Here is a 113337-nt window from a genome sequence, read left to right on the forward strand (position 1 = left end):
AAAGACTTCGAAGGCTCTGCCGCCACCGAGCTCGCCTGGCTGCTCGCCGCCCATCTGAGGCTCTTAACTCGCCGTCTAGCCAGACCTTGAGGGTGTCTACCCTTTTTGAGTCAGGCTCTCAGGATGAGGAATTGACGCCGGCCGGTTGTTGGTCGCCTAGTTCCCCTTCACCAGCGGGCAGCCGCCCTTGTCGAGCGGGCGGAAGGCTTCGTCGCCGGGCACGGTGGCGATCAGCTTGTAGAGGTCCCATTCGCCCTTGGATTCCTCGGGCTTCTTGACCTCGAACAAATACATGTCGTGGACCATGCGGCCGTCGATGCGGATCTTGCCGTTCTTGGCGAAGAAGTCGTTGACCGGCGTGGCGCGCATTTTTTCCATCACCTTCGGCGCCTCGTCGGTCTTGATGGCCTCGATCGCCTTCAGGTAATGCATGGTCGCCGAATAGAGCCCCGCCTGGATCATGGTCGGCATGTGGCCGACCTTCTCGTTGAAGCGGTTGGAGAAGGCGCGCGTCTCTTCGTTCATGTCCCAGTAGAACGCGTCGGTGACGATCAGCCCTTGCGTGGCCTTGATGCCGAGCGAATGCGTGTCGGTGACCTCCTGCAACAGCGCGATCATCTTCTGGCCGCCTTGCACCAGGCCGAACTCGGCGGCCTGCTTCAGCGCGTTGGTGGTGTCGCCGCCGGCGTTCGCCAGCGCGACCACCTTGGCCTTGGAGGCCTGGGCCTGGAGCAGGAAGGACGAGAAGTCCGACGAGTTGAGGGGATGGCGGACCTCGCCGAGCACCTTGCCGCCGCTCTCCTTGACCACGTTGGCGGCGTCGCGCTGCAGCGCCATGCCGAAGGCGTAGTCGGCGGTGACGAAAAACCAGGTGTCCTCGCCGCGCTTCACCATCGCCTTGCCGGCGACGTTCGACAGCGCATATGTGTCGTAGGTCCAGTGCACCGTGTTGGGCGAGCAGGCGACGCCGGTGATGTCGGATGAGCCGCCGCCGGAATTGATGTGGATCTTGTTCTTCTCGCGCGTCAGCGCCGAGATCGGCAGCGCCACCGAGGACGTCGGCACGTCGAAGATCGCGTCGACCTTGTCGTTGTCGTACCAGTTGCGCGCGATGTTGACGCCGACATCCGGCTTGTTCTGGTGGTCGGCGGCGACCACCTGTACCGGCTTGCCCGCGACCTTGGCGCCGTAATCGGCGACCGCCATCTCAACGGCGGCAAGCGAACCCTTGCCGGTCGCATCCGCATAGAGGCTCGACATGTCCGTGAGCACGCCGATCTTGACGACATCGTCGGAAATCTGCGCCTGCGCGGCGCCCGACGTGGCGGCGAGAGCGAGACCGGCCGCAACCGCGGCGATGAGTTTTTGCATGTTGTTTTTCTCCCTTTGCGTTGTTGTTTGGGCTTTGTTGCGGCGACTGTTCTAGCGACAAACGGTCGCGGCAGCTAAGCCAAAGATGCGTGAGGGGGTGGAGAAATAAGCAGGACGCGGCGCGTGTTTTTACCCTCTCCCCCTGTGGGAGAGGGTGGCTCGCCGCGATAGCGGCGAGACGGGTGAGGGGTTCTCTCCGCGCATGCATCTCTTGCATTTGAACTCGCTGAAGCAACCCCTCATCCGGCGCTTCGCGCCACCTTCTCCCACAAGGGGAGAAGGAAGAAGCTCACGCGCTTCCGCCCTTGAGCCGTTCGTTGCGTCGGCGCAGGCCTTCCAGAGTGGCGAGAAGGATGACGGATACGGTCGTCAGAATCACCGCCGCTGCGGTGATGGTCGGGCTGATGTTCTCGCGGATGCCGCTGAACATCTCGCGCGGCAGGGTGCGCTGTTCCGGACCTGCCATGAACAGCACGATCACCACTTCATCGAAGCTGGTCGCGAAGGCGAACAGCGCGCCCGACGCGAGGCCAGGCAGGATCAGCGGCAGGATCACGCGTCGGAACGCATCAACCGGCGAGGCGCCGAGCGAGGCGGCGGCGCGTGCCAAATTGGTGTCGAAGCTCTGCAGCGTCGCGCTGACCGTGATCACCACAAAGGGCGTCGCCAGGGCGGTGTGGGCCAGGATCAGGCCGAGATAACTGCCGGTCAGTCCGATCGGCGCGAAGAAGAAATACAGGCCGACCGCGGTGATGACGCCGGGCACGACGACCGGCGACAGCACGAAGGCCAGCACGAGCGGCTTGAACCGGCTCTTCCACTGCGCCAGCCCCAGCGCGGCCAGCGTGCCAAGCACCATCGACAGCAGGGTCGAGGCGACACCGATGATCATGCTGTTCTTCAGGGAATTCATCCAGCGCGGCGAGTTGATGAAGTCGTCATACCAGCGCAGGGAGAGGCCCGGCAGCGGATAGGTGAGGTACGAGCCCGAGCTGAAGGACAGCGGCACGATCGCAAGGATCGGCGCGATCAGGAAGATGAACACCAGCGTGGAGACAATGATGGTCGCGGTCCACGCGATGCGCTGGCTGGGCGTGCGGAGGGAAGCGTTGTCGCTCAATTCTTCATCCCTCCCGTGACCTGCTGTCCCTGCACCAGCTTTCCGTAGACGAGAGCGAGCAGGATAGTGGCGAGCAGCAGCACCGCACCCAGTGCCGAAGCAAGGCCCCAATTGGCCGTCTCGGTCGTGTAGAGCGCGATGAAGTAGCTGATCATTTGATCGGCGGCGCCGCCGACCAGTGCCGGCGTGATGTAGTAACCGAGCGCCAGGATGAAGACGAGCAGGCTTCCGGCGCCGATGCCGGGCAGGGTTTGAGGCAGGTAGATCCGCAGGAAGGCGGCGACCGGTGGCGCACCGAGCGAGGCGGCGGCTCGCATGTAAGCAGGCGAGATCGCCTTCATGCTGCTGTACAGCGGCAGGATCATGAACGGCAGGAGAACGTGGGTCATGGCCACGCAGACACCGAAGCGGTTGTAGATCAGGCGCAACGGCTCGTCGATGATGCCAAGCCAGAGCAGGCTGTCGTTCACGACGCCTTTGCTCTGCAACAGAACGATCCAGGCGCAGGTGCGGACCAGAAGCGAAGTCCAGAAAGGCAGCAGGACGAAGATCATCAGCAGATTCGACCGGCCCGGCGGCAGCGCTGCGAGCAAGTAAGCGACCGGGAAGCCAAGCATCAGGCAAAGTGCCGTGACACCGAGGCTGATAAGGAAGGTACGGGCGAAAACATCGCGGTAGATCGCCTGATCTGGTGGGGACGCGACAATCGCTCCCTCCACGTTCCGCGTCAGGTCGAGTGCTGCCAGCAGGTAGAAGCCGGTGACCGGGCCGCCGGCGTCCTTGATCGTCGTCCAGGTGGTGCGCTCGCGCCAGGCCGGGTTGATCTTGCCCAGCGTCTCCTTGGCCGCCCCTCGCTCCGGCACCGCCTTCAGATTGCGTGCGGTGCTGGTCAGGATCGTGCGGAAGCCGTTCAGCGCGTAGTTGAGGCGCTTCGCCGCGATGGCGATGGTGCCGGAGGCGCGCGCCGCCAGGATGTCGCTTGCCAGTGCCGCGTAGGCTTTTTCATCCGGCAGGTCCTTGCCGTCCCAGGCGGCGAGAGCAGCCACGGTTTGAGGCAGAACCCGACGCACCTCCCGGTCATCGACCGAGCGCCACAGCATCCCGGCGATCGGGCCTGCGAAGGTGAAGAGCAGAAAGACGAGAAGCGGCACCACCAGCGCCAATGCCTTGATCTGGCGTGTCCGCTCCGCACGCCTCAATCGGCGCTTGAGCGGCACCTCGGTCCGGGCATCGGCGCCGGTTGAGGAGGCTGCCGTCATCGGGAGCCCCATTGTGACCGGACATTTCTCGCCATTTTGGCTGTGGCAATCGCGTGTGGCCTTTTGGAGCGACCTGAGCAAGCGCCTCCTCCATCGAGACGACCGCTTCGCGGTCTCCTCAGGATGAGGCTCTCTGAAGTCGCTGCCGCACGCTCCGTCCTCATCCTGAGGAGCCCGCCTAAGGCGGGCGTCTCGAAGGATGGCCGCGACGAAACTGCTTTCAATGCGCGCCGCATGCCGGTGCTGTCGCGCGCTATTTCGCTGCCCATTTGTTGAAGCGCTCGGTCAGGCGGTCGATGTTCTCGAGCCAGAAGGCAACGTTGATCTCGACCGCGTTCTTGATGTTGTCAGGTGCCGTCGGCAGGTCCTTCAGAACAGCAGGCGCGAGCAGGGCGGCTGCGTCCTTGTTCGAGGTGCCATAGGCAATGTTCTCCGACAGTTTCGACTGGTTCTCCGCTTTGCCGGCGAAGTCCAGGAACTTGTAGGCCGCGTCCTTGTTCGGGCTACCTTTCAGGATGACCCAGGTGTCGAGCGTGAAGAGCGCTCCGTCCCACACCATGCCAAAATTCTTCTTCTCGTTCTTGTTCGCGGTGTCGATGCGGCCATTGTAGACCGAGGTCATCGCCACCTCGCCGGAGGCGAGCAATTGCGGCGGCTGGGCGCCGGCCTTCCACCAGACGATGTCGCCCTTGATGGTGTCCAGCTTCTTGAACGCGCGCTCGACGCCCTCGTCGGTCGCCAGCACCTTGTAGACGTCCTTCGGTGCGACGCCGTCGGCCATGAGGGCGATCTCCAGCGTGGTCTTCGGGCCCTGACGCAAGGCCCGCTTGCCAGGAATCTTCTTGGTGTCGAAGAAGTCGACCCAGCCGTGAGGTGCCTCCTTCAGCTTGTCCTTGTCGTAGCCGAGAACGAAATCGTAGAGGATGGCGCCGACGCCGCAGGGATTGACTGACGGCGGTATATAGGCGGCCTCGCCACCGATCCTGGAATAATCCATCTTCTCGAACAGGCCTTCCTCGCAGCCGACCGCCAGTTCGTCGCTCTCGACCTGCACGACGTCCCAGGTGGCGGCACCACCCTGCACCTTGGCGCGCAACACGCCGACGCCGCCGTCCCAGGACTCGTCGTTCATCGGAACGCCGGCCGCTTTCTTGAACGGCTCGAAATAGACCTTCTTCTGGGCATCCTGATACGCGCCGCCCCACGACACGACGGTGAGGTCACGCGCCTGCGCGACCGTGGCCAGCGCCGCACTGGCGCCCAACGCCGCCGCGAACCCCAGAGCAATCTTGCCAATCTTGCGCTTCAGCATGGTCTTTGTTCCTTCTTCATATGCGTTGACGTTGATCGATGCCGGTCGGCTCAGACGTGATCGAGCGCCAGGCAGTCCTCCGGGCGGAAGGTGACGAATACACTTTCACCATGCTTCAGATTGGCATGCGCCCCCGGCGGAAGCTTGACCATGAACTCGGCATTCCCTGAGACATCGAGCACGGCCAGCGCGTGGTCGCCGAGATAGATGGTGTTCTGCACCCTGGCCGGCAGCCGGTTCGGTCCGTCGCTGGAGGTGCCATCCGGGATGATGGCGATCCGTTCCGGCCGCACCGACAGCGATGTCGATGCGCCCGCGCCTGATACGTTGACCGTCCGTGCGGTCACGGTGCCGCCACCGGCCAGCGCGACGCGGCAATAGTCCTTGTCGATCGTCTCGACGGTGCCGGCCAGCACGTTGTTCTCGCCGATGAAGTGAGCGACGAAGCTGTTGACGGGATGCTCATACAGCGCGTCGGGCCTGTCGATCTGCTGCACGATGCCGTCGTTGAACACGGCGATGCGGTCCGACATCGTGAGCGCTTCGCTCTGATCGTGGGTGACATAGACGATCGTGATGCCCATCGTCTCGTGCAACTGCTTGATCTCCAGCTGCATCTGCTCGCGCAGGCGTTTGTCCAGGGCGCCCAGGGGCTCGTCCATCAGCACGAGTTGCGGATTGAAAACCAGCGCGCGGGCCAGCGCCACGCGCTGCTGCTGACCGCCGGACAGCTGCCCGGGCCGCCGCTGCGCCAGGGTTTCCATCTTGATCATGCGCAACGCCGCTCTGACGCGCTCCTGCGCTTCCGCCTTGTTCGTGTTGCGGACGGATAGCGGGAAGGCGATATTCTCCGCGATCGTCAGGTGCGGAAACAAGGCATAGTTCTGGAACACCATGCCGATGTCGCGCTTGTGCGGCGGCACGTTCTTGATCGGCCGGTCCGCGAGGTAGATCTCGCCCTGGGTCGGAACCTCGAAGCCGGCCAGCATCATCAGCGTGGTCGTCTTGCCCGATCCGGACGGGCCGAGCAGGGTGATGAACTCGCCCTTCCTGATGTCGAGATCGAGGTTCTTCACCACGAGGTGCTCGCCATCATAGGTCTTTTGAATGCCGGAAAAGCGCACCAGTGCCGGCGCAGGAGTGACCGTGCCGGCTTCCATGTTGTCCTCGCGTTATCAGCTACGATGCTGTCAGGACCTCGTCCGAGGTTGTGAAGAGCAGCTTAGCATCCTCCGACCAGAATGCCAGCGGCGCAAGCGACGACGCGAACGGACCCGTTGAGGAAAGGCGCGCGCTACATTCCCGACAGCTTGGTGACATACACATTGAGCGAGCCGCCGGCTTCGGCGACGATGCGCAGCGTCTTGGAATCGAAGGCGATGTCGGCGAGGGTGAGGCTGTCGATCTTGGCATCGACCTTGAGGCCGTCCTCGCTCTTCTGGTAGTCGGCGATCGCGGCCGCGATCTTCTCGCGGGCGTTGGCGGCGATCGGCTTCAGGTCGAGAGACGCCTTCTGCACCAGCGCCTGCTGCATCTGCGGCACGACCGCGCGCGCCGCCGCGCCGAGCAGGCCGAAGGCCGCCTCGGATTCCACCGCGAGCTGGATATCGGCGAGCCGCAGCGTCTGCTGCGCCTGGTCGAGCATCGGCCGGCCCCAGATATGCACGGTCGCCTCCGCGCCGAGACCGAGCCAGCTCTTCTTTTCCTTGGCGCGGACCAGGAGCGAGATCAGCAGCCGCTCGCCCGACGGGACCACGTTGACGCTTTTCACGGTGACATCGACCGGACCGGAGCCGTCCTCGGGATAGGTGTGGCCGACCATCTGCGCCGCGATCAGCTTGTTGATCTCCGTGAAGGGCACGTCGATCGGCACGCCGATGTTCACGCCGGTGCCGGTCGGCGGCACGATCGAGATCTTGTCGGGGAACGGACAGTCCGGCTTGGACGGTGTCGAGATCACGCGCGTCTCGAGCTCGAGGCCAAGCAGCAGCGTCACGTTCTGTGCGTCGACGCGCGGCTGCGCCGCGATGGCGCGGGTCGGCTTCATCTCGAGCCAGAGCGGCGGCAGCGCGGCGGAAGACCCCGAGCCTTGCAGCGGAATCGAGCGGCAGGCCTTGGCCCATTGCAGCTTCGCATTCTCCCGCAGCGACGGATCGTTGCGGATGCGCTCGGAGACGATGTTGATCTGCTCGCCGACGTTCTTGTCGATCAGCGGCTTCACCTGCGCCGGCACGTTGACCTTGGCGCCGGCGACGTTGAGGTTGGTGTCGCCGAGATTGACCTGGGCGCCGAGATTGGGCTCGAGATGCCAGTTCGCGGCGAGCTTCGGGCGCGAGGTGATGACCACATTACCCTTGATCTCGGCGCTGGCATTCAGGTTCTTGATGTTGACCGCGCCGATCCGTTTCGCCGCGTCACCGCCGAGCACGCCGCTGAGCGCGTCGCCGAGCGCGCCGGTGGCCTTCGAGGACAGCGATCCCGTTACGTTCAGCTTGCCGCTGAGTGGCGTCGAGATCGTCAGCACGTCCTTGTCGCCGGCAGCCGCCATCGGCCCGCGCACGGCAGACCAGCCGATGTCGGCGTTCTCCAGGATCTGCGAGATCGGGTTGTCGGCCTTCCCCGCGAAATTACGCGGCGCGGCCTTCTCGGCCTGCTCGCGGATCGCCGACACCGCGATGGCGACCGGCGCGATCACGATCGAGCTCTTCGCGGCCGGCGGCAGCGGTGGCAGTTGCGCGACCGGGGGCGCGGAATTGCTCGCGCGTGGCGACAGCCAGTCCATCGCCTTCAGGCTGATGACGAACGACGCCGCGAGCACCGCGACGGCGATCAGGATAGTCTTCAAGTTCAGCGTTAGTCGCATCAATCCCCCAGACCGCCCGGGAGGGATTTTACAGGGCGGGCGAGAGGGGCGCTAGAGCGTACCGATGGGGTGGAATTGGGGCGAATGGGTTAACGGCCGTGAACGCGCAATTGCCGTGCATTCAGGCAGCAATCACGGGGCAGCGCGTTTGGGGCGGCGCACCGCTCTCACATTGCCGCGATCTCCCCCACCGCAGAAGAAACGGTCGCCGCCATCGGACTCCAACCCTGAAACCATCGTCCCGGCGGGCAGGTCGAGCTGCTCCAGCACCTTGCCCGTATCGGGGTCGATCCGCCTGATGTCGCTATCCTCGCCTTCCCAGGTGCCGTGCCAGAGCTCGCCGTCCACCCAGGTCACCCCGGTGACGAAGCGCTTGCTTTCGATGGTGCGGAGAACTTTTCCGGTCTGGGGATCGACCTGATGGATCTTGCGCTCCCGATACTGCCCGACCCAGAGCGAGCCCTCGGCCCAGGCCAATCCGGAATCGCCACCGCCGCCAGGCGCAGGGATGGTGGCGAGCACCTTGCCGGTCGCCGCGTCAATCTTCTGGATGCGGTCCTCGGCGATCTGGAACAGGTGCCGGCCGTCGAACGCCGTTCCCGCATGCGCGGCGACATCGATGGAGCGGGCAATCTTGCCATCGGCCGGATCGACCGCGTTCAATCTGTCGCCGGACGCGAACCACACATGGGTGCCGTCATAGGTGACGCCGTGCACGGCTTCGACGCCCGCAAAGGGCCCGTATTCCCTGACGATCTCGGCGGCTGAACGTTTCATCTGCTTGATCCCTGTGAGATGACCATCCTACGTCTTCAGAAGCGGTCCGGGGAGTAACAAGCCTGTCGGGAAACCCGGGACGGGAGGAGTCATCCAGCGCCGCGCCCGTCCGTGTCCGAAGGACTGCACCTTGTTCGATCGCGCCAGCTCTTCGAGGGCCCGTTGCACGGTGCGCGCGCTCGTTCCCAGCGCCAGCGCGAGCGCCGAGCTCGACCAGGGCTCGCCGTCGGAGAGGAAGGCGAGCACGGTGGCGTGCTTCTCCTCGACGGGTCTTGCCAGCACGAGAACCTGCCGCGTCTTGCCGGGTGTCTTGCGCGTTGTCTTGCGCGGCGTCAGCGCAAAACCTTGCCGGGTCGCGCTGACATCGGCGAGAGGCTTGAGCTTGGTGCGGAGCCGCCCGATTTCGACGCGCAGCCGGGCGCGATGCGATTCATCGACGTGCCTTGCCTGAAACGCTCCTGTGATCAACGCTTCCCGCGAGACATCCGCGGGCCAGGCCTGCGCCAGGATGCGGGCGAGCGCGAACAGCACCGGCCGCCTTCCGAGCGGCACGAGGATGCCGCGCCTGCGAACCGCGTGATGGAACGTGTCCACGACGAGCGCCTCCGATGTCGCGAGGTCCTCGACCTCCTCGAGCAGCAACGGCCGTTCGTGCCCGCGCGTGATCAGGCGCGCTGCGGGCGTGTCGAGCACGTGGCTCGTGCTTTCGACCTCGGCCGCAAGCGCAGGAATGCCGGCCTGCCGTGCTGCGCGAGCCGCGCGGCCGAGCGCCGCGCGCGCGTCTTTGGTTCTGAGCCGCCTGATGGCGATGCCGGCGAGCACGAGCTCGCGGGCGACCTGCGAAGCCGGGTGCAGCGGCGTGGTCTTGATCTCGGCCAGCGTGCGTTCGGCCTCGTCGAGGCGGCCGACGAGGAGAAGACGGCGCGCCTCGATGTGACCCGCATGGGCGGCGTTGGCGAGGTCACCGTGTCGTTCGAGCGTCGCCCGCGCGGCCGCGAGCGTCTTGGCCGGCCAATTCAGGTCGCGCGAGACGAGCGCGATCTCGGCTTCCGCCACCACGCATCTTGCGCGTGCGATCGCTTCTTTAGGTCCGAAGGCGCGTGCGGCGCTGCGCAGCAATGTCTTCGCCTTCGCGAGATCGCCGAGCTGAGCCATCGCGATGCCGCGCAGCGCCAGCGAAGGTGCATCGTTGCGAAGCGCAACGCGGTTCAGCGCGCCGAGCGGATCGCCGGCTTCGAGCGCGCGGGCCGCGGCCGTGATCAGCGACTCCATTCAAATCCCGCCACACTTGTTACTCCCACCGCGCAACCGCTTGGTGCCAGAAATCGTTGGCAGGACGTCAAGCAAATGCTTTGGAGAGCCATGATGACATCAGCTGAAAACGCAGGAAATAACGGACAGGCCGCCATGCAAACACCGCCGGTGGTGTCGCCGCAGGACTGGGAGGCCGCCCGTCAGCAACTGCTCGTGAAGGAAAAGGCGCATACCCGTGCCCGCGACGCCCTGGCTGCCGAGCGCCGGCGCATGCCGTGGATGGAAGTCGCCAAAACCTATGCGTTCGAGGGGCCCGGCGGCAAGGTCAGTCTGCACGACCTGTTCCAGGGCCGGCGGCAGCTGATCGTCTACCGCGCCTTCTTCGAGCCGGGCGTGTTCGGCTGGCCCGATCATGCCTGCCGCGGCTGCTCCATGGTGGCCGACCAGGTCGCCCATGTCTCGCACCTGAACGCCCGCGATACCACGCTGGTGTTCGCCTCGCGCGCGCCGCAGGCCGATATCATCCGGCTGAAGCAGCGGATGGGCTGGACCATGCCATGGGTCACCGTCACCGACAGTTTCGATGCCGATTTCGGCGTCGACGAATGGCACGGGACCAACGTGTTCTTCCGCGACGGGATGCGCATCTTCCGCACCTACTTCGTCAAGAGCCGCGGCGACGAGCAGATGGGCGGCACCTGGAACTATCTCGACATCACGGCGCTGGGACGGCAGGAGGTCTGGGAGGATTCGCCGAAAGGCTATCCGCAAACGCCGACCTACAAATGGTGGAACTGGCACGACAGCTACACCGAAGGTGCTGCGCCCGACAAGAAATGGGTCGAGATCTCGGCGGCCGGCGAGAAGGCTTTTCGCGAGGAGGCGGCGGAAGGCCGTGACTAGTCCCGTCAGCGCAACTGCTGGCGCGAGCCGTAATGGTGTGGTGGCCGCGCGCCACCTCGCCAGATGGCTGGCCTTAGCGGCGACGCCGACCTTCGCGATCATGGCGGCGTTGACGGCCGTGCTGGATGGCCCGGCGGACATGCTGTGTGGCGCCGGACAGGGGGCGATGCTCGGAGGGATGATGCCGATGTATCTGCTGATGAGCGCGTTTCATTCGGCGGCATGGTTGAGGCTGATCTCGGAGCGGCGGAGCGCGGTCGGCGCGCGGTGAGCATGGATGGCCACGGACGCAGATGAATACGGCTCCGCCTTCAGCGGAGGCGTTACTGCGAGTTCGCCGCCGCCTGCAGATAAGCAACCACCTTCGCCGCTTCCTCCGCCGAGACGCCGCCATAGGGCTGCATCTTGTTGCCGGATACGACCTCGTCCGGCTTGACCATGAAGCGGGTGAGTTTGTCCTGGTCCCAGACGAAGCCGGCTTCTTTCATCGACGAGGAATAGTTGTAGTCCGGCAGCGCGCCGGCCTTGCGTCCGACGATTTTATTGAGGTTAGGACCCAGACGATTATCGCCCTCTTTCACGGAGTGGCAGGTTCGACAGGAATTGTTGAAGGCTTGCTGGCCCGAGTCGTTGCTCGCCGGCTGCTGTGCGAGCGAGGAGGGCGCGGACAGCAGCAGCGTCAGTGCGCCGACGCCAGTGATCGCGCGCAGCCATGTGCCTGGCCGCGTTTGCGGGCGTGATTGCATTTGCGCCTCCATCGGGGATCGCGCCGCAGCACGCGCGCGCATCGGGATGCCGAGGGCAAACGAAAACGGCCCCGGTGGGTTCCGGGGCCGCTTGCGTCACAATGTCCTGCCGCTTACCGCGTCGCGGCTCCGAGGTCCGCGCGGCGTTCGGTCATCGGCAGCACGATCACCTTGGTGCCGACGTTGACGCGGGAGTAGAGGTCGGAGACGTCGTCATTGGTCAGGCGGATGCAGCCGGAGGAGACGTGCTTGCCGATGGTGTCGGGCGCGTTGGTGCCGTGGATGCGGTAGATGGTGCCGCCGAGATACATGGCGCGGGCGCCGAGCGGGTTGCCGGGACCGCCGGCCATGTGGCGCGGCAGATAGGGCTGGCGGGCGATCATCTCCGGCGGCGGGGTCCAATCCGGCCACTCGGCCTTCTTGGTCACCGACTGGGTGCCGGACCAGGTGAAGCCGTCGCGACCGACGCCGATGCCGTAGCGCATCGCCTGGCCGTTGCCGAGCACGAGATAGAGGTACGTGTTGGGTGTATCGATGATGATGGTGCCCGGCGCCTCACGCGTCGCGTAGGAGACCGTCTGGCGGCGGAACCGCGCGGGCGTTTCGACGGCGTCCTGATCTTCGGACGGCGCGGCCTGATAGGGCGTGGCTTGATAAGGCTGGTATGGCTGCGGCGCTGCGATCGGCGGCAGCGGCTGGAAGAACGGGAAGAGCTGCACGGGCGCGGCCTTGGCCGGGCCGGCGAATGCGATCGCGGTCACAGCCACTGCGCCAAACGCAACGGCGCGCGAATAGTTCTTCAACGTGTCCAGATTGATCATTGGTCGCCCCTGTTTGCGCGGTGTTTCTTGGTCACCCCGGCACCGTTGCGGTGCTCTGTTGCCTAAATCACTAACGGCAAGAAGTTTCGGGACGTTTGCGCGGAAAACCGAAAACGGTTTCATGGCGGAAAGGATTGTTTCATGACGGTTTCGTGGCTGAGCGGACCCGTTAACGAACAAAACAGCGGGCCGACACTTCTATGACGTCACACGCCTGAAATATCCGTGGTTGATGGTCCTAAGCCGAGAATCATCAAACTCTCGGGATTTTCCCATGCGGGTATTAATCGCGACTGACGCCTGGCATCCGCAGGTTAACGGTGTGGTCCGGACGCTGACCTCGCTGGCCGGCGCTGCCAAGGCATTGGATGTCGAGATCGACTTCCTCACGCCGGACGGCTTTCGGTCGTGGCCGTTGCCCACCTATCCGGGGCTGCGCATTGCACTGCCGAGCGGCAAGGAGATTGCGCGGCGGATCGAGAGGGCGGCGCCGGAGGCCCTGCACATCGCGACCGAAGGGCCGATCGGCTGGGCGGCGCGGGCCTATTGCCGCCGCAACCGGCTCGCCTTCACCACCTCCTACACCACGCGCTTTCCCGAATACGTCTCGGTGCGGACCGGCATTCCGGCTGCTGTCGGCTACGCCGTGCTGCGCCACTTCCACGATGCCGCCGCGATGACGATGGTGGCGACGCCCTCGCTGCGGCAGGAGCTGTCCGGGCGCGGCTTCAAGCGGCTCGGCTTCTGGACGCGCGGCGTCAACACCGAGCTGTTCCATCCTGACTCTCCGGCCAAGCTCGATCTGCCCGGGCCGATCTTCATGACGATGGGCCGCGTGGCGGTGGAGAAGAATCTCGAGGCATTCCTCTCGCTCGACCTGCCCGGCACCAAGGTCGTCGTCGGTGACGGCCCGCAGAAGGCCGCCCTTGAAAAGAAATATCCCGATGCCGTCTTCCTCGGCGAGAAGAAGGGCGCCGATCTCACCGCGCATCTCGCCGCCGCCGACGTGTTCGTGTTTCCGAGCCTGACCGACACGTTCGGCGTGGTGCAGCTCGAAGCGCTCGCCTGCGGCACGCCGGTTGCGGCGTTTCCGGTGACGGGTCCGAAGGACGTCATCGCCGATCATCCGATCGGCGCGATCGACCACGATTTGCGTGCCGCGTGCCTGCGCGCGCTCACCATGTCGCGCCAGACCTGCCGCAACTTCGCGCTGGAGCGCTCCTGGGAAAACAGCGCGCGCCAGTTCGTCGGCAATCTCACCTCACTTCAGCCCAGCCGTGCCTTGCGCGCCTCGCCGGTCATGGCGCGGCGGCCGGTGCGCGGTTGACCCCAACGTTTTGAACCACAGCGAGAACCTCATCGATGGCTAAGATCATGAACCTTGACGGCACCCAGCAACTCGATCTCACCCGTGGCACGGTCGAGCAGGCGTATGACCGCTGGGCGCCGGTCTACGACCTCGTGTTCGGAGGCGTGTTCGCCAAGGGCCGGCAGGCCGCGATCGCGGCCACCAACAAGATCGGCGGCCGTGTGCTCGAGGTCGGCGTCGGCACCGGCATCTCGCTGCCGCTCTACGCGCCGCATCTGCGCATCTTCGGCACCGACATCTCGGAGGCGATGCTCGACAAGGCGCGCCAGCGCGTCACCGAGGGCAAGCTGAACAACGTCGAAGGCCTCGCGGTGATGGATGCCGAGAAGCTCGAATTCCCCGACAACTCCTTCGACGTCGTGATGGCGCAATACGTCGTCACGGCCGTGCCGAATCCGGAAGTCGCGCTGGACGAATTCGCCCGCGTGCTGCGCCCGGGCGGCGAGCTGATCATCCTCACCCGCGTCAGCGCCGATACCGGCATGCGCCGCTTCATCGAGCAGAAGCTCCAGCCGGTGGTGCGTCCGCTCGGTTTCCGCACCGCCGAGTTCGCCTGGTCGCGTTACGCCAAGTGGCTGGCCGGTGCCAACGGCATCGAGCTCGCCGAGCGCCGCCTGATTCCGCCGCTCGGTCATTTCTCGCTGGTGCGCTTCCGCAAGATCGACGTCGCCAAAGCGGCTTGATCCAAGTCTACGCGTCGCGTGCGTCATCGCGCCGCTGCACGTCGTCACATGACAAAATGATGATGTCACACGGCGTACACCGAATCCCTGTAAATCCTGAACCCGAAAGCATTTTGGGGGAGAGCATGATCAAGAACTATCTCGAACAGCTGCGGATCCAGCGCTGGGACGACCATCGCTACTATCACCACAGCCGCATCAACCAGAGCCTGCACTTCGTCAGCGCGCTGAGCTTTCTCTTCGCCTATGTCTGGCTGTTCGTCGATCCCGTGATCTCCGCGCTGGTGGGCTGGCTGGTCTCGATGACCTCGCGCCAGGCTGGTCACTTCTTCTTCGAGCCGCACGGCTACGACCACGTCAACCAGGCGACGCACGAGCACAAGGAAGAGATCAAGGTCGGCTACAATCTTCAGCGCAAGGTGGTGCTGATGTCGATCTGGGCGCTGTCGCCGGTGGTGCTGTTGGTCGATCCCACGCTGTTCGGACTGTTCACGCCCTGGGCGGGCGCGACCGACTTCATGCGGCAGGTCGCCAAGATCTGGCTCGTGGTCGGCGGCGGCGGTCTCCTGTTCCGCACGGTGCACCTGTTCTTCATCCGCGACGTCGAGACCGGCCTCGTCTGGATGACGAAGATCCTGACCGACCCCTTCCACGACCTGATGCTCTACCGCAATGCGCCGCTGGCGCTGATGCGCGGCGAGCTGATGGACCCCGGCCTGCACCTCAACCCCGAGCACACGCTGGGCCTGATCGGCGAGCCCACGCTCGAAGAGCAGCACGCCTGAGCGCGCCGTTCTCACCAAGGCCTCCGATGTCTGATGGTTGCGTCATGCCCGGGCTCGTCCCGGGCATCCACGTCTTGGGGGCATTTTCGCCTCTCCCCGCGTGCGGGGAAGTGAGATCGCGCGACGCCGCAAACACCGTCATTCCGGGATGGTCCGAAGGACCAGACCCGGAATCTCGAGGTTCCGGGTTCGGCTCTTCGAGCCGCCCCGGAACGACTGTGGTTTGGAGCGGAGAATCGACCTCAGCGCCCGAAGCGCTTGGCGAGCATCTCTTTCAGGATCTGCCGCTTGATGGTCTTGTTGGTGAGGACGCCATCGTGCCACCAGAAGCCGTCGGCCTTCATCTTCTCGGCCGCGCGGACGAAACGCTCGGCGACCTCAGTGAAATCGGCGTCGGTGTAGTTCAGGCTGAAGATCAGCCGGCCGGTCCCGACCCAGCTCAAGGACAGGCCCTCGGCGCGCAGGTAATATTGCAGCATCCAGTTGTAGCGGGACGGGGTGGTGTATTTCACCGTCCAGATCGACGAGAAGTTTGCGAACCGCACCGGCAGGTCGGCTCCCTCCATCATCTGGTTGAGCTTTTGCGCGCGGCCGTTCCAGGTGGCGTCCAGCCCGTCATAGATGGCACGGAAGTTCGGGCTGGCGAGCCGGCTCAGAAACTCGTCCATTGCCGTCATCACGTAGGGATGCGAGTTGAAGGTGCCGCGGGCGAAGCAGATGTCGGCGGGACGGTCGTCGCGGAAGCGGCGCATCAGCTCCTTCTTCCCGCAGACGACGCCCACCGGCAGGCCGCCGGCGAGGCTCTTGCCGTAGGTCACCATGTCGGCCTTGACGCCAAAATATTCCTGGGCGCCGCCGGCGGCGAGGCGAAAGCCGACGAAGACCTCGTCGAAGATCAGCACGATGCCGCGCTCGGTACAGACCTCGCGCAGCTTCTTCAGCCATTCGGTATAGGCCGCGCGGTCGAAATTGCCGCCGCGGGAGCTGTCGACCAGCGAGGAATCGCCGGGCGCGTTGCCGTTCGGATGCAAGCCCTGGAGCGGATTGACCAGCACGCAGGCAATGTCCTTGCGCGTGCGCAGCACATGCAGCGTCTTCTCCGACATCTCGGCGAGGGTGTAGGTCTCGTGCGCGGGAATCGGATTGCCGACGCCGGGCTGCACGTCGCCCCACCAGCCGTGATAGGCCCCCGCAAAGCGGACGAGATGCGTGCACTTGGTGTGGTAGCGCGCCAGCCGCACCGCCTGCATCACGGCCTCGGTGCCGGACATGTGGAACGAGACTTCGTCGAGGCCCGAGATCTGGCAGAGCCGCTGCACGTTCTCGAGGATGACGGGATGGTAGGGGCCGAGCACCGGTCCGAGCGCGTGTGCGCGCTTCTCGGAGCCCTCGATGCACTCCTTGTAGAAGTCGTTGCCGAAGATGTTGACGCCGTAGGACCCGGTGAGGTCGTAGGAGGTGTTGCCGTCGACATCAGTGACGGTGACGCCGCTCGACGAGTCCAAGAAGGTCGAGGTGCCCAGATGCTCGCGGACCAGACGCGAGAACTGGAACGGCACGCGGTAGGTCTCGGTGAAGTGCAGGTCGGAGATCTTTTCCGCCGCTTCCTTCGTCATCGCGCGGCCCTTGGGGTAGCGCTCGGCGTAGAGGCTGGCGAGGCGGAAGAAGGCGTCCTTGCGCTGGGCCGCGATGTCCGCTGGCGCACCGTCGCATGCAAAGTACTGATCACCCTCGAACTCGTAGAACGGGAGCAGCTTTGCTACCCGACGCGACATCTTGGAGTGCCCCGCGAGCGAGCGGTGCTTGGCGCGGGACAATGCGAGCCGCGCCTTGATCTTCGGGAAGGCGGCGGCAGCGGACGCTGCGGCGGCCACGGAAAATGAGAGAATCGGGAGTGTCGTTTCCATGACAACAAGCGCTAATACTGCGAGCTGACAGATTCATGACAGTCAAAGCCCTCATCGCCTCTTTCACCCAGCAGGAAGACCTCAACTTCCTGTTGACCAACCGCATCCCCCGCGCCGCGCTGACCCGCTTCATGGGCTGGTTCTCCAAGATCGAGAACCCGCTCATTCGGGACGGCTCCATCGCGCTGTGGAAGCTGTTCTCCGACCTCGATCTGTCGGAGGCGCGAAAGACCCATTTCAGGAGCCTGCACGACTGCTTCACCCGGGAGCTCAAGCCCGGCTTGCGGCCCTTTGATCCGGATCCTTCAATTGTCGCCAGTCCGTCTGACGGCATCGTCGGCGCCCATGGTCGGATCGCCGACACCGAGCTGTTCCAAGTCAAGGGCGCGCCTTACTCGCTGCTCGATTTGCTCGGCGATTCCGCGCTGGTCGACCAGCACCGCAACGGCTCCTTCGTCACGCTGCGGCTGACCTCGAGCATGTATCACCGCTTCCACGCGCCCTATGATGCGCATATCGAGCGCGTCACGCTGATCAATGGCGACGTCTGGAACGTCAACCCGATCGCGCTGAAGCGGGTCGAGCGTCTCTTTTGCAAGAACGAGCGGGCGGTGATCCGCACGCATCTGTCGACGGGCGAGACCGTGACGCTGGTGCCGGTCGCCGCGATCCTGGTCGCAAGCATCCGCCTGCACTTCCTCGACATGGTGCTGAATGCGCAAACCAGGGGGCCGGTCAATTTTTCCTGCGACGTCAACGTGAGCAAGGGCGAGGAGCTCGGCTGGTTCGAGCATGGCTCGACCATCATCATCCTCGCGCCCGGCGATTTCAGCTTCTGCGACGGCATCGCCGAAGGCACGCGCATTCGCGCTGGTCAAGCGTTGCTGAGAAAAAACTAGCCTTCAATCCGCCGCGTCGGCCGCCTATATCGTCCGTGGGGACGATTTGATCGACACGGATTCGGTGATGGCGCGGGCGCCGGTCATGGCGGCGGGTGGTATTGTGCTGCGGCGAGGGGCGCCGCCGCTGATTGCCGTCGTGCGCCAGCGCAAGCGCAACGAATGGGTCCTGCCCAAGGGCAAGCTCGACGACGGCGAGACGCCGAAACAGGCCGCGCACCGCGAGGTGCTGGAAGAGACCGGCCACGAGGTCGCCATCCACGAATTTTTGGGCACGCTCGTCTATCAGTCCGGTGGCCGCTCCAAGGTCGTGCATTTCTGGCGCATGGAGGCCGGGGATGGTCCCGTCCGCAAGCTGATGAACGACATCAAGGCAGTCGACTGGCTGACGCTGGAAGACGCGCTCGCGCGCCTGTCGCGAGAGTACGAGCGGGCCTTTCTGGTGCAAGTCGGCCCGATCGCGCTGGCGGCCGCCGGCCTCGCGCCTGCTTCCGCTCCAGAGCCGACGCCGCCGCTCGCGAGCGATGACGTCGATGCCGCGATGCAGACGCTGACGCCGGCCGAAGCCGCTTCCGTTGACGAGCTGCGACACGGTCTGTTGCAGAAGGTAAAGGCGTGGCTGCGCGGCGAGGCGTGAGGTCTCTTCACGCCGCTCCGCTTGCGGGTTTGGAAACATCCGCGAGCTAGCGTGGTTTTGGGAGCGTCAGCTCCCTCCAAGTCGTCATTGCGAGCGCAGCGAAGCAATCCAGAATCTTTCCGCGGAGGGAGTCTGGATTGCTTCGCTGCGCTCGCAATGACGGAGGAGAGGGCAGCGCGCTCGACGTCAACCCTCATGGTGAGGAGCGCGCATCGCGCGCGTCTCGAACCATGCGGCCCGACTGTGGCGTCGCCCTTCGAGACGCTTGCTTCGCAAGCTCCTCAGGGTGAGGGGCGGCACTGTCATCGCCGCTCCTTCTTCTCCTTCGGAGCGGGCGCCGGTCTGCGCGGTGCTGCGGGACGTTGCGCACCGGGGAGGCGCTGCTGGAATCCGCCCGGGCGCTGCATGCCTGGCTGTTGAGCGGCGGGCGGCTGGCCCGGCTGCATGCCGGTGCGCGGCAGTTGCGGCTGCAGGCCGGGCTGCTGCTGCGTTCCGCCCGGCTGCGGCGGCACGACTCCGCCGGGTTGCGTCGGAATCTGTCCACCGCGCTGCGGCTGATTTTGCGGCGTGCCGTTAGGCTGCGTGCCTTGCCCGGCACGCGACGTACCTGCCGGTCGCCGTGCGCCCTGCTGCTGGCCTTGCTGTTGCTGACCTTGACCCACGCGCGGCGTGCCCGGCTGCATGGCGCCGCCTTGACCCTGCCGCTGCGGCGGCTGGGCGCCTTGTCGGTTCGGCGCGCCCGGCTGCTGCTGGCCTGGACGGTTGTTCTGACCGGGCTGGCCGTTCGGCTGCTGCGGCTGTTGTCCGGGCGCCATGTTCGGCCGCAATTGCTGCTGCTGCGGCGGCTGGGCCGGCCGCGGAATGCGCGGGCTCGCGGTCGGATTGGTGCGGCGGAAGTCGCGCTGCTCGGTGACGATCTGCCGGCCCGTGGTCTGCGCCAGATGCACCTGGCTGACGAAGCCGCGGTCGCGCGCGATCTGCTGTGCGGGAATCGTGATCGGCACCGCGGCAAAGCGCATGACGCCGGCAGCGGCTGCGCCCGGCCGGATCGCAAAACCGCTCGATCCTTGCGTCAGCGCACCGAGCCGCGTCCCGCTCGAGCGGTCGTCGACGTCAATGTGTCCGACCCGGCCGTCGGCGTCGGGATAGAGCTTGATGTTGACGTTGTTGGCGTTGTTCGCGGCCGCGCCTTCCGGCACGTCGACGACGCCCGTGGTGCCGCGGATGCCGAGCGTCGCCGTCGGCGTCGTGATCTTCATGTCGCCGGTCTTTGCCACCGCCGCCGCAACGAAGGCGACCGTGCCCTTGCCGATGTCGACGATCGCGGAGTTCTGCTTGCCGCCGTCCTCATAGACGTAATTGTCGATGGTGATTTTTGCGCTGGCGGAGAGGTTGAACGTGGTCGCGTCGTTGAAGGTGATGCCGAGCGAGGACTTCGACGAGGTCTGCACGACGTCGTTGAGATAGATGTCGTCGCGCACCCGCAGCGGATAGGAATTCCTGTCGCGGATCACGGTCGCGATGCCCGTCACCGTCGCGACGTTGCCGATCGGCTCGACGGCGGCGGGCTGCGCCTCTGTCGCGGGAGCGGATGAAGCCGATGGCGTCGGAGAGGGGGCGGGCGCCGGCTGCGCTTGTGGCTGTGCCTGCGCAAGCTCGATCGCATCGGATGCGAACGCAACGCCCGCGCCGGCCGGCGGCAACGCCAGCAGCACAAGCGCGAACATGAAGCGGCGCCAGGCCACGATAGAAGTCACGAGGAGGTCCCGGTGAGAAACGCGAGGCGAGATCGACCGATATCAGCCTGATACAGCTGAACGGCGGATGAATGTCTATCGCACGGGGGCGGTGAACGTTCAAATGCCACGTCCCTGCGTGAGGGACGTGGCGCCATCATAAGAACAAGAACGCTCGTCAGGCGCTGCGAATGACGCCTTCGGCGTCAGCTCACGCGTTTCCAGGTCTGGCCGCCGCAGAACATGCCGCCGAAGGCGCAACCCTGCACGCGCATCGCATTCGGGCCCTTCATCGCGATCGTCGAGTCGTAATTGCGGCCGGAGTCGGGATCGTGGATACGGCCGCTCCACTTCGCGCCGTCGGGCTTCATGTTGATCAGGATGCGCTCGTTGGACTTCATGGCATAGCCGCAGAGATTGACGCCGCATTGTTCGACGCGAACATTGCCCTTGTTCTCTTCGGTCGCCCAAACGCCGATCGGCGTGTTGGCAACCGCCACAGGCGCGGCGGCGACGGGAGCCGGAGCGGGGGCCGGAGCAATCGCGACCGGCGCGGGCGCAGCGGCGGGAGCAGGAGCCGCAACGGGCGCCGTCTGCATGGTGTTGTCGTAGCCGGCGGCCGGAGCCGCGGCAACCGTCGTGGCCGGAGCCGCGATAGCGGGCGCTGCCGGCGCGGTCGCCTGCACCGGGGCCTGCTGCACGGGTTGCTGCTGCACCGGAGCCGGCGCGGGCTGCGCGGTCGTGGCCGGAGCCGGCGTGGTGTCGACGTCATCGTCCTTGGAGCCAAGGCCCTTGAGGTTGATGTTGTTCAGCTTGATCGGCTTGTCCGACAGGCCCGGCGCGATGATGGTCACGCAATTGAGCGAGGCGCAGTTGCGCGGCGTCTCGATGCGGATGTGCTGGCCTTCGATCTGGAACGAGAGCGAATTGCCGGCATGCGCGGCGGCGGTGGAAGCGAGGAAGAGCGCTGTGGCGGCGATGGTGAGCTTGTTCATGACAACCTCCGAAAAATGTGTGGTCCCGATAGGACTGAAGTCGCTGGTGGATGAAGCGTGGTTCGACCCTACGCCGGGCCGGTCGGGTGTTCTGTGATAGACGTCACAACGCCCTCGACTGCCTGGGTGAGCCAGCGCACATTCAGTCGCCCCTCATCTGCGTAACATCGACACGACACTGAGGAGGGGTTGATGAACCGGCTTGCGACTTCGCTTGGCACATTGATCGCGCTGATGGCGGTTTCGCCCGCAGCCGAGGCCGGTTCCTACGCGTTCTCGATCGGCGGTCATCGTTTCCGGGTCGAGTCGCCCAGCCATTGCAGATCCACCTCCTGTGTTTCGGTTTCCTCCAATCGCAGCTTTCGGCCGGATACGACACCGGCGCCGGCGCTTGCGCCGCCGCAGCCAGCCTATCCCGTGGCTCCGGTCAGGCCGGCGCAAGCCATTGCGGTCTCGCCTGCATCGGCGCCGACGGCTCCTGTCCTTGCGTCAACGACGTCGCAGCCCGTTATCCTGCCGCAGGCGGCAAGCTCCAATCCGCCACGGGTCGAGCTACCGCGGATGGATCCGCCGAAGACCGTCGCGCTCGATCCGCCGCGCATGGAGGCGTCCGTCGTCGCGCCAAGGCCGGAGATCAAGCAGGCCGTGACGAACCCAGAGCGCGGCGACGACGAGCCGGCCTATTTGCCGCTCGGCGAATGGGAGAGCGCAGGCGCCAAGGGCACGGTCCGCATCGAACGCTGCGGTCCTGCACTGTGCGGTTACGCGCTGACCGAGGCGTCGAGCAGGGGCGAGAGCGTGCTCGTCAACATGAAGCCGAAAACGCACGACGTCTGGACCGGCAATATCTACAGCCGCTCCAGCGGAAGCACCTATTATGCGACGATGACGTTGCAGAACTCCGGCAAGCTTCACGTCGAAGCCTGCGCACTGGGCCACTTCTGGTGTACCGGCAACGACTGGACGCGAGCCGAAGAGCGACCGGAGAAGCTGATCACGACGTCGCGGCAGTGGAGTGCGAGGTCGTGAGGCGATCACATCTTCCCGTCTCTCCAAGGGGAGAAGGGACGAGAGACAGTCTTCGATGCGCTTGATGAGCTGCTAGATCATGCCGAGCACGATGGCGCCGACAAAGGCCATGGCGAGGTACGCAGTGACAACGCTCAGTCTTCCGACGAACGTCATGACGTTGCTCCCTGGGATCTTTCCATTCGCGCCGCTTTGCGCCCAGCGACATGGTTAACAGAAAGTCTCCCGTCAAAAAAGTCAGCCTTGCTGTCTCTCATCCGAAGCAGGGGGCGGCCGGCGCGGGCGGACATGGTTAAAGAAGACTGAAATCAACACGTTGAAGAGTCTTTAAGTAAATTCACCCAACGTGCGTGCATGACGCGCGGAGTTCGTTTGTATCTCGTCGGCTCCATCGTCCTTGTTTCGCTAGCGGGTTGCGGACGCGGCTTCTTCCAGGCCGAACGTGAACCATGGCGGGCCGAGGCCGAAGCCGCGTGCCTGAAATCGGGCGCGGTGAAAGAGGGGCCGGATCTCGTCCGGATCGACCCGATCTCCGGGCCGGGCATGTGCGGCGCCGAGTTTCCGCTCAAGGTCGCCGCCATCGGCGAAGGCTCGAGCAGCTACGGGTTTGCCGACGAGGAACTGCGTCCGCCCGGGAGCGTCGGCAACCAGCCGCGCTGGCCGGTGACGCAGCCGCGATCGAATTACCCGCAGGGCCAGAACACTCCGGCATCCTCCTATCCGCAACGGTCGAACTATCCCGAGAGCGCGGTGCGCCAGCCCTCCGGCTACGGCGCGCCGTCCGGCCCGATGCCATTGAATGCGCCCGGCGTGGCTCAGCAGGAAGACGAGATCGATCTGCCGCCCGAGGGCACCGATGCCGCGGGCGCGTCGCGCTATATGAATGCGCCGAGCTATCCGGCGCGGCCGGCGCCCTACTCACAGGCGCCCGCGCAGCAACCGCTGCCGCGCCTTGGCCCGGCACAGGGCAATCCCGTCACCGCCGTGGGCCCGGTTGCGATCAAGCCGGTTGCGACGCTGGCCTGTCCGATCGTCTCCGAGCTCGACCGCTGGCTCGCCGACACCGTGCAGCCCTCGGCGATGCGCTGGTTCGGCACCCGCGTCGCGGAGATCAAGCAGATCTCCGCCTATTCCTGCCGCGGCATGAACGGCAATTCGCACGCCCATATTTCCGAGCATGCCTTCGGCAATGCGCTCGACATCGCCGCCTTCGTGCTCGCCGATGGCCGCCGCGTCACCGTGAAGGACGGCTGGCGCGGTATGCCGGAAGAGCAGGGATTCCTGCGCGACGTGCAGTCGGGCGCGTGCGCGCATTTCACCACGGTGCTGGCGCCGGGCTCGAACGTCTATCATTACGATCACATCCACGTCGACCTGATGCGCCGCGCCAGCCGCCGCCTGATCTGCCAGCCCGCCGCCGTCTCCGGCGAAGAGGTCGCCGGGCGCGCGCACCAGCGCAATCCCTATGCGAATGCGCGCGATCCCTCCGTGACCGGCTCGCTCGGCCGCAAGAGCACCGCGCACAAGCGCGAAGAAGACGAGTACGCCGACGATTAAGATGACCGACGATGTCGTCCGCTATCTCACCCACCCGCAGGTGCAAATCGACCCGGCGGTGCCCGTGCCGCAGTGGGGCCTCAGTCCGATTGGTCGAACGCGCACCGAGTCGGTGGCCCAGGCGAGCTGGCTTGCCAGCACCACGCAGATCGTCTCCAGCGGCGAGCGCAAGGCGATCGAGACCGCCGAGATCATCGCAAGCCAGCTCGGTCTCATGATCGAGATCCGCGAGGCCATGCATGAGAACGACCGTTCGGCGACCGGCTTTCTGAAGCCGGCCGAGTTCGAGGCGGTCGCCGATCAATTCTTCGCGCAGCCGCATCTCAGCGTCCGCGGCTGGGAGCGCGCGGTGGATGCGCAGGCGCGCATCGTGCGCGAGGCCGAAGAGGTGCTGGCGCGCGATCGTCCCGGCGATGTTCTGTTCGTAGGCCACGGTGCCGTCGGCACGCTGCTGTTCTGCCACCATGCCGGCCATCCGATCGATCGCGTCCACGATCAGCCGGCCGGCGGCGGTCATATGTTCGCATTCGCGCGCCACGGGCGCCGTGTCCTGCACGCGTGGCGCCGCATGGAAGACCTGGACCGGCCGGCCCCGCGCTGAGCCCTGGCTGTTCAGCCGGCGCTGCGTCTTCGGCAGAGCGCATCTCGGGCGCAAAAATTTGCGCACTTGCGATTCTTTCTTAAACTATTGAAATAAAAGCGACAATTGTGTCGCGGCGAGCTTTTTCGACGGTTGGCACAGTCGCTGCAATGAGGAGGCTGCCACGAAGCGGCGCTGCCGGCGCCGTGAGCCAGCGGATCCCGTCATGCAGATGCCTGTCACCCCTCCTTATTCGGATCTCGAACAGCGCGTGCTGTCGCACATCACGGAGGAGCGCTGGCTTGAACTCGCATCCGAACTGATCCGCACCGGCCAGCCCCGTTCCGGCAATCCGCTGGATCCCGATTTGCCGCCTGCCGAGGAAGAGGCGATCTCGATGCTGGTCGCGGGCAAGCTCGAAGCGCTCGGCATGGAGGTCACCAAGCACAGCGCGCAGCCGCACCGGCCGAACGTGCTCGGCGTGCTCAAGGGACGGGACGGCGCGCCCTCGCTCATTCTCAACGATCACCTCGACACCTATCCGGTCGTCGAGCCCGAGAAATGGCACATGACGGATTTCGATCCGTTCAAGGCGACGCGCCACGGCGATTTGCTCTATGCGCGCGGCACTTCCGACACGCGCGGGAACCTCGCTGCATCGTTGCTCGCAGTGCAGGCCCTGATCGCAGCGGGCGTGAAGTTCGATGGCACCTTGATGTGCTGCTACACCGTCGACGAGGAGCGGAACGGCACCGAGGGCTCCATCTACATGCTGAACAAGGTTGGCCTTACCGCCGACTACGAGATCACCGCCGAGCCGACCGCCTGGGGTGACGTCAACAAGGACTGGGGCATGAACCTGTCGGTGGCCAATTCCGGCCACTGCCTGATCGAGCTCACCGTTCACGGCATCAAGTCGCACATCTGGCGGCCGGACATCAGCGTCAACGCCATCATGGAAGCGGCAAAGCTGTTGCCGAAGCTGAAGGACATGGCGTTCACGCACGTGGCCAGCAGGTTCATGGGACATACGCCGCCCTGCTGCGCCGTGGTGCGCATTCGGGCCGGCCTGCCTGGCGAGATGCAGTTCTCGCCGGATGCCTGCACCATCACCCTCGCCGTGGTCGGCATCGTGCCCGGCATGACGCTGTCGAGCGTGATCGCGGACATCGAGCGTCTCGGACGGGACACTTTTGCGGGCGTGAACGACGTCAAGGTGGAGGTGCGCCAGGTGCCTGGCTCGCTGTTCGTCAACGCGACCGAACCGGTGCCGGTCGAGGAGGAGCCCTGCCGCTCCTTGCGCGCGGTTTACCGGCGTCTGATGGGCCGCGAGCCCGGGGTCAACCGCAAGAATGCCTTCAACGACACGATCCGCTTCCGCGAAGCCGGAATCAATGCGGTGACGTTCGGTCCCGGAGAAGACGGCTGGGCCGTCGACAACGAGAACATCTCGATCACCAAGTCGGTGATGGCGACGCGGATCTACGCGCTGACCATCATGCAGATCCTGGGAGTGCGGACATGAGCGTCGAGGCTAGCCCTATGGCCATTCCGATCTCGGCGGATCGCACGCGACGCGGCAGCTTGCGGCTGCGGCTTCCGAGAGTCTCGCGATCGGTGCTGCTCTCGACGCTGACCGTCGCCGTGCTGCTGGCCGGCTGGGCCATCGTCACGGAGAGAGGCTGGGCCAACGAGCTGTTCCTGCCGAAGCCACAGGCGGTTTGGGCCGCGTTCGTCAAGACGACGACGAAGGGATATCAGGGCGCGACCCTGCTTCAGCATCTCGGCGCGAGCCTCTATCGTATCCTCACGGCCTTCACGCTGGCCTGCCTGGTCGGCATCCCGCTCGGAGTCATCATGGGCGTGTCGCGCAACGCACGCGCGCTGCTCAATCCGTTGATCGAGTTCTACCGGCCACTGCCGCCGCTCGGCCTTTATACGCTGCTGGTGATGTGGCTCGGCATCGGTGAGAGCTCGAAGCTGTCGCTGCTGTTTCTGGCCGGTTTGCCGGGCATCGTCATCTCGACGATCCAGGCCGTCACCAGCGTGGACCCGGTCTATGTGCGCGCCGCGCAGTCGCTCGGTGCGACCCGGCGCCACCTGCTGTTTCACGTCTACCTGCCGGCGGCGGGACCGCTGATTCTCGCCGGCATGCGCATCTCGCTCGGATTCACCTACACCGTTCTCGTCGCCGCCGAAATCGTCGCGGCATCCGCCGGCATCGGCTGGATGATCTGGGACGCCGCAAAATTCCTGCTGTCGGACATCGTGATCATGGGGCTGATCGTGCTCGGTCTCACCGGCGTCGTGCTCGACCTCATGATGCGCGGCATCGCGAAACTGTTGATGCCGTGGGCCTGAATCCAATTCTGATCGTAGGGGAGACCTCCATGATGAAGAGACTGATTGCGACGCTCGCTTTTGCCACGTTGGCGCTCACGACCGCAGTACGCGCCGAGGACAAGCCGGCGAAGGTGACCGTCGGCTATCTGAACCTCGTCAACGCGCAGCTAGTCACCAAGCATCTTGGCCTGCTCGCCAAGGAGATGCCGGGCGTCGACATCAAATACGTCAAGATCGGCGGCGGCGGCGACATGCTGCGCGCGATCGCCGGGAACGACGTCGACTTCGGCGGCCTTGGCAACCCGCCGACCGCGATCGGCGCGACGCGCGCCCTGCCGATCAAGGGCATCCTGGTGATCAACATGCTCGACTACGTCGAGTCGCTGGTGGTCCGCACCGACAAGAACATCACCTCGCTCAAGGACCTCAAGGGCAAGACCGTGGCGGCGCCGTTCGGCTCCACGACACACTACCTCCTGCTCCAGGCGCTCAAGGACGAGGGCGTCGATCCCGCCTCGATGAAGATTTTGGACCTCGCGCCGTCGGACATCGCGGCGGCCTGGCTTCGCGGCGACATCGACGCGGCCTGGTTCTGGGAGCCGAATCTCGGCAAGGCCGTGAAGAACGGCGGCAAGATCCTCGTCACCTCGGGCGAGATGGCCAAGCGCGGCTACCCGACCTGGGACATCGGCGTCGTCATGAACGCGTTCGCGGAGAAATACCCGTCCTACGTCGACAAGTTCATCAAGGCCGAATGCGAAGGCATCGATTTCTGGCTGAAGAACCCGGAGAAGACCGCGGAGATCATCGCGGAAGAGCTGTCGCTGCCGATCGAGGACGCGCAGCGAATGATGAAGGGCACCGGAATGGTCCCCTGCAACAAGCAGCTCACGGAGGAGTATCTCGGCACATCCGCGAAAAAGGGCAAGTTCGTCGACACGCTGGTCTCGACCGCCGACTTCCTGGTGAAGCAGGAGCGCCTGCCGAAGCTGCTGCCGCGCGCCGACTTCGAAGCCTTCATCCAGCCCGCATATCTGGAGAAGGTGATCGGCCGCTAGGGTCGGTGCCGGCGGGCTTGTCTCGCCGGCACATTGCCAATTCCTGCAAGCACGTGACCGACATGAATCTCGCACCTCGCCACCTCCGTGCCGCCTATCGCAGCGGTGAGCTCAAGCCGTCCGATGTCGCCGCGCATGTGCTGTCGCGCCTTGACGACGCCGACCAGAGCGGCGTCTGGATCTCGACGGCAGATCCCGAAAGCGTCATGGCAAAGGCACGCGCGCTCGATGCCCGCATCGGCGAGATCGGCGAGCTGCCGCTCTACGGCCTCGTGTTCTCGGTCAAGGATTGCATCGACGTGGCGGGCGAGCAGACCACCTCGGCCTGCCCGGAATTCGCCTACACCGCGAAAGACACGAGCCCGGTTGTCGCCGATGCCATCGCCGCCGGCGCGATCTATCTCGGCAAAACCAACATGGATCAGTTCGCGACCGGCCTCGCCGGCGTGCGCTCGCCCTATGGCATCGCCCGCAACCCGCACAACCCCGACTACATCCCCGGCGGCTCCAGCTCGGGCGCGGCGGTATCGGTCGCGACAGGCACCTCGTCCTTTGCTTTCGGTACCGATACCGGCGGATCGGGCAGGGTGCCGGCATCCTATTGTGGCGTGACCGGCTTCAAGCCGGCGCCCGGCGCCTTCAGTCAGCGCGGCATGGTCTACGCGTGCCGTAGCTTTGATACCATCTCGCTCTATACGCGCGATCCTCGCGATGGCCACGACGTCTATCGCGTGTTGGCGCGGCGCGATGCCGAGGACTGTTTTGCACCGGTCGATTTCGCCGGATGGACGGAGCAAGCATCTCCAGCGCGGCCCCTCAACATCGCAACGCCGCGTCCGGATCAGCTCAGGTTCTTCGGCGATTCGGAGACGGAGGCGCTGTTCGGCGATGGGCTCCGCAAGCTGCGGCAGCTCGATCTGTCGGTCACATCGGTCGATTTCTCGCCATTCATTTCGGTCAACGACCTCATGTTTTTCGGACCGTTCCTCGCCGAGCGGGACGTCTCGGTCGGCGCATTCCTCGACGCCAACCCGGACGCGGGCGTCAAGATCGTGCGCGACCTCGTCATCGGCAGCCGGAAGTTCACGGCGGCCGACGCCTATCGTGCGCTCTACAAGGTCAAGGAGGTCCAGCGATCGCTTCGCGATGTCTGGCAAGCCTACGACGCGCTGGTCGTGCCGACGGTCGGCACCGTGCTGAGCATCGACGACGTCGCGCGCGATCCGCTGACGGCCAACTTCAACAACGGCTATTACACCAATTACGCCAACCCGCTGGGCCTGGCCGGCATCGCCGTTCCGAACGCCGTCACCGCAGCCGGCGTGCCCTATGGCGTCACGTTCCTGGCGCCGGCCGGCCGGGAGCGCCTGCTCACCGATCTGGCGTGCGCCTTCGTGGAGGCGGCAGCCCGGCCCGAACGTCTGCGCCGCGTTGCAATCTGAGCGGAGACCTCCTAGCCTTCGAGCCGTCACTCGAAGGGAGACCGATCGTGGGGCGCAGCGATGCGCATGAGATGGCCGATCCGGGTGAGCCGCGCGCCGAACTGCCACGGCCCGGGACCGGACGTTATGTGCTGAAGGCGTTGGACAAGCCCGATCTGGACCTGGTGATGCGAACCGGCAGGCTCGCGACGTACCAGAACCGAGAATATCTGCTGCGGGAGGGCGAGCCCGCAAACGGCGTCCACATCATCCTGAACGGGATCGTCGAAAGTACCCATGCCGGCACGCAGGGGCGCGAACTGATGCTGTCGACCTGGGAGGCAGGTGATTTCGTCGGCGCGCCCTATATCCTCGGCGATCACCGCCACAGTTGGTCAGCCCGCGCGCTCGGGCGGGTCGAAGCGCTGCATCTCGACCAGGATGCGGTCCGCCGCTTGATCGCGCAGTCGCCGTCGTTCGCAGTCGCGCTGATCGAGTGCCTCGGCTTCAAGGGCGAGACCTATTCGATGCTGGCGCAGACGCTGGCGGGACAGAAGGCGGCGGAACGGTTGGTGCTGCTCCTGGTCAAGCTGTGCGAGAACGCGGCCCAGGATGAGAGCGGCCCGATCTCGCTCGGCCGCATCACGCAGGCCAATCTCGCGCGCATGATCGGCGCGACGCGCCAGTCGATCAGCCTGATCCTCAGCCGCCTCCAGGACGACGGCATCATCTCGACTGGCCCGACCAAGATGGTCGTCAACGATCTCGCTGCGCTCCGGAAGCAGGTGACCGACTAGGGCCCGGCAACTTAGAAGATCATCTTCAGGCCGGCTTCGACGGTGCTGGGACCAGCCCCATGCAGCACTGCACCTCGGCCGGGACATTGTAGGTCCGCATGATGTGGCGGCTGTCGCGCAGACCGGATGCCTCACGCTGCACCACCAACATCCAGAGCGCGTGGCCGGCTTCCAGCACCAGCTTGCGCCTGGCCGGTTGCATCGAGGCCGGCACCTCGGGGAGGGCATGGGCGGCGTCGAATTCGCGCAAGCGCGTCAGCGCCTGTTCGAGCGTGCGGCCCATCCGTCCAAGCGCGGAGGCCTGTTCCTGAACGATCTCGTAATGGAGGATATCGACCGGCGGCCGAAGATCACGGGACATGAGCCCAAATATAATGCTGAGACTTCTACAGGCGCAACTCAGCCGTCATTGCGAGGAGCGAAGCGACGAAGCAATCCAGAGCCTTTCCGCGGAAGGATTCTGGATTGCTTCGCTGCGCTCGCAATGACGGCGAGAGGTTATTCTGCGCCGCTACTTCGCCCGGTACGCCGCCAGAAACATCCGCGTCGCGCTGTCGACGACTTCGCTCATGCGCTCTTCCGACGGCGCAGGCGCGGCCTGGAAGACGAAGGGCAGGAAGAGCGAGGCCTTGCACAGCTCCATGAACTGCGACGCCGCCAGGTCGCAATCGTCGATCTGGAGATCGCCGGAGGCGGCATGGGCTTTGAGATAGTCGGAGAGGCGGTTGATGGTCTTGTCCAGCACCCGCGCATAATAGCGGCGACCGACATCGGGCATGCGCTCGGCGATCGCCATCACGGTGCGGATCGCGGAGCCGCCGCCGGGCCGGCACAGCAGATGGATGTAGGCCTGGCCGAAATCCTTCAGCGTGGTCTCGGCGTCGCGCGCGGGATCGAAATTGAACACGACCTGACCGTGCTGGAGCGCCTCTTGCTCGAGGATGGCTTCGAACAGCGCACATTTGTCGGCGAAGTAGACGTAAAGCGTGCCCTTCGAGACCTGCGCCGCGCGGGCGATCTCACCCATGCTGGAACCGTCAAACCCGAGATCCATGAACACCTTGCGGGCCCCGTCCAGGATCTGGCGGCGTTTGGAGCTGTCCTCCTCTTGGATGACGTGCAGATGTTCGCGGCCGGCTACAACCATTGGTTCAGGGTCTCGGAAGGTTTTTGCATCGGTCCAGGGCCAGGAAACCGAAATAAAGGATTCGGGCCAGTAGGGTCTGTCCGGGAGTATTATCTATATTGACCGAACCGTTCGGTCAATGATATTTGGGATGGGCGAGAGGGACCGGCCGCACTGCGGCCGTCCCTCATCGCGCTTTTTTTGGGGAGGCCTTTATGGCCGTATTGAGAGACCAGGCTGCGCGCGTGCTTCGCGAGGATACTGTGGCGACGCCGGCGTCCGCGGGCGGTGACGCCGCCACCGAGACGTCTGTAGCTCTCGCCGAGCAGTTGCGCTCTCATGTGGCCGAGGAAACCAAGCGCCGCCCCAGCGAGGCGCCGGAGAAGCCCGTGACCGACAAGCCGGCCGCAGCCCCAGACGCGCCCGCCGCCGCCGGCGCGCCGAAGTCCGGCAAGCGCAAATTCGTGATGATGGGAGTAGGTCTCGTGCTGGCGCTCGCGGGCGCGAGCTACGCCGGCTATTACACGCTGGTCGGCCGCTTCTACGTCGCCACCGACGATGCCTATGTCCGTGCCAACAACACCATGCTGGGCGCGCGCGTTGCCGGCCACATCTCCTCGATCCTCGCCGGCGACAACACGACGGTGCGCGCCGGCGACATCGTCTTCCGCATCGACGACGGCGACTACAAGATCGCGGTCGACGCCGCCGCGACCAGGATCGCGACCCAGCAGGCCACCATCGATCGCATCGGTCGCCAGGTCGCGGCGCTCGACAGCCAGGTCGCACAGGCCAAGGCGCAACTCGTCTCCGCCGAAGCCGGCCTCAAGCGCGCCGACCTCGATTATGAGCGCCAGCAGTCGCTGAGCAACAAGGGTTTTGCCTCGCGCGCCACCTTCGAGAGCTCTGAAGCCGGGCGCGACCAGGGCGCCGCCGCGGTCAAGGCTGCGCAGGCCGCCTACGACGTCGCGGTCAGCAATGTCGACGTCGCCAAGGCGCAGCAGGCCGAAGCGCAGGCGCAGCTCGCCGAGCTCAGGACCACGCTCGCCAAGGCCGAGCGCGATCTCGCCTTCACCGCGGTGCGCGCGCCGGTCGACGGCACGTTCTCCAACCGCCTCGTCAGTGCCGGCGACTTCGTCGCGGTTGGCCAGCGGCTCGGCAACGTCGTGCCGCTCGACAACGTCTATATCGACGCCAATTTCAAGGAGACCCAGCTCAAGCGCATCCGCCCCGGCCAGCCGGTGACGATCAAGGTCGATGCCTATGGCATGCGCAAGTTCTCCGGCGTCGTCGACAGCATCGCGGCGGGCGCAGGCTCGGTGTTCACGCTGCTGCCGCCTGACAACGCCACCGGCAACTTCACCAAGATCGTGCAGCGCGTGCCGGTCCGCATCCGCGTGCCGAAGTCGGTCGCGAAGCAAAACCTGCTTCGCGCCGGCATGTCGGTCTATGCGACCGTCGATACCAACAAGGGCGCGGCCGACGCCGACAGCGAGATCGATCTCGACGACGCCACCATGATCCATCCGCAGTAGCGCACCTGCGCCGCGAGGTCAGACCATGGCGAACGCCACGACCGCTTCACCTGCCATGATGGCGGACCCCGCTTCGGAGCGCATCGCGCCGAAGCGGCTGTTTGCTTTCATCATCATGGTCTTCGGGATGTTCATGTCGATCCTGGACATCCAGATCGTCTCGGCGTCCCTGAGTGAAATCCAGGCCGGCCTGTCGGCAAGCTCCAGTGAAGTCTCCTGGGTCCAGACCGCCTATCTGATCGCCGAAGTGATCGCGATCCCGCTGTCGGGATTTCTGTCGCGCGCCTTCGGCACGCGGCTGTTGTTCGCAATCTCGGCGGCCGGCTTTACCGCATCGAGCCTGCTCTGCGGCTTCGCCACCACCATCGAGGAGATGATCCTCTGGCGCGCGCTGCAAGGTTTTCTCGGCGCCGGCATGATCCCGACGGTGTTCGCCTCGGCCTACACCGTCTTCCCACGCTCCAAATTCCACATCGTCGGTCCCATCATCGGGCTCGTCGCGACGCTGGCCCCGACCATCGGGCCGACCGTCGGCGGCTACATCACGGACCTGATGTCCTGGAACTGGCTGTTCTTCATCAACATCGTGCCCGGCATCGGTATCACCGTCGGCGTGCTGGCGCTGGTCGATTTCGACGAGCCGCATTTCGAATTGCTCGATCGCTTCGACTGGTGGGGGCTGCTGTTCATGGCCGGCTTCCTTGGCACGCTGGAATACGTACTGGAGGAAGGCCCGCAATATGAGTGGATGCAGGACCCCTCGGTCGCGATCTGCGCCTGGATCTGCGGCATCTCGGCGATCGCCTTCTTCTGGCGCGTCTTCACCGCGGCCGAGCCGATCGTCAATTTACGCACCTTTTCCAACCGCAATTTCGCGATCGGTTGCGTCCTTCAGTTCTGCATCGGCATCGGCCTCTACGGCCTGACCTACATCTATCCGCGCTATCTCGCCGAAGTGCGCGGCTATAGCGCGCTGATGATCGGCGAGACCATGTTCGTCTCGGGCATCACCATGTTCCTGGTCGCGCCGGTGGTCGGCCGTCTCATGGCGAAGTACGACATGCGCTACATGATCGCATTCGGCCTCGTCGTGTTCGCGCTCGGCTCCTACCAGATGACCTGGATCACGCGCGACTACGATTTCTACGAGCTGTTAATTCCGCAGATCCTGCGCGGCATCGGCATGATGTTCGCGATGGTGCCGACCAACAACATAGCGCTCGGCACGCTCGCGCCCGACCGGGTGAAGAACGCCTCGGGCCTCTTCAACCTGATGCGCAATCTCGGCGGCGCCGTGGGTCTCGCCGTCATCAACACCGTGCTCAACGACCGCACGGACCTGCACATCACGCGCCTGCAGGAGCGTGTGACCTGGGGCAACGCGACCGCGACCGAAACCCTGACCATGTTCATGCAGAAGTTCCAGGGGCTCGGCGACTCCACGCTGATGGCGATGAAGCAGCTCAGCCAGATCGTGCATCGTCAGGCCGTGGTGATGAGCTTCGGCGATGCCTTCTTCATCCTGACGCTGTTCTATCTCGGCCTCACCCTGCTGGTCACGCTGTTGAAAAGGCCGGCCTCGCCGTTCGGCGCCAGCGGCGACGCGCACTAATCCAGCCACTCATTCGGTGTCATCGCCCGGCTTGACCGGGCGATCCAGTATTCCGAGAAGGCGGTGATAGAGTCGAGGCGCCGCGGCGTAATGGATGCCCCGCCTGCCGCCTTCGCTAAAGCTTCGGCGCCGCTGGACCTGAGCCCGGGCGAAGCCTTGGCGTAGCCGGGTCGCGGGGCATGACGGAGGAGTGCGCGGCGACGCGCACTAATTTGCAACACTCGTGCGTGATCGCGCGCGAGCCCCGTTGCAAATCACCAATGACACATCTATAAAGCGCACCTCATTCAATCGAACCGGGAGGATTTGCATGATTTCATCGCATTCGCAGATCGTACGCCCGCGCTCGATGATGTTCTGGCTCGGTATGTGCTCGGCCTCCTAGAGGCCTCTTCCGCCAGTTTCGATTGGGCTTCCAGTCCCGATCGCTCCGCTCCCCAAATCCTGACTTCCAAAGTCAAAGCCAAATTTAAGTGACGCCGTCTCGGCCCTCGCGGCCGGCCTGCGTCCATCAATGGAGCCGGCCCGCGCCATAAGCGGCCGGATGATGCCATGACCGCTCTGTCAAGAAGGCCCGCGGCGATACGCGTGGTGCTGCCCTTCGTGTTCCGGCACTGGCTGAAGCAGCCGGGGCGTACTCTCATCGTGGCCGGCGGCTTGTTGGGTGCGACCATCGCCGACCTGTTCATGCCGGTATTCTCCGGCCATCTGGTCGACGCCCTGACGCGCGGCCCATCCGATCCCGCCGCGCGTCACGCGGCGCTCATGGCATTGGGCGGTATCGTGGCGCTGGGCGCGGCCTCCATGGTGCTGCGGCTGACCGGCCTCCAGGCCATCGTGCCGTTCACGCTGAAGATCATGTCCGAGGTCGCGCAAGAAGCCTTCATGCGCGTGCAACGCTTCTCGACCGACTGGCACGCCAACTCCTTCGCGGGATCCACGGTGCGCAAGGTCACCCGCGGCATGTGGGCGCTCGACCTGTTGAACGACACCATCTTGATGGCGCTGGCGCCGTCGCTGCTGGTGCTGATCGGTTCGATGATCCTGCTCGGCGTGCACTGGGCCTCGCTCGGCGGGGTGATCGCGCTCGGCGCGCTGCTCTATGTCACGATGACGGTGCTGTTCTCGACGCGCTACATCGCGCCGGCCGCGCGCATCTCCAACGCCTGGGACACCAAGGTCGGAGGCACGCTGGCGGATGCGCTGACCTGCAACGCGGTGGTGAAGTCATTCGGCGCGGAAGCGCGCGAGGATGCGCGGCTTGCCCGTGTCATCAACCGCTGGCGCGTGCGCGTGCGCCGGACCTGGCTGCGCTACAACTACACCAGTCTGGCGCAGCTCTCGGTGCTGCTGGCCTTGCGCGCCTCCGTGATCGGCGGCGCCGTGCTGCTGTGGATGTCGGGGCGAGCCTCGCCCGGCGACGTCACCTATGTGCTGACGAGCTATTACGTCATCCATGCCTATTTGCGCGACGTCGGAATGCACATCAACAACCTCCAGCGCTCGGTCAACGACATGGAGGAGCTGGTGGCGATCCATGACGAGTCGATCGGGATTGCGGACGCGTCGGACGCGCGGCCGATCGCGATCGAGGGTGGCGAGCTCGTGTTCGACGACGTCACGTTCCATTATGGCGGCCATCACGCGCCGCTCTATGACGGACTGTCGGTCACGATTGGCGCTGGCGAACGCGTCGGTCTCGTCGGCCGCTCCGGCTCCGGCAAGACCACCTTCGTCAAGCTGGTGCAGCGGCTCTACGACGTCACCGGCGGCCGGATTCTGATCGACGGGCAAGACATCGCCGAGGCCACGCAGCAATCGCTGCGCAGCCAGATCGCGATCGTGCAGCAGGACCCGATCCTGTTCCACCGCTCGCTCGCCGAGAACATTGCCTATGGCCGGCCCGGCGCCAGCCTGGAGGCGATCGAGCAGGCGGCACGGCTGGCCAACGCGCACGACTTCATCCTGCGGCTGCCCAAGGGCTACGGCACGCTGGTCGGCGAGCGCGGCGTCAAGCTCTCCGGCGGCGAGCGGCAGCGCGTGGCTCTGGCGCGCGCCTTCCTGGCCGATGCGCCGGTGCTGATCCTGGACGAAGCGACCTCGAGCCTCGATTCGGAATCCGAGGCGCTGATCCAGCAGGCGATGGAGCGGCTGATGAGGGGCCGCACCTCGATCGTGATCGCGCACCGGCTGTCGACGGTGCGCAGCCTCGATCGCATCCTGGTTTTCGACCGCGGCGAGATCGTCGAGCAAGGCACGCATGCCAAGCTCGCGGCCAGGCCCGGCGGCATCTATCGCGGCCTGTTCGAGCGCCAGGTGGTGGAGCTCGGGCGCATCGCAGCGGCGGAGTGAGGAAGAGGAATGGCGCGTGGTTGGCGGACGAATGTCGGCCACACCGCCAGAGGATGGAATGAGATGAAAGACCTGACAGACGGCTCCATCGTCCGACACATCCTGGTCATGTCGCCACCGATCATGGCCGGCATGATCTCGATCATGATCTGCCAGCTGGTCGATCTGTATTTCGTTTCGGGATTGGGCGATGCCGCCGTTGCGGGTGTCGCCGCGGCCGGCAACGCCGGCTTTCTCGTCAACGCGTTGATGCAGGTGCTCGGTGTCGGCACGGTGGCGCTGATCGCGCATGCCGTGGGACGCAAGGATCGGCCGGACGCCAATCTGATCTTCAACCAGGCGGTCGCGCTGTCAGCGCTGTTCGGCGTGTTGACCCTGGTCGCGGGATCGGCGCTGTCGCGCCTCTATATGCGTTCGATCGCCGCGGATCGGGCCACGATCGAGGCGGGAACCACTTATCTGCTGTGGTTCATGCCGGCGCTCGCCCTGGAATTCGTCATGCAAGTGATTGCGTCCGCGCTGCGCGCGACCGGCATCGTGCGCCCCGCCATGCTGGTGCGCGTCCTCGCGGTCGTCATCAACATCGCGCTGGCGCCGGTGCTGATCTCGGGCTGGGGCACCGGCTACGCGTTCGGCGTCGCCGGTGCGGGGCTGGCGAGCTCGATCGCGGTCGCCATCGGCGCCCTGATGCTGTTTGCGTATTTCCGCAAGGTCGAGCGCTATGTCGCCCTCAATCCGGCGCAGTGGCGCCCGCAGCCGCGCCACCTGAAGCGCATCCTCAATGTCGGTCTGCCTGCCGGCGGCGAGTTTGCGATGATGTTCATCTTCATGGCGGTGGTCTATTTCGTGCTGCGCGATTTCGGCGCGGCGGCGCAGGCGGGGTTCGGGATCGGACAACGAGTCCTGGCCCTTATCCAGATGCCGGCGCTTGCGGTTGCGCTCGCCGCCGGGCCGATCGCCGGCCAGAACATGGGCGCCGGAAAAGGCGAGCGCGTGCGCGAAACCTTCGTCAAGGCAGCGCTGATCACCAGTGTCGTGATGATCGGCTTCATGTGCCTTGCGCAGTTGAAGCCGCAGCTCCTGCTCGCGGGGTTCTCGAACGACCGGGAGACCATGGAGATCGCCTTCCTGTTCCTGCGGATCATCTCGCTCAACATGGTGGCGCAGGGCCTGATCTTCACCTGCTCGAGCATGTTCCAGGGCCTCGGCAATACCAAGCCCGTGCTGTGGAGCTCGGCAACGCGCGTGTTCACCTATTCGCTGCCGGCGATCTGGCTGTCGACGCGGCCGGGCTTCCGGATGGAGTACGTCTGGTACTTGTCGATCGCGGCGACCACGCTGCAGGCGGCGCTGAGCTTGTGGCTGCTACGGCGCGAATTCGGGAAGCACCTGGTGGTGCTCCGGCACGAGGAGGCTCCGGAACAGGCTGCGCCCGAGCCCGCGGCGTCTCCTGCACGCGCGCCCGCGTAGCGATCGCTTGTCCCCGCCCCACGGCTCCGGCTAATTTGCGGCGCCGTGGGGATGGCGGCTGCAAGGGGCCAAATGACCGAGGTGTTGAACGAGCAGCGGCCCAATTCCTGGCTCTCCGCGATCTGGGCGGCACGCTATCGCACGCCAGCCCGCTTCGTCGCGCTGATCGCGCTGCTCCTGCCGTGGACCACGACCGGACTCACCTTTGCGCTCATCCCCTGGCTGATCGCGTTCGTCTTCGTCGACCTCCGCGAATTTCCGCGTTCGCTGCTTCGGCCGATCTGCCTGCTGCCGATTGCGCTGGTCGCACTCGCCGTCATCGGCACGCTCTGGTCCGATGCGCCATGGCCGGACCGAATCCATGCGATCGGCCCGGCGGCGAAGCTGCTGGTGATTCCGCTTCTGATCTACCAGTTCGAGCGCTGGCCCTTTGGCGGCTGGGTGTTTTCCGCGTTCCTGGTGTCCTGCACGGCGCTGATGCTCTATTCCTTCGCCGTCGCCGTCGATCCCGCACTGTCGCTGAAACTCTATCTGTCGCGCGGGCCTTACAAGGTCGAAAGCGGGATCGCGGTGCGCAACTATATCGACCAGAGCCAGGAGTTCGCGCTCTGTGCGATCGCGCTGGCCTACCCGATCGTGTCGCTGCTGCGACAAGGCCGTTACCGCATCGCGGCGCTGTTCGTGGCGCTCGCGATCGGATTCCTCGCCAACATGATGTTCGTCGTGGTCTCGCGCACGGCGCTGGTGACGCTGCCGATCCTGATCGTGGTCTTCGCGCTATTGCATCTGCACCGCCGCACCGCGCTGCTCGCCGCCGGCGCGATGGGACTGTTGGCCGTGCTGCTGTGGACCGTCTCGCCCCATCTTCGCTCGACGCTCGCCAAGTTCATCGGAGACTACGAAGTCAGCATCGTCGGCAACGACGTCAGCGGCATGGGGTCCCGACTGGAGTTCTGGCGCAAATCGCTCGCGTTCACAGCGGACGCGCCGCTGCTCGGTCACGGCACCGGCGCGATCCGTGGCCTGTTCGAGCGCGCGGCTGCCGGCGAGAGCGGGGTTCGGGCGGAAATCGTCGGTGATCCCCACAACCAGACGCTCAATGTCGCCGTGCAGTGGGGGGCGCTGGGCGTCCTGGTCCTCTACGCGCTCTGGTTCGCGCATCTCTCGCTGTTTCGCGGAGAGGGGCTGGCCTGCTGGGTCGGCCTCCTGGTCGTGGCGCAGAACATGCTGTCCTCGCTGCTCAACTCGCATCTGTTCGATTTCGCCGAGGGCTGGATCTACGTGCTTGGCGTCGGCGTTGCCGGCGGCATGGCGCTCGCCGCCAAGAAAATACGGAGTTAGTGCGTGCCAAAACTGTTCCAGACCAGGCCGAGGCCCGACAGGAACAGGAGACCGAGCACGACATCGCCAAAATGCTTGTCGCTCAGCGCGTGATAGACGCGCGCGCCGGCCCATGCGCCGATCAGCGTGCCGGGAAATGCGACCAGCGCGAGCCAGACCACCTTGAACGCGACGAGGCCCGAGGCCGTCTGCAACACCAAAGCGGCGGCGAGCACGGTGAAATTGAAGAGCTGGAAGATGCCGCGCCGCTCGTGCTTGTTCCAGCCGCGGATGTTCGCCCACAGGATCGGCAGCGGCCCCGACAGTCCGGCAAGGCCGCCAAGGATGCCGCCGGCGAAGCCGATCGCGCCGTCGGCAATGCGGCCGCCGAAGCTGATGGCGAGCGGCTTCTTATTGAGATACAGCGCGCTCGAAAAGATCAGCAGAAGCACGCCGACGCTCAGCTTGAACACTTTTGGATCGGCGGAGGCGACCAGCATGGTGCCCAGCGGCACGCCGATCAGTCCCCCAATCAGGAACGGCCAGACCAGCGAGAGATCGAAACTCTTCCACATCGACGGCAGTGTCGAGGTCTGCGCGATCACCGAGCAGATCAGCACCAGGGGCACCGCGAGCGAGGGCGGCAGCACGTAGAGCCAGATGCCGAGCGCCATCAGCGCCGTGCCGAATCCGGCAAGGCCCGAGACGAAGCCCCCGGCCAGTGCGCCGAGCAGCAGCAGCGCGTAGGTGAGCATTTCCAACAGATTATCCCTGTCGCCTGGGCGATCCCGAACCGTTGACCGCCATCGCTCGCATAGCACAGCTGCGGCCGTGCAGGTCAATTTCAAACCTGCACGCAAGCGTGATCCCCAACGGCGGGCGTTCGCGAAAGACACGCCTACATGATGCTCGTACTTCAACTGGGGGCCGCCCGAGACCATCATGCGGTTCGATCGGCCAGTTCCCCGAATGAGACTATGGAGAAGGACGATGACCCGCACGAAGATTGCCGTTGCGGCCGCGCTATTGTCGGCGGCGTTGATGCCCACAATGGCGCAGGCCCAGTTTTCCGAGCCTGCAGCCTATCAGGCCGCCCATCCGGACCGCGACGTTCTGAATGGCGGCCAGCTCACGCCCGCCGCGCGCGGGACTCTCGGCCAGCAGGGAACGCCTGGTGATGCCTACGCATCGCAGGCTTATCCATCGGCTGTTGCGCCAGTCGTGCGCTCGCGGCATCGCCGTCAGCATCAATAGGTAATTGCTAGACGATCTGTCTGGTGTCAGCGGGCCTGTGCAGCGCGCTGACCAGGATGCGCAGCGCTTCCGTCAATTCCGCCCTGTTGCGCGCCGCGCCAAGCGAGACGCGTGCCGCATGTGGCGGCGTCCCGTCGACGGTGAAGGCTTCGCCGGCGACGACTGCGAGTCCATTCCGCAGGAGATGCGCCGCGACGTCGGGGCGGCCCTCCGGCAGCCGCAGCCACAGATGGTGGGCGGCGGACTTGGCCTGGAACTCCAAGCCTTTGAGCGCGCGTTGCGCGAGCTGCTGGCGGCCGATCGCCTCGCTCCTGATGGCGGTGATGATGCGGTCGGCGATGCCGGTCTCGATCCAATGCGTCACCAGCGCGACCATCAGCGGTGCCGGCATCTGCACCGTCGCCTGCAAATAGTTGCGCATCTCCAGCTGCGAACTGCTGTCGGGCGTCACCAGATAGGCAACCCGTAGCGCCGGCGCGATGCACTTTGACAGCGTGGTCGCGAGATATGTCCGTTCCGGAATGAGATTGGCGATCGGCGATGCCGAGCGATCGAGGAGCCCGTAGGCGTCGTCCTCGATCAGAATCGTATCGGCATCGTTGATGATCTTTGCGATGGCGCTGCGGCGCTCGGGGAGAAGCGTCGCGGTGGTCGGATTGTGGAGCGTCGGAATGAGATAGACCGCTTTCGGTCGATGCGTGCGGCAAGCCTTCGCCAGCGCGTCGGGCAGGATGCCGCCGTCATCCATGGCGACGCCGACGAGGTTGACGCCGAGCCGCGCAGCCGCGGCCTTGATGCCGGGGAAGGTGAGGGCTTCCGTCAGCACGACGTCACCTGGACGCGCAAGATGTGCGAGCAGGTTGAACAGGATCGTCTGTGCGCCGGGAAAGATCACGAGCCTGTCGGCATGCGCATGCGGCACGCGTGCGCGCATCCAGCGCGCTGCGACCGCGCGCTCATGCGCGCTGCCGCCGGGCGGCTGGTAGTTGAGATGCGCCGTCAGGCCCGATTGCGCGCGGATGGCTTCCATCCCGGCAATGATGCGCTCGTCGAGCTGCGCTTCGAGTGGTTGCGGCGGCACGTTCATCGAGAGGTCGATCGCGACGGGATGCGGCAGATCGACCGCGCGGCGCGCGCTGGTCTCCGACACGAACGAACCCTGGCCGACGCGGGCTTCCATGATGCCGCGGCGCCGCGCCTCGGTGTAGGCGCGCGTCACCGTGGTGAGGTCGATGCCGAGCGCCTTTGCCAGCGCGCGCTGCGTCGGCAGTTGCTGCCCGCGTACCAGCCGGCCGGCCGCGATATCGGCCTCCATGGCCTCGACGATGCGCTGGTAGCGCGGCCCGCTCAGCTCCGAGATTGTAGGGGTCCAATCCATGCAATTAACGCCCATATCCTTTGAATGTATGGATGCAATATATTATTGTATGGATCGTTGAAAAGGAAGAGGTGTGGTCATGGCGACCGGTTCAGTCTCTCTTGCAAAGGCGATGTGGCGCGGCTTTCGCGGCAAGTGCCCGAACTGCGGCGAAGGGCGTGCGTTCGGCCGTTTCCTGAAGGTGGCGGATACCTGCGACCATTGCGGCGAGGAGCTGTTTCACCAGCGCGCCGACGACTTCCCGGCCTATCTCGTGATGGTCGTCGTCGGCCATCTCGTGGTCCCCGCGATCCTCGCGGTCGAGACCGCCTATGCGCCGGCGGTCTGGCTGCAACTGGCGGTGTGGCTGCCGGTGACGCTGTTCGCTTCGCTCGCGCTGCTGCAGCCGACCAAGGGCGCCATCGTCGGGCTGCAATGGCAGATCGGCATGCACGGTTTTGAGCCGAGCAAGCTCCGGCGCGAGGCCGGTCAGCTTGCGGCGGTCCTCGTGAAGGCGGAAACGCGCGCGGCCTGAAGCGGCCACAGCGTTTACATCGCGCGGCCGGCCGCTACACTCCATCGTACAAACAAGAACGATGGAAACGCCGATGGCCGCACGCGCAAAAACTTTCCTGCTCTGTCATGGCGCGTGGTCCGGCGGATGGGCGTGGAAGAAGATGCATCCGCTGATGGCAAAGGCCGGTCACCGCCTGATCGCGCCGACCTACACCGGGCTCGGCGAGCGCGCACATCTGGCAGGTCCTGCGATCGACATGGAGACGCATATCCAGGACATCCTCAACGTCATCGCCTTCGAGGATCTCAGCGACATCGTGCTGCTCGGTCATAGCTATGGCGGCATGGTCGCCACCGGCGTCGCCGATCGCGCGCGCGAGCGTGTCTCGCAACTGATCTATCTCGACGCCTTCGTGCCGCGTGACGGCCAATCGCTGTTCGATCTCCACGAGGGCGGGCGCGAGCCGATGCGCAAGGCAGCAAGCTCAGGCGACGGTTACCGCATCCCGCCGAACCCGCCGCCGCCGGATACGCCGCAGGCCGATCTGGACTGGCTCAACGCCCGCCGCGTCGCGATGCCGATCAAATGCTTCGAGGCGAGCTTGAGGCTCGAACACGGCGAGCCGGCGATGCCGCGCAGCTACATCTATTGCACCCGCATTCCGCCGGGCGACGTGTTCGGGCAGTTCGCCAAGCGCACCAAGAGCGAGGACGGCTGGCGTTACGTCGCGCTCGACGCCAGTCATGCGCCGAACGTGACGGCGCCGGAGGCTCTGATGGGTGTGTTGGAGGAGATCGTCGGATAGAGAGCCAAAATGGTGAGGGGCCCGATGCGTTAACACCGAGCCCCTCGTTGCAAGATATCAGCCGGCCTGTAAGCCGGGTTCTGTAAGGCACCGTCCGCTTGCGCGCACGATACGTGACGGCCATTCCTCTGGGACCATGTTTGCACATGGCCTCGAGCAACCTACCCGGACGGCGGGCCTGACATCGCCCCGCGGCGTTATCGCTTTCGCGAACAGCCCGCTACGCCGTCCCTATTCGGTTTTGCTCCCGGTGGGGTTTACCATGCCGGCTCCGTTGCCGCAGCCGCGGTGCGCTCTTACCGCACCTTTTCACCCTTACCCTGCGAAGCCCGAAGGCGAAGCAGGGCGGTTCGTTCTCTGTGGCACTTTCCCTGGGGTCGCCCCCGCCGGACGTTATCCGGCACCGTATGTCAAGGGAGCCCGGACTTTCCTCCCCGGCGGCCTTTCGGCACTTGCCGGAGCGGCCGTCCGGCCGACTGACGGCCTACGCATGGAGCATTTGTGTCGGTTCCGCAAGCCGATATCGCCATGCACGGTTCGCCCGAAATAATTTATCCTGAAGATGTCGTTGGGAGCGTGTCCCGTTCGACTGGATGTCGGCGATCCAGCCGTGCAACAGGAGTTAAGCGATGCAGTATTTGCTGATGATCTACCAGAACGAAGCCGAGTACGCGAATATGCGTCCGGCGGCCGGCCAGCAGATGACGGCGGAATATCAGACCTTCACGCAAGGCATCATCCAGAACGGCAATTTCAAGGCCGGCGACCGTTTACAGCCGACCACGACCGCGACGACCGTGCGCGTGCGCGATGGCAAGACGCTGACGACCGACGGCCCGTTTGCCGAAACGCGCGAGCAACTCGGCGGCTATTATCTCGTGGAGGCCAAGGATCTCGATACTGCGATCGAGATCGCGTCGCGGATTCCGTCGGCGCGCATCGGCTCGATCGAGGTGCGGCCGATCTGGGTCTACGACAAGTGATGGCGCAGCCGCGCATCGGCGCATGACACTGTCCGAGATCGACAAGATCTTCCGCGACGAGGCGGGGCGGGCGCTGGCCACGCTGATCCGCCTCGTCGGCGATTTCGATCTCGCCGAGGACGCGCTCCAGGACGCGTTTGCGGTGGCACTCGAGCGCTGGCCGGCGTGCGAGGTCCCCGACAATCCACGCGCCTGGCTGGTCAATGTCGCCAAGCACAAGGCGATCGACCGTATCAGGCGCCAGGCCGCCTTCCGCGGCAAGCAGCAGGCGCTCGTGCACGAGCTCGAGCTGAACGCGCAAGCGCCCAGCGAGCCGCCGGCGATGCTCGACGACGACATGCTGCGGCTGATCTTCACCTGCTGTCATCCCGCGTTCGCGCCCGAGGTCCAGGTCGCGCTGACGCTGCGCACGGTCTGCGGGCTCTCTACGGCGCAGGTCGCGCGCGCCTTCCTCGTCACCGAGGAGGCGATGGGGCAGCGTCTCGTCCGCGCCAAGCAGAAGATAAGGCTCGCCGGCATTCCCTATGAGGTCCCCGAGCGCGACACGCTGGTGCCACGGCTCGACGGTGTGCTTGCCGTGATCTACCTCGTCTTCACCGAAGGCTATGTGGCGACGTCGGGTGCGGATTTGATGCGGCCCGATCTTGCGGCCGAGGCGATCCGGCTTGGCCGTTTGCTCGACCGGCTGCTGCCCGATCGCGCCGGGATCAAGGGCCTGCTGGCGCTGATGTTGCTGCACGATGCGCGCCGCGCCGGGCGCCAGACCGCCGCGGGCGACATCGTGCTGCTGGAAGAGCAAGATCGTTCGCGGTGGGACCGTGCACAGATCGAGGAGGGTCTGCGTCTGGTGGACGACGCACTGCGCGTGCCCGGCCGGCCGCAGCCCTATGGAGTACAAGCCGCGATCGCTGCGCTGCATGCGCGTGCGCCGAGCTATGAGCAGACAGACTGGCCGCAGATTGCCGGGCTCTACGAGGTCCTGCTGCGCATCACCCCCTCGCCGGTGGTTGAGCTCAACCACGCAGCGGCAGTGTCGATGGTCGATGGGCCGGCACGTGCGCTCGATCTCGTGGATGCGACCGCCGCACGCGGCGGGCTTCATGGCTACGAGCTGTTGCCAGCGGTGCGGGCGGATCTATTGCGGCGGCTCGGCCGGAAGGAGGAGGCGCGCGAGGCCTATCGCGCTGCGACGGAGGCGACGCAGTTGGAGCCGTTGCGGAGGCTTTACGCGCGAAGGATGAGCGAGATGGAGTAGCTGCCGCCACGCACTCCGTCATTGCGAGGAGCACTTGCGACGAAGAAATCCAGACTATCTCCACGGTGGCAGTCTGGATTGTTTCGCTGCGCTCGCAATGACGGTGGAGTGCGCGGCTACGCCGTCACTTCGAGGCGACCGCCGTCGCCTCCGCCGGCAAGCTCCCCAGCAGCGCCTGCAAGGTCGACAGCGTCGAGTGATCCGCGACCCCATCCAGTCGCGCCGGGCGGAAATGGCGCTGGAACGCGGTGACGACTTCCATGGTCGCGGCGTCGTATTTGCCGGTCAGGGGAACGCCGTAGCCGTATCTGGCGAGCGCCTGCTGCAGGCTCAAGACCTCGTCGCTGATGGTGCCGAGCATCAGGCTCTCGCCGCGCACGACCGGCGCGGGCGTGACCCAGTGGCCGACACCGGAATTCGCCAGCGAATGCCACGGAAATTTTTCGCCGGGATCTTTCTTGCGCGCGGGCGCCACGTCGGAATGGCCGAGCACCCGGTGCGCGGGTACCTTGCGGCGGAGCATGATGCCGCGGCACAGCGCGATCACGGCGGCGATCTGGCGCAGCGGATACTCCGGATAGCCCCAGTCGTGACCGCGATTGACGATCTCGATCCCGATCGAGCAGGAGTTGACGTCATCCTCGCCGGCCCAGGCGGACACGCCGGCATGCCAGGCGCGCCTGGCCTCCGGCACGCATTGCACGATGCGGCCGTCTTCCAGCACGACATAGTGTGCCGACACCTCGGTGCCCGCGGAACAAAGCCGCGCCAGCGCACCTTCGACGTCGGGCATGCCGGTGTAATGCAGCACGATCATATCGGGCTGCCGGCCCTTGTTGCGGTCGCCATGGTTCGGTGAGGGGATGATGTCGGAGACGATCGAGGAATCCGGCTCGAACGTCCGCATGTTCGCGGCGGCCTTGGGAACCGGGAGAACACGTTGACGTTTCGAATCAGATCCAGACGGCGTGGACGAACCGGACGACATAAACAGCTCGCGACAGACAGAGAGTGGGCGAAGCCCTCCTCTTTACCATTCCTTTACCGTCCACCGTGCGCAATCGGGGGACGGGGTTAACGGACGCATTTTGGCGCATGTGTGTGGATGAAGCATCACCGCCGCGACCGCTTTTCGACTTGTCGCGAGCCGATCAACGCTTTCTTAACGCTAAGGGCCGTTACTGAGAGATGGAGAGCCGACCCGCGTCCGGAGGCGGCCAAAGCGTATTTTGGCTCGAAATCCCATGGCTGCCCGACAAATTCCACTGGGAACACTGGGTTGGCGGCTCAGGGGCACCGGGCTGGGTAACCATGTTGGACGGGGGTTGGGTCGTGGAACCGCCGCGACGCGGAATCATTCGAGGCGTTATGAGCTTGTTCGTCCCCGATCGCACCCGGGAGTCGGGCGGGGCGCTCGGCAGGCTTGGCGCATGAGCTCGGCTCCGCACATCCCCGTTCTTGGCCGTGAGGCCATCGACCACCTCGCCCCGCGCGAAGGCGGCCTCTATATCGACGCGACCTTTGGTGCCGGCGGCTACAGCCGTGCGATTCTGGACGTGCCCGGAACCCGCCTGATCGCGATCGACCGCGACCGCACCGCGATCGCAGGCGGTGCCGAACTGGTCGAACGCTCCGCGGGCCGGCTGACGCTCGTTGAAGATCGCTTCTCCAACCTCGCCGAGGTCTGCGCGGCACAAGGTGTCGATGGCGTCGACGGCGTCGTGATGGACGTCGGGGTGTCCTCGATGCAGCTCGACCAGGCCGCCCGCGGCTTCTCGTTCCGCCTCGACGGTCCGCTCGACATGCGGATGGGGCAGGCAGGCCCGACTGCGGCCGACATCGTCGCGCGCGCGTCGGAAGGCGATCTTGCCGACATCATCTATCTTTTCGGCGAAGAGCGGCATTCGCGCCGCATCGCCCGCGCCGTCGTCGCGGACCGTCAGGAGACACCGTTCACGACCACGCGCGCGCTCGCCGATCTCGTCGGCAGGGTGGTTCGTTCCAAGCCTGGCGATATTCATCCGGCGACGCGGACGTTCCAGGCCCTGCGCATCTTCGTCAACGAAGAGCTCGAGGAACTCCAGAGCGCGCTCATCGCGGCCGAGCGTGTGCTCAAGCCCGGTGGTCGCCTCGTGGTCGTCTCGTTCCATTCGCTGGAAGACCGCATCGTCAAGAATTTCCTCGCCGAGCGCAGCAAGACGGGTGGCGGCTCACGCCATCTGCCGGAAGTGTCGCAGGCGGTGCCGAGCTTCCAGCTGCTGACGCGGCGGCCGGTGATCGCAGGCGAGGACGAAGTCGCGCATAACCCGCGCGCGCGATCTGCAAAACTGCGCGCCGCCGAGCGCACCTCGGCGCCTGCGCATGACGATCGCGAGCAATCGTCCTGGCCAAAACTCTCCGACGTCATGAGAGGTGGCTAGCGCATGCGCTTCATCCACCTCCTCGTCATCGGCGCGCTGATCTTCGCGGCGGCCTATGTCTACCGGATCAAGATGGACTCCACGGCGCGCACCGAAAAGGTGCTGCGGCTGCATGCGGAAATCCGCGAGCAGCGCGATGCGATCGCGGCGCTGCGCTCCGAATGGGCCAAGCTCGATGCGCCCCTGCGCCTGCAAGGCCTGTCCGACCGGCATCTGCAGCTCAAGCCGGTCAACGGCACGCAATATGATTCACTGAAGAATTTGCCCGAGCGTCCGCCGCGGATGTTCAGGCCGGGCGAGCCCGATCCGATCGGGGCCATGCTCAACACCATCGAAGCCGCGAGCGATCCCGACAATGTGACGGGCTCCGTGCCTCACCCCGAGGACAAGCAATGAATGCTGTGACCCCGGCCAAACCTGCAGAAAAGCCGACTGAGCCTTGGCGGCAGCGGCTGATCCGCAGCCTGCTGTACGGGCGCAACGTCGATCGCGCGGCGAAGGCACGGGCGCGGGTCGGCCTGGCGATGCTGGCCTTCGGCGCGGTCTATGCCCTGATCGGTGGACGGCTCGTGATGTTCGCGATCGGCGCCGACGCCCACGGCGCGCGCCGCGCCGCGGCGCAGGAGGTGGTCGCGACCGCGCGGCCCGACATCGTCGATCGCAACGGCGCGATCCTCGCGACCGACGTCAAGGCGTCGAGCCTGTTCGGCGAGCCACGCCGCATCATCGACAAGGACGAGGCGATCGAGCTTCTGACCGCCACCGTGCCTGACCTCGACGAGGCCGAGGTGCGCGAGCGCCTGAAGACGCGCAAGGGCTTCGTCTGGCTCAAGCGCGAAATTACGGCGAAGCAGCAGCAGGATATCCACAAGCTCGGCATTCCCGGCATCGGCTTCCTGCGCGAGAACAAGCGCGTCTATCCGACCGGCAACGAGGTCGCCCACCTCATCGGTCTCGTCAACATCGACAACCAGGGCATCGCCGGCATGGAGAAGTGGCTCGACAATCAAGGGCTCGCCGATCTCCACCGCGCGGGCTTTGCCACCGACCGGCTGCAAAAACCGATCGAGCTCTCGGTCGATCTGCGCGTCGAGCACGCACTGCGTGACGAACTCCTGAAGGCCAAGGAGAAATACCACACCAAGGCCGCCTCCGGCATCGTCTCCAACGTCAAGACTGGCGAGATCGTGGCGATGGTCTCCCTTCCGGACTTCGATCCCAACAGCCCGAAGGAAGCGCACGACCCCGACCGTATCAACCGCCTGACCACCGGCGTCTACGAGATGGGCTCGACCTTCAAGGCGTTCACGCTGGCGATGGCGCTCGATTCCGGCAAGATCAACCTGAACTCGATGTGGGATGCGCGCGGAAACCTGCACTACGGCAAGTTCACCATCCACGACAGTCATTCGCTCGGACGCTTCATCAACACCAAGGAAGTGTTCACGTTCTCGTCCAACATCGGCGCCGCCCGGATCGCGCTCGGACAGGGCGTCGAGGCCCACAAGGCATTCCTCGCCAAGATGGGCCAGCTGACGCGGCTGCGCACCGAGCTGCCGGAAAGCGCGGCTCCGCTGATCCCTCGTCGCTGGGGCGAGCTGAACACGGTGACCATCGCGTTCGGCCAGGGCATGTCGGTGGCGCCGCTGCAGGCGGTGATGGGCATCAACGCGCTGGTGAACGGCGGCTATTTGATTCCGCCGACCTTCATGAAACGCAGCGAGTCCGAAGCGGCGGCGATGGCCAAGCGCGTCGTCAAGACGGAGACCAGCGACAAGATGCGGTTCCTGATGCGGCTCAATGCCGAAATCGGCACTGCCAAGACCGCCGACGTCAAGGGTTACTACGTCGGCGGCAAGACCGGCACGTCCGAGAAGGTCATCAACGGCCGCTACGCCAAGAAGCGGGTGCTCAACTCCTTCACCGCGATCATGCCCTGCGACGATCCGAAATATCAGATCCTGATCATGCTGGACGAGCCCCAGGCGATTCCCGAAACGAAGGGCTTCATCACCTCGGGCTGGAACGCGGTGCCGACCGGCGGCAAGGTGATCGAGCGGATCGCGCCGCTTTTGGGCGTCGAGCCGCGGTTTGACCTGCCGCCGTCCGAGCGCCTTATTCTTGCAGCATCCAGGACAACCCAGTAATCAACCGGGTGGGCCGTTACCGCTGCTGAGTCGGGGCTTTTCCGAAGATTCGGTGTTCCGGCGCGGCATGTCGACTGGAAGACCATGAAGCTGCGCGACCTCCTAAGTCAGGACGTTCAGGGCAATGATGCCGCAATCGAGCCCGCCGTCGCGGCGCTCGACGTGACCGGCGTTGCCCTCGACAGCCGCGCGGTCAAACCGGGCGATCTCTTCTTCGCACTTGCGGGCAGCAAGACCGACGGTGCGCGCTTCATCGATGCCGCGATTGCCACAGGCGCGGTGGCGGTTGTCGGTGACCATGCGCCTGATGGCTGCAAGGTGCCGTTCATCACGGTTGCCAATCCGCGCCGCGCGCTGGCGCTGGCCGCGGCAAGCTTTTTTCCCGCGCAGCCTGCGACCGTGGCGGCGGTGACCGGCACCAGCGGCAAGACCTCGGTCGCCGCATTCACCCGGCAGATCTGGGAGCGGCTCGGGCACGCCTCCGCCAGCATCGGAACCATCGGCCTGGTCTCGCCGAAGCGTACCGTCTACGGCTCGCTGACGACGCCCGACCCGGTCGCGCTGCACCGGCAGCTCGACGAGATCGCGCGCGAGGGCGTCACGCATCTCGCCTTCGAGGCCTCCTCGCACGGGCTAGATCAATATCGCCTCGACGGCGTGCGCATCTCGGCCGGCGGCTTCACCAATCTCTCGCGCGACCACATGGATTACCATCCGACCGTCGCGCATTATCTCGCGGCCAAGCTCAGGCTGTTCCGCGAACTTGTCCCGCCGGGGGGCGCGGCCGTGATCTCCGCCGATCATGATTGCTCGGCGGAGGCGATCAGTGCTGCGACGTCGCGCGGCTTGCGCGTGATGGCGGTCGGTCGCAACGGCGACGGGGCAGGCGAGGGCATTCGTCTCGCCGGTGCGGAGGTCGAAGGGTTTTCGCAACTGCTCGCGCTCGACCATCGCGGCAAGCGGTATGCGATCCGGCTGCCGCTGGTCGGCGAATTCCAGATCGAGAATGCGCTGGTGTCAGCCGGCCTCGCCATCGGCACCGGCAGCGACGCCGCAAATGTGTTCGCGAGCCTCGAACATCTCGAAGGCGCCAAGGGACGGCTCGAGCGCGTCGGCGAGCGCAACGGCGCGCCGATCTTCGTCGACTACGCGCACAAGCCCGATGCGCTGGCGAAGGCGCTGCAGGCGCTGCGTCCCTACGCCAGGCGCAGGCTGGTCGTCGTGTTCGGTGCCGGCGGCGACCGCGATGCCGGCAAGCGTCCGATCATGGGCGAGATCGCGGCTGGCAACGCCGACGGCGTCATCGTCACCGACGACAATCCGCGCAGCGAGAAGCCGGAGGCCATCCGCGCCGAAATCCTCGCCGCCGCCAAGGGCGCCCGCGAAATCGGCGACCGGGCCGCGGCGATCCGCACCGCGATCGAGGAGTTGGAAGATGGCGATGCGCTGCTCATCGCCGGCAAGGGCCACGAGACCGGGCAGATCGTCGGCGGAGAGGTTTTGCCCTTCAGTGATCACGAGGCGGTTGCCGCCGCATTGACGACGAGGGTTGCATGAGCGGTCCATTATGGACGGTTGCCGAAGTGGCGCGCGCGCTGGGCGCTGCCGGATCGTTCCCGGACACGCCGATCGACGTCGTCACCCAGGACAGCCGGCTGGTGAAACCGGGCAGCCTGTTCGTCGCACTGAGCGGCACGCCGAGCGGCGGCTTCATTTCGGCCTTCGCCAGCGCGCGTGACGGCTGGGAGTTCGCGGACAAGGCGGAAGCCTCGGGCGCAGTCGCAATGATCGTGCCGCACGAGATCGCGGGCATCCGTATTCCTCAGATCGTCGTCAAGGACACGCTGATCGACGGTCTCTGGGGCCTTGCGCGCGCGGCTCGTGCGCGCTTCAACGGGCCGGTGATCGGGCTCACCGGCAGCGCGGGCAAAACCAGCACCAAGGAATTCCTCGCGGCCTACCCCAATGCCTATGCCAGCCCGTCGAGCTTCAACAATTTCTGGGGCGTGCCGCTGACGCTGTGCAATGCGCGGCCCGATGCCAGTCTCTGGGTCGTCGAGATGGGCATGAACCAGACCGGCGAGATCGCGCGGCTCAGCGAACTGACGCGGCCGACGGTCGCGCTCGTCGTCAACGTCCAGCCGGTGCATCTGGAGAAACTCGGCTCGCTCGAAGCCATCAGGCGCGAAAAAGTGTCGATCGCGCTCGGGCTGCCCAAGGATGGCGTGCTGGTGCTGCCCGCCGGGCTCAAGGCGTCCGAGTGGAAAGGCAAGGTCATCCGCTTCGGCGAGAAGGCCGAGGTGCACGAGGTCAAACACGCGCCGCATGGCGAGGGCTGGCAGGTCCTGGCGACGATCGGCAAGAAGGAGATCGCCTTCAGCCTGACGCCGGGCGCGCCGCACCGCGTGCAGAATGCGCTCGCCGCGCTCGCGTCGATCCGTGCCGCGAACCTCGATGCGGCGACACTCGCGATCAAGCTCGACCGGGTCGGCATCATGACCGGCCGCGGTGTCGAGCAGGCGATCGGCGGCGTCACCGTGATCGACGACAGTTTTAACGGCAATCCGGCCAGCGTGGCTGCTGCGCTGCAAAGCCTCCAGGCGCGCAGCATGAACGGCGGCCGCCGCATTGCGGTGCTCGGCGACATGCTGGAACTGGGCGATGACGCGCCGAGCTACCACACCGGCCTCGCCAAGCATCTCGACGGCATCGACGGCATCTACTGCGTCGGGCCCCTGATGCGTCATCTCTATGACAAGCTGCCGGCGGGCAAGGGCCTGGGCTGGCACGACGATCCCGCCACGCTGAAGCCGGGCGAGGTGGCAAATCTGCTGAGGTCAGGCGATGTCGTGGTTGTCAAGGGCAGCAAGAAGATGTTCTGGGTCAACAAGTTTGTGCCGGGCCTAGTGGCCGCCTTGCAGGCAAAGGCGTAAACTGCTTGGAAGGCGCTGTTCCCGAATCCCACCCTTATGCGGCGCGAAGCGTTTTCCCAGAGGTCGCCCGACCCCATGATGAAGACCAGCGAATGCGCGTGAGGCACGTTGAGGCCAAGATCAAATCAAGGCCCGTGCAAAGGCGCCATAGGACCGTCTGAATGTTTTACTGGTTGATCGAGCTCTCCAACACATTTCCGGGCTTCGGTGCCGTTCGCACCTTCCTGAACGTCTTCCGCTACATCACCTTCCGTACCGGCGGCGCCGTCGTCACCGGCGCGCTGTTCGTGTTCCTGTTCGGCCCCTGGATCATCGACCATCTGCGCATCCGGCAAGGCAAGGGCCAGCCGATCCGGGCCGATGGTCCGCAATCGCATCTGGCCAAGAAAGGCACGCCCACCATGGGCGGGCTGATGATCCTGTCCGGCCTCACGGTCGGCACGGTGCTGTGGGCCAATCCGCTCAATCCTTACGTCTGGATCGTGCTGGCGGTGACGCTCGGCTTCGGCTTCGTTGGCTTCTATGACGATTATCTCAAGGTGACCAAGCAGACCACGACCGGGTTCGGCAGCAAGCTTCGCCTGCTGATCGAGGCGGCGATCGCGCTGGTTGCCTGCTACGCGCTGGTGCGGCTGAACCGCGATCCCGCGTCGACCGCGCTGACGATTCCCTTCCTGAAGGACACCGTGCTGCATTTCGGCTGGTTCTTCGTCGTGTTCGGCGCCTTCGTCATCGTCGGCGCCGGCAATGCGGTGAACCTCACCGACGGCCTCGACGGCCTTGCCATCGTGCCCGTGATGATCGCGACCGCGAGCTTTGCGATGATCGCCTATCTCGCCGGCAACGCGGTGTTCGCCGACTATCTCCAGATCAAATATGTCGCCGGCACCGGCGAACTCGCCGTGCTCTGCGGCGCTCTGCTGGGCGCCGGCCTCGGCTTCCTCTGGTTCAACGCGCCGCCGGCCTCGATCTTCATGGGCGACACCGGCTCGCTCGCGCTCGGCGGCATGCTGGGTGCGATCGCGGTCGCGGTGAAGCACGAGATCGTGCTCGCGGTGATCGGCGGCCTGTTCGTGCTGGAGGCGGTTTCCGTCATCGTGCAGGTGGTGTCGTTCAAGATGACGGGAAAACGTATCTTCCGGATGGCGCCGATCCATCACCATTTCGAGCAGCTCGGCTGGACCGAGCCGCAGATCGTGATCCGGTTCTGGATCATCTCGGTGATGCTGGCGCTCGCCGGCCTGTCCACGCTGAAGCTGCGGTGACCGGTCGATGATCCCGGTCACGTCCTTTGCCGGCAAGACGGTCGCGGTGTTCGGCCTCGGCGGCTCGGGGCTCGCGTCCTGTCATGCGTTGAAAGCTGGTGGCGCCGAGGTGATCGCCGCCGACGATAGTGCCGAGAACGTCGCCAAGGCCGCGCAAGCGGGCTTCATCACGGCCGATTTGCGCAACGTTTCCTGGGCGAATTTCGCGGCGCTGGTGCTCGCGCCCGGTGTGCCGCTGACCCACCCGGTGCCGCATTGGAGCGTGCTGAAGGCGCGCGAGGTGGGCTGCGAGGTGATCGGCGACATCGAGCTGTTCTGCCGCGAACGGCGGCGCCACGCGCCGGATGCGCCGTTCGTGGCGATCACCGGCACCAACGGCAAATCGACCACGACGGCGCTGATCGCGCACCTGACGAAAGTCGCCGGCTACGACACCCAGATGGGCGGCAATATCGGCACCGCGATCCTGTCGCTGGAGCCGCCGCGCATGGGGCGCGTCCACGTCATCGAGATGTCGTCCTACCAGATCGACCTCACGCCCTCGCTCGATCCCTCCGTCGGCATTCTGCTGAATGTCAGCGAAGACCACATCGATCGTCACGGCACCATCGCGCAGTACGCCGCGGTGAAGGAGCGTCTCGTTGCCGGTGTGCAGGCCGGAGGCACCGCGATCGTCGGCGTCGACGACGGTTTTTGCCGCGATATCGCCGACCGGCTCGATCGCGCCGGCAAGAACGTGGTGCGCATCTCCGTCAAGAATCCGCTGGCCTCCGGCATCCATGTCGAGCACGGCACCATTGTGCGCAATTCGGGCGGCGCCCGCAGCGAAGTCGCGGCGCTCGGCGGCATCGGCTCGCTGCGCGGCCTGCACAATGCGCAGAACGCGGCCTGCGCGGCCGCCGCCGCGCTCGCGATGGGCATCGGCCTCGAAGTGCTTCAGAACGGCCTGCGCAGCTTTCCCGGCCTTGCGCATCGCATGGAGCAGGTCGGCCGCCGCGGCAACGTGCTGTTCGTCAACGACTCCAAGGGCACCAACGCGGACGCCACCGCGCATGCGCTGTCGTCCTTCCGCGATATCTTCTGGATCGCCGGCGGCAAGCCGAAGGCCGGCGGAATCACTGGCCTGACCGGCTACTTCCCGCGCATCCGCAAGGCCTATCTGATCGGTGAGGCCGCGCAGGAGTTTTCGGGGACGCTGGGCACGCAAGTCGCGCACGAGATCAGCCAGACCCTCGACATCGCCGTCGAGCACGCCGCGCGCGATGCGGAGGCGTCAGGTATCACCGACGCGGTCGTGCTGCTGTCGCCCGCCTGCGCCTCCTTCGACCAGTATCGCAACTTCGAAATCCGCGGCACCAAGTTCCGCGACCTGGTGCAGGCGCTGCCGGGCGTGAAGCCGGTGGTGTGAGCCGCGCTGCTGGTTCTTGCTCCGCTGTCGTCGCCCGGCTTGACCGGGCGACCCAGTATTCCAGAGGCGGCGCTTGAGCCGATGGGCTGCGACGTACTGGATGCCCCGGTCAAGCCGGGGCATGACAGGTGTTTTGCGGCGACAGCTGAGATCATCTCCAGTCATCCGCGTTTCTTTAACCACCCGGTAACCAACCTCGGCGACCAATGGACCGACCTCTGTCCGAAAGCGGCCGCCATGCTCTCCCGTGAAGAACGCACCCCCTTTTCCGAGTGGTGGTGGACCGTCGACAAGCCGCTGATGGGAGCCATCCTGGCGCTGATGCTGACCGGTGTGATCCTGTCGCTCGCGGCGAGCCCGCCGGTTGCGACCCGCATCGGGCTCGATCCCTTCCACTTTTTCAGCCGTCACGTGCTGTTCCTGGTGCCGTCCTGCATCGTGCTGCTCGGGGTCTCCTTCCTGTCGCCGCGCGCGATCCGCCGCAGCGCACTGATCATCTTCGCGGTCAGCATCATCCTGATCGTGTTGACGCTGGCGATCGGCCCCGAAGTAAAGGGCTCGCGGCGCTGGATCACGCTGCTCGGCCTCAACATCCAGGCCTCCGAGATCGCAAAACCGTCGTTCGTCGTCATGGCCGCCTGGCTGTTCGCGGAATCCACTAGGCGGCCAGAAATGCCGGCGACATCGATGGCGCTGGTGCTGCTCCTGATGCTGGTCTCGCTTCTCGTCATGGAGCCCGATTTCGGCCAGACCATGCTGATCCTGATGGTGTGGGGCTCGTTGTTCTTCATCGCGGGCATGCGGATGATCTGGGTGTTCGGGCTCGCCGGCCTCGGCGCCGCCGGACTGTTCAGCGCCTATCTGTTCGTCCCGCACGTCGCGGGCCGCATCAAGCGCTTCATGAATCCGGCTTCGGGCGACACCTTCCAGGTCGATACTGCCATGGAGGCCTTCTACAACGGCGGCTGGTTCGGGCTTGGACCGGGCGAGGGTATTGCCAAGCGCAGCCTGCCGGACAGCCACACCGACTTCGTGTTCGCGGTTGCCGCCGAAGAGTTCGGCATCATCCTGTGCCTCGCGATGCTGGCACTGTTTGCTTTCGTCGTCATCCGTACGCTATCGCGCGCCTATGCCAACGAGGACATGTTCTCGCGCTTCGCGGCCTCAGGTCTTGCGATCCTGTTCGGCGTGCAGGCCGCCATCAACATGTCGGTCAATCTCCAGCTCATCCCCGCCAAGGGCATGACGCTGCCCTTCATCTCCTATGGCGGCTCCTCGATCGTGTCGCTGGCCTACGGTGTCGGCATGATGCTGGCGCTGACGCGACTGCGCCCGCGCACCGAGGTCGAGGCGAGCGGCCGCGCCGAGGCGATGCGCAGCTACGCGTAGTTCTTCGTCATTGCGAGCGCAGCGAAGCAATCCAGAATCCCTCCGCGGTGCCAGTCTGGATTGCTTCGCTGCGCTCGCAATGACGGGGGAGACACTGTAAAACTCCCCGACCATGGACACCTCCCCCCTGATTCTTCTCGCCGCGGGCGGCACCGGCGGCCATCTGTTTCCGGCCGAGGCGCTCGGGGTCGAGCTGATCCGCCGCGGATTCCGCGTCCGCCTCGTCACGGACGAGCGCGCGCTGCGCTACAGCGGCCTGTTCACCAAGGACATGATCGACGTCGTCTCGAGCGAGACCGCGCGTGGCCGCAATCCGCTGCAGCTCGCTTATGCCGGCCTGACGCTCGCCGCCGGCACGCTGTCCGCCTACAGCCTGATCAAGCGATTGAAGCCGGTCGCCGTCGTCGGCTTTGGCGGCTATCCGACGTTGCCGCCGCTGGTCGCTGCGAAATTCGCCGGCGTGCCCGGCATCATCCACGATGCCAATGCCGTGCTCGGCCGCGCCAACCGGTTCCTGTCGAGCCGCGTCCGTGCCATTGCGACGTCATTGCCCGGCGTGCTCGACCGCGATCCGGCGCTATCGGGCAAGACCACGATGGTCGGCACGCCGATGCGCCCGGCGATCCTCGCCGCGGCTGGCGTGCCATATGCTGCGCCCGAGGTGAACGGCCCGCTGCGCCTGCTCGTCGTCGGCGGCAGCCAGGGTGCGCGCATCATGGCGGACATCGTGCCGGGCGCGATCGAGCGCCTCGAGCCTGCACTGTGGAGCCGGCTCGTCCTCACCCAGCAGGTGCGCGATGAGGACATGGCGCGCGTGCGTGCGGTCTACGACAGACTGAAGATCAAGGCCGAGCTTGCGCCGTTTTTCACCGATCTGCCGGCACGGCTCGCCTCCAACCATCTGGTGGTGTCGCGCTCAGGCGCCGGCACCGTGGCCGAACTCGCCGCGATCGGGCGGCCCTCGATCCTGGTGCCGCTGCCGGGCGCGATCGACCAGGACCAGTTCGCCAATGCCGGCGTGCTGGCCAAGGTCGACGGTGCGATCCGCATCCCGCAGACCGAGTTTTCCTCCGATCGCCTCGCCGCCGAGATCTCCGCCTTCGCCGCCGAGCCCACGCGTCTTGCCGCCATGGCCGAAGCCGCCCGCAGCGCCGGCCGGCTCGATGCGGCGGAGCGGCTGGCCGATCTGGTGGCCAAAATCGCGGGAATCTGACGCGAAAAAGCCCTTGTCTTCGCCTTCTAAAGCGGGGCATCCAGTAGGAAAGGCGCGCGGCTGATTTGCCGTGACCTTCGCCAGATGCCGCCCTTTCCGGCGGCGAGGTCAGGGAACAGAGCATGAGACTGCCGCGCGAGATCGGACCCATCCACTTCGTCGGGATCGGCGGGATCGGCATGAGCGGCATCGCCGAGGTGCTGCTCAATCTCGGCTATTCCGTGCAGGGCTCGGACGCCTCGGACAATTACAATCTCGACCGTCTGCGCAAGAACGGCGCGAGAGTCTCGGTCGGCCACAAGGCGGAGAACGTCGACGGCGCCGAGGTCGTCGTGGTCTCCACCGCGATCAAGCGCGACAATCCGGAACTGACGGCGGCGCGCGAACGGCGCATTCCGGTGGTGCGCCGCGCCGAGATGCTGGCCGAGCTGATGCGGCTGAAGAGCTGCGTCGCCATCGCCGGCACCCACGGCAAGACCACCACGACCACGATGGTCGCAACGCTGCTCGATGCCGGCGGCCTCGATCCCACCGTGATCAATGGCGGCATCATCAACGCCTATGGCTCGAATGCGCGGCTTGGCGCCGGCGACTGGATGGTGGTCGAAGCCGACGAGAGTGACGGCACGTTCTTGAAGCTGCCGACCGAGGTTGCGATCGTCACCAATGTCGACCCCGAGCATCTCGATCACTTCAAGACCTTCGAAGCGGTGCAGGACGCCTTCCGCCATTTCGTCGAGAACCTGCCGTTCTATGGCTTTGCCGTGATGTGCATCGATCATCCCGTGGTGCAAACCCTCGTCGGCAAGATCGAGGATCGGCGGATCATCACCTATGGCGAGAATCCGCAGGCCGATGTGCGCTTCGTCGATCTGACCCCGATGGGCGGCGGATCGAAGTTCAAGGTTGCGTTCCGTGATCGCAAGACTGGTGCCGTGCATGAGATCTCCGATCTCATGCTGCCGATGCCGGGGCGCCACAATGCCTCCAACGCGACGGCCGCGATTGCGGTGGCGCGCGAGCTCGGCGTGTCGGACGAGGCGATCCGCAAGGCGATCGCCGGCTTCGGTGGCGTCAAACGCCGCTTCACCAAGACCGGCGAATGGAACGGCGTCACCGTCATCGACGATTACGGCCATCATCCGGTCGAGATCGCAGCGGTGCTGAAAGCGGCGCGGGAATCCACCAACGGCAAGATCGTCGCCGTCGTGCAGCCGCATCGCTATACCCGCCTGCAGTCGCTGTTCGAGGAATTCTGCACCTGTTTCAACGATGCGGATGCGGTGATCGTCGCCGAGGTCTATGCCGCAGGCGAGACCCCGATCGAGGGCATCGACCGCGACCATTTCGCCGCGGGCCTGCGCGCCCACGGTCACCGCGAGGTGATCCCGCTGCCGGCGGCGTCCGATCTCGCCGGCATCGTCAAGGGCGTGGCGAAGTCGGGCGATCTCGTCGTGTGCCTTGGCGCCGGCAACATCACGCAATGGGCCTATGCCTTGCCCGGCGAATTGAAGGCGCTGGGGTAGGGCGACGATGCTTCGTTCACTGCCCGCCACATCGTGCACTGCGCTCCCTCCCCCCCTGCGGGGGAGGCATAGGCCGCCTTCGGCGGCCGTCCTCTTAAGAGACGCCGAAGCGAAGCTTCGGCTATGGGAGAGGGGTGGCCACGAGCGCCGGCGCCTGTGGCTACCCCCCTCCCTGACCCTCCCCCGCAAGGGGGGAGGGAACGGAGAGATTGTGCCTTCCTCACTTGAGGATGCAGCATGAGCTTTCCCGACATCACACCCGCTCTCAAAGCTGCGATGCCTGATTTGCGCGGCCGGCTGCTGGCGAACCAGTCGCTCGCCGAGCTCACCTGGTTTCGCGTCGGCGGTCCGGCGCAGGTGCTGTTCACGCCGGCGGACGAGGACGACCTCGCTTATTTCCTCGCGCATCTCGCAAGCGACATTCCCGTCTACGTCGTCGGCGTCGGCTCCAACCTGATCGTGCGCGACGGCGGCATGGCGGGCGTGGTGATCCGGCTGGCGCCGCGCGCATTCGGCGAGGCGAGCGCGAGCGGCGATGTCGTCACCGCGGGCGCGGCCGCGCTCGACAAGCGCGTGGCGGAAGTCGCCGCGTCGGCCAATATCGGCGGTCTCGAATTCTACTTCGGCATTCCCGGCACGATCGGCGGCGCGCTGCGCATGAATGCAGGCGCCAATGGCGGCGAGACTAGGGACGTGTTGATCGAGGCGCGAGGCGTCGGGCGCGACGGCGCGAAGCACGTCTTCTCCAATGCCGACATGAAGTTCATCTACCGCAACAGCGGCGTCGATCCCTCCATCATCTTCACCTCCGCGCGATTCCGCGGCGAGATCAGGGACGCCGAGGCGATCCGTGCGCGCATGGCGGAAGTGCAAACCCATCGCGAGACCGCGCAGCCGATCCGCGAAAAGACCGGCGGCTCGACCTTCAAGAATCCGCCCGGCCATTCCGCCTGGAAGCTGGTCGACGCCGCCGGCTGCCGCGGCCTGCGCGTCGGTGGCGCCGAGGTCTCCGAGATGCACTGCAATTTCCTGATCAACACGGGCAATGCCACCGCGCACGACATCGAGACGCTGGGCGAGACCGTGCGCGATCGGGTGAAGGCAAATTCCGGAATTGAGCTACACTGGGAAATCAAGCGGATCGGAAGGTCCGCGTGAGTGTCATTCCGGGGCTCGCGAAGCGAGAGCCCGGAATCTCGAGATTCCGGGTTCGATGCTTCGCATCGCCCCGGAATGACGAACACAGACAGGTGACGGACCAAAGAACATGCGCATCACCATCCTCTTCGGCGGCTCCAACCGCGAACGTCTGGTTTCGGTCGCGTCAGCCCAGGCACTGCATCTGGCGCTGCCCGAGGCCGATCTCTGGTGGTGGGATGTCGAGGACAAGGTGCATGTCGTGCAGTCCAGACAGCTGCTCGAACATGCCCGTCCGTTCGAGGACGAGTTCAAGCCGGGCACGTCAGGCATCCCGCTGGCGCAGGCGCTCGACCAAGCCAAGGCCGAAGGCCGCGTGCTGGTGCTCGGCCTGCATGGCGGCTGCGCCGAGAACGGCGAATTGCAGGTGATGTGCGAGACGCGGGGTGTGGCCTTTACCGGCTCGGGCTCGGCCTCCTCGCATCTGGCCTTTGACAAGGTCGCGGCCAAGCATTTTGCCGCGCTCGGCGGCGTGACCGCGCCGGCCAACGTCGCGCTGGATAACATCGACGAAGCCTTCGCCGAATATGGAAGGCTGATCGCAAAGCCGGCGCGCGACGGCTCGAGCTACGGCCTGATCTTCGTCAATGCCAGGCAGGATCTCGTCGCCGTCCGCAACGCGGCGAAGCACGAAGAGTATGTAATCGAGCCCTACATCGCCGGTGTCGAGGCGACCTGCGGCGTGCTGGAGCGCACGGACGGGGCGATCATCTCGTTGCCGCCGATCGAGATCATCCCGGGCGAGGGCAATTTCGACTACGCCGCAAAATACCTGCTGTCGACGACCCAGGAGATCTGCCCCGGCCGTTTCGCGCCCGAGATTACCGCCGCGCTCAAGGAGCAGGCGATGCTGGCGCACCGGGCGATGTCCTGCACTGGCTATTCCCGTTCGGACTTCATCGTCTCGGACAAGGGGCTGGTCTATCTCGAAACCAACACGCTGCCCGGCCTGACCAAGTCCTCGCTCTACCCCAAGGCGCTGAAGGCGGAGGGCATCGAGTTCGTCGACTTCCTGCGCGGCCTGGTCGAGCTCGCCGGGCGGGGTGTGCGAAAATAATTAGGACTGGTTAACGGCCGAACTGGCGAAACGGCCGGTTTTGGAACCCAAAACCGGTAAAATGCCGGACATTGCGGCATAAATGCCTCACTGGCCTGGGCAAAACGTTCACGCCGTTAACGAACTTTACCTTTTGTTTACCAGGACGTCCGAAGGTTAACGCTGGCGGCGCATATGACGCTTTGGCTGCCGGCGCGTGGACTGTTGTGGGTGTCGTCACCTGCAGCGAACGCTCTGAAGGGGAGAGGTTTTCTTCTGCTGAAGACCAGCACCCGGCCCGGTAAGTCCGAGACGTCATGTTCGCCAGGACCCGCGCGATGTCGCGGGCAAACTGTTGACGAGCTCGTGCAATGGATGGAGCAGGAAGCCTCACTCGGTCGCTTTTCAGATCGCTGAGGCCCCAAGCTGACCTGAAGGCGGCCGCTATCGGAGCGGTCGTGCTTCTGCGCGAGTGGGTGCAGGACAAGCGCCAGGAAAAGCTTCAAGGGGCGCGTGCTGCCGCCAAGGACAAGGCCAGGGCCAAAGCCGTCGTCGAGCGGGAGCCGCCGCCGCGATTGGTCGCGCTGGTCGAGCGCTATCTGCCGCGCCGGGTCGGGATCAGCATGACGGTGCTGCTCCTGATCGGAAGCTGCGGCTTCGGTATCGTGAAGGGCGGCCATCTCCAGGATTTCATCACGGCGGTCAACGACACCCGCAACGCGCTGGCCAATTCCGCCGGCTTCCGCATCACCTCCGTCGTGATCAACGGCCGCAAGCAGCTCAGCCAGGACGAGATCCTCGCGATCGGCGGCGTCAGCGGCCGATCCTCGCTGCTATTCCTCGACGCCGACGCCGTGCGCGACAAGCTCAAGGCCAATCCCTGGATCGCGGATGCGACCGTGCTGAAGCTGTACCCGGGCCAGCTCATGATCGAGCTCACCGAGCGCAAGGCGTACGCGTTGTGGCAGGAGGCCGGCCGGCTCTCCGTCATCGCCGACGACGGCGCCGTGCTCGAACCCTATGTCTCGCGCCGGTTCCTGTCGCTGCCGCTCGTGGTCGGCAAGGGCGCCGATACGCAGGCCCGCGATTTCCTCGCTTTGCTGGCGCGCTATCCGCAGGTCAATTCGATCACCAAGGCCGCGATCTTCGTCGGGGAGCGGCGCTGGAACCTGAGGCTCAAGGACGGCCTCGACATCCGCCTGCCCGAGCAGGACGTCGGTAACGCGCTTGCGATGCTGTCCAGGCTCGACAAGGAGGACAGGCTGTTCTCCCGCGACATCGTCGCCATCGACCTGCGCCTGCCTGATCGGCTGGTGGTGCAGCTGTCCGAGGACGCCGCCAAGGCGCGCGACGATTTGTTCAAAGACAAGAAGAAGAAAAAGGCCGGGGACGCTGCATGACCGGTCTTGATCGCACCCAGACACCGAAGACGCGCCCGATGCCGCACAAGCGCGGCGGCCTCGTCGCCTGCCTCGACATCGGCACCAGCAAGATCGCCTGCATGATTGCGCGGCTGAAGCCGTCGGCGCCGAGCGAAGCCCTGCGCGACCGGACCCATGCGGTGGAGCTGATCGGTTACAGCCAGATCCAGTCGCGCGGCATGAAGGCCGGCGCCGTGATCGATCTCGGCGAATGCGAGCAGGCGGTGCGACAGGCCGTCGGGCTTGCGGAGAAAATGGCCAAGGTGCGGGTCGACTCCGTGCTGCTGTCGGTCTCCGGCGGCCGGCTCTCGGGTCAGCTGGTCGAAGCTGCGGCCGACATCCGCGGCGGTGCCGTGACGCCGGCCGATGTCAGCCGCGTCACCTCCACCGGCATGCGCCACGCCACCGGCGAAGGCCGCACCGTGCTGCACGCGCTGCCGGTCGGCTACACGCTCGACGGCGTCAAGGGCATCCGCGATCCCCGCGGCATGGTTGCGCATCAGTTCGGCGTCGACATGAACGTCGTCACTTGCGACGCCACCGTGGCACGGAACCTGATGCTGGCGGTGGAACGCTGCCACATCAACGTCGAAGCCATGGCGGCGAGCCCCTATGTGGCAGGCCTGTCGGTGCTGACCGACGACGAGGCCGATCTCGGCGCTGCCGTGGTCGAGATGGGCGCGGGCACCACCACGATCGCGGTCTTTTCCGGCGGGCGCTTCGTGCATGCCGCGGGTTTTGCGGTCGGCGGGCAACACATCACGATGGATCTGGCGCGCGGACTCTCCGCGACCATTGCCGATGCCGAGCGAATCAAGACGTTATACGGGACCGTCATCACCGGCGGATCGGACTCGCGTGAGCTGATGTCTGTACCGACAGCCGGTGACGAGCAGGATCTGCCGCAGATCGTCTCCCGCGCTACCATCGCCAACATCGTCAAGCACCGTGCCGAGGAAGTCTTCGAAATGGTTCGGGACAAGCTGAAGGATTCGCCCTTCGCCTCGGAGCCCAACGGCCGCGTCGTGCTCTCGGGCGGGGCCTCGCAGCTCACTGGTCTCGTCGAGCTCGGAACGCAGATTCTCGGCCGGCCCGTGCGGGTCGGACGTCCGCTCGGTTTCGGCCGGCTGCCCAACGAGGCGAAGAACGCCGCCTTCGCGGTGCCGGCCGGACTGCTCGTCTACCCGCAATATGTTCACCAAGAACATGTCGAACCGCGGCATACGCGGCAGCAGGTCAGGACGGGGACCGGCGGGTATTTCGGAAAGGTCGGACGATGGCTACGCGAGGGCTTCTGATGACTCCTTCCCGCAATATTCGATTTTCACCAACTCCCGCGGCCGCCGGCCGGGGCGAACCCACGCGCGCGTGATCGAGAGGCAAACATGACCATCAGCATCAATGTTCCTGATATTCACGAACTGAAGCCCCGCATCACCGTGTTCGGCGTCGGCGGCGCCGGTGGTAACGCCGTCAACAACATGATCACGGCGGGCCTCCAGGGCGTCGACTTCGTGGTCGCCAACACCGACGCGCAGGCGCTGACGATGTCGAAGGCGCAGCGCATCGTGCAGATGGGCACGGCTGCGACGCAAGGATTGGGCGCAGGCTCGCAGCCGGTCGTCGGCGCGGCCGCGGCCGAAGAGGTGATGGACGAGCTGCGCGACCATCTCTCGGGCGCCAACATGGTGTTCGTCACCGCCGGCATGGGCGGCGGCACCGGCACCGGTGCGGCTCCCGTGATCGCCAAGATCGCGCGCGAGATGGGCATCCTCACCGTCGGCGTCGTGACCAAGCCCTTCCACTTCGAAGGCGGCCGCCGCATGCGCACCGCGGAAGCGGGCATCAACGAGCTCCACAAGGTCGTCGATACGCTGCTCATCATCCCGAATCAGAACCTGTTCCGGGTCGCCAACGAGAAGACCACCTTCGCCGACGCCTTCGCGATGGCCGACCAGGTGCTCTATTCGGGCGTTGCCTGCATCACCGACCTGATGGTCAAAGAAGGCCTGATCAATCTCGACTTCGCCGACGTCCGCGCCGTCATGCGTGAGATGGGCAAGGCGATGATGGGCACGGGCGAGGCCTCCGGCGACAAGCGCGCGCTGACCGCCGCCGAAGCTGCGATCGCCAACCCGCTGATCGACGACTCATCGATGAAGGGCGCCAAGGGCCTCCTGATCTCCATCACCGGCGGCAAGGATCTCACCCTGTTCGAGGTCGACGAAGCTGCGACACGCATCCGCGAGGAAGTCGACCAGGACGCCAACATCATCGTCGGCGCCACCTTCGACGAAGCCCTCGATGGCCTGATCCGCGTCTCGGTCGTCGCCACCGGCATCGAGCAGGCCGCGATCGCCCGCAACAGCCAGGCCACCAGCGCTCCCGTCGCGAACGCGGCACCGCAGGCGCAGCAGGCTCCCGCTGCTCCGGCCGCGGCTGCCGAGAACCGTCTTGCCGATTTGACCGCACGGCTGCGCGCCGACAATCAGCGCATGGCCGAGCGCGCCCAGAAGCTTGAAGGGCAGGTCCCGGCCGCCACACCGGGCCAGTTCGCCGCCGCTCCCATGGCTCCGCGTCCGAACGTCGAGCGCGCTGCGCTCGCCGCCATCGCCGCCGCCGTTGCGGACGTCCCGCAGGCTCCCGCGCCGATGCAGACCTATGGCGATGTCACCGTACGCCCGATCGCGCAGAAGCCCACGCTGTTCCCGGAGCCCGAGCAGGCGCCGATGGCCATGCATGAGCCGATGACGCCGGAAACCTTCATCCCGCCGCAGGCCGAGCGCGCGCCGGTCCGCACACCGCGGATGCCGCGTATCGAGGAGCTGCCGATGCCGGCCCAGGCCGAACTTCGCCAGGCCCGCGGCGAGATGGAAGAAGAGACCCCGCAGAAGACCCGCCTGTCGCTGCTCCAGCGCCTCGCCAATGTCGGCCTCGGCCGTCGCGACGAGGAGAGCGAGGCGCCGATCGCTGCCCGCACCGCCGGTCCCGCGATGCCGCCGCTGCCCGATCGCCGGCCCCAGAAGACCGTGGCGCAGCAAATCGCGTCCACCGAGCCGGTATCCGAGTATGCCCGTCGTCCCGCGCCGCAGGGCCTGGACATGCATGGCCGTCCCGCGCCTGTTGCGCCGGCGCCACAGGGAGACGACCATCTTGATATCCCGGCCTTCCTGCGGCGGCAGGCGACCTGAGGATTGTTACAATAAGGCAGACGAAAAAAGGTCCCGGCGGGAAGCTTGCCGGGACCTTTCCTTTTGTCCCGCGCATATCCGGATTGCGTAGCCAACCAACTGATTTTAAATCATTAATTACGTATTCGATGGTTCAGTAAAACTGCCGAAAACGGTCCCAAACTCCGGTCCAATTTGGTTAAGCCTTGGCGCGAATACGGCGGGTTTGGGGTAACAATCGGTAAAAAAGCGTGAGTTGGCGCTGTTTGAGGCAGTGACTATGGTTTGCCGTGACTTGGGGATACGGATTCGGAACGAGCGGTCTTGGCCGGTCAGTCGGGTTCAGTATAAGTCGCGATGGTCGTAGTGGGGCGGTTCCTGATGAAATTTAGCCGGCAAACAACGCTTCGTGCGCAAGCCACTGTGGCAGGCGTCGGCGTTCATTCCGGTCTTCCCGTCACTCTCACGCTTGGACCTGCGCCTGTCGACGCAGGTTTTGTTTTTGTCCGCACCGGGCTCGAGGGAAGCGACCGCGAAGTCCAGGCGACCGCCGAGCAGGTGGTCGCGACGGATCTGGCGACCGTGCTGGGCGACAGCGAGGGACCGCTTGTCTCCACTGCCGAGCACGTTTTGGCGGCTTTGCGCGGCATGGGCGTGGACAACGCCACGATCGAAGTCGACGGCGCGGAAGTGCCGATCATGGACGGCAGCGCGGCGGCCTTTGTCGCTGCTATTGATCAGGCCGGTATTGTGACCCAGTCGGCGCAGCGCCGCTCCATTCAGGTTCTCAAGCCGATCTCGGTCGCGATTGGCGATTCCTTCGGCGAAATCCGGCCTTATGCCGATGGTTTCCGTGTCCAGGTCGAGATCGACTTCGCCAATCCCGTCATTGGTCGGCAGAATTATGCATTCGAGCTGGCGCCGGAGCGCTTCCGCCGAGAGATCGCTCGTGCCCGCACCTTTGGTCTGATGTGCGATCAGGCGCGGCTCTGGGGCGCCGGCTACGGCCGCGGTGCGTCCTTTGACAACACCGTCGTGTTCGACGACGAGCGCCTTCTCAATCCCGAAGGCCTGCGCTACGCCGACGAATGCGCCCGCCACAAGGTGCTGGACGTGATCGGCGACCTCGCGCTGGCCGGTCTGCCGCTGCTTGGCGCCTACCGCTCGGTACGTGGCGGCCACAAGCTCAACCACGCGGTCCTGACCGCGCTGCTCGCCGACCGCACCGCCTGGCGGGTGGTCGAGGGCGAGGCAGCCCGCCGCACCACGCGTCCGGTGGTCGAAACCGGTCGCAGCATCGTCGGCGGCCGGGTCGCCGCGGCCTACGGGCCGGACGTTTCCTAAACAGAGACGGGTCCTCAAGAGACCCGTTGCCATGGGTATTTGCATGGGTGTTTGGCGGCGGCTTTTCCCGGGAAACTCCTGGTAACGATGATCGGCTAGGATTGCGGCGCGTTCGCCTTAATCCGGGCGGAATGCCTGCCTATCCGGTTGGTTGAAGATCGTTTTTCGGTTACACCGGCGTGGTTGCACGGCAGGCACCACGGCTATATTCGCGCTCATGACGGGGTTCGTGGGCTGGCGGACACCGCATCACAGGGCGTCAGGGCAATACTCATGTCGGCACAGCGTATGACGCGCGGATATCTCCCGGTTTTGTCTCGAGAGGTCTCGTCTCGAGCCCGTGGGCTGCTTCAGGCTGTCGCTCTCTTCGTGCTCGCGCTGCCGCTGGCCGGCTGCGGCACCGGCGCGCTTTGGGACAAGTTCACCGCCAAGGACGACACCTTCGTCGAGGAGCCCGCCGACAAGATCTACAATGAGGGCCTGTACCTCATGAACGAGAAGAAGGACATGAAGGCGGCGAACAAGAAGTTCGAAGAGGTCGATCGCCAACATCCTTATTCCGACTGGGCCCGCAAATCGTTGCTGATGTCGGCCTACGCGTCCTACCAGGGCGGCGATTATGATAGTTGCATCGGCGCGGCCACCCGCTACGTCACGCTGCATCCCGGCAGCCCGGATGCGGCCTACGCGCAATATCTGATCGCTGCCTCGCATTACGACCAGATCCCGGACATCAGCCGCGACCAGACCCGCACCGAGAAGGCGATCGCCTCGCTGGAAGAGGTGGTGCGCAAATATCCGACGTCCGAATATGCGACCTCGGCCAAGGCCAAGATCGAGGGTGCGCGCGACCAGCTCGCCGGCAAGGAAATGAATGTCGGCCGCTACTACGCGCAGAAGCGCGACTACACGGCGGCGATCAACCGCTACAAGGCCGTGGTGACGCAGTACCAGACCACCCGCCATGTCGAGGAGGCGCTGTACCGCCTGACCGAGGCCTATATGGCAATCGGCATCGTCGGCGAGGCTCAGACGGCCGCCGCCGTGCTCGGGCACAATTTTCCTGACAGCCGCTGGTACAAGGACGCCTATAATCTTGTAAAATCAGGCGGTCTCGAACCGAGCGAGAATCAGGGGTCCTGGATTAGCAAGACCTTCAAGAAAATGGGTCTCGGCTAGGAAATAGAGTTCCATGCTGGCGCGTCTGTCGATCCGTGACATCGTCCTGATCGAACGGCTCGATATCGAATTCGCACCGGGCCTCGCGGTTTTGACCGGCGAGACCGGTGCGGGCAAATCCATCCTGCTCGATGCCTTTGCGTTGGCGCTCGGCGGCCGCGGCGACGCCGGCCTCGTGCGCCACGGCGCGGAGCAGGGGCAGGTCACTGCCGTGTTCGATATCCCCAAAAATCATCCCGCGGCGAAGATCCTCGCGGAGAACGGGCTGGAGGATACCGGCGAGATGATTCTCCGCCGGGTCCAGCTTGCCGACGGCCGCACCCGCGCCTTCATCAACGACCAGGCGATCAGCGTGCAGACGCTGAAGGCGGTCGGTGCTGCCCTGGTCGAGATCCACGGCCAGCACGACGAGCGCGCGCTGGTCGATGCCGCCACCCACCGCCGCCTGCTCGACGCCTTCGCCGGTCTCGAAAAGGACGTCTCGGCGGTCGAAGCGCTCTGGGACGCTCGCCGCACCGCCAACACCGCGCTGGACGAGCATCGCGTCGGCATGGAGCGCGCTGCGCGCGAAGCCGATTACCTCCGCCACGCCTCGGACGAATTGAAGCAGCTCGCGCCAAAGGATGGCGAGGAGACCTCGCTGGCATCCCGTCGGACCACTATGATGCAGGGCGAGAAGATCGCCTCCGACCTGCGCGAGGCGCAGGAGGTCGTCGGCGGTCACAATTCGCCGGTTGCGGCACTCGCGGCCGCCGTGCGCCGGCTGGAACGTCGCGGCGTCAACTCGCCGGCACTGGTCGAGCCCGCGGTGAAGGCGATCGACATCGCGATCAACGCGCTGGAGGAAGCCGACCAGCATCTCCAGGCGGCGCTTGCCGCGACCGATTTCGATCCTTTGGAGCTCGAACGCATCGAGGAACGCCTGTTCGCGTTGCGCGCCGCCTCGCGCAAATATTCGACGCCGGTGGACGGGCTCGCTGCGCTCGCCGCCAAATATGCCGCCGATGTCGTTCTGATCGATGCCGGCGCCTCACGGCTGAAGAAGCTGGAGCTGGCCGCGATCGAGGCCGATGCGCGCTATGCGGCGGCCGCCAAGAAGCTGTCGATGGCGCGGCAGAAATCGGCGGAGAAGCTCAACAAGGCCGTCAATGCCGAGCTCGCGCCGCTCAAGCTCGAACGCGCAAAGTTCATGACCCAGGTGGAGACCGACGAGGCCGCGCCGGGCCCGCAAGGTATCGATCGCGTCGAGTTCTGGGTGCAGACCAATCCGGGCACCAAGCCGGGTCCGCTGATGAAGGTCGCCTCCGGCGGCGAGCTGTCGCGCTTTTTGCTCGCGCTGAAGGTCGTGCTGTCCGACCGCGGCTCGGCGCCGACCCTGGTATTCGACGAGATCGACACCGGCGTCGGCGGCGCGGTCGCGGACGCCATCGGCGGGCGGCTGGCGCGGCTCGCCGGCAAGGTCCAGGTGATGGCCGTAACCCACGCCCCGCAGGTCGCCGCCCGTGCCGACCAGCATTTGCTGATCTCCAAGGACGCACTGGACAAGGGCAAGCGCGTCGCCACCCGCGTCAATGCGCTCGCCGCCGACCACCGCCGCGAGGAGATCGCGCGGATGCTCGCCGGCGCCGAGATCACGGCCGAGGCGAGGGCTGCCGCGGACCGGCTGCTCAAGGCGGCGACGGCTTAGGTTTGTCGTTCCGGGGCGATGCGAAGCATCGAACCCGGAACCTCGAGATTTGAGTTCGGCCTTGCGGACCGGCCCCCGGAATGACGGAGTTAATTGCAGATCGACTCGTAACGATCATCCCATTTCGGATTGTCTTTCTCGATCAGTTGAATCTTCCATGCGCGCTTCCACTTCTTCAGCTCTTTTTCGCGCATTATCGCCGAGACTGGGTCATCATAAGCCTTGAACCAAACCAGCCGCGTGATGTTGTATTTCGCCGTGAAGCCCGGAACGGCTTTGATTTGATGCTCATAGACGCGCCGTGTGAGGGCGTTGGTGACGCCCACATAGATTGCTCCGTCGCGCCGGCTTGCTAGGATATAGACGTAATACGCCATGACTCCCGAGCCTTTCTCAACTGTCATTCGGGAGTTCACGAAGAGTGAGCTGGAATCTCGAGGTTCCGGGTCTGGTCCTTCGGACCATCCCGGAACGACGAGACACAACCCTAAGTACAATGACAAGAGCAGTAAAATCCAAAGCAAAACCGCTTCGCGACGTCGCCGACCTCACCAAGGCGCAAGCCAAGGTCGAGCACATGCGGCTCGCGCTCGAGATCGAGGGGCACAACGAACGCTACTATCAGGATGACGCGCCCACCGTCACCGATGCCGAGTATGACGCGCTACGCCAGCGCTTCGACGCGATCGAGAAGCGCTTTCCGGAATTCGTCAGCACGGACTCGCCGTCGCAGAAAGTCGGTGCTGCACCGTCAGGCCGCTTCAAGAAGGTGCGGCATTCCGTTCCCATGCTGTCGCTCGACAACGCCTTTGCGGAAGAGGATCTGCGCGATTTCGTCGGCCGCATCGTGCGCTTCCTGAAGCTCGACGACGACAAGATCGATTTCTCCGCCGAGCCGAAGATCGACGGCCTCTCGATGTCGCTGCGCTATGAGGGCGGCGAACTCGTCACTGCGGCGACTCGCGGCGACGGCGCGGAAGGCGAGGACGTCACCGCCAACATCCGCACGCTCGAAGACGTGCCCGAGAGGCTGAAGGGCCGCAACGTCCCCGAAATCTGCGAGGTCCGCGGCGAGGTCTACATGACCAAGAAGGCCTTCCTTGCGCTCAACGAGCGGCAGAAGGCGGAAGGCAACACCATCTTCGCCAATCCGCGCAACTCGGCCGCGGGCTCGCTCCGGCAGAAGGATCCGACCATCACCGCCTCGCGCCCCCTCGGCTTCTTCGCCTATGCCTGGGGCGAGATGAGCGCGATGCCGGAGAGCACGCAGAGCGGCATGATCGGTTGGTTCGAGCGCTGCGGCTTCAAGACGAACCCGCTGACCAGGCTCTGTCACTCCGTCGAGGAGCTGCTCGCCTTCCATCAATCGATCGAGGAGCAGCGCGCAAGACTCGACTACGACATCGACGGCGTCGTCTACAAGGTCGACCGCATCGACTGGCAGGAACGGCTCGGCTTCGTCTCGCGCACGCCGCGCTGGGGCATCGCGCACAAATTCCCGGCCGAGCGTGCCATGACGGTGTTGCGCGATATCGAGATCCAGGTCGGCCGCACCGGCTCGTTCACGCCGGTCGGCAAGCTCGAACCGGTCAGCGTCGGCGGCGTGATTGTGCAGAACGTCACGCTGCACAACGAGGACTACATCAAGGGCATCGGCAACAAGGGCGAGGTGCTGCGCGAGGGCCGCGACATCAGGATCGGCGACACCGTCGTGATCCAGCGCGCCGGCGACGTCATCCCGCAGGTGGTCGACGTCGTCCTCGACAAGCGGCCGAAGGCTGCCAAGGAATTCGAGTTCCCGAAGAAGTGCCCGTGCCCGCTGCACACCGATGTGGTGCGCGGGGAGACCGCGGCAGGCGAGGAGGCTTCGCGCGCCCGCTGCACCGGCGAGTTCGCGTGTCCCTATCAGAAGATCGAGCATTTGAAACTGTTCGTGTCGCGGCGTGCCTTCGACATCGACGGTCTTGGTGAGAAGCAGCTCCAGTATTTCTTCGACGAGGGTTTTGTGAAGGAGCCAGCTGACATCTTCACGCTGGAAAAGCGCAACGCAAAACTCAAGCTGGAGGACATCGAGGGTTACGGCGAAACCTCGGTGCGCAATCTGTTTAGCGCCATCGAGAGCCGTCGGAAGATTGCACTGGAGCGCTTTATCTACGCGCTCGGCATGCGCCATGTCGGCGAGACCACGGGGCTGGCGCTGGCACGCGGCTACGGTTCATGGGACGCCTTCCACGACGCCAGCCTCAAGGTCGCCAAGGGCGACGAGGAGGCGATGGCCGAGATGGATGCGCTCGACCAGATCGGCGAGACCGTGATCAAGAGCATCGCCGATTATTTCGGCGAGAGCCACAATCGCGGCATCGTCGAGCGGCTGACCAAGGAGGTCGAGATCATCGACGCCGAGAAGCCGAAGAGCAACTCCGCCGTCGCCGGCAAGACCGTGGTGTTCACGGGCTCGCTGGAGAAGATGACGCGCGACGAGGCCAAGGCCACCGCTGAGCGGTTAGGTGCAAAGGTGTCCGGATCGGTATCCAAGAAAACCGATCTCGTCGTCGCCGGCCCCGGCGCGGGTTCGAAGCTCGCGGAAGCCAACAAGCATGGCGTCAAGGTGCTGACCGAGGACGAGTGGCTGCAGCTGATCGGGGAGTGAGGTTCTCTTTCGTCATTGCGAGCGCAGCGAAGCAATCCAGAATCTTTCCGCGGTGACAGTCTGGATTGCTTCGCTACGCTCGCAATGACGGGGAGGGCGCCTACCGCTCCTCACATCATCCCGTTCTCTTCCTCTTCCGCCTGCTCGATCAGCGTCTCGCTCACCATCAATTCGCGGCGGGGCACGACGAAGATCATCGTGCAGGCGCAGAGCAGGGAGATCGCCAGCACCGCGGCGGTAAGCGGCAGCGTGGTCGCGGAATGGCCGCCGAGATAGGCGCCGAATTGCGACATCAGCGCGCCGATGCCCTGCTGGAGGAAGCCCATCGCGCCTGACGCGGTGCCGGCAGCCTCGGGACGGATGCTGATGGCGCCGGCGGCCGAGTTCGCCATCACGAAGGCATTGCCGACCATCACGATCATCTGCGTGCCGAACAGCCAGGCGGGCGCCTCGTTCCAGCCGGTGAAACTCCACAGCAGGTTCAGCAGGCTGCCGCAGAGTTGCAGGCCGAGCCCGAACCAGATCAGTTTCTCCAGCGAGTGCCGCGGCGCAAAGCGCACGCAGAGCAGATTGCCGACGAGATACGCAAAACCCGTCGTCGCGAACCACGCGCCGTACTCGGCGCTGGTCCGGCCCATCTGCGTCACGACGATGTAGGGGCCACCGCCGGCGAAGGTGAAGATGATCTGGGACGCCAGCACCTGGCACATCACATAGCCGATGAAGGCGCGGCTCTTGATCAGGGTGCCGACGTCGCCGCGAAAGCCGCCGCCAGCGGCACGGCTGCGGCGGGTTTCCGGCAACGCGATCGCGATGCCGATTGCGACCGCGATCGCGGCGATGGTGACCGCGTAGAAAATGGCCCGCCAGCCGAACGCGGTCTCGATCAGACCGCCGGTGAGCGGCGAGACCATCTGGCCGATCATCAGGGCCGCGACCACGAGGCTGATCATGGAGGCGACGCGGTCGCGCGCGTAGATGTCACGGATGATGGCGCGGCTCACCACCATGCCTGAGGCGCCGCCGAGCGCCTGGAAGAAGCGCGCTGCGATCAGTTGCGGCAGGGTTTCGGCGAAGATGCAGGCCGCGCTGGCGACCACCATCAGCGCCAGGCCTCCGAGCAGCACCGGGCGGCGGCCGAACTTGTCCGACAGCGGTCCCATGATGAGCTGCGACAGCGCGATGCCGACCATGTAGAGCGACACCGTCATCTGCGCGATCGAGATGTCGCGCCCAAACGTCGTCGCCAGCACGGGCAGCGCCGGAACCAGGATGTAGAGCGAGATCGGCGCGATCCCGGTCATGACGACGAGCAGCAGCAGCACCAAGCGCGAGGTCGCGAGGTTTGTCGTCGCCGTTCCCGGCGGCTTGCTGATCATGCCGTGCATGCGTGTCCGTCTTTCGAATTCGAATCGGACTGTAGCGTGCTCGCGCAAGACGGATATCGGCGTTTCGGAATGCGGCTATACGGATTCCGGGACGGTTATAATGGCGGCGCGATGATGATGAATTGGGCGGGTTGTTCGCACCACAAATTCGGTGTCATTCCCCGCCTTCGCGGGGAATGACAGCAGCGGTGTGGTGGAGAAGAGCAGCCTTGCGCAAACCGCGTAGTGCCATGCGGCTCTGGAACGAGGAGCTTACGCCTTCAGCTCTGCCGTGGCCTGGTCCAGCCAAGCCTTCGTCGTCTCGTCCAGCGCCGGCCGCACCTCGGCCCTGACGCGGGCATGGTAGGCATTGAGCCAGCCGAGCTCGTCCTTGCCCAGCATGCCGACATCGATCAGTCGGCGGTCGATCGGCGCCAGGGTCAGCGTCTCGAACGCGTTCATCGATTTCTCCGCGCCCTTGATATTGGCTTCGACCACCAGTTCGAGGTTCTCGATGCGGATGCCGAAACCGTCGGTCTTGTAGTAGCCGGGCTCGTTGGACAGGATCATGCCGCGCTTCAGCGGCGTGGTGCCGAGCTTCGAGATCCGCGCCGGTCCTTCGTGCACCGAGAGATAGCTGCCGACGCCGTGGCCGGTGCCATGCTCGAAATCGACGCCGGCCGCCCAGAGATATTGCCGTGCGAGCGTGTCGAGCTGCGCGCCGGTGGCGCCGTCGGGAAAGATCGCGCGGGCGATCGCGATGTGGCCGCGCAGCACGCGCGTGAAGCGGTCGCGCATCTCGTCGGTCGGCTCGCCCACGGCCATGGTGCGGGTGACGTCGGTGGTTCCGTCTTCATATTGTGCACCTGAATCGATCAGCAGCAGATCGCCCGGCGCGATCCGCCGGTTGCTCCTGCGGGTGACGCGGTAGTGCACGATGGCGCCATTCGGGCCCGTGCCCGATATGGTCGGGAACGACACGTCCTTCAGCGCGCCGGTGTCGCGGCGGAACGTCTCCAGCGCCTCGACCGCGTCGATCTCGGTGAGCTTGCCGCTTGCCGCCTCGCGGTCGATGAAGGCGAGGAAGCGCGCCAGCGCCACGGCGTCGCGCCGGTGCGCCGTTTGCGTGCCCTTGATCTCGGTCGCGTTCTTGACCGCCTTGAGCAGCGCAATCGGATCGCTGCCACGCACCGGCTTGCCACCGGCGCCCGTGATCAGCCGGCTGAGGGCGTCGGCCGCGGTCGCGTTGTCGAGCGCGATCGATCCACCGCTCTTGGCGAGCGCCATCAGCGTCGGCGCCATCGCATCGGGCTCGCGCACGTCGGCGGACTGCTCGAGATGGTCGCGGGTCAGATTGGAGAGCTTGCGGTGATCGATGAAGATGGTGGGACGGCCGTCCTTCGGCACCAGCGCATAGGACAGCGGCAGCGGCGTATGCGCGACGTCGGCGCCGCGGATGTTGAAGGTCCAGGCCACGGCATGGCTGTCGGACAGCACCAACGCATCGACGCCGAGCTTGCCGATCTCGCTCCTGATCTGCGTCAGCTTCTCGGCTTCAGTAACGCCGGCATGTTGCATCCCGTGCACCGCGACCGGCGCAATCGGCGGCTGTGGCCGGTCCTGCCAGATCGCATCGACCGGATTGCTGTCGACGGCGACCAGCTCGGCACCGGCCTTGGTGCAGGCGGCGGACAAACGATCGGCTGCCGCAAAAGTGTGCAGCCACGGATCAAATCCGAGGCGGTCGCCGGCCTTCAGGTGTGCCGACACCCAGCTTTCCGGCGGCGGATCGATCAGAGACTCCACTGCCCAGGCCTTTGCGTCGACCTGCTTGGCCGCCTGGATCGTGTAGCGGCCATCGACGAACAATGCTGCCTCATGCGTCAGCACCACCGCCAATCCCGCCGAGCCCGTAAAACCGGTCAGCCAGGCCAGACGCTCCTCCGACGGCGGCACATACTCATTCTGCTGCTGATCGGCGCGTGGAATCACGAAGCCGGTCAGCTTGCGGCGGGCGAGTTCTTCACGGAGCGCCGCCAGCCGGGCCGTCAATGCGACGCCGGCCTCGGGCTCCTCGAATGTCTGGAAGTGCGCTTCGAACATGGTGGATCACTTTAGGATCATGCGGATCAGTCCGCAATGTAGACGCATTTGAGGTCTCATCTGGCATGGACTGTGCTTGAACAAGTTCCATTCGAATTGAGTGGAGTACAGGATGCGGCAGTTGCGCTTCGTCCGGATAACAGGAAAATTCGAGCAAGTGGTTCATCTCAACGGCGAGGGGACACACGATGCCAGCGTTCACGTTTGAGAAGATTCCGCCGCCGGTGCGCCGCGCCCCGACTGCGGCGACACCGAAGAAACCGCGCGGCCTCATCAGCCAGATGATCGACCGTTTCGCCGAGCGGCGGGCGAGGCGCGCCTCACGTATCTCGGCGCGCAGTGACGAGAAGCCAGCGAAGTAGCGTCGAACGCTAATCAGCCTACGCAAGCTTCCGCAGCAACAGGCTGCTCCACCCCTCGATCCGCACGTGCTTCAGAGGCACGAGGCCGCGCGCGCGGTAGGCGGCGATCACGGCGGGGGTCTGGTGCGTCAACAGGCCGGAGAGGATGACGCGCCCGCCGGGCGCGAGGTGCCGCGTCATCGGGCCCGCTAATTGCCGTAACGGATTGGCAAGGATGTTGGCCAGCACCAGGTCGAACGGGCCGCGTCTGCCAAAATCAGCCGCAGCGAAGCCGGTGGCGCGGATCACCCGCACATGGTGACCAACCTCGTTCAACAAGGCGTTCTCGGCTGCTACCTTGACCGAGGCCGGGTCGATATCGGAGGCCAGCACCGCGCGATGCAGCGCCTTCACCGCCGCTATCCCCAGCACGCCGGTCCCGGTGCCGAGGTCGAGCACGCGGCCGGGCCGGGTGCGTTTCAGGACATGGTCAAGCAGGAGTAAACAGCCGCGTGTGGTGCCGTGATGGCCGGTGCCGAAGGCGAGAGCCGCCTCGATCTCGATGGCGAGCTTGTTTGGCGCCACGCGGTCGCGGTCATGGCTGCCGTGGACGACGAAGCGCCCTGCTGGCACCGGGACGAGATCTTCCAGGCTCGCCTTGACCCAGTCCCTGGCTTCGACGGTGTCAAAGGCGAGCGTGTCCGCGATCTCATTTCCTGCTGAGGTTGCAACGAGTTCGCGCAGCCACGCCTGGTCCGGCGCGTCCGCGAAATGCAGCGCGACGTCCCATTGTCCGTTGGGCTGCTCGAAGGCGGCAACCGCCGCATCGCCCTCGAAAAACACCTCGGTGAGGACGTCGACGATGCGCTTCGCAGCGATCTCGCTGCCGATCGAAAAACTGGCGCGATGGGTGGGAGAAGGCTGCATCCTCAGGGTTCCGTCCGGTTCAATTTTTGGAACTTTTGTTCCCGATTTTTCCAATAACTTGCATGTACGGAGTTAACCCGACCGCAGGTTGTGTCCCGTAGATTTGCGGGTGTTGGCGCCAACCAACACAGCTTGAAATGGAAAAGGAGGCGAGACTTGAAGCGCATGATTTTGAAGTTCTGGACCGACGATTCAGGTGCAACCGCAATCGAGTACGGCCTGATCGCGGCCGGTATCGCGCTGGCGATCATCACCGTGGTGAACGGCCTGGGCAGCACGATGAACGAAAAGTTCACTTCGATTAGCACCTCCTTGAAGTAATTTCCGCCTCCCATTTCCCGGCGGGGCCATTTTCTCCATACGACTGCTTTCGACCAGCGCCCGTCGGGGAATTGCCCCTGGCGGGCGAAGTCGTTGTTGGGGACTGGTTTTCGGTTTTCACAGGATGCCCACAGGTCATCCGCTCGTTTTCCGGACATTGTCCACGGACTTATCCCTTCGTTCATCCCCAGATTTTCCACCGACTTGTACCCGGCTTGGCCGGGCGGGCCGCGACCGGCAACCAACCGCCCTTCCACAGCTCTGCCAACAGCCTGTCCACAGCCCATCCACAGACCTATCCACGGCTTCCGAACAGGCTGCGGTGATCCCTCAGGATCGCCTGCGCGGCGTTGTGGCCGGGGGCGCCGGTGACGCCGCCGCCCGGGTGGGCGCCGGAGCCGCAGTGATAGAGGCCCTTCAGGGGCCCGCGATAATCTGCGTGGCCCAGCATCGGCCGCGCCGAGAACAGCTGGTTGAGCGTCAGCGCGCCGTGGAAGATGTCACCCCCCAATAGGCCGAACTGCCGTTCAAGGTCGAGCGGTGACAGGATCTGGCGGCCGAGCACGCTTGTCGCAAAACCCGGCGCGTATTTGTCCACCGTCGCGATCATGAGGTCGGCAACCTCTTCGCGATGGTCGTCCCACGACTTTCCATCGGGAAGCTCCGGCGCGACATGCTGGCAGAACAGGCTCGCGACGTGTTGTCCTGCGGGCGCGAGCGTATCGTCGAGCGTCGATGGAATCAGCATTTCCACGACGGGTTCTCGGCTCCAGCCGTGCGCGCGGGCATCGAGGAAGGCGCGGTCCATGTAGCCGAGACTGGGGGCCAGGATGATGCCGGAGGTGAGATGATCGCCGTCGCCAGGCAGCGCCGTGAAGGAGGGCAGGCGGTCCAGCGCCACGTTCATGCGGAAGGTGCCGGAGCCGTTCTTCCAGTGCCGGATGCGGTCGAGGAAGTTTTGGGGAAGGGCATCGGCGGCGACCAGCCGCGTATAGAGCAGTTTTGGATTGACGTTGGCCGCGACATATTTCGCGCGGATCGTCTCGCCGTTCTCCAGCACGACGCCGACGGCGCGATCGCGCTCGACGATGACCTCGCGCACGCCCGCATCGGTGTCGATCACGACGCCGCGGCCCTGTGCGGCGCGCGCCATGGCTTGCGTGATCGCGCCCATGCCGCCGATGGCGTGACCCCAGACGCCTTTCTTGCCGTTCACCTCGCCGAAGGCGTGATGCAGCATCACATAGGCCGAGCCCGCGGCGTAAGGGCTGGCATAATTGCCGACGATGGCATCGAAGCCGAACAGCGCCTTGACCAGATCGTGCTCGAAACGTTCGTCCAGCATCTCGCCGGCCGAGCGGGTGAAGAGATCGAGCAGGCTGCGGCTCTGCTCCAGCGACAGCCCACGCAGGATGTTGGCGCTCTGGAATGCGTTCACGGCCTCGCGGATCGAGGCCGTGCCGAAACCATCGAGCAGGTTCGGCGGCGCGCGCAGCACGAATTGCCTGAGCACGTCGGCGATATCTTCCAGCTCGCGCGAAAACCCGTCGAGCGCGTTTGCGTCATGCGCGCTCAGCCGTGCGACGGACGCCTGCGTCCGCCCCTCACCGGTGAGGAGATAGCTGTCGTCCGCCGCGGGCAGAAAATTCTGCGCGCGCCGTTCGACGATCCGCAGGCCGTGCTCGGCCAGCTTGAGGTCGCGGATCACCTGCGGATTGAGCAGGCTCACGGTGTAGGCCGCGACCGAATTGCGGAAGCCCGGATGAAACTCCTCCGTGACCGCGGCCCCACCGACCACCTTGCGGCGCTCGACCACGTGCACGCGCAAGCCGGCCATCGCGAGATAGGCCGCGCAGGTGAGGCCGTTATGGCCAGCGCCGATGATGATGACGTCGGTTTCGATCATGAAGCGGTCAAGCTGTTCCACAGTCATTCCGGGACGGTCTGAACGACCAGGCTCGGAATGACATCTGTATATCAAGCATTCCCCGCTGCAACATCACGAGACCCTTTATTGCCCGTTCAGGCGCCTTGTGCTCCATTGCGCGCGCCCGGCGCCCGCCGGAGGAGTTATCCGACGCGTTTTCTCGCGCGAACCGGTGCCCATTTCGCTGGAAAACGCTTTTGCTGGAGCTTCCATGGATTCGATCGTGCAACCCGCCGCCACGGAGCAGCCGTCCTCGTCACGCAACCGGCTGCTGCTGACGGTCTACACCGCCGCGATCTTCGTCAGCGCGCTGTTGCTGTTCTCGGTGCAGCCACTGTTCACGAAGATGGTCTTGCCGCGGCTCGGCGGCTCGCCGGCGGTGTGGTCGGTGGCGATGGTGTTCTTCCAGTCGCTGCTGCTGGCGGGCTACGCCTATGCGCATTTGTTGATGCAGGTGAGGAACCGCATCGTTCCGGTGGTGGTGCACCTCCTTCTGCTGATCGCGGCCTTCGCCACGCTGCCGCTCGGCATCGCCTCCGCCTATGGCGATCCGCCCGCCTCGGGCTACGCGATCTGGCTGCTCGGCCTGTTCGTGATCTCGATCGGCCTGCCGTTCTTCGCGCTCGCCGCCAACAATCCGTTGCTGCAGGCCTGGTTCGTCCGCACCGGGCATCCTGCCGGACATGATCCGTATTTCCTCTATGCGTCCTCCAACATCGGCAGCTTCCTCGCCCTGCTGTCCTATCCGTTCCTGCTGGAGCCGATGTTCACGCTGCACACGCAGAACCGGCTCTGGACCGGCGGCTACGGCATTCTGATTCTCCTGATCGCCGCATGCGGCGTGCTGCTGTTGCGCTCGCCGAAGCTGGCGATCGTCGATGCTCGAACCGAGGATATGAATGCGCCGGCGCCCGGTTTCATGATGCGGCTGCGCTGGATCTTCCTCGCCGGAGTGCCGTCCGGCCTGCTCATCGCCGTCACCGCGCACATCTCGACCGACGTTGCGGCGGCGCCGCTGCTGTGGGTGCTGCCGCTGTCGCTGTACCTCTTGACCTGGGTGGTGGTGTTCCAGTCGCGGCCGCTGCTGCCGCACAAATGGATGCTGATGCTCCAGCCGGTCGCGATCGCGGGCGTCGTCTTCCTGCTGGCCTTCGGCGGCGAACAGAACCTGCTGCTGACGCTCGGCGGCCATCAATGGTGCTTCTTCGTCATCGCCATGGCCTGCCACGGCGAACTGGCGCGGACCCGGCCAGCCGCCAAATATCTCACCGGATTCTATGTCGCACTGTCATTCGGCGGCATGGTCGGCGGCCTGTTCGCAGGGCTCGTTGCGCCGTTCACATTCTCCTGGATCGCAGAATATCCGATTCTGGTTGCGCTTGCCGCGCTGTGCCGGCCGCCCGCGAACGAGCGGCTGGCGGGCATCGTCAAATGGTACTGGCTGGCGCTTGCCGCGCTCGCGGTCGTGCTCGTTGCGCCGTCCGTCACGACGGGCGGGCTGTCGACCTGGTTCGAGGATCACCGCGTCTGGGCGGCCGGCGGCGTCGGCGTGCTCGCCGCGCTGCTGGCGCTGGCGGTCAACGCCGGCCGCTGGAAGATCTTCGCCACCGTCGCGCTCGCGCTGGCGTTGATCCGCATTTATCCGGCGGACGAAGGCCGCGTCACGACGGTGCGCAGCTTCTTCGGCGTGCACAAGATCGTGGTGACGCCCGGCGGCTACTTCCATGTGCTGATGCACGGCACCACGATCCACGGCGCCGAGCGCTTCCTCAACAATGACGGCACGCCGGTCACCGGCCGGCCCGAGCCGATCACCTACTATCACAAGGACGGCGGCATCGGTCAGGCGGTCAGCGCGATCCGGGAACGCAATGGCGCGCCGCTGAAGGTCGCGGCTATCGGCGTCGGATCGGGTACGCTCGCCTGCGCCGCCGAGCCCGGCGAGAGCTGGAAATTCTTTGAGATCGACCAGTCCATGGTCGACGCCGCGCGTGATCCGAAGAATTTCCGCTACATCTCGAGCTGCCTGCCGGATTTGAAGCCGGTGATCGGCGATGCCCGTCTCACCTTCGCGAAGGAGCCGGACGGCGCCTATGATCTCATCATCGTCGACGCCTATTCGTCGGATGCGATCCCGATCCATCTTGCGACCGAAGAGGCGATGAAGATCTACAAGGACAAGCTCGCCCCGCACGGCGCCGTGGTGATGCACGTCTCCAACCGCCACCTCGATCTCGAGACCGTCGTGGTCGGCATCGCCGATGCCAACGATCTCAAGAGCTGGGTCTACAACGAGGATTCCGGGCGCGATGGTGACTACATCTTCTCGACCGACGTCGTCATCTCCGCCCGCGAGGATGCCGACGTCGGCAGGCTCGCATCGTCGAAAGCATGGGAGCAGACCGAAGCCGACGACAGGGTGCGGGTCTGGACCGACGATTACTCCAATATTTTGGGCGCGCTGTACCGGCGTTTGAGGGACGGGGAGTAGGGCCGCTTCTACGGCTCTACCGGTGTCCCCGCCGGCAACGCAATTCCCTTCTCGCCGGCAATCTGGCGCAACAGGTCGGGCCTGTCGGAGATGATGCCGTCGACGCCGATCTCGATCATGCGCGCCATGTCTTCGGGCTTGTTGACCGTCCAGACCACGATGCGCAGCCCGAGCGCGTGCGCCTCCGAGACGAGCGCCGCGGTCACATCGCCGAAATAGGGCGACCAGATCGCGCCGCCCGCAGCCTTGATGGTTCGCGGCAGTGAGCCGCCGTGATCGGCCGGGCTGAACCCCGCCGTCCAGTTGGTCGCCTTGTCCAGTGCCACCGTCTGGCCCGAGCCGCGCTGGAGCGTCAGGTACACCGTCGGCATCGTCGGTGACCGTTGCTGGACGAGCAGCAGGGTCCGCCAGTCGAACGATTGGATCATGACGCGGTCGGAGAATTTTTCGGCTTCGATCAGCCCGAGCAGCCTTGTGACGAAGGATTGCGGATCAAGCGTCTCGTCCGGATGGTTCGGATCGATCTTGGTCTCGATATTGAAGCGCACGCGCGTGTTGCCGGATTTGCGCACCAGCGCGAACAGCTCGGTCAAGGTCGGAATGCGGGTCCCGGGCAGGGCGCGCTGATCGGGGAATTGCTTCGCGTAAGGGCTGTCTGGCCGGATCTGGCCAACGTCGTAGCTCTTGACCTCGGCGAGCGGCAATCTTGCGAAAGGCGTGCCCGGCGGGGCGATATAGGCTCCATTCGCATCCCGCGCGAGATCAGGATTGAGCCCGCGCTCATGCGAGACGACGACCTCGCCGTCGGCGGTGATGCCGACGTCGAGCTCCAGCGTGTCCACGCCCATGGACAGCGCATTGGCGAAGGCCGGAAGGGTGTTTTCCGGCAGCAGTGCTCGCCCGCCGCGATGGGCCTCGAGGTCGAAAGCCAAAGCGAATCCCGAATTAAATCCCGAATTGAATCCCATGGCCTCTCCCGTAATGAGAAGTGACAGCACGGTCAGGATTGTCGCGGCACGTGATGTCATGGTGGCTCGCAGGGCAAGTGAAAAAGGGCCGAATCTGAGCGCATTTTGGCGTGGTGGGCCTATTCTATAGGCTTTCGCGCCTGTTGAAACCTTGGGCGGTGGCTTGGGTTGCGCCCGACGTGCGGGTATGTACTCATAGTCGCCGCCCTGGAATCCCGCCCGTGCAGCAGAAACGCGATCACCGAATTATCCGCAGCCGGCATTTTCATCGGATGCAGCGGCGGCATTTCATCATCTTCGACGTTTTGCCCTTCGTCGGCACGCTGCTGGCACTGGTCCTTCTGTTCTACCGCCCGATCGGCGCGATGGAGCTGGGCCTGTTCTTCGGCTTCTGGCTGGTCACCGGCCTCGGTCTCACCGTCGGCTATCACCGCCTCTTCACCCACCGCGCCTTCGCGACCTCCACAGCGATGAGTGCGATCCTGGTCGTGATGGGATCGATGGCCGGGCGCGGTCCCATGCTGTCCTGGGCGGCAATGCACCGCCGGCACCACGAATTGTCCGATCACGATGGCGATCTGCACTCGCCGCGGCTGCACGGCGACGGCCCGTTCGGTCGCCTGCGCGGCTTCCTGCACGCGCACCTGACCTGGATGATCGCGCACGATTATCCCAACGTCGCGCACTATGTACCGGATCTCATGGCGGATCGCAGGCTGGTTGCCGTCAACAGCTACTATTACATTTGGGTCGGTCTCGGTCTGGTGCTGCCGGCCGTGATCGGCGGCCTTGTCACCATGAGCCCGTGGGGCGCGCTGACCGGCTTGCTCTGGGGCGGCGTGGTGCGCATGTTCGTGGTCGAGCAGACCATGTCGGCCATTAACTCCGTCATGCACAGCTTTGGCGCGCAGCCCTTCGTCACCCGTGACGACAACAGCCGGAATCTCGGCGTGATGGCCTGGCTCGCCTGGGGCGAGGGCTGGCACAACAACCACCATGCCTTTCCGTATTCCGCGGCCTTCGGCCTGCGCTGGTTCGAGTTCGATCCCGGCTTTGTCTTCATCCGTGCTCTGGAAGCGCTCGGACTCGCTTGGGACGTCAAGGTGCCGAGCGAGGAGAAGATCGCCCGGCGCATGTCGCGCCAGCCGGGCGACGTGACGCCCGACCTGGAAACGGGCTGAGCATCATCGGCCGGCGCAACGCCGGCGATGGCGCAGCCTTGAACCGATGCTGTTCAACGACTATCCCTTTCTCCTGGTCTTCCTGCCGGCGGCGCTGCTGATCTACCGCTTGGCCGATCCCTATCCGCAGTTGCGCATCGGCACGCAGGTGGCGCTGTCGCTCGCCTTCTACGCCTGGGGCAGCCCGTCCTTCATCCTGCTCCTGGTCGGCTCGATCGCAATCAACTGGCTTGCTTCGGTCGCCTATGGGCGCGTGAAGTGGCCGACGCTGCTGACGCTGGTGATCGTGTTCGATCTCGCGGTGCTGGCGCTGTTCAAATACGCCAACTTCCTTCTCGCCAATCTCGGCCTCGTGCTCGGTACGACGCTTCCGGCGCTCGACATCGGACTGCCTCTCGGCATCTCCTTCTTCACCTTCCACCACATCATGTACCTGGTCGACCTGAAGCGCGGCAGGGCGCCGCTCTATGCGTTCGACCGCTACGCGCTGTACATCGCCTTCTTCCCGCAGGCGATCGCCGGCCCTCTGGCGCGCTGGTCGGAGGTGATGCATCAGTTCGGCCGTCAGGTCTACGTTCCGGGCTGGCAGCGCCAGTTCTGCGTCGCGACCTGCTTCATCGCGATCGGTCTGTTCGAGAAGATCGTGATTGCCGACGGCATCGCGCATCTGCTCGATCCAATCTACACCCAGGCAGCGAACGGGCCGCTCCCGAGCGGCGATGCCTGGCTCGCCTTCTGCTTCTCCTTCCAGATCCTGTTCGATTTCTCCGGCTATTCCGACATTGCGATCGGCCTCGGCCTGTTGTTCGGCGTGCGGCTCCCGTACAATTTCGATGCGCCATTGCGATCGACCAACATCCAGGATTTCTGGCAGCGCTGGCACATCACCCTGATGTTGTTCCTGCGCGACTACGTGTTTTATCCGCTGGTCAATCTGCGCCTGCTGCCGCGGCGCCGGCTGCCGGTCCAGTTCTTCGGCGCGATGATGATCACGATGGCGTTGTGCGGCCTCTGGCACGGAGCGAGCTGGACCTTCGTGCTGTGGGGTGTGCTGCACGGGCTTGCACTGGTCGCCTGCACGCTGTGGCGCCGCTATGGCCCGGATTTCCCGTCATGGCTCGGCTGGGCGCTCACCGTTCTGTTCGTGCTCGCGACCGGCGTGATCTTCCGCGCCGGATCGGTGGAGGCGGCCTGGCATGTCTTCACCGGACTGGTTTCGCCGTTGCCGCTCGAGCGCGGAAAGCATTTGTGGCCGCTGGTCGCAGCGCCGCTCTTCGCCTTCCTGCTGCCGGCGAGCCAGGACATCGTGGCGGTGCTCACGCGCCGTCCCAATCCGTGGCTCGCGGGTCTGCTCGGTCTTGGGCTGTTCGCATTGCTGCTTCACATGGGTGGTCGGGATCTCCATGAGTTCGTCTACTTCAAGTTCTGAGACCGACCCCGGGTGGGGCCGGAGCTTGCTCGCGTGTCTGGGCACGCTGATCGGCGCTGCGCTGCTGGTGCTCGCACTGATGGTGGTGGTCGATCCCTATGACAGTGGCAAGCTCGGCCTGCTCGGTATCGACGGCGTCGACAATCGCCTCACCCAGATCACGGCTGCGAGCCGCGCCAGGAATCCGGATTTCAATGCCGCGATCCTGGGCAATTCAACGGCGCAGATGATCGAGCCGGTGGAATTGTCACGCGCGACCGGCCTGCGATTCGTGCAGCTCTACATGACCGGTGCGTTTCCCCGCCAGGAGCTTGCGGTGCTGGACTTCTTCCTCCGGAATCACCGCCAGGTCGGTGCACTGGTGGTCGTGGCCGACCCCGGCTGGTGCGCGCATGCGCGGGCGAAGGAGGAGGGCGGCGTCCCATTCCCCGACTGGCTCTATGACCGAAGCATCGTCACTTACGCTGCACGTCTGATCTCCTGGCAGGCGATCGAGCAGGCTTTTCAACGCATCAGTATCGGGCTTGGCCGGCGACCACGGATGAACCCCGACGGCTTTGTCAGCTATGAGGACATCTGGCCGCCGGGTCAATTCAAGGAAGTCGGCTGGCCCAGGGACCCGGCACCGTCCTTGTCCGCCGGGATGCGAGCGACATTTCCCGAGATAGCTGCGCTGGCGGATACCGTCAGGACATTACCGGCCGATGTGCCCGTCGTCGTCATCGTGCCGCCGACCTTCGCAACCACCGTGCCGAAACCCGGCACGGAAGCTGCCCTGGAGCGCAGCGCCTGCGACGCCGCGCTGAAAAAAGTGATCGCGGGCCGGCCGCGCAGCAATTTCATCAGCTATCGCGTTGACAACGATCTCACGCGCGACCGCGCCAATTTTGCCGACTTCATCCACTATCGCGCGATCCTGGCGCGCAAGATCGAGCAGGGGATCGCTGCGAGCCTGCGCGATGGGGAGAGCGCGAAGATCGATTTCTGAGCCGTTTCAGCCGATCTGCTCAAAACCGCCCTCGAGCCAGAGCCTGCGCGCCAGCTTGCGCTGGATCTTGCCGCTGGTGGTCTTCGGCAGCGCGCCGGGGCGGACCAGCGCGATGTGGCGCGCGGAGAGCTCGTGGTTGTCGGCGACGGCCTCGCGGATCCGGCCCTTGATCGCTTCGGTGTCGATCGAGTGGCGCGCGGTGCGCTCGATCTCCTGGACGATGACGAGCGTCTCTTCGCCGCTCTCGTCCGGCACCGAGAACGCCGCGCCGCAGTTTTCACGCAAAGCTCCGTCGAGCGATTGCACCGTGCGCTCGACGTCCTGCGGATAATGGTTGATGCCGCGGATGATGATGAGGTCCTTGATCCGCCCGGTGACGAACAATTCGCCGCTGACGTCGACAAAGCCGAGGTCGCCGGTGCGCAGCCACGCCCCGTCCTCGCCGGCAATCCGCGCATTGAGCCCCACGCGCGTCGCCTCGTCGTTGCGCCAATAGGCGCGGGCAACATTGGCGCCATTCACCCATATCTCACCGACGCGGTCGGCGGGCAGGCGTGTGCGGTCGTCCGCGTCCACGATGGCGATCCGCTCGCCGCTAAGCGAGCGCCCGCAGCCGACGGTGACCTGCGTATCTTCCGCGTTGGAAGGCGCCTGCGCCGCATGCGCCTGAAGCGCCGTGCGGCTCACGCTCCGTGTGACATGACCGCCGCCGCGGCTTCCGCCGGAAATCAGGAGCGTCGCTTCGGCCATGCCGTAGGCGGGATACATCGCGCGCGGATCGAAGCCGTTCGGCGCGAATGTCTGGACGAACCGTTCGATGGTTTCTGCATGCACCGGCTCTGCGCCGTTCAGCGCGATCCTGAGCGAGGACAGATCGATGCCCTCCATCTGATCGGCGCGGTAGCGGCTGACGCAGAGGTCGAAGCCGAAATTCGGGCTGCATGCCACTTCCGCGCGATAGTGCGAGATCGCGCGCAGCCAGCCGAGCGGACGCTGCATGAACGCGTTCGGCGCCATCAGCACGCAGGTCGCGCCGACATAGAGCGCTTGCAGCGCGTTCAGGATCAGCCCCATGTCGTGATAGAGCGGCACCCAATTGACGTAAGTCGATTGCCGGGTGTTGCCGAGCGCGAGCCGGATCATCTCGAGATTGGCGAGCAGATTGGCGTGGCTCACCATCACGCCTTTGGGCTCGGAGGTTGAGCCGGAGGTGTATTGCAGGAAGGCGATGTCGTCCGGCGCAGGCTCGGGAAGTTCGAATGTCTCACCGTAGGGCGCGGCGAGATCGAGCTCGATCCAGCGAATGTTCTCCTGCGCGAAGCGTGCCTGCAGATCACCACGGAGCGCGACGGCCGAATTGGTCAGGGCCACCGCCGGCGTGCAATTGGCGAGGATCGCGGCGCTGGCGTCGCGCGCGCTGTTCCGCCGTGGCATCATCATCGGCACGGCGATGATGCCGGCCATCAGGCAGCCGAAGAACGCCACCATGAACTCGATGCCGGGCGGAAACACCAGGATGGCTCGGTCGCCGGGCCGCGCCGCGGCGTTCAGGCGCGACGCGAGCGTGGATGCGAAGTCATGCAACTGGCGGAAGGTGAGGACAGCTTCCTCCGTTCCGCGATCGGAGACGAAGACATAGGCGCGGTCGTCGGCCTGCTCCGCCGCACGCCGGGCCAGCAGTGCCACGAGCGAGCGGAAGGTTTCCATTGGTTGCGCCGGCTTCAGCCGCCCTCAGGCGGCGGAGCGGATTGCGCGCTTGTCGGCGAGAAATCGCGACAAGGCCTCAACGGTCGGATGGTCGTAAAAGTCGTCCGTCGACAGTTCGAGGTCGAGCTTCTCTTCGAGTTCCATCATGAGGTAGACCAGCATCGCCGAATCGAGGCCGAGACGATTGAATTTCGTGCCGATGTCAACGCGATCCCTCGAAATTCGCAGGATGTTCGCCAGGGCGGTAACGCAGAATTCCGAAATCTGCTCGCGTGTCATGTCATTTCCCAGAAATACTGCGAAAGACAATACGGGCGACGCCAGGGTTGTCAATTTGGCTGAAACGCCGCCGCGTTGAAGGTTGGGGATTGTTGCTTTCCTGCGTCGCCCGGTTGCTTAATCCATGCCCAGAGTGGCGCGATTTCCCGCGGTCGACAGTGGCCGCCGCGACCCGTATGCTCCCAAAATTGCAAGTACGACGCGCGTGACGGGATTTTCGCATGAGCTGCGCCCGCTTGTTTGTCGCTTTCCTGTTTGTGGTCCTGCTTTCCGGACCGGCTTCCTCCCAGCGCGGCAACGATTTTGACTCGCTGCTCGCGCAGATGAACGCGGCGACGCAGACCGGACGCTGGGCCGACGGGCTCGCGGCCGCCCAGAAGCTCGAAAACCTGGTGCGCCGCGGGCAGGGTGCCGGCAGCATGAATTATGCCGGCGTGCTGCACAACGAGGGCATGTTCCTGCACAACCTCGGCCGCTACCCTGAGGCCATCGACGAGCTGAATGCGGCGCTCGCCATCAAGCTGCGCAACAACGATGTCGCCTCGACGCTACGCACCTCGCACATCCTGGTCGGATCGCTCGGCATGCTCGACCGCCGCGCCGAGGCGACCAATGTGGCCGAACGCGCGCTCGCGCTGGGCACCGGTGCTTTCGGCGCCAATGACGTGCGCCTCGCGGACACGCTGGCTGCGCTCGGTGGCCTCGCGCGTGACAAGGAGAATTTCAGGGAAGCGACCGGCTATTTCGAGCGGGCGCTCACCGCACTGCAAGCCGCCAATGCGCCGCCCTCCGACGTCGCCTCGGCGATGGACCATCTCGGTGACATCTATGGCCTGCTCGGTCGCTTCGACGACGGCGAGCGGCTGCTGCAGCAGGGGCTCGATCTGCTGGACCGCAGCCTTGGCAGAGGCGCCGAGGCCGCGCCGAACTACGACAAGATGCTGAGCGATCTCGGCAACCTCTATTCGGACGCAGGCCGCCTGACGGAAGCCGAGGCGGCGATGCGGCGGTCGCTCGCGATCACCCGGATGCGCAGCGGGGAAGCGCATCCGAACGTCGCGGCGGCCACCGGCAATCTCGCAACTGTGCTCGAGCACGAAGCGCGCTACGCCGAGGCGGAAAAGCTCTACCAGCAAACGCTTCAGGCCTATGAGCGGATCTACGGTCCCAACCATTCGACCACCGCGATCGGGCTGAACAATCTCGCCAACGCCTATTCGGCGCAGGGCAGGAACGAGGCGGCCGCAGGCCTTCGGGAGCGTGTGCTCGCGATCTACGAGAGGGCCTTTGGCCCCGACAGCCCCGATGTCGGTCGCGCCCTGAACAATCTCGCCAACAGCTATGCTAGCCTCGGCCGCAACGATCAGGCGCTCGGTCTCTACCGCCGCTCGCTGGCCGTGATCGAGCGCAAGTTCGGGGAAGGCAGCGGCCCGACCGCGCTTGCCGCCGGATCGCTCGGGCAGGCGCTGATGGACACCGGCCAGATTGACGAGGCACGGCCATATCTGGTGCGCTGCCTCGAGATCGACGAGCGCATGCCCGGTGGCAGACATCCGCAGCTCGTCAAGGATCTGCGCGCCGTCGCGCTGCTGGATCTCAAGACCGGCAATTTGATCGACGCGCGCAGCCGGCTCGACCGCGCGCTCGCGATTGCGCAGGACAGGCTCGGGCCGCGCCACCAGGGCACCATCGTAACCCTGATCAACCTCGCCGACGTCGATCGCCGCGAAGGCAAATGGCCGGACGCCCTGGCGCGGCTGCGGTTGGCAGCCGCCGCGCTCAACGCGCAGCGGAATACGCAATTCATCCGTTTCACCGAGCTCGATCCCTGGCTGATCGAGGCGATCTGGCGCGTTACGGACGGCAAGCCCGACAACCCGGCAAAGGACGAGGCTTTTGGCGCCGTGCAACGCGCGCATGAGACCAGCGCGGGCGCCGCACTGGCGCAGATGGCGGCGCGGTTCGGCGCCGGCAATGACGCGATCGCAGGATTGGTGCGACGGCAGCAAGACCTGAAGGCGAGCCTGGAGAAGCTCGACAAGCGTGTGACGTCCGAACTCGGACAGGCGGACGGCAAGCGCAACGACGCACTGATCGCGAGCCTGCGCACGCAAACGGCACAGATGCAAAAATCGCTTGACGATGTCACGGCCCAGCTCGATCGCAGTTTTCCGGCTTACGCCGACCTGGCGAGCCCGCAGCCGCTTCCGATTGCGCAGGCGCAGAGCCTGTTGAAGCCGGACGAGGCGCTGCTGACATTCATCGCGCTCAGTGACAAGACCTACGCCTTCGCCGTGACGCGCGAGACGAGCGCGTTGCGCCAGATCGCACTCGGCAGCCGCGAGATAAGCGACCGTGTCGCGCATCTGCGGCAGGGGCTCACCGATCCGGAGGCGGCCAAGGCGTCGTTCGACCTCGATGCATCCTTCGAGCTCTACACCGCGCTGTTCGGCCTGATGTCGGTCGATTTCGCCGGCAAGCCGAAACTGCTGATCGTCCCGGTCGGCGCGCTCACCAGCCTGCCGTTTCACGTGCTGGTGACGAAGAAGCCGGACACTATGTCCGCCGATCGTTACCGGCAGGCGGCGTGGCTGCTCGACGAGCGCGCCATCACGGTACTGCCGTCGGTGCCGAGTCTGCTCGCGCTGCGGAGCTTTGCCAAGGATTCGCGGGCGCAAAAGCCGTTCATCGGGTTCGGTGATCCCGTGTTGCAGCGCTCGCCGGGTGACAAACGTGCTGGGCGCAACGTGCAGCCGTATCAGAGCTATTATGACGGCACGGTCGTCGATCTCGATCGGCTGCGCACCGGCCTGCCGGCATTGCCGGAGACGGCGGGCGAGCTCCGGGCCGTGGCGCGCGCGCTCGGCGCTTCGCCGCAGGAGGACGTCAAGCTCGGCCCGGCGGCAACCGTGACCAATGTGAACACCTTGCCGCTCGATCAATACCGCGTCGTCGATTTCGCCACCCACGGCCTTGTCGCCGGCGAGGTCAACGGCCTAAGCGAGCCGGCGCTGGTTCTGACACTTCCCGAAAAGCCCACCAGCGACGACGACGGTTTGCTCACCGCGAGCCGCATCGCCAAGCTTAAGCTCGACGCTGACTGGGCGGTGCTGTCGGCCTGCAACACCGCCGCCGGCGACAGGCCGGGCGCGGAGGGTCTCTCAGGCCTTGCGCGCGCATTCTTCTATGCCGGCGCACGCGCGCTGCTGGTCTCGCACTGGCCGGTGGATTCCGATGCGGCGGTGCGCCTGACAACGGGAGCATTCTCGGAACTCACCGCGCATCCCGGCATCGGCCGCGCCGGGGCGTTGCGCCGGTCGATGAAGGCGCTGATTGCCGACCGGTCGTCGCCGCGCAACGCCGATCCGGCGGTGTGGGCGCCGTTCGTGCTGGTCGGCGAGGGTGGTTGACGGCGGCCGTGGAAGGCGGAAACTGCCCCTCAAGAAGCATTGGTTCCGGGAGCCATTTGCATGCGGCTTATCTTCATCGCGACGATGGCGGTTCTCATGGTTGGTCAGGCGGCAGCCGAGGATGTGCTTTCAGGCGCGAGCCTCTACGCCGACGTCGCGCGCTACGCCTCGTTCGGCCTGCATCGCTTCGGCTCGCCCGGCGACCGCGCCACCGCCGACTGGATCGCCGCTGAGCTCAAGACCGCCGGATTCGAGGTCAGGTCCCAGCCCGTCGTGCTTGGCCGGCAATATGTCGTCGAGCAGGCCAGCGCCGAAGTGGCCGGCACGTCTGTCGAGGCGACGCCGTTCTGGTGGCCGCCGGTGGACAGAGCGAGCTTTCATCTCGCCACGCCGCTCGCCCGCGACGGTGATGTCGCCGGAAAAATCCTTCTGCTCGATCTGCCATTCGATCGCGGCGCCTATCTCGGCCCTGCCCATCGCGCGGCGATCACCGAGGCCGTGGCGAAGAAGCCGGCGGCCATCCTGCTGACGATCGGCAATCCCGCGGATGACCGTTTCGCCTACAACGTCACGCAGGAAGATGCGCCCTGGCCGGTGCCGGTGATCGTGGTCGGCGCCAAGGCGCGCGGTACATTCGAGCGGGCTCTTGCGTCAGGCGCGCCAGTGACCCTGGACGTCAAGGGCCATTACGAGCGCGATGTCGCCAGCCGCAACGTCATCGCCGAGATCGGCGCCGGGCCGACCATCGTCGTCTCGACGCCGATGACCGGCTGGTACACTTGCGTGTGCGAACGTGGCCCCGGCATTGCCAACTTCCTTGCGCTGGCGCGCACGGTCGCCGCCGAAAAATGGCCGGCGCATTTCGTCTTCATCGCGACCGCAGGCCATGAGATCGGCCATGGCGGCATGGAGCTGTTCCTGAAGAACGGGGCGCCAGCGCCGAAGGAAACACTGGCGTGGATTCATTTCGGCTCCTCGAACGCCTGCTACGCCTTCGCTGAGGGCGCCCGCACCGATCGGCCTGAGGAAGAGCGCTATCTCGTGCTGAGCAAATCCGCCGTCGCGCTGACTGATGAGGCCTTCGCCAAGGTCGACGCAAAACGGTTGGTGACGGAGAAGCAGGCGGTGGGCGAACTACGCGACGTGCATGCGGCGGGCTACGCCAACTTCCTCGGCATGGCCGGCCGCCATCGGACTTTCCACACGCCGTCGGACGATCTCGCCGCGACCGGACCCGAGATCCTCGAGCCGGTCGCGCGTGCGTTTGTCGATGCGGCGCGGAAGATCGTCGAACGCGGCAACGCCGCGTTCAGATAAGTCAGTTCTGGTAGTAATAGCCACGCGGTTGGTAAACCTGCCGGGGCTGCGGCTGATAGTAGGTGCCCTGCTGGCCGTTGCCCTGATTGTAGTATTGCTGCGGCTGCTGCTGATAGACCTGTGCGTCATAGAGCGGGCGGCTGCCGCGCGGCGCGGGATAGCGCGCGCCGGTGTCGCTGCCGTCGGCCGGATAGATGTAGTTGTCGTCCTGTGGCATGTAGCGGCGGGCCGGTGCGGCCTGCGGCGCCAGGTTCACGGGATCGCCTGATGTGGCGTACTGCTCTTCGGCGGGCTGCGGCGCGCGGGCCACCGCTGTGGGGTTGCGGACACGCGGATTGCGCGCCAGCGCCACCTGCGCCGAGCCGGTCAGCGTCACCGTGGTGTTGAGCACGCCCTGCTGCTGCACCAGCGCGTAGAGCGTCGTGGCATTCTGGCGCGACAGCCGTACGCAGCCGTGCGAGGCGGGCGAGCCGAGCCGGCCGACCGAGTCGGTGCCGTGGATGGCATGCCCGACCTTGGTGAAGAAGATCGCGTGCGGCATCGGCGCGTCGTCGAATTCCTTGGAGTAGTGATCCTCTTCCATGCGGAAGGTACGGAACGCGCCGTTCGGCGTCTCACGCGAGGGGATGCCCGTCGACACCGGCCAGTGGTAGCGCGCGACGCCGTCGACGGCGACGGTCATCTGCTGAGTGTCCTTGTCGACGGTGATCTCGACCTTGGCTTGCGCGGTGCCCGCGCTCAAAAGCATCAGGGAGGTGAAAACAATAAAAAACGAACGCATCTGACTTCTGGCCTCCGGCCTGTTCACGCTAGGCGCCGCGGCTCTCCGTCCCCGGCGAGCACTATGCCTGCAATCCGGCTTTCGTTCCAGCGGCCTGCCCGCCCATCGTTAACGGGACGCCCGGCGTAAGCAAGGCCGCTTTGTGCCGCAAAGCCAGCGGCGGTGCTGACATTTTCGCGAGCGGGAGATGCGTTCACAACGCCGACAATTCGTCACAATGGCGCAACCATTTGGCCGCTCGGTGCGTTGACGATGGCTGCCTCGACCGGCGGCTTCCGTTGCCGGTCTTTACCCTTGGGAATGAAGATGAACAAAGCTCGCGTCACCGCCGCTTCGCAGCCGGCTGGTCTGCCTTTCGGTCGCCTTTTTGCTGGCGCCGCCGTTCTGGCCGCCCTGTCGTGTGTCCCACAGCCTGGCCATGCCCAAGGCATTGTGCGCGGCGCACAGGACGGCGCCTATGAAGGCAATCGCATTGCCGGCCCCGTGGGCGGCGTGGTTGGTGGCGCGGTCGGCGCCGGTGTCGGCGGTGCCGTCGGCGCGGTCGAGGGGGTGTTCGGCATTCCCCATCGCGGCCATCGTCGCTGCCGCGGCTATTACGACGGATACAACCGCTTCCACTGCTATCGGTAGTCGCTGGCGATTCCGGGGCGCGCGTGCCCCCGGAATGACGGCCAGGGTCAGTTCTTCAATCGATACCCCGTGCGGAAAATCCACCAGATCACCACCAGGCAGATCACCAGGAACGCTGTCGTCATGCCGATGCTGACCGACATGCTGACGTCCGCGATCTCATAGAAGCTCCAGCGGAAGCCGGAGATCAGATAGACGACCGGATTGAGCAGCGCCACCGTGCGCCAGGCGGGCGGCAGCATGTCGATGGAATAGAAGCTGCCGCCGAGGAAAGTCAGCGGCGTCACCACCAGCATCGGAATCATCTGCAGCTTTTCGAAGCCGTCGGCCCAGATGCCGATGATGAAGCCGAACAGGCTGAACGTCACCGCGGTCAGCACCAGGAAGGCCAGCATCCAGACCGGATGATGGATGTGCAGCGGCACGAACAGGCCGGCCGTGGCGAGGATGATCAGGCCGAGGATGATCGACTTGGTCGCGGCCGCGCCGACATAGCCGAGCACGATCTCGAAATAGGAGATCGGTGCCGACAGGATCTCGTAGATCGTGCCGGTGAATTTCGGGAAGTAGATGCCGAACGAGGCGTTGGCGATGCTCTGCGTCAGCACCGAGAGCATGATCAGGCCCGGCACGATGAAGGTGCCGTAGCTGACGCCCTCGACCTGGCTGATGCGCGAGCCGATCGCGGCGCCGAACACCACGAAATACAGCGAGGTCGAGACCACCGGCGAGACGATGCTTTGCAGCAGCGTGCGCCAGGTGCGCGCCATTTCGAACAGATAGATGGCGCGGACAGCCCGGTAGTTCATGACGCCCTCACGAGGTCGACGAAGATGTCCTCGAGCGACGACTGGGTCGTGTCGAGATCGTTGAAGCGGATGCCGGCGGTACGGAGGTCGCCGAGCAGGCTGGTGATGCCGGTGCGCTCGCCCTTGGTGTCGTAGTCGTAGACCAGCGTCGCGCCGCCGTCGCAGAGGTCGAGCTCGTAATGGTTAAGGCTCTCCGGCAGCGCGTCGAGCTTGCCTTGCAGATGCAGCGTCAGCCGCTTCTTGCCGAGCTTCTGCATCAAGGTGGCCTTGTCCTCGACCAGCACGATTTCGCCCTTGTTGATGACGCCGATGCGGTCGGCCATCTCCTCGGCTTCCTCGATGTAATGCGTGGTCAGGATGATGGTGACGCCGGATTGCTGGAGCGTGCGCACCACCTCCCACATGCCTTTGCGCAGCTCGACGTCGACGCCGGCGGTCGGCTCGTCCAGGAACAGGATCTGCGGCTCGTGCGACAGCGCTTTCGCGATCATCACGCGACGCTTCATGCCGCCGGAAAGCGTGATGATCTTGCTGTCCTTCTTGTCCCACAGCGAGAGGTCCTTGAGCACCTTCTCGATGTGCGCAGGGTTCTTCGGCTTGCCGAACAGCCCGCGGGAGAAGCTTACGGTCGCCCAAACGCTCTCGAAGGCGTCGGTATGCAATTCCTGCGGCACCAGCCCGATCAGCGAGCGCGCCTTGCGATAGGAGGTCTGGATGTTCTCGCCGCCGACGAGGACCGTGCCTTCGCTCGGATTGGCAATGCCGCAGACGATCGAGATCAGCGTGGTCTTGCCGGCGCCGTTGGGGCCGAGCAACGCGAAGATTTCGCCGGGCTTGATGTCGAGATTGACGTTCTTGAGCGCCTTGAAGCCGGACCCATAGGTCTTCGACAAATTGGCGACGGAAATGATGGAGGACATGATGGCCGCAAGTCTGAGGGGCAAATGCTGGGGAGGGGGGCTGGAACCTGCCGCGAGGGGCGGGTCAGCGGAGCCCTGAGATAGGAATGCCCTTGCCCGGCTGCAATCGCCCGGAGAAAAATGGTCTCAAAACAGGCCCTTCCGTGGCAGGTTTCGGGCAAGTGTTGCGCGATGGTCACGGGCCGCGGTTAAGATTGTCGCTCACGCGGCTCTTTGTTGCGTCTGCGAGCAGGCCATGGCTACGATTCCGGCCGAAGCGTATTCCCAGGGAAAAGATCGATGAGACCGAACGGCCGTCACACCGCCGGCGCCAGCCAGTTGTCCGCCCTCCGTGCGTGGGCGATGGGCCTGCTCCTGCTGTCAGCTATTGCCATGAGCCCGACCACCGCCAAGGCGGCGCCGAGCCAGGCTGCGGCCGCGACCACGCATGTCTACCTGCTCCGCGGCGTGCTCAACATCTTCTCGCTCGGGCTCGACACGATCGGCGCCCGGCTCCAGGCGCAGGGCATCCCGGTGACCGTCGCGAATTTCGTATCCTGGTCCTCGCTGGCGGACGAGGCCGCGACCGCCTACAAGGCCGGCCGGCTCAAGACCATCGTGCTGGTCGGGCACTCCTCCGGCGCGACGGCGCTGCCGGACATGATCGCCAAGCTCAACCGCCTCGGCGTCCCCGTGAAACTCGCGGTCGGGCTCGACTCCGTGTTCAAGACCAGGCTGTCGACCGGCGCCGAGCGCTACATCAACATCTATATCGGCGATGGCCCCGGCGAGCCGGTGAAGGCTGCGGACGGTTTCCGCGGCAAGCTCGACAATGTCGACGTCCGCGGGTCCGGCGTCGGCCACATTTCGATCGACAAGAACGAGGCGATCCAGCGCCGCGTGATTGCCGAGATCGACGCCGCAATCATGCGGTCGCGCGCGCCTGCTCCGGTTGCCGAACCCGGCGCGCCCCGCCCGGCGCGGTCGGCGGCCGCAACGGCTCCGGCGAGGAACTAAAGCGTTTTCGAGCGAAGCGGATCCCGGTTCGCGTGAAGAAAACGCGTCAAACACGAATCTAGAGCTTCGGTTCTGATTCAATCAGAACCGATCATGCTCAGGCAGCCGTCACCCGCACGGGCATGCTCTCCAGCCCGCGCAGGGAATTGTTGAGCCTGCGCTTCGGCTCTGCCGTGAGCTCGATGGTCTTCACGCGCCTTGCGAGTTCGCTGAAGATCAATTCGCCTTCCAGACGTGCGATCATCTGGCCGACGCAGGCGTGGATGCCGGCGCCGAAGCCGACATGCCCGGTCGCGAGCCGTTCGACGTCGAAGCGATCGGGTCTGTCCCAGCGCGCGGGATCGCGGTTGGCGGAGGCCATGAACAGCAGCACCTTGCGACGTGCGGGGATCACGCCGCCGCCGATCTCGACATCGCGCGAGGTGGTGCGAAAGAACGTCTGCACCGGCGAATCATAACGCAGCCCTTCCTCGAAAGCATTGCGCGCCAGCTCCGGCTTGTGGTGCAGCTTGCGGTATTCATCCGGGTGGGTGGCGAGTGCGAGCAGGGTATTGCCGATGCCGTTGACGGTGGTGTCGATCCCGGCGGTGAGGAACGGTCGCACCAGATGGGTCGCTTCGTGCTCGCTGACCTCGCCCTCGTCAGCGGCCTGGTAGATCATCATGCCGAGCCCGTCCGGCTGCAACGCATCTCGCGCGCAACATTCCATGATCCAGCTCTGCGCCGCGAGCCCGGCTTGTCGTGACGCTGCCAGCGTCTCGTTCTCGGGGCCAAAGCTGTCGAACACAAAGGTGCTCCAGGCCAGCAGCTTGTCGCGGCCGTCCGGCCGGATGCCGATCGCATCCGGAAACACCTTCATCGGGTAGGCCTCGGCGAGATCGGTGACGGCATCGAACGTGCCCTTGTCGATCAGCTCCGAAACCTTCTTTTCCGCTTCGTGCTGAAATGTTTCGCGCAGTCGCCGCGCGACACCCGGGGACAGGGTGCGGCCGAGAACGCGGCGGCCCTTGTCGTGGTCGGGAGGATCGATCTGGAGCGTCAGCGGCTTAGGAAGGGCCGGGTTCATCCCGTGCAGCCCGACACCCTCGCCGCTGATGAACGTCTTCCAGTCCTTCAGGGCCGGCTCGACTTCGGCATAGCCTGCCATGGCCCACACGCCGTAGCGCTCCAATGCGAACGCGGGACCGAGCGCGCGCAACGCCTCATAGGCGGGATAGGGGTCCATCAGGAAATCTGGCGCAAACGGGTCGGCCGGACTGGATGCAATGCCGTTCATGGTCAGCTCCCGTCCGCTATTGCTTGGTCAGCGGACACTGGCCTTCGCTCTCGGGGCGGAACGCGTCCTCACCCTTGATGGTGGCGACGACCTTGAGCAGATCCCAGGTCGACGTCGACTCTTCCGGCGCCTTGACCTGGAGCAGATAGAGCGGGTGGATCTTGCGTCCGTCCTTGCGGATGTAGCCCTTGCCGTACAGCGGATCGTCGGTCGGCATCTCCTTCATCGCCGCCACCACCGCCTTGCCGTCCTTGGCACTGCCGACCTTGTCGACCGCCTTGAGGTAGTGAATGACCGAGGCATAGACGCCGGCCTGCATGTCGTTTGGATAGGCCTTCGACGGAATGCGTTCGGCGAACCGCTTGGCGAAAGCCCGCGTGCCGTCGTTCAGATCCCAGTAGAACGGGTTCATGATCTGCGCGCCTTGCGCAAACTTCAGCCCGAGCGCGGGAAGGCCGTTCATGCCCAGGATCAACCCGACCAGCTTGTGGTCCTTGGTCAGACCGAACTCGGCGGCCTGCTTCATCGACGTGATGGTGTCGTCACCGGCGTTGGCGAAGCCGACGACGTTCGCGCCCGACGCCTGCGCCTGGAGCAGGAAAGAGGCGTAGTCGGCCGTCCCCAGCGGATGCCGGACACTGCCGAGCACCTCGCCGCCGGATGCCTTGACGGCTTCCGCCGCCTGTTTCTCCAGATCGTGACCGAAGGCGTAGTCGGCGGTGATGAAGAACCACTTCTTGCCGCCTTGCTGGACGATCGCCTTGCCGAGGCCGCGCCCGTAAGCATAGGTGTCGTAGGTCCAGTGCACGGTGTTCGGCGTGCATTTTTCGCCAGTCAGAAGCACCGTTCCAGCGCCCGATCCGACGAAGACCTTGTTCTTCTCGGCGCTCATGCCGGCCACAGCGAGCGCGATCGACGAGTTCGGAATGTCGAAGATCGCATCGACGCCGTCGTTCTCGTACCAGCGCCGCGCGATGCCGATCCCGATATCCGTCTTGTTCTGGTGATCCGCCGCGACGACCTCGACCGGCTTGCCGCCGGCCTTTCCGCCAAAATCCTCCACCGCCATTTTGGCGGCGACGACCGAGCCTATGCCTTGATAGCTAGCGAACGGTCCCGATTGGTCGTTCAGGATGCCGATCTTCACCACGTCTTGGGCCAACGCAGGCGCCCCCGCAGCCAGCATCAAGGCCGAAATGCACAATTTATGCAGGAATTTGCTGTTCATTGTCTCCCTCCCGTGGGCGGTCTTGGTGCCGCTAAATAATAGTTATATTTTATATCTATTTTCGGGAGAGTCAATTCGGCGGATTCTTGGGCCGCCGTGGTTCGAGGATCATGAGTTCGTGAAACCCGCAGGCAAGTCCGGCCAGCAGCCGGAGAAATCGTTGAATTTGCAGGCGCTCCAGCGCACGCCGGGCTTCATGCTGCGGCTCGCGCAGCTGAAATTCTTCGAAGGCTTCTACGAAGAGTTCGCCGCATTGGGCGTGACGCCCGCGACCTATGCGATCTTCGTCGTCATTCGCGACAATCCCGGCGTTCCGCCAAGCAGCCTCGCAAGCCTGCTGCGGCTGCGCCTGCCCAATCTGATCAAGATCCTGAACGAACTCGAATCGTCGGGCTTCATCAAGCGCAACCGCTCGAAGGCGGATCGCCGCGCCGTCGAGCTCATGCTCACGCCCAAGGGCGCAAAGCTCATCCACGAGGCGGCAAGGGTGACCGCGCCTTATAACCAAAAGATGCTGGCTCCGCTCAGCGAGGCCGAGCAGCGCACCTTGCTCGAGTTGCTGAACCGGATTCTGCCGTTTTAGGTCGGGGCCGGCTCGCATTCTCTGGCTCTATCGCGGATCGCGCACCACCAGGCGGCGGCACGGGCTGATCCGCGGGCCGTCCTATCGCTTCTTGACCAGCTTGAGAGGGCGAGCGGTCGTCTGATTGCGCGGCTTGGTCGCGGCGCTCTGCGCTTCGGGTGGGCTCAGGAAGCGGACGAGCATCGTCCTCAGATGCGCCGCGCTCTGCTTGATATCCAGCTTCGGATTACGGATCGGCATTGCGCGGGATCCATCGATGATGGCGATCAGGATGTTCGCCGTCGCGTCCGGGTCCAGTCCTGAATCGACTCGTCCCTGGCTTTGCGCCTGGCGCAGGAAGTCGGTCCACATGCGGCGGACCGCGCCGGTGTGCCGTTCGATGATCTTGGCGAATTCCGGATTGCGGCCCGCCTCCGCGAGACCATCCAGGTTGAGGATCTGGGCGGGACGAAATCGCAGGCTGTTTTCCTCGATGTCGGCGAGCAGAGTCTCGATCACGTCGGAGGCGGCGAGAATCTTTTCGAAACGCTCGGCCGAATGCGCGAGACCCAGGTCAACCATCGCCTCGATGATCGCCTCCTTGCTCGGAAAGTAGTGATAGAGGTGCCCTGGACTGATCCCGGCCTCAGTGCAGATGTCGGTCGTGCTGGCGCCGCGGAAGCCATGCCTTGTGAAGCAGCGGATTGCCGCGCCGAGGATCTCGCCGCGCTTCTGCTCATGCTTGACGGGGTCGACCTTCCTCAAACCGGACATCTCCATTCACATTCGCCCCGTTTAGCACGACGATTCGCCACGAGAAAATCGAAATTAGAGAGTTCCATCTATTTATGTTGATGGATGTTGCGAGGCGTGGCAATGATTATTAGATCAAGTTCTCTAATAATGCGCTGATGCGGGAATGGGACCATGCGCTTTCCACGGACGGCCCTGATGGGTGTCGCGCTGGCTCTCGGGGGCTGCGCGGCCGCACCGCTCGAACGCGCCGGTTCGCTTCGAAGCTACGACCGGATGTCGGACGCAAACGGGCTGATCACCAAGTCCCAGATCCGCGTGAACAAGAAGGACGTGCTGGCGGCGAAGACGGTCCGGATCGCGTCGACCGTCTTTCCCGCACGCAGCGACGTCGCTTTTAGTGAAAAGGAACGGCGTCTGGTGGCGAACGCCATCAGCCGCGAGCTTTGTCTGCGTTTGAGCGAACGCTTCCGCATCGTCTCCACGGACGACGACGCGGACCTCACGGTGCAGGCGACGGTGACGCATGCCACGCCCACCAGCCCGACCGCCTCCGGCGCATCGAAAGCACTGTCGATCGCCAAGACGGTTGTGCTTCCCGCCGTGCCTGTGCCGGTGCCGCGGCTTCCGGTCGGGCTCGGCAGCCTGTCGGTCGAGGCGGAGGCGCGCGACTTCGCGGGATTTCAGAAGGCGGCGATGGTCTGGGCGCGCAGCGCCAACTCCATCACGAACTCGCCGCGGGTCGCCAACGAGGGCGATGCATATGATCTCGCCGCCGATTTCGGCACCGACTTCGCCAAGCTGGTTGCGACCGGAGAGTCTCCGTTCGGCGGCATGCCTGCGCTGCCTCCCGTCGAAAGCATTCCCGTGCGGTTCGGTGGCGCGCCCAAATACGTCGCGTGCGAAGCGTTCGGGCGGTTTCCCGGAATCACCGGCTTCGCGGGGCAGGGGCTCGGCTTGCCGCCCGGCTGGACGGATTCCGGCGCCAAGGACAGTCCGGCTCCGGCGCCAGCGCCCGAGGTGAATTCAGGGCAGACGCTCACGCAATGACCTGCACGCAATGACCTGCACGCATTCTCGGACGCATTCTTGGACGCGTTCCTGGCCCCGTTCCTGGCCCCGTTCGCCGTTGCGTCCGCGCCCGACATCTTTGTAGCCGACCAGAGTAGATGACATGCTGACACGAGCAACAACCCGCTCCTTCCATCGCCTTCGGCACCAAAGCGTAGCGCGCGCCGATGCTCGCGCGAGCGCGGGGAACGTCCCCCTGTTCACGGCAGATGAGGCGTGGAGCCGAACGAACGCGGATCGGCGTGTGGCCGGCGAGAACGATGACCAGGACCCGATCCTCGAACCCGGTTTCTGGATCACCGCTCTGGTCGCGTTCCTGCCCACGGTCGCGGGCTGCCTCTATCTCGTCCTGACCCAAGGTTGACGTGCCCGCACTGGACCCGGTTCCGTGCCCCAAATTCCACCCAATCGGTGGTCACTAAGCCCCTCGGGGGAGGCTTTTGTCTCTCGTGGTGGGACTGCTGGACTGATGATTGACCCAAGGCGAATTGTGGTGCTGGCAGCGGTTGCGCTGCTCGCCTTCAGCACCGGCATGGCCGTGGCGTCACCTGCCAAGACGAAGCCCGCCGCGGCCGCACCCGCCGCGCCACCGCCCCCACCCTTCGAGCCGTTGGCGCCGCCGAAAATCTACCTGTTCCGTGGCGCCATGGGGCCGTTCTTCTCGACCGGCATGGACCGGCTCGAAGAGAAGCTCACGAAGGCCGGCTTTTCGGCCAACGTCTATGAATTCACCATCTGCCGATGGATCGGCGATCGTGCCATCTCCAGCTACAAGGAAGCGCCGGCGCCGATCGTGCTGATCGGGCACTCGATGGGCGGGCTTTGCTCCGTCGTCATCTCCGAGATGGCGGCCAAGGAGAACATCCCGATCAGCCTCGTCATCACCATCGATCCCGCGCATGCGACCGGCGACGTGCCGCTCAATGTCGAACGCTTCATCAACATCTACCTCTCCGACAGCGTGCTCGGCGGCGGCAACGTGGTGGCGGTGCCGGGCTATCGCGGTCATTATGCGAGCTACGACCTGAAGGAGAACGCGCGGGTCAGCCACATCAACATCGAGAAGTCCGACGACATCCACCGTCAGATCATCGACATGGTGACGCAGTTGCCGCGCATCCCGCCCCAGACGCAGGTCGATGCCGTGCCGCTGCGCTATCTCGTGCCGGCGAATACGCTGGTCGAATTGTGGGACAGTGGCGTGCGGCTGCCGGTGCGCCGGGGCGACACCATGGAGAGCATCGCGGCAGCCAATCGCGTGCCGCTGTGGTCGCTCGCGCAGAGCAATTCGCTGCCGGAAAACGCCCCGCTCACCCCGGGCCAAACAATCATCGTCCCGCGCCACCTGACGCCGCCGGAGCCGGCCGCCGCGATGGCAACGCCGCCGGCCGGGCGGCGGTAAGCGGTCAGCAACGGAGTTGGCCGGGAGGGGCTTGGCTGATGCCAGGCCCATCCCTCGCGGCACCTGTCATTCACGCATCCTGTACTGCGGCCGCCATCTTGATGCGGGTGTCGCCAAGGGGGAGCGAGCCGTGGCGGAAGCCCGGCCCGCCGGGCGATAGGGCGCTCCGAGAAGCATCAGAAACAATGCCCTTTCAGCCGCATATTTGGCGGCGGGCCGGCCATTTTCGAAGCCTTGCATGACCATGCGCCCTTCCGTCGTAAAGACACGCCACCGCCATGTCCTTCGACCGCATTTCTTCAAGAACACTTCGAATGTCGGGAGGTGTTCGGGCATGTCAATTAGCCGTGGCTGCTTGCGGTCAGGCGCGTGGTTGTGTTCCCCATCGCCCGGTTCGGAGCCTGAAAGGTGAGCGGAAAGGCGGAGACGGCGAGTTTCTCGATCGCCGAGCACTCCTCAGACACACGTCGCTCGATGAACCGCCGTTCGAACTCGGTCAGCTCGGTCTTGAGCAACCGCTGATAGCGGCTGATGTTGCTGCGGTGGGCGCGCAACAAGGCCAGCTCTTCATCAATCATCGTCGTCACCCCGTTTGGCAATCGTCGTCTAGGCTGCGAGATCGGTTCGCGAGACGGATCTTCTGCGGACCGGCTTGCCACCCGGAGGACCCTTTGGATGGTGGTCCAGCGTCGCGAGCGCTTCCAGAATCTCGTCGATGGTGACGGGCTTGTCCGAGCCCGGCAGTTCCCTCAACGCCGGGTTTGAGGCAACGCTGGCAGCGTCCGAAGCCCAGGACGCGAGGATCGCTCGCTTCTCGCCGATCGACAAAGCCGGATCCGCGATGACGTCGCGGGGATGATCGTAGACAGAGCCGGGGTGCAGTATCGCGTTCAAGTCGATGATGTTGTCAGCATGATCGATCATGAGAGGTCCTCCTTCTCCTTTCGCAAAAACCTCTGGTCTGCATTGGGGTACGCGGTCAAAGGCAGCGGAGAATCCCGCCCGACGATCGGGCGGGATCACCAAGGTCTCCGACAAACGAAAATCAGGCGGCCTTGCTCTCGAGCTGGTGCACGGTGCCGGACGAGGCGCCGTTGATGGCAATGCGCCGCGGCTTAATGGCTTCAGGAATCTCCCTGATCAATTCGATCTTGAGCAAACCGTTCTCGAACGACGCGCTCTTCACCTGAACATAGTCGGCCAAGTTGAACTGCCGCTTGAAGGGCCGCGCGGAAATGCCCCGGTAGAGATATTCACGTTCGGCCTTGTCCGCCTTGTTTCCCTCGACGATCACCGCATTCTGCTCGGCGGTCACCGAGACCTCGTCGGGTGAGAAGCCCGCGATCGCAAGCGAAATCTGGTAGCGATCCTCGCCGACGCGTTCGATGTTGTAGGGGGGATAATTGTCCTCGCCGGCACGCTGTGCCGTTTCGACGAGGTCGAAAAGGCGGTCGAAGCCAATGGTCGAACGCCACAGGGGAGAGAAGTCGTAAGTGCGCATAGCCAGATCCTCCAAAGAGCAAAATGGATACGAGCGGCACCGACACGACCGGTGCCCGTCTCAGTTTCCCGACCCATCAGGCGCCGGGAACGCCACCTCTCGGCGGCAGCGGAAAAATAAAAAAAGCCTGTTTTGGTTTCAAGGGGGGGCCAAAATTTTTTGGAATCCCTGGCCTCCCGCCCCAACCCTCTCCCCGCAAGAACAGGGAGGGAGGAGACGCAGCTCGGACTACTCGTTCGATCCCAGGATCGCGTCGATCACGGCATCCGTCACTTCTTTCGTCGTTGCCGTGCCGCCGACATCGGGCGTCAGCACGCCCGCCGCGCAGACCCGCTCCACCGCCGCCATCAACCGCACCGCAGCATCCTTCTCGCCGAGATGCTCCAGCATCTGCGCGCCGGTCCAGAAGGTCGCGACCGGGTTGGCGATGCCCTTGCCGGTGATATCGAAGGCCGAGCCGTGGATCGGCTCGAACATCGAGGGAAAGCGGCGCTGCGGATCGATGTTGGCGGTCGGCGCCACGCCGAGGCTTCCCGCCAGCGCGCCGGCGAGGTCGGAGAGGATGTCGGCGTGCAGGTTGGTCGCGACGATGGTGTCGAGGCTCTTCGGATGCAGCGTCATGCGCACCGTCATGGCGTCGACCAGCATCTTGTCCCAGGTCACATCAGGGAATTCGGCCGCGACCTCGGCGGCGATCTCGTCCCACATGACCATGCCATGACGCTGCGCGTTCGACTTGGTCACGACGGTCAGGAACTTGCGCGGACGCGACTGGGCGAGCTTGAACGCATAGCGCATGATCCGCGTCACGCCGACGCGGGTGAACACCGCGACCTCGGTGCCGACCTCTTCGGGGAGACCCCTGTGGGCCCGGCCGCCCATGCCGGCATACTCGCCCTCCGAATTCTCGCGCACGATCACCCAGTCGAGATCGCCGACGCCGACATTGCGCAGCGGCGAGGCGACGCCCGGCAAAATCTTGGTCGGCCGCACATTGGCGTATTGGTCAAAGCCCTGGCAGATCGGCAGGCGCAGGCCCCACAGAGTGATGTGATCGGGCACGTCGGGCGCGCCGACCGCGCCAAAATAGATCGCGTCGAACTTCTTCAATTCGTCGAGGCCATCAGCCGGCATCATCACGCCGTGCTTCTTGTAATAGTCCGAACCCCAGTCGAACGTCTTGATGTTGAAGGCGAGGTCGCCGCTGCGCTTGGCCAGCGCCTCCAGCACGCGAACGCCGGCGGAGATAACCTCGGGGCCAATGCCGTCGGCGGGGATCGCTGCAATCGAATGGGTGCGCATGAGGATGCTCCGTTTGAGATGTCAGTGGGATTGCGGGACGGGTTCGACGGGCGCGGGTTGCGCGTGCGACAATAGCAGGGTCAGGACCGCGGAGAGAACCAGCAGGCCGGCGACGAAATAGAGCCCGCCGACAAAACTGCCGGTCTGGTCCTTGATCCACCCGATCATGGCGGGACCGACGAAGCCGCCGAGGTTGCCGATCGAGTTGATGGTGGCGATTCCCGCCGCTGCAGCAGGGCCGGACAGAAACAGCGTCGGCATGCTCCAGAGTGGCGGTTTTGCCGAGGAGATGCCGATGTTGACGAGCGCCAGCGCGACCAGCACGGTCACGACGCCGGTCGCAAGTCCGGCAAAGGCGAGCCCCGTTGCCGCCAGCAGGCAGGCCAGCACGACGTGCCAGGTGCGGTCGCCGGTGCGGTCCGAATGGCGCCCACAGCACCATGGCGACGACGGCGGCGCTCGCCGGCAGCGCGTTGAGGAATCCGACCTGGAGCGAGGACAAGCCGAACTGCTTGATGATCTGCGGCGCCCAGACGCCGAGCGTGTAGAGCCCGGCCGAGGTGCCGAAATAGATCAGCGCCAGCGCCAGCACCCGCGGATCGGCGAGCCCGCGCCAGATGCTGTGCTTCGAGGTCGCAGCCTTGCTGGTGGTCTCCACGTTCATGGTCTCGACCAGCCAGCGCCGCTCGTCATCCGCGAGCCACTTTGCTTTCTCCGGGCGGTCTGTGAGGAATGCCAGCACGACGAAACCGAGCAGCACCGCCGGCAGCGCCTCCAGCACGAACAGCCATTGCCAGCCCTTGAAGCCGAGCATCCCGTCCATCTCCAGGAGCGCGCCCGAGACTGGCGATCCCAGCACGGTCGAGAGCGGCGCCGCCGCCATGAACAGCGCAGTCACCGCGGCACGCTGGCGTGCCGGGAACCAGTAGGAGAGATAGAGGATGATGCCGGGAAAGAACCCGGCCTCGGCAACGCCGAGCAGGAAGCGCAGCAAGTAGAAGCTGGTCGGCCCCTGCACGAAGGCCATCGCGGCCGACACGATGCCCCAGGTGATCATCACCCGCGCGATCCAGATCCGCGCGCCGACCTTGTGCAGGATGATGTTGGAGGGCACCTCGAACAGGAAATAGCCCCAGAAGAAGATGCCGGCGCCGAAGCCGTAGACGGTCGGCGACAGGCCGATGTCCTTGTTCATCGTCAACGAGGCGAAGCCGATATTGACGCGGTCGATGAAGGCAACGAAGTAGAGCAGCATGATGAAGGGAACGATGCGCCATGTGATCTTGCGCAGCACGCGCGTCTGAATCTCGCTCGCCACCCTGGCCTCCCTGATTGCCGGTCTTCGTTGTGTCGGCGGACCCTGAAGGTCCACTTCGGCAGCAAGCCTAGGCGAGAGCGGTTGGGGGACTCAATTGGCACTGGTTTATACAAAAAAATGATATAATCCTCGCCCAAGAGACCCAACAGGAGACCCAAGAGGACAGCGAATGGAATTGCATCAGTTGCGATGCTTCGTGGCGGCGGCCGAGCAGTTGCATTTCGGCCGCGCGGCGCAGCATCTCCAGATGCTGCCCTCCGCTCTCGGCCGCCAGATCAGGCTGCTGGAGGAGGATCTGGGCACACGGCTGTTCGCGCGGACGACGCGTGCGGTGTCGCTGACCGAAGATGGCGCGACGCTGCTGCGCGATGCCCGTGCCATCCTCGCCCGCGTCGAGGCGGTCGAGAGCAATCTGCGCAACCGCTCGCGCGCGGGGGCCGCACGAAAACTCCGGGTCGGCGCCATCGACAGTGCCGCGGCGGGGCTGTTGCCGGCGCTCTTGCGCGACTTCCGCGCAAAACATCCCGACATTGCGGTGCAGCTTCTCGAGGACAAGACGGTCCGGTTGCTGCCAAAGATTTTGACCGGCGCGCTCGATCTCGCCTTCGTCCGCCCCCCGGTCCAGCCGGACAAGCGGCTCGAATTCCGCGATCTTCTGCAGGAGACCGCCATCGTGGCGTTCCCGCAGCGCCACGCGCTGGCCGAACGCAAATCGATCACGCTTTCCCAGATCGCCAAGGAGGCGATGCTGGTGCCGGACCGCCGCTCGCGGCCGCATAGCCACGACCTCACGACAAAACTGTTCGAGCAGGCGGGCCTCACGCCGCGCATCGTGCAGGTCGCCGACGAGAAGCAGACCATCATCAATCTCGTCGCAACGAAGCTTGGGGTCGCGATCGTGCCGCGCTGGTCCACGCGGATGGCGGTATCAGGCGTGCGCTTCGTGCCGTTGCGTCCAAAGCAGATCGGACCCGTCGGCCGGCTGCCGCTCGCTGCCGCATGGCTGCGCGGCTCGCGTGACCCGGCCCGCGACGCGATGCTGTCCGTGCTCGAGACGCGCCTGCGCAGCTATGCGCGGGACGCCTGAGACGCTATGACATCGGCTTGGCGAGAGGGGTGATGCGATGACTGAACGGAAAGCTTCGAACGAATTGCGGGTTGCCATCGCGGGGCTCGGCTCGATCGGCACCAAGATCGCGACCGCGCTCGATCAGGGCATCGAGGGGTTGACGCTCTCTGCCGTGGCAGTGCGCGATCCCGCAAAGCATAAGACGTTGCTCGGCAGCCTGCGCCGTCCGCCATCCGTACTGCCGATCGACCAGCTCGGCGACGCCGCCGATATCGTGGTGGAGTGCGCGCCGAGCAGCCAACTGCGCGCGATCGTCGAGCCCGCCGTGAAGCGCGGCAAGACCGCGGTCGTCGTCAGCGTGGGCGGGCTGCTCGACAATTTTGATCTTGTCGATCTCGCTCGCGCCAATGGCGGCCGCATCCTCGTGCCGACCGGCGCGCTGATCGGGCTCGACGCCGTCAACGCGGCTGCGATCGGCACCATCCATTCGGTGAAGATGGTCACACGCAAGCCGATCGACGGGTTGAAGGGCGCGCCGTTCATCGTCCAGAACAACATCGATATCGACAATCTGCGCGAGCCGCTCAAGCTGTTCGAGGGCACGGCGCGCGAGGCTGCAAAAGGCTTTCCGGCCAATCTCAACGTCGCGGTGGCGCTGTCGCTCGCGGGCGTCGGGCCGGATCGCACAACCGTACAGATCTGGGCCGACCCGACCGTGACGCGCAATGTTCATCGCATCGAGGTCGAGGCGGATTCGGCGCGCTTCTCGATGGGAATCGAGAACATCCCGTCCGAGAATCCCAAGACCGGGTTGATTACGGCGCTCTCCGTGATCGCGCTGCTCCGCAAGCAGCGCGCCACGCTCAGTGTTGGAACGTAACCGTCAAGCGCCGGTGACACGCCAGATCACGTTGCCGACGTCGTCGGCCATCAGCAGCGACTTCTTGTCGGGGCCGATCACGACGCCAACCGGGCGGCCGTAGGATTCCTTCTCGTCCGGGGACAAGAAGCCCGACAGGATGTCGCGACCGGGGCCCGAGGGCTTGCCGTTCTCAAACGGGATGAACACCAGTTTGTAGCCGGACAGCGTGCTGCGATTCCACGAGCCGTGTTGGCCGATCACCATGCCGTCCGGGAAGCCCGGCAGGGTGCCGGCAGGCATCCAGCACAGGCCGAGTGAAGCCGTGTGGCCGCCGAGCGCATAGTCCGGCGTGAGTGCCTTGGCGACCAGCGCGGGATCCTGCGGCACGCGATCGTCCACCGTCTTGCCCCAGTAGCAATAGGGCCAGCCGTAGAAGCCGCCGTCGCGCACCGAGGTGAGATAATCCGGCGGCGTTTCGTCGCCGAGGCCGTCGCGCTCGTTGACGACGGTCCAGAGCACACCGGTCGTCGGCTCCCAGGCGAGACCAACCGGGTTGCGCAGGCCGGCGCCGAAGATGCGGTGCGTGCCGGCGACGAGGTCGAGCTCGTAGACCGCGGCGCGGCCTTCCTCGACCTCCATGCCCATCTCGGCGATGTTGCTGAGCGAGCCGACGCCGGCATAGAGTTTTTTGCCGTCGGGGCTTGCCAGCAGGCTGCGGGTCCAGTGGCCGCTTGGCTTGAAATTGGTGAGGCGCTTGCCCGGCGCGGTGATGCGGTCGGCGCCTGCGACGTAGGGAAACGCCATCACGCCGTCGGTGTTGCCGACATAGAAGGTGTCGCCGACCAGCGCCATGCCGAACGGCTGGCTCAGGTTCTCCATGAAGGCTCCGCGGACTTCGGCGACGCCGTCGCCGTCCTTGTCGCGCAGCAGCGTGATGCGGTTGGCGCTGACGCCGAGCGCGGCGGCGCGCCGCATCGTCGCCTGCATCGCGTAATGAAACACGGACCTCGGCGCCCCCGCGATCTGCGTCGCCTCCGCAATCAGCACGTCGCTATTGGGCAGCACCTCGATCCAGCGCGGATGGTCGAGACCGGTCGCGAACGCATTGACCTTGAGCCCGGGTGCGACCGTCGGCTTCTGTCCTTCGCTCCAGCCCCGCGCCGTCGGCATCTTCAGTGTCGGGATGGCGCCTTGCGGCTTTGCTTCGGGAATGGCGGGCGACTGGCCCCAGGCCGGCGCGTGCTCGGTGCCCGACAGCTTCCGCCATTGCAGCGCGATGCCACCGAGAAGCGCAACGAACCGCGCGAAGATGCTGGAAAAAGTCATGAGAGGCCCCTGTTTGCGCGCGCATCCAACGGGCTGGCGGGGCAGACGTCAACCTGTGTGACGGGCCGCGGGGCTCTATTCCCGTGGAATGGCAGCCGTTCGAATTTGCATGGGAGGAACGCCGTCAGGCTGGGCCCGGAGATCAGCGGCCGATCTGCCGCTCCGCCCGGCGCGCCGCGCGAAAATCATCCAGATGATGGATGTTCGGCGCGAGCGCCGCTTCTCTGGACAGCAGATGATAGACTCGCGCCACCGTGCGCTGCTTCTGCTTCGGCCGCCCGGGCGGCAGTGCCCGCGCCTTGCGGACGGCAGCGATCGCGTGCTCGCGAAAATAATCATAGGCGTCGGACATGGCTCGATGCTCTGCGCTCAATGCAGGTGTCGAGGCGTTGACGGCCGCAGGCAGCAGGGGTTCCTGGCAGCAGAGGTTCCTGGCAGTAGGGACGCCGATGTGTTGCGCACACAGCTTCCTCAACGTCGTCCTGGCGAAAGCCAGGACCCATACCGCGAGGTCTATCGATGGGGGTCGTAGAAGTACCGAACGACGAGTCTTCGCCAAACTCCTTCCTGGGGTAATGGGTCCTGGCTTTCGCCAGGACGACATCGGAGGATATGGCGGCTTGCTACCTCACCGCGGCGACAGGAACGGGATGATCATCGGCACGCGGCGGCAATAGGCGCCGTAGGCGTCTTCGCCGAGCTCCTTGGACAGGAACACTTCTTCCATCCGGCCCTTCTGCCACATGCCGAGCGAGATCAGGATCGCGCCAAGGATCGTCGTCACCAGGCCGATCGCAACGCCCGTCACAAGCATGCCGAAGATCAGCCCGGTGTAGATCGGGTGGCGCACGATGCCATAGGGGCCGGTGTCGATGACGCGGTGATCTTCCTTGTGGGTGATGGTGTTGGACCAGAACTTTCCGAGATGCAGCCGGCCCCACCAGGCAAAGGCGATGCCGGCGACCGAGAGGATGGCGGCAAT

At 65.1% G+C, this 113337-nt stretch carries 98 protein-coding genes, 1 other RNA gene and 2 pseudogenes (1 of these 101 only partly in view); 60 read left to right on the top strand and 41 right to left on the bottom strand.

What is annotated here, in order from left to right; translation table 11 throughout:
• A pseudogene (locus JQ591_RS17505) lies at positions 1-90 on the top strand (IS5/IS1182 family transposase); the annotation flags it as partial.
• Positions 91-156: 66 nt separating this feature from the next.
• On the opposite strand, the gene JQ591_RS17510 reads toward JQ591_RS17505, so the two are convergent.
• From JQ591_RS17510 to JQ591_RS17545, 8 genes are all read right to left on the bottom strand, one after another.
• Entirely contained in the window at positions 157-1371 is a 1215-nt protein-coding gene (locus tag JQ591_RS17510) for an ABC transporter substrate-binding protein (protein ID WP_211397268.1), read from the bottom strand.
• A 289-nt stretch (positions 1372-1660) separates the two neighbouring features.
• On the bottom strand, positions 1661-2491 hold the full coding sequence (locus tag JQ591_RS17515) for an ABC transporter permease (RefSeq protein WP_211397269.1): 831 nt from the start codon (positions 2489-2491) through the stop codon (positions 1661-1663).
• Positions 2488-3750 (bottom strand): ABC transporter permease, encoded by a 1263-nt coding sequence (locus tag JQ591_RS17520; RefSeq protein WP_211397270.1) that lies wholly within the window; start codon positions 3748-3750, stop codon positions 2488-2490. Before JQ591_RS17520 ends, JQ591_RS17515 begins: the two co-directional genes overlap by 4 nt.
• 253 nt (positions 3751-4003) lie before the next feature.
• Positions 4004-5062, bottom strand: coding sequence for an ABC transporter substrate-binding protein (locus JQ591_RS17525; RefSeq protein ID WP_211397271.1), 1059 nt, complete (start codon positions 5060-5062; stop codon positions 4004-4006).
• Between the two features lie 50 nt (positions 5063-5112).
• A complete protein-coding gene (locus JQ591_RS17530) occupies positions 5113-6222 on the bottom strand; it encodes an ABC transporter ATP-binding protein (protein ID WP_211397272.1) in 1110 nt (369 codons plus the stop codon).
• Positions 6223-6356: 134 nt separating this feature from the next.
• Positions 6357-7925, bottom strand: a complete 1569-nt coding sequence (locus JQ591_RS17535; RefSeq protein WP_211397273.1) for a DUF4403 family protein — start codon at positions 7923-7925, stop codon at positions 6357-6359.
• A 132-nt stretch (positions 7926-8057) separates the two neighbouring features.
• On the bottom strand, positions 8058-8702 hold the full coding sequence (locus JQ591_RS17540; protein WP_211397274.1) for a Vgb family protein: 645 nt from the start codon (positions 8700-8702) through the stop codon (positions 8058-8060).
• Positions 8703-8729: 27 nt separating this feature from the next.
• Positions 8730-9974: a helix-turn-helix domain-containing protein gene (locus JQ591_RS17545; RefSeq protein WP_211397275.1), complete on the bottom strand. Its 1245-nt coding sequence runs from the start codon at positions 9972-9974 to the stop codon at positions 8730-8732.
• 90 nt (positions 9975-10064) lie between these two features.
• On the opposite strand from JQ591_RS17545, the gene JQ591_RS17550 reads away from it, so the two are divergent.
• The gene (locus JQ591_RS17550) at positions 10065-10859 is read left to right on the top strand and encodes a DUF899 domain-containing protein (RefSeq protein ID WP_211397276.1); all 795 of its coding nucleotides are present in this window, start codon (positions 10065-10067) and stop codon (positions 10857-10859) included.
• Positions 10852-11130 carry a hypothetical protein gene (locus JQ591_RS17555; RefSeq protein WP_211397277.1) on the top strand — a complete coding sequence of 93 codons (279 nt, stop codon included), beginning with the start codon at positions 10852-10854 and terminating at the stop codon, positions 11128-11130. Before JQ591_RS17550 ends, JQ591_RS17555 begins: the two co-directional genes overlap by 8 nt.
• 52 nt (positions 11131-11182) lie before the next feature.
• Here the strand turns inward: JQ591_RS17555 and JQ591_RS17560 are convergent, their stop codons facing one another.
• Entirely contained in the window at positions 11183-11605 is a 423-nt protein-coding gene (locus tag JQ591_RS17560; RefSeq protein ID WP_211397278.1) for a c-type cytochrome, read from the bottom strand.
• 113 nt (positions 11606-11718) lie between these two features.
• On the bottom strand, positions 11719-12426 hold the full coding sequence (locus tag JQ591_RS17565; RefSeq protein WP_211397279.1) for a L,D-transpeptidase: 708 nt from the start codon (positions 12424-12426) through the stop codon (positions 11719-11721).
• Positions 12427-12700: 274 nt separating this feature from the next.
• On the opposite strand from JQ591_RS17565, the gene JQ591_RS17570 reads away from it, so the two are divergent.
• From JQ591_RS17570 to JQ591_RS17580, 3 genes are all read left to right on the top strand, one after another.
• The gene (locus JQ591_RS17570) at positions 12701-13753 is read left to right on the top strand and encodes a glycosyltransferase family 4 protein (protein WP_211397280.1); all 1053 of its coding nucleotides are present in this window, start codon (positions 12701-12703) and stop codon (positions 13751-13753) included.
• A 35-nt stretch (positions 13754-13788) separates the two neighbouring features.
• A complete protein-coding gene (locus JQ591_RS17575) occupies positions 13789-14478 on the top strand; it encodes a class I SAM-dependent methyltransferase (RefSeq protein WP_211397281.1) in 690 nt (229 codons plus the stop codon).
• 125 nt (positions 14479-14603) lie between these two features.
• Positions 14604-15263, top strand: a complete 660-nt coding sequence (locus JQ591_RS17580) for a hypothetical protein (protein WP_211397282.1) — start codon at positions 14604-14606, stop codon at positions 15261-15263.
• Between the two features lie 242 nt (positions 15264-15505).
• On the opposite strand, the gene JQ591_RS17585 is transcribed toward JQ591_RS17580, so the two are convergent.
• The gene (locus tag JQ591_RS17585) at positions 15506-17170 is read right to left on the bottom strand and encodes an aminotransferase class III-fold pyridoxal phosphate-dependent enzyme (protein WP_211397283.1); all 1665 of its coding nucleotides are present in this window, start codon (positions 17168-17170) and stop codon (positions 15506-15508) included.
• A gap of 35 nt (positions 17171-17205) precedes the next feature.
• Here JQ591_RS17585 and asd point away from each other — a divergent pair, with 35 nt between their 5' ends.
• Entirely contained in the window at positions 17206-18069 is an 864-nt protein-coding gene (gene asd, locus JQ591_RS17590) for an archaetidylserine decarboxylase (RefSeq protein ID WP_211397284.1), read from the top strand.
• A gap of 67 nt (positions 18070-18136) precedes the next feature.
• Entirely contained in the window at positions 18137-18706 is a 570-nt protein-coding gene (locus JQ591_RS17595; protein ID WP_211397556.1) for an NUDIX hydrolase, read from the top strand.
• A gap of 302 nt (positions 18707-19008) precedes the next feature.
• Here the strand turns inward: JQ591_RS17595 and JQ591_RS17600 are convergent, their stop codons facing one another.
• A complete protein-coding gene (locus JQ591_RS17600; RefSeq protein ID WP_211397557.1) occupies positions 19009-20454 on the bottom strand; it encodes a FecR domain-containing protein in 1446 nt (481 codons plus the stop codon).
• 194 nt (positions 20455-20648) lie between these two features.
• Positions 20649-21437, bottom strand: coding sequence for a DUF2147 domain-containing protein (locus JQ591_RS17605; protein WP_211397285.1), 789 nt, complete (start codon positions 21435-21437; stop codon positions 20649-20651).
• A 192-nt stretch (positions 21438-21629) separates the two neighbouring features.
• Here JQ591_RS17605 and JQ591_RS17610 point away from each other — a divergent pair, with 192 nt between their 5' ends.
• The 8 genes from JQ591_RS17610 to JQ591_RS17645 all read left to right on the top strand — a co-directional run bounded on the left by JQ591_RS17610 (position 21630) and on the right by JQ591_RS17645 (position 30222).
• The gene (locus JQ591_RS17610; protein ID WP_211397286.1) at positions 21630-22466 is read left to right on the top strand and encodes a DUF2147 domain-containing protein; all 837 of its coding nucleotides are present in this window, start codon (positions 21630-21632) and stop codon (positions 22464-22466) included.
• 354 nt (positions 22467-22820) lie between these two features.
• Entirely contained in the window at positions 22821-24023 is a 1203-nt protein-coding gene (locus JQ591_RS17615) for an extensin-like domain-containing protein (protein ID WP_211397287.1), read from the top strand.
• Between the two features lies 1 nt (position 24024).
• Positions 24025-24624, top strand: a complete 600-nt coding sequence (locus JQ591_RS17620) for a histidine phosphatase family protein (protein ID WP_211397288.1) — start codon at positions 24025-24027, stop codon at positions 24622-24624.
• A gap of 205 nt (positions 24625-24829) precedes the next feature.
• Positions 24830-26128: a M20 family metallopeptidase gene (locus JQ591_RS17625; RefSeq protein WP_211397289.1), complete on the top strand. Its 1299-nt coding sequence runs from the start codon at positions 24830-24832 to the stop codon at positions 26126-26128.
• Positions 26125-26964 (top strand): ABC transporter permease, encoded by an 840-nt coding sequence (locus tag JQ591_RS17630; protein ID WP_211397290.1) that lies wholly within the window; start codon positions 26125-26127, stop codon positions 26962-26964. Before JQ591_RS17625 ends, JQ591_RS17630 begins: the two co-directional genes overlap by 4 nt.
• A gap of 29 nt (positions 26965-26993) precedes the next feature.
• Entirely contained in the window at positions 26994-28004 is a 1011-nt protein-coding gene (locus JQ591_RS17635; protein WP_211397291.1) for a taurine ABC transporter substrate-binding protein, read from the top strand.
• A 62-nt stretch (positions 28005-28066) separates the two neighbouring features.
• A complete protein-coding gene (locus JQ591_RS17640; RefSeq protein WP_211397292.1) occupies positions 28067-29446 on the top strand; it encodes an amidase family protein in 1380 nt (459 codons plus the stop codon).
• A gap of 47 nt (positions 29447-29493) precedes the next feature.
• Positions 29494-30222, top strand: coding sequence for a Crp/Fnr family transcriptional regulator (locus JQ591_RS17645; RefSeq protein ID WP_349630385.1), 729 nt, complete (start codon positions 29494-29496; stop codon positions 30220-30222).
• A 25-nt stretch (positions 30223-30247) separates the two neighbouring features.
• Here JQ591_RS17645 and JQ591_RS17650 read toward each other — a convergent pair whose 3' ends face one another.
• The gene (locus JQ591_RS17650; protein WP_211397293.1) at positions 30248-30583 is read right to left on the bottom strand and encodes a DUF6665 family protein; all 336 of its coding nucleotides are present in this window, start codon (positions 30581-30583) and stop codon (positions 30248-30250) included.
• A gap of 150 nt (positions 30584-30733) precedes the next feature.
• On the bottom strand, positions 30734-31369 hold the full coding sequence (locus JQ591_RS17655) for a TetR/AcrR family transcriptional regulator (RefSeq protein ID WP_211397294.1): 636 nt from the start codon (positions 31367-31369) through the stop codon (positions 30734-30736).
• A gap of 194 nt (positions 31370-31563) precedes the next feature.
• Between JQ591_RS17655 and JQ591_RS17660 the strand changes: the two genes are divergently transcribed.
• From JQ591_RS17660 to JQ591_RS17680, 5 genes are all read left to right on the top strand, one after another.
• Positions 31564-32883, top strand: coding sequence for an HlyD family secretion protein (locus JQ591_RS17660; protein ID WP_211397295.1), 1320 nt, complete (start codon positions 31564-31566; stop codon positions 32881-32883).
• Positions 32884-32908: 25 nt separating this feature from the next.
• Positions 32909-34495, top strand: a complete 1587-nt coding sequence (locus JQ591_RS17665) for a DHA2 family efflux MFS transporter permease subunit (protein WP_211397296.1) — start codon at positions 32909-32911, stop codon at positions 34493-34495.
• Between the two features lie 552 nt (positions 34496-35047).
• The gene (locus JQ591_RS17670) at positions 35048-36847 is read left to right on the top strand and encodes an ABC transporter ATP-binding protein (RefSeq protein WP_211397297.1); all 1800 of its coding nucleotides are present in this window, start codon (positions 35048-35050) and stop codon (positions 36845-36847) included.
• A 63-nt stretch (positions 36848-36910) separates the two neighbouring features.
• Entirely contained in the window at positions 36911-38317 is a 1407-nt protein-coding gene (locus tag JQ591_RS17675; RefSeq protein ID WP_211397298.1) for an MATE family efflux transporter, read from the top strand.
• Positions 38318-38389: 72 nt separating this feature from the next.
• Positions 38390-39658 (top strand): O-antigen ligase family protein, encoded by a 1269-nt coding sequence (locus JQ591_RS17680; protein WP_211397299.1) that lies wholly within the window; start codon positions 38390-38392, stop codon positions 39656-39658.
• On the opposite strand, the gene JQ591_RS17685 is transcribed toward JQ591_RS17680, so the two are convergent.
• Positions 39655-40398 carry a sulfite exporter TauE/SafE family protein gene (locus JQ591_RS17685; protein WP_211397300.1) on the bottom strand — a complete coding sequence of 248 codons (744 nt, stop codon included), beginning with the start codon at positions 40396-40398 and terminating at the stop codon, positions 39655-39657. The genes JQ591_RS17680 and JQ591_RS17685 overlap by 4 nt on opposite strands.
• A 229-nt stretch (positions 40399-40627) precedes the next feature.
• On the opposite strand from JQ591_RS17685, the gene JQ591_RS17690 reads away from it, so the two are divergent.
• Positions 40628-40891, top strand: coding sequence for a hypothetical protein (locus tag JQ591_RS17690; protein WP_211397301.1), 264 nt, complete (start codon positions 40628-40630; stop codon positions 40889-40891).
• A gap of 7 nt (positions 40892-40898) precedes the next feature.
• Here JQ591_RS17690 and JQ591_RS17695 read toward each other — a convergent pair whose 3' ends face one another.
• Complete coding sequence (locus JQ591_RS17695; protein ID WP_211397302.1) at positions 40899-42269, bottom strand: PLP-dependent aminotransferase family protein; 1371 nt, start codon at positions 42267-42269, stop codon at positions 40899-40901.
• A 79-nt stretch (positions 42270-42348) separates the two neighbouring features.
• Between JQ591_RS17695 and JQ591_RS17700 the strand changes: the two genes are divergently transcribed.
• Together JQ591_RS17700 and JQ591_RS17705 are read left to right on the top strand one after the other, a co-directional pair.
• Positions 42349-42783, top strand: a complete 435-nt coding sequence (locus JQ591_RS17700) for a DUF983 domain-containing protein (protein WP_211397303.1) — start codon at positions 42349-42351, stop codon at positions 42781-42783.
• 73 nt (positions 42784-42856) lie between these two features.
• Complete coding sequence (locus JQ591_RS17705) at positions 42857-43570, top strand: alpha/beta fold hydrolase (protein ID WP_211397304.1); 714 nt, start codon at positions 42857-42859, stop codon at positions 43568-43570.
• Positions 43571-43623: 53 nt separating this feature from the next.
• Here the strand turns inward: JQ591_RS17705 and rnpB are convergent.
• Positions 43624-44050, bottom strand: an RNA gene (rnpB, locus tag JQ591_RS17710) — RNase P RNA component class A.
• Positions 44051-44199: 149 nt separating this feature from the next.
• Here rnpB and JQ591_RS17715 point away from each other — a divergent pair.
• The gene (locus tag JQ591_RS17715) at positions 44200-44553 is read left to right on the top strand and encodes a YciI family protein (protein ID WP_211397305.1); all 354 of its coding nucleotides are present in this window, start codon (positions 44200-44202) and stop codon (positions 44551-44553) included.
• Between the two features lie 22 nt (positions 44554-44575).
• On the top strand, positions 44576-45808 hold the full coding sequence (locus JQ591_RS17720) for an RNA polymerase sigma factor (protein WP_211397306.1): 1233 nt from the start codon (positions 44576-44578) through the stop codon (positions 45806-45808).
• Positions 45809-45932: 124 nt separating this feature from the next.
• On the opposite strand, the gene JQ591_RS17725 is transcribed toward JQ591_RS17720, so the two are convergent.
• On the bottom strand, positions 45933-46715 hold the full coding sequence (locus JQ591_RS17725) for an N-acetylmuramoyl-L-alanine amidase (protein ID WP_249137178.1): 783 nt from the start codon (positions 46713-46715) through the stop codon (positions 45933-45935).
• Positions 46716-47238: 523 nt separating this feature from the next.
• Between JQ591_RS17725 and rsmH the strand changes: the two genes are divergently transcribed.
• The 18 genes from rsmH to recN all read left to right on the top strand — a co-directional run bounded on the left by rsmH (position 47239) and on the right by recN (position 71143).
• Positions 47239-48228 (top strand): 16S rRNA (cytosine(1402)-N(4))-methyltransferase RsmH, encoded by a 990-nt coding sequence (gene rsmH, locus JQ591_RS17730; RefSeq protein WP_211397308.1) that lies wholly within the window; start codon positions 47239-47241, stop codon positions 48226-48228.
• Between the two features lie 3 nt (positions 48229-48231).
• A complete protein-coding gene (gene ftsL / locus JQ591_RS17735; protein ID WP_211397309.1) occupies positions 48232-48624 on the top strand; it encodes a cell division protein FtsL in 393 nt (130 codons plus the stop codon).
• Positions 48621-50375: a peptidoglycan D,D-transpeptidase FtsI family protein gene (locus JQ591_RS17740; RefSeq protein ID WP_211397310.1), complete on the top strand. Its 1755-nt coding sequence runs from the start codon at positions 48621-48623 to the stop codon at positions 50373-50375. The genes ftsL and JQ591_RS17740 overlap by 4 nt, the downstream gene beginning before the upstream one ends.
• 84 nt (positions 50376-50459) lie before the next feature.
• Positions 50460-51932 carry a UDP-N-acetylmuramoyl-L-alanyl-D-glutamate--2,6-diaminopimelate ligase gene (locus tag JQ591_RS17745; protein ID WP_211397311.1) on the top strand — a complete coding sequence of 491 codons (1473 nt, stop codon included), beginning with the start codon at positions 50460-50462 and terminating at the stop codon, positions 51930-51932.
• Positions 51929-53308, top strand: a complete 1380-nt coding sequence (locus JQ591_RS17750) for a UDP-N-acetylmuramoyl-tripeptide--D-alanyl-D-alanine ligase (RefSeq protein ID WP_211397312.1) — start codon at positions 51929-51931, stop codon at positions 53306-53308. The genes JQ591_RS17745 and JQ591_RS17750 overlap by 4 nt, the downstream gene beginning before the upstream one ends.
• A gap of 161 nt (positions 53309-53469) precedes the next feature.
• On the top strand, positions 53470-54573 hold the full coding sequence (mraY, locus tag JQ591_RS17755) for a phospho-N-acetylmuramoyl-pentapeptide-transferase (RefSeq protein ID WP_007600847.1): 1104 nt from the start codon (positions 53470-53472) through the stop codon (positions 54571-54573).
• A 7-nt stretch (positions 54574-54580) separates the two neighbouring features.
• The gene (gene murD / locus JQ591_RS17760) at positions 54581-55981 is read left to right on the top strand and encodes a UDP-N-acetylmuramoyl-L-alanine--D-glutamate ligase (RefSeq protein WP_211397313.1); all 1401 of its coding nucleotides are present in this window, start codon (positions 54581-54583) and stop codon (positions 55979-55981) included.
• Between the two features lie 237 nt (positions 55982-56218).
• On the top strand, positions 56219-57370 hold the full coding sequence (gene ftsW / locus JQ591_RS17765) for a putative lipid II flippase FtsW (RefSeq protein ID WP_211397314.1): 1152 nt from the start codon (positions 56219-56221) through the stop codon (positions 57368-57370).
• A 112-nt stretch (positions 57371-57482) separates the two neighbouring features.
• Positions 57483-58583, top strand: a complete 1101-nt coding sequence (murG, locus tag JQ591_RS17770) for an undecaprenyldiphospho-muramoylpentapeptide beta-N-acetylglucosaminyltransferase (RefSeq protein ID WP_211397315.1) — start codon at positions 57483-57485, stop codon at positions 58581-58583.
• 122 nt (positions 58584-58705) lie between these two features.
• The gene (gene murC / locus JQ591_RS17775; protein ID WP_211397316.1) at positions 58706-60109 is read left to right on the top strand and encodes a UDP-N-acetylmuramate--L-alanine ligase; all 1404 of its coding nucleotides are present in this window, start codon (positions 58706-58708) and stop codon (positions 60107-60109) included.
• Between the two features lie 237 nt (positions 60110-60346).
• Positions 60347-61267: a UDP-N-acetylmuramate dehydrogenase gene (gene murB, locus JQ591_RS17780; protein WP_211397317.1), complete on the top strand. Its 921-nt coding sequence runs from the start codon at positions 60347-60349 to the stop codon at positions 61265-61267.
• 109 nt (positions 61268-61376) lie between these two features.
• Positions 61377-62363 carry a D-alanine--D-alanine ligase family protein gene (locus tag JQ591_RS17785; RefSeq protein WP_211397318.1) on the top strand — a complete coding sequence of 329 codons (987 nt, stop codon included), beginning with the start codon at positions 61377-61379 and terminating at the stop codon, positions 62361-62363.
• Between the two features lie 350 nt (positions 62364-62713).
• A complete protein-coding gene (locus JQ591_RS17790; RefSeq protein ID WP_211397319.1) occupies positions 62714-63742 on the top strand; it encodes a cell division protein FtsQ/DivIB in 1029 nt (342 codons plus the stop codon).
• Positions 63739-65061, top strand: a complete 1323-nt coding sequence (gene ftsA / locus JQ591_RS17795) for a cell division protein FtsA (RefSeq protein ID WP_211397320.1) — start codon at positions 63739-63741, stop codon at positions 65059-65061. The genes JQ591_RS17790 and ftsA overlap by 4 nt, the downstream gene beginning before the upstream one ends.
• Positions 65062-65148: 87 nt before the next feature.
• Positions 65149-66954, top strand: a complete 1806-nt coding sequence (ftsZ, locus tag JQ591_RS17800) for a cell division protein FtsZ (protein ID WP_211397321.1) — start codon at positions 65149-65151, stop codon at positions 66952-66954.
• Positions 66955-67314: 360 nt separating this feature from the next.
• A complete protein-coding gene (lpxC, locus tag JQ591_RS17805; protein ID WP_211397322.1) occupies positions 67315-68277 on the top strand; it encodes a UDP-3-O-acyl-N-acetylglucosamine deacetylase in 963 nt (320 codons plus the stop codon).
• A gap of 273 nt (positions 68278-68550) precedes the next feature.
• Positions 68551-69456, top strand: coding sequence for an outer membrane protein assembly factor BamD (locus tag JQ591_RS17810; protein WP_211397323.1), 906 nt, complete (start codon positions 68551-68553; stop codon positions 69454-69456).
• Positions 69457-69469: 13 nt separating this feature from the next.
• Positions 69470-71143: a DNA repair protein RecN gene (recN, locus tag JQ591_RS17815; protein WP_211397324.1), complete on the top strand. Its 1674-nt coding sequence runs from the start codon at positions 69470-69472 to the stop codon at positions 71141-71143.
• An 89-nt stretch (positions 71144-71232) separates the two neighbouring features.
• Here recN and JQ591_RS17820 read toward each other — a convergent pair whose 3' ends face one another.
• Positions 71233-71520, bottom strand: a complete 288-nt coding sequence (locus JQ591_RS17820) for a GIY-YIG nuclease family protein (protein ID WP_211397559.1) — start codon at positions 71518-71520, stop codon at positions 71233-71235.
• A 119-nt stretch (positions 71521-71639) separates the two neighbouring features.
• Here JQ591_RS17820 and ligA point away from each other — a divergent pair, with 119 nt between their 5' ends.
• Complete coding sequence (gene ligA, locus JQ591_RS17825; protein WP_211397325.1) at positions 71640-73793, top strand: NAD-dependent DNA ligase LigA; 2154 nt, start codon at positions 71640-71642, stop codon at positions 73791-73793.
• Positions 73794-73903: 110 nt separating this feature from the next.
• On the opposite strand, the gene JQ591_RS17830 is transcribed toward ligA, so the two are convergent.
• Positions 73904-75181, bottom strand: a complete 1278-nt coding sequence (locus JQ591_RS17830) for a multidrug effflux MFS transporter (protein WP_211397326.1) — start codon at positions 75179-75181, stop codon at positions 73904-73906.
• A 252-nt stretch (positions 75182-75433) separates the two neighbouring features.
• Positions 75434-77263: an aminopeptidase P family protein gene (locus JQ591_RS17835; RefSeq protein WP_211397327.1), complete on the bottom strand. Its 1830-nt coding sequence runs from the start codon at positions 77261-77263 to the stop codon at positions 75434-75436.
• Between the two features lie 188 nt (positions 77264-77451).
• On the opposite strand from JQ591_RS17835, the gene JQ591_RS17840 reads away from it, so the two are divergent.
• Positions 77452-77625: a hypothetical protein gene (locus tag JQ591_RS17840; RefSeq protein ID WP_211397328.1), complete on the top strand. Its 174-nt coding sequence runs from the start codon at positions 77452-77454 to the stop codon at positions 77623-77625.
• A gap of 18 nt (positions 77626-77643) precedes the next feature.
• Here the strand turns inward: JQ591_RS17840 and JQ591_RS17845 are convergent, their stop codons facing one another.
• Complete coding sequence (locus JQ591_RS17845; protein WP_211397329.1) at positions 77644-78531, bottom strand: 50S ribosomal protein L11 methyltransferase; 888 nt, start codon at positions 78529-78531, stop codon at positions 77644-77646.
• Positions 78532-78696: 165 nt separating this feature from the next.
• Here JQ591_RS17845 and JQ591_RS17850 point away from each other — a divergent pair, with 165 nt between their 5' ends.
• Positions 78697-78852 (top strand): Flp family type IVb pilin, encoded by a 156-nt coding sequence (locus JQ591_RS17850; protein WP_433995208.1) that lies wholly within the window; start codon positions 78697-78699, stop codon positions 78850-78852.
• A 295-nt stretch (positions 78853-79147) separates the two neighbouring features.
• Here the strand turns inward: JQ591_RS17850 and JQ591_RS17855 are convergent, their stop codons facing one another.
• Entirely contained in the window at positions 79148-80779 is a 1632-nt protein-coding gene (locus JQ591_RS17855; protein WP_433995207.1) for a phytoene desaturase family protein, read from the bottom strand.
• A 211-nt stretch (positions 80780-80990) separates the two neighbouring features.
• On the opposite strand from JQ591_RS17855, the gene JQ591_RS17860 reads away from it, so the two are divergent.
• Positions 80991-83270 (top strand): spermidine synthase, encoded by a 2280-nt coding sequence (locus JQ591_RS17860; RefSeq protein WP_211397332.1) that lies wholly within the window; start codon positions 80991-80993, stop codon positions 83268-83270.
• 8 nt (positions 83271-83278) lie between these two features.
• Here JQ591_RS17860 and JQ591_RS17865 read toward each other — a convergent pair whose 3' ends face one another.
• The gene (locus JQ591_RS17865; RefSeq protein ID WP_211397333.1) at positions 83279-84298 is read right to left on the bottom strand and encodes a glycerophosphodiester phosphodiesterase; all 1020 of its coding nucleotides are present in this window, start codon (positions 84296-84298) and stop codon (positions 83279-83281) included.
• A 161-nt stretch (positions 84299-84459) separates the two neighbouring features.
• Here JQ591_RS17865 and JQ591_RS17870 point away from each other — a divergent pair, with 161 nt between their 5' ends.
• From JQ591_RS17870 to JQ591_RS17880, 3 genes are read left to right on the top strand one after another with little or no spacing between them, the layout of a single operon-like run.
• Positions 84460-85419, top strand: a complete 960-nt coding sequence (locus JQ591_RS17870; RefSeq protein WP_349630386.1) for an acyl-CoA desaturase — start codon at positions 84460-84462, stop codon at positions 85417-85419.
• A 46-nt stretch (positions 85420-85465) separates the two neighbouring features.
• Complete coding sequence (locus JQ591_RS17875) at positions 85466-86848, top strand: MBOAT family O-acyltransferase (RefSeq protein WP_211397334.1); 1383 nt, start codon at positions 85466-85468, stop codon at positions 86846-86848.
• Positions 86849-86873: 25 nt separating this feature from the next.
• The gene (locus JQ591_RS17880; protein ID WP_249137181.1) at positions 86874-87836 is read left to right on the top strand and encodes a hypothetical protein; all 963 of its coding nucleotides are present in this window, start codon (positions 86874-86876) and stop codon (positions 87834-87836) included.
• A 6-nt stretch (positions 87837-87842) separates the two neighbouring features.
• Here the strand turns inward: JQ591_RS17880 and JQ591_RS17885 are convergent, their stop codons facing one another.
• On the bottom strand, positions 87843-89543 hold the full coding sequence (locus tag JQ591_RS17885) for a fatty acyl-AMP ligase (protein ID WP_211397336.1): 1701 nt from the start codon (positions 89541-89543) through the stop codon (positions 87843-87845).
• A gap of 24 nt (positions 89544-89567) precedes the next feature.
• On the bottom strand, positions 89568-89822 hold the full coding sequence (locus JQ591_RS17890) for an acyl carrier protein (RefSeq protein WP_211397337.1): 255 nt from the start codon (positions 89820-89822) through the stop codon (positions 89568-89570).
• Between the two features lie 221 nt (positions 89823-90043).
• On the opposite strand from JQ591_RS17890, the gene JQ591_RS17895 reads away from it, so the two are divergent.
• Entirely contained in the window at positions 90044-93232 is a 3189-nt protein-coding gene (locus tag JQ591_RS17895; protein WP_211397338.1) for a CHAT domain-containing tetratricopeptide repeat protein, read from the top strand.
• A 60-nt stretch (positions 93233-93292) separates the two neighbouring features.
• Positions 93293-94549 carry a hypothetical protein gene (locus JQ591_RS17900; protein WP_211397339.1) on the top strand — a complete coding sequence of 419 codons (1257 nt, stop codon included), beginning with the start codon at positions 93293-93295 and terminating at the stop codon, positions 94547-94549.
• 1 nt (position 94550) lies between these two features.
• Here the strand turns inward: JQ591_RS17900 and JQ591_RS17905 are convergent, their stop codons facing one another.
• Positions 94551-95330, bottom strand: coding sequence for a L,D-transpeptidase (locus JQ591_RS17905; RefSeq protein ID WP_211397340.1), 780 nt, complete (start codon positions 95328-95330; stop codon positions 94551-94553).
• Positions 95331-95636: 306 nt separating this feature from the next.
• On the opposite strand from JQ591_RS17905, the gene JQ591_RS17910 reads away from it, so the two are divergent.
• Positions 95637-95960: a hypothetical protein gene (locus JQ591_RS17910; RefSeq protein ID WP_211397341.1), complete on the top strand. Its 324-nt coding sequence runs from the start codon at positions 95637-95639 to the stop codon at positions 95958-95960.
• Positions 95961-96007: 47 nt separating this feature from the next.
• Here JQ591_RS17910 and JQ591_RS17915 read toward each other — a convergent pair whose 3' ends face one another.
• Positions 96008-96769: an ABC transporter permease gene (locus tag JQ591_RS17915; protein WP_211397342.1), complete on the bottom strand. Its 762-nt coding sequence runs from the start codon at positions 96767-96769 to the stop codon at positions 96008-96010.
• Positions 96766-97689: an ABC transporter ATP-binding protein gene (locus tag JQ591_RS17920; protein WP_211397343.1), complete on the bottom strand. Its 924-nt coding sequence runs from the start codon at positions 97687-97689 to the stop codon at positions 96766-96768. The genes JQ591_RS17915 and JQ591_RS17920 overlap by 4 nt, the downstream gene beginning before the upstream one ends.
• Positions 97690-97968: 279 nt before the next feature.
• Between JQ591_RS17920 and JQ591_RS17925 the strand changes: the two genes are divergently transcribed.
• Positions 97969-98685, top strand: coding sequence for a hypothetical protein (locus tag JQ591_RS17925; protein WP_211397344.1), 717 nt, complete (start codon positions 97969-97971; stop codon positions 98683-98685).
• 97 nt (positions 98686-98782) lie between these two features.
• Here the strand turns inward: JQ591_RS17925 and JQ591_RS17930 are convergent, their stop codons facing one another.
• Both JQ591_RS17930 and JQ591_RS17935 read right to left on the bottom strand, forming a co-directional pair.
• Positions 98783-99961, bottom strand: coding sequence for a cytochrome P450 (locus JQ591_RS17930; RefSeq protein WP_211397345.1), 1179 nt, complete (start codon positions 99959-99961; stop codon positions 98783-98785).
• 16 nt (positions 99962-99977) lie between these two features.
• Positions 99978-101189: an ABC transporter substrate-binding protein gene (locus JQ591_RS17935; RefSeq protein ID WP_211397346.1), complete on the bottom strand. Its 1212-nt coding sequence runs from the start codon at positions 101187-101189 to the stop codon at positions 99978-99980.
• Here JQ591_RS17935 and JQ591_RS17940 point away from each other — a divergent pair.
• Positions 101095-101772, top strand: a complete 678-nt coding sequence (locus JQ591_RS17940) for a MarR family winged helix-turn-helix transcriptional regulator (protein ID WP_249137183.1) — start codon at positions 101095-101097, stop codon at positions 101770-101772. The genes JQ591_RS17935 and JQ591_RS17940 overlap by 95 nt on opposite strands.
• A gap of 81 nt (positions 101773-101853) precedes the next feature.
• Here JQ591_RS17940 and JQ591_RS17945 read toward each other — a convergent pair whose 3' ends face one another.
• Positions 101854-102531: a TetR/AcrR family transcriptional regulator gene (locus tag JQ591_RS17945; RefSeq protein ID WP_211397347.1), complete on the bottom strand. Its 678-nt coding sequence runs from the start codon at positions 102529-102531 to the stop codon at positions 101854-101856.
• 171 nt (positions 102532-102702) lie between these two features.
• Between JQ591_RS17945 and JQ591_RS17950 the strand changes: the two genes are divergently transcribed.
• Positions 102703-103554 (top strand): DUF3313 domain-containing protein, encoded by an 852-nt coding sequence (locus JQ591_RS17950; RefSeq protein ID WP_211397562.1) that lies wholly within the window; start codon positions 102703-102705, stop codon positions 103552-103554.
• A 490-nt stretch (positions 103555-104044) separates the two neighbouring features.
• Positions 104045-104977, top strand: a complete 933-nt coding sequence (locus JQ591_RS17960; protein WP_211397349.1) for a LysM peptidoglycan-binding domain-containing protein — start codon at positions 104045-104047, stop codon at positions 104975-104977.
• A 341-nt stretch (positions 104978-105318) separates the two neighbouring features.
• Here the strand turns inward: JQ591_RS17960 and JQ591_RS17965 are convergent, their stop codons facing one another.
• The 5 genes and pseudogenes from JQ591_RS17965 to JQ591_RS17985 form a co-directional block, all read right to left on the bottom strand.
• Positions 105319-105555: a hypothetical protein gene (locus JQ591_RS17965; protein ID WP_211397350.1), complete on the bottom strand. Its 237-nt coding sequence runs from the start codon at positions 105553-105555 to the stop codon at positions 105319-105321.
• A gap of 28 nt (positions 105556-105583) precedes the next feature.
• Complete coding sequence (locus JQ591_RS17970) at positions 105584-105901, bottom strand: hypothetical protein (RefSeq protein ID WP_211397351.1); 318 nt, start codon at positions 105899-105901, stop codon at positions 105584-105586.
• Between the two features lie 121 nt (positions 105902-106022).
• A complete protein-coding gene (gene hspD / locus JQ591_RS17975; RefSeq protein WP_211397352.1) occupies positions 106023-106478 on the bottom strand; it encodes a small heat shock protein HspD in 456 nt (151 codons plus the stop codon).
• Between the two features lie 228 nt (positions 106479-106706).
• Positions 106707-107780: a tartrate dehydrogenase gene (locus JQ591_RS17980; RefSeq protein WP_211397353.1), complete on the bottom strand. Its 1074-nt coding sequence runs from the start codon at positions 107778-107780 to the stop codon at positions 106707-106709.
• A 21-nt stretch (positions 107781-107801) separates the two neighbouring features.
• Positions 107802-109098: pseudogene (locus tag JQ591_RS17985) on the bottom strand (MFS transporter).
• 169 nt (positions 109099-109267) lie between these two features.
• Between JQ591_RS17985 and JQ591_RS17990 the strand changes: the two are divergent.
• The gene (locus JQ591_RS17990) at positions 109268-110185 is read left to right on the top strand and encodes a LysR substrate-binding domain-containing protein (protein WP_211397354.1); all 918 of its coding nucleotides are present in this window, start codon (positions 109268-109270) and stop codon (positions 110183-110185) included.
• A 37-nt stretch (positions 110186-110222) separates the two neighbouring features.
• Positions 110223-111047, top strand: a complete 825-nt coding sequence (locus JQ591_RS17995) for an aspartate dehydrogenase (protein ID WP_211397355.1) — start codon at positions 110223-110225, stop codon at positions 111045-111047.
• A 3-nt stretch (positions 111048-111050) separates the two neighbouring features.
• Here JQ591_RS17995 and JQ591_RS18000 read toward each other — a convergent pair whose 3' ends face one another.
• From JQ591_RS18000 to JQ591_RS18010, 3 genes are all read right to left on the bottom strand, one after another.
• A complete protein-coding gene (locus tag JQ591_RS18000) occupies positions 111051-112355 on the bottom strand; it encodes a PQQ-dependent sugar dehydrogenase (RefSeq protein ID WP_211397356.1) in 1305 nt (434 codons plus the stop codon).
• 142 nt (positions 112356-112497) lie between these two features.
• A complete protein-coding gene (locus JQ591_RS18005) occupies positions 112498-112707 on the bottom strand; it encodes a hypothetical protein (protein ID WP_007613466.1) in 210 nt (69 codons plus the stop codon).
• Positions 112708-112983: 276 nt separating this feature from the next.
• A protein-coding gene (locus JQ591_RS18010) for a methyltransferase family protein (protein WP_008132462.1) crosses the window boundary here: on the bottom strand, positions 112984-113337 show its 3' portion. It continues 273 nt past the right edge of the window; 354 of the gene's 627 nt are visible here — the last part of the coding sequence; its start codon lies off the right edge, out of view; it ends in the stop codon at positions 112984-112986.

Source organism: Bradyrhizobium canariense (genome assembly GCF_018130465.1).
Classification (GTDB): Bacteria; Pseudomonadota; Alphaproteobacteria; order Rhizobiales; family Xanthobacteraceae; genus Bradyrhizobium; species Bradyrhizobium canariense_C.

What these genes read in the sequence shown, in the direction of transcription:
- JQ591_RS17510 (WP_211397268.1), bottom strand. Translation starts at nt 1,371, where the DNA reads ATGCAAAAACTCATCGCCGCGGTTGCGGCCGGTCTCGCTCTCGCCGCC.
- JQ591_RS17520 (WP_211397270.1), bottom strand. Translation starts at nt 3,750, where the DNA reads ATGACGGCAGCCTCCTCAACCGGCGCCGATGCCCGGACCGAGGTGCCG.
- JQ591_RS17525 (WP_211397271.1), bottom strand. Translation starts at nt 5,062, where the DNA reads ATGCTGAAGCGCAAGATTGGCAAGATTGCTCTGGGGTTCGCGGCGGCG.
- JQ591_RS17530 (WP_211397272.1), bottom strand. Translation starts at nt 6,222, where the DNA reads ATGGAAGCCGGCACGGTCACTCCTGCGCCGGCACTGGTGCGCTTTTCC.
- JQ591_RS17535 (WP_211397273.1), bottom strand. Translation starts at nt 7,925, where the DNA reads ATGCGACTAACGCTGAACTTGAAGACTATCCTGATCGCCGTCGCGGTG.
- JQ591_RS17540 (WP_211397274.1), bottom strand. Translation starts at nt 8,702, where the DNA reads ATGAAACGTTCAGCCGCCGAGATCGTCAGGGAATACGGGCCCTTTGCG.
- JQ591_RS17545 (WP_211397275.1), bottom strand. Translation starts at nt 9,974, where the DNA reads ATGGAGTCGCTGATCACGGCCGCGGCCCGCGCGCTCGAAGCCGGCGAT.
- JQ591_RS17550 (WP_211397276.1), top strand. Translation starts at nt 10,065, where the DNA reads ATGATGACATCAGCTGAAAACGCAGGAAATAACGGACAGGCCGCCATG.
- JQ591_RS17560 (WP_211397278.1), bottom strand. Translation starts at nt 11,605, where the DNA reads ATGCAATCACGCCCGCAAACGCGGCCAGGCACATGGCTGCGCGCGATC.
- JQ591_RS17565 (WP_211397279.1), bottom strand. Translation starts at nt 12,426, where the DNA reads ATGATCAATCTGGACACGTTGAAGAACTATTCGCGCGCCGTTGCGTTT.
- JQ591_RS17570 (WP_211397280.1), top strand. Translation starts at nt 12,701, where the DNA reads ATGCGGGTATTAATCGCGACTGACGCCTGGCATCCGCAGGTTAACGGT.
- JQ591_RS17575 (WP_211397281.1), top strand. Translation starts at nt 13,789, where the DNA reads ATGGCTAAGATCATGAACCTTGACGGCACCCAGCAACTCGATCTCACC.
- JQ591_RS17580 (WP_211397282.1), top strand. Translation starts at nt 14,604, where the DNA reads ATGATCAAGAACTATCTCGAACAGCTGCGGATCCAGCGCTGGGACGAC.
- JQ591_RS17585 (WP_211397283.1), bottom strand. Translation starts at nt 17,170, where the DNA reads ATGGAAACGACACTCCCGATTCTCTCATTTTCCGTGGCCGCCGCAGCG.
- asd (WP_211397284.1), top strand. Translation starts at nt 17,206, where the DNA reads ATGACAGTCAAAGCCCTCATCGCCTCTTTCACCCAGCAGGAAGACCTC.
- JQ591_RS17595 (WP_211397556.1), top strand. Translation starts at nt 18,137, where the DNA reads ATGGCGCGGGCGCCGGTCATGGCGGCGGGTGGTATTGTGCTGCGGCGA.
- JQ591_RS17605 (WP_211397285.1), bottom strand. Translation starts at nt 21,437, where the DNA reads ATGAACAAGCTCACCATCGCCGCCACAGCGCTCTTCCTCGCTTCCACC.
- JQ591_RS17610 (WP_211397286.1), top strand. Translation starts at nt 21,630, where the DNA reads ATGAACCGGCTTGCGACTTCGCTTGGCACATTGATCGCGCTGATGGCG.
- JQ591_RS17615 (WP_211397287.1), top strand. Translation starts at nt 22,821, where the DNA reads ATGACGCGCGGAGTTCGTTTGTATCTCGTCGGCTCCATCGTCCTTGTT.
- JQ591_RS17620 (WP_211397288.1), top strand. Translation starts at nt 24,025, where the DNA reads ATGACCGACGATGTCGTCCGCTATCTCACCCACCCGCAGGTGCAAATC.
- JQ591_RS17625 (WP_211397289.1), top strand. Translation starts at nt 24,830, where the DNA reads ATGCAGATGCCTGTCACCCCTCCTTATTCGGATCTCGAACAGCGCGTG.
- JQ591_RS17630 (WP_211397290.1), top strand. Translation starts at nt 26,125, where the DNA reads ATGAGCGTCGAGGCTAGCCCTATGGCCATTCCGATCTCGGCGGATCGC.
- JQ591_RS17635 (WP_211397291.1), top strand. Translation starts at nt 26,994, where the DNA reads ATGATGAAGAGACTGATTGCGACGCTCGCTTTTGCCACGTTGGCGCTC.
- JQ591_RS17640 (WP_211397292.1), top strand. Translation starts at nt 28,067, where the DNA reads ATGAATCTCGCACCTCGCCACCTCCGTGCCGCCTATCGCAGCGGTGAG.
- JQ591_RS17650 (WP_211397293.1), bottom strand. Translation starts at nt 30,583, where the DNA reads ATGTCCCGTGATCTTCGGCCGCCGGTCGATATCCTCCATTACGAGATC.
- JQ591_RS17655 (WP_211397294.1), bottom strand. Translation starts at nt 31,369, where the DNA reads ATGGTTGTAGCCGGCCGCGAACATCTGCACGTCATCCAAGAGGAGGAC.
- JQ591_RS17660 (WP_211397295.1), top strand. Translation starts at nt 31,564, where the DNA reads ATGGCCGTATTGAGAGACCAGGCTGCGCGCGTGCTTCGCGAGGATACT.
- JQ591_RS17665 (WP_211397296.1), top strand. Translation starts at nt 32,909, where the DNA reads ATGGCGAACGCCACGACCGCTTCACCTGCCATGATGGCGGACCCCGCT.
- JQ591_RS17670 (WP_211397297.1), top strand. Translation starts at nt 35,048, where the DNA reads ATGACCGCTCTGTCAAGAAGGCCCGCGGCGATACGCGTGGTGCTGCCC.
- JQ591_RS17675 (WP_211397298.1), top strand. Translation starts at nt 36,911, where the DNA reads ATGAAAGACCTGACAGACGGCTCCATCGTCCGACACATCCTGGTCATG.
- JQ591_RS17680 (WP_211397299.1), top strand. Translation starts at nt 38,390, where the DNA reads ATGACCGAGGTGTTGAACGAGCAGCGGCCCAATTCCTGGCTCTCCGCG.
- JQ591_RS17690 (WP_211397301.1), top strand. Translation starts at nt 40,628, where the DNA reads ATGACCCGCACGAAGATTGCCGTTGCGGCCGCGCTATTGTCGGCGGCG.
- JQ591_RS17695 (WP_211397302.1), bottom strand. Translation starts at nt 42,269, where the DNA reads ATGGATTGGACCCCTACAATCTCGGAGCTGAGCGGGCCGCGCTACCAG.
- JQ591_RS17700 (WP_211397303.1), top strand. Translation starts at nt 42,349, where the DNA reads ATGGCGACCGGTTCAGTCTCTCTTGCAAAGGCGATGTGGCGCGGCTTT.
- JQ591_RS17705 (WP_211397304.1), top strand. Translation starts at nt 42,857, where the DNA reads ATGGCCGCACGCGCAAAAACTTTCCTGCTCTGTCATGGCGCGTGGTCC.
- JQ591_RS17715 (WP_211397305.1), top strand. Translation starts at nt 44,200, where the DNA reads ATGCAGTATTTGCTGATGATCTACCAGAACGAAGCCGAGTACGCGAAT.
- JQ591_RS17720 (WP_211397306.1), top strand. Translation starts at nt 44,576, where the DNA reads ATGACACTGTCCGAGATCGACAAGATCTTCCGCGACGAGGCGGGGCGG.
- JQ591_RS17725 (WP_249137178.1), bottom strand. Translation starts at nt 46,715, where the DNA reads ATGCGGACGTTCGAGCCGGATTCCTCGATCGTCTCCGACATCATCCCC.
- rsmH (WP_211397308.1), top strand. Translation starts at nt 47,239, where the DNA reads ATGAGCTCGGCTCCGCACATCCCCGTTCTTGGCCGTGAGGCCATCGAC.
- ftsL (WP_211397309.1), top strand. Translation starts at nt 48,232, where the DNA reads ATGCGCTTCATCCACCTCCTCGTCATCGGCGCGCTGATCTTCGCGGCG.
- JQ591_RS17740 (WP_211397310.1), top strand. Translation starts at nt 48,621, where the DNA reads ATGAATGCTGTGACCCCGGCCAAACCTGCAGAAAAGCCGACTGAGCCT.
- JQ591_RS17745 (WP_211397311.1), top strand. Translation starts at nt 50,460, where the DNA reads ATGAAGCTGCGCGACCTCCTAAGTCAGGACGTTCAGGGCAATGATGCC.
- JQ591_RS17750 (WP_211397312.1), top strand. Translation starts at nt 51,929, where the DNA reads ATGAGCGGTCCATTATGGACGGTTGCCGAAGTGGCGCGCGCGCTGGGC.
- mraY (WP_007600847.1), top strand. Translation starts at nt 53,470, where the DNA reads ATGTTTTACTGGTTGATCGAGCTCTCCAACACATTTCCGGGCTTCGGT.
- murD (WP_211397313.1), top strand. Translation starts at nt 54,581, where the DNA reads ATGATCCCGGTCACGTCCTTTGCCGGCAAGACGGTCGCGGTGTTCGGC.
- ftsW (WP_211397314.1), top strand. Translation starts at nt 56,219, where the DNA reads ATGCTCTCCCGTGAAGAACGCACCCCCTTTTCCGAGTGGTGGTGGACC.
- murG (WP_211397315.1), top strand. Translation starts at nt 57,483, where the DNA reads ATGGACACCTCCCCCCTGATTCTTCTCGCCGCGGGCGGCACCGGCGGC.
- murC (WP_211397316.1), top strand. Translation starts at nt 58,706, where the DNA reads ATGAGACTGCCGCGCGAGATCGGACCCATCCACTTCGTCGGGATCGGC.
- murB (WP_211397317.1), top strand. Translation starts at nt 60,347, where the DNA reads ATGAGCTTTCCCGACATCACACCCGCTCTCAAAGCTGCGATGCCTGAT.
- JQ591_RS17785 (WP_211397318.1), top strand. Translation starts at nt 61,377, where the DNA reads ATGCGCATCACCATCCTCTTCGGCGGCTCCAACCGCGAACGTCTGGTT.
- JQ591_RS17790 (WP_211397319.1), top strand. Translation starts at nt 62,714, where the DNA reads ATGGATGGAGCAGGAAGCCTCACTCGGTCGCTTTTCAGATCGCTGAGG.
- ftsA (WP_211397320.1), top strand. Translation starts at nt 63,739, where the DNA reads ATGACCGGTCTTGATCGCACCCAGACACCGAAGACGCGCCCGATGCCG.
- ftsZ (WP_211397321.1), top strand. Translation starts at nt 65,149, where the DNA reads ATGACCATCAGCATCAATGTTCCTGATATTCACGAACTGAAGCCCCGC.
- lpxC (WP_211397322.1), top strand. Translation starts at nt 67,315, where the DNA reads ATGAAATTTAGCCGGCAAACAACGCTTCGTGCGCAAGCCACTGTGGCA.
- JQ591_RS17810 (WP_211397323.1), top strand. Translation starts at nt 68,551, where the DNA reads ATGTCGGCACAGCGTATGACGCGCGGATATCTCCCGGTTTTGTCTCGA.
- recN (WP_211397324.1), top strand. Translation starts at nt 69,470, where the DNA reads ATGCTGGCGCGTCTGTCGATCCGTGACATCGTCCTGATCGAACGGCTC.
- JQ591_RS17820 (WP_211397559.1), bottom strand. Translation starts at nt 71,520, where the DNA reads ATGGCGTATTACGTCTATATCCTAGCAAGCCGGCGCGACGGAGCAATC.
- ligA (WP_211397325.1), top strand. Translation starts at nt 71,640, where the DNA reads ATGACAAGAGCAGTAAAATCCAAAGCAAAACCGCTTCGCGACGTCGCC.
- JQ591_RS17830 (WP_211397326.1), bottom strand. Translation starts at nt 75,181, where the DNA reads ATGCACGGCATGATCAGCAAGCCGCCGGGAACGGCGACGACAAACCTC.
- JQ591_RS17835 (WP_211397327.1), bottom strand. Translation starts at nt 77,263, where the DNA reads ATGTTCGAAGCGCACTTCCAGACATTCGAGGAGCCCGAGGCCGGCGTC.
- JQ591_RS17840 (WP_211397328.1), top strand. Translation starts at nt 77,452, where the DNA reads ATGCCAGCGTTCACGTTTGAGAAGATTCCGCCGCCGGTGCGCCGCGCC.
- JQ591_RS17845 (WP_211397329.1), bottom strand. Translation starts at nt 78,531, where the DNA reads ATGCAGCCTTCTCCCACCCATCGCGCCAGTTTTTCGATCGGCAGCGAG.
- JQ591_RS17850 (WP_433995208.1), top strand. Translation starts at nt 78,697, where the DNA reads ATGATTTTGAAGTTCTGGACCGACGATTCAGGTGCAACCGCAATCGAG.
- JQ591_RS17860 (WP_211397332.1), top strand. Translation starts at nt 80,991, where the DNA reads ATGGATTCGATCGTGCAACCCGCCGCCACGGAGCAGCCGTCCTCGTCA.
- JQ591_RS17865 (WP_211397333.1), bottom strand. Translation starts at nt 84,298, where the DNA reads ATGACATCACGTGCCGCGACAATCCTGACCGTGCTGTCACTTCTCATT.
- JQ591_RS17875 (WP_211397334.1), top strand. Translation starts at nt 85,466, where the DNA reads ATGCTGTTCAACGACTATCCCTTTCTCCTGGTCTTCCTGCCGGCGGCG.
- JQ591_RS17885 (WP_211397336.1), bottom strand. Translation starts at nt 89,543, where the DNA reads ATGGAAACCTTCCGCTCGCTCGTGGCACTGCTGGCCCGGCGTGCGGCG.
- JQ591_RS17890 (WP_211397337.1), bottom strand. Translation starts at nt 89,822, where the DNA reads ATGACACGCGAGCAGATTTCGGAATTCTGCGTTACCGCCCTGGCGAAC.
- JQ591_RS17895 (WP_211397338.1), top strand. Translation starts at nt 90,044, where the DNA reads ATGAGCTGCGCCCGCTTGTTTGTCGCTTTCCTGTTTGTGGTCCTGCTT.
- JQ591_RS17900 (WP_211397339.1), top strand. Translation starts at nt 93,293, where the DNA reads ATGCGGCTTATCTTCATCGCGACGATGGCGGTTCTCATGGTTGGTCAG.
- JQ591_RS17905 (WP_211397340.1), bottom strand. Translation starts at nt 95,330, where the DNA reads ATGCGTTCGTTTTTTATTGTTTTCACCTCCCTGATGCTTTTGAGCGCG.
- JQ591_RS17910 (WP_211397341.1), top strand. Translation starts at nt 95,637, where the DNA reads ATGAACAAAGCTCGCGTCACCGCCGCTTCGCAGCCGGCTGGTCTGCCT.
- JQ591_RS17915 (WP_211397342.1), bottom strand. Translation starts at nt 96,769, where the DNA reads ATGAACTACCGGGCTGTCCGCGCCATCTATCTGTTCGAAATGGCGCGC.
- JQ591_RS17920 (WP_211397343.1), bottom strand. Translation starts at nt 97,689, where the DNA reads ATGTCCTCCATCATTTCCGTCGCCAATTTGTCGAAGACCTATGGGTCC.
- JQ591_RS17925 (WP_211397344.1), top strand. Translation starts at nt 97,969, where the DNA reads ATGAGACCGAACGGCCGTCACACCGCCGGCGCCAGCCAGTTGTCCGCC.
- JQ591_RS17930 (WP_211397345.1), bottom strand. Translation starts at nt 99,961, where the DNA reads ATGAACGGCATTGCATCCAGTCCGGCCGACCCGTTTGCGCCAGATTTC.
- JQ591_RS17940 (WP_249137183.1), top strand. Translation starts at nt 101,095, where the DNA reads ATGCCGATCTTCACCACGTCTTGGGCCAACGCAGGCGCCCCCGCAGCC.
- JQ591_RS17935 (WP_211397346.1), bottom strand. Translation starts at nt 101,189, where the DNA reads ATGAACAGCAAATTCCTGCATAAATTGTGCATTTCGGCCTTGATGCTG.
- JQ591_RS17945 (WP_211397347.1), bottom strand. Translation starts at nt 102,531, where the DNA reads ATGGAGATGTCCGGTTTGAGGAAGGTCGACCCCGTCAAGCATGAGCAG.
- JQ591_RS17950 (WP_211397562.1), top strand. Translation starts at nt 102,703, where the DNA reads ATGGGTGTCGCGCTGGCTCTCGGGGGCTGCGCGGCCGCACCGCTCGAA.
- JQ591_RS17960 (WP_211397349.1), top strand. Translation starts at nt 104,045, where the DNA reads ATGATTGACCCAAGGCGAATTGTGGTGCTGGCAGCGGTTGCGCTGCTC.
- JQ591_RS17965 (WP_211397350.1), bottom strand. Translation starts at nt 105,555, where the DNA reads ATGATTGATGAAGAGCTGGCCTTGTTGCGCGCCCACCGCAGCAACATC.
- JQ591_RS17970 (WP_211397351.1), bottom strand. Translation starts at nt 105,901, where the DNA reads ATGATCGATCATGCTGACAACATCATCGACTTGAACGCGATACTGCAC.
- hspD (WP_211397352.1), bottom strand. Translation starts at nt 106,478, where the DNA reads ATGCGCACTTACGACTTCTCTCCCCTGTGGCGTTCGACCATTGGCTTC.
- JQ591_RS17980 (WP_211397353.1), bottom strand. Translation starts at nt 107,780, where the DNA reads ATGCGCACCCATTCGATTGCAGCGATCCCCGCCGACGGCATTGGCCCC.
- JQ591_RS17990 (WP_211397354.1), top strand. Translation starts at nt 109,268, where the DNA reads ATGGAATTGCATCAGTTGCGATGCTTCGTGGCGGCGGCCGAGCAGTTG.
- JQ591_RS17995 (WP_211397355.1), top strand. Translation starts at nt 110,223, where the DNA reads ATGACTGAACGGAAAGCTTCGAACGAATTGCGGGTTGCCATCGCGGGG.
- JQ591_RS18000 (WP_211397356.1), bottom strand. Translation starts at nt 112,355, where the DNA reads ATGACTTTTTCCAGCATCTTCGCGCGGTTCGTTGCGCTTCTCGGTGGC.
- JQ591_RS18005 (WP_007613466.1), bottom strand. Translation starts at nt 112,707, where the DNA reads ATGTCCGACGCCTATGATTATTTTCGCGAGCACGCGATCGCTGCCGTC.